At 72.5% G+C, this 111,520-nt stretch carries 106 protein-coding genes, 2 tRNA genes and 1 riboswitch (1 of these 109 cut by a window edge); of the genes, 39 read left to right on the plus strand and 69 right to left on the minus strand.

The annotated features are described in order from the left end of the window. The 5 genes from ACIBAD_RS05760 to ACIBAD_RS05780 all read right to left on the minus strand — a co-directional run. Nucleotides 1–285 (minus strand): helix-turn-helix domain-containing protein (locus ACIBAD_RS05760; RefSeq protein WP_398905402.1); only part of this gene is annotated, 285 nt, incomplete at its 3' end. A 69-nt stretch (nt 286–354) separates the two neighbouring features. Continuing rightward, nucleotides 355–1,866, minus strand: coding sequence for a glycoside hydrolase family 3 protein (locus ACIBAD_RS05765; RefSeq protein ID WP_398904806.1), 1,512 nt, complete (start codon nt 1,864–1,866; stop codon nt 355–357). 7 nt (nt 1,867–1,873) lie between these two features. Continuing rightward, nucleotides 1,874–2,692 (minus strand): carbohydrate ABC transporter permease, encoded by an 819-nt coding sequence (locus ACIBAD_RS05770; RefSeq protein WP_398905405.1) that lies wholly within the window; start codon nt 2,690–2,692, stop codon nt 1,874–1,876. Nucleotides 2,693–2,742: 50 nt separating this feature from the next. Continuing rightward, on the minus strand, nt 2,743–3,759 hold the full coding sequence (locus tag ACIBAD_RS05775; protein WP_398904808.1) for a carbohydrate ABC transporter permease: 1,017 nt from the start codon (nt 3,757–3,759) through the stop codon (nt 2,743–2,745). 104 nt (nt 3,760–3,863) lie between these two features. Beyond that, complete coding sequence (locus ACIBAD_RS05780) at nt 3,864–5,147, minus strand: extracellular solute-binding protein (RefSeq protein WP_398904810.1); 1,284 nt, start codon at nt 5,145–5,147, stop codon at nt 3,864–3,866. Nucleotides 5,148–5,438: 291 nt separating this feature from the next. On the opposite strand from ACIBAD_RS05780, the gene ACIBAD_RS05785 reads away from it, so the two are divergent. The 3 genes from ACIBAD_RS05785 to ACIBAD_RS05795 all read left to right on the plus strand — a co-directional run bounded on the left by ACIBAD_RS05785 (nt 5,439) and on the right by ACIBAD_RS05795 (nt 8,752). After that, a complete protein-coding gene (locus tag ACIBAD_RS05785; protein WP_398904812.1) occupies nt 5,439–6,203 on the plus strand; it encodes a GntR family transcriptional regulator in 765 nt (254 codons plus the stop codon). A 201-nt stretch (nt 6,204–6,404) separates the two neighbouring features. Further along, nucleotides 6,405–8,558, plus strand: coding sequence for a carbon starvation CstA family protein (locus ACIBAD_RS05790; protein WP_398904814.1), 2,154 nt, complete (start codon nt 6,405–6,407; stop codon nt 8,556–8,558). Then, nucleotides 8,555–8,752 (plus strand): YbdD/YjiX family protein, encoded by a 198-nt coding sequence (locus tag ACIBAD_RS05795; RefSeq protein ID WP_134071368.1) that lies wholly within the window; start codon nt 8,555–8,557, stop codon nt 8,750–8,752. Before ACIBAD_RS05790 ends, ACIBAD_RS05795 begins: the two co-directional genes overlap by 4 nt. Before the next feature lie 55 nt (nt 8,753–8,807). Here the strand turns inward: ACIBAD_RS05795 and ACIBAD_RS05800 are convergent, their stop codons facing one another. Then, a complete protein-coding gene (locus ACIBAD_RS05800) occupies nt 8,808–9,392 on the minus strand; it encodes a Uma2 family endonuclease (protein WP_134071370.1) in 585 nt (194 codons plus the stop codon). Nucleotides 9,393–9,469: 77 nt separating this feature from the next. Between ACIBAD_RS05800 and ACIBAD_RS05805 the strand changes: the two genes are divergently transcribed. The 3 genes from ACIBAD_RS05805 (at nt 9,470) to ACIBAD_RS05815 (ending at nt 13,698) form a co-directional block, all read left to right on the plus strand. After that, a complete protein-coding gene (locus tag ACIBAD_RS05805) occupies nt 9,470–9,970 on the plus strand; it encodes a GNAT family N-acetyltransferase (RefSeq protein ID WP_134071372.1) in 501 nt (166 codons plus the stop codon). A 34-nt stretch (nt 9,971–10,004) separates the two neighbouring features. Further along, a riboswitch (cobalamin riboswitch) is annotated at nt 10,005–10,146 on the plus strand. Between the two features lie 139 nt (nt 10,147–10,285). Beyond that, nucleotides 10,286–12,685: a ribonucleoside-diphosphate reductase subunit alpha gene (locus tag ACIBAD_RS05810; protein ID WP_398904818.1), complete on the plus strand. Its 2,400-nt coding sequence runs from the start codon at nt 10,286–10,288 to the stop codon at nt 12,683–12,685. Next, a complete protein-coding gene (locus ACIBAD_RS05815) occupies nt 12,685–13,698 on the plus strand; it encodes a ribonucleotide-diphosphate reductase subunit beta (RefSeq protein WP_134071377.1) in 1,014 nt (337 codons plus the stop codon). Before ACIBAD_RS05810 ends, ACIBAD_RS05815 begins: the two co-directional genes overlap by 1 nt. 73 nt (nt 13,699–13,771) lie before the next feature. Here the strand turns inward: ACIBAD_RS05815 and def are convergent, their stop codons facing one another. From def to ACIBAD_RS05855, 8 genes are all read right to left on the minus strand, one after another. Next, nucleotides 13,772–14,407 (minus strand): peptide deformylase, encoded by a 636-nt coding sequence (def, locus tag ACIBAD_RS05820; RefSeq protein ID WP_134071379.1) that lies wholly within the window; start codon nt 14,405–14,407, stop codon nt 13,772–13,774. Nucleotides 14,408–14,472: 65 nt separating this feature from the next. Further along, entirely contained in the window at nt 14,473–15,483 is a 1,011-nt protein-coding gene (locus ACIBAD_RS05825; protein WP_134071381.1) for a hypothetical protein, read from the minus strand. Nucleotides 15,484–15,588: 105 nt separating this feature from the next. Further along, nucleotides 15,589–16,950: an HD-GYP domain-containing protein gene (locus tag ACIBAD_RS05830; RefSeq protein WP_398904821.1), complete on the minus strand. Its 1,362-nt coding sequence runs from the start codon at nt 16,948–16,950 to the stop codon at nt 15,589–15,591. 11 nt (nt 16,951–16,961) lie between these two features. Beyond that, nucleotides 16,962–18,437 (minus strand): HD-GYP domain-containing protein, encoded by a 1,476-nt coding sequence (locus ACIBAD_RS05835; RefSeq protein WP_398904823.1) that lies wholly within the window; start codon nt 18,435–18,437, stop codon nt 16,962–16,964. Nucleotides 18,438–18,588: 151 nt separating this feature from the next. Further along, complete coding sequence (gene rsrA, locus ACIBAD_RS05840) at nt 18,589–18,891, minus strand: mycothiol system anti-sigma-R factor (protein ID WP_030153557.1); 303 nt, start codon at nt 18,889–18,891, stop codon at nt 18,589–18,591. Then, nucleotides 18,888–19,532, minus strand: a complete 645-nt coding sequence (locus tag ACIBAD_RS05845; RefSeq protein WP_030153556.1) for a sigma-70 family RNA polymerase sigma factor — start codon at nt 19,530–19,532, stop codon at nt 18,888–18,890. The genes rsrA and ACIBAD_RS05845 overlap by 4 nt, the downstream gene beginning before the upstream one ends. A gap of 309 nt (nt 19,533–19,841) precedes the next feature. After that, the gene (locus ACIBAD_RS05850; protein WP_134071386.1) at nt 19,842–20,507 is read right to left on the minus strand and encodes an alpha/beta family hydrolase; all 666 of its coding nucleotides are present in this window, start codon (nt 20,505–20,507) and stop codon (nt 19,842–19,844) included. Nucleotides 20,508–20,601: 94 nt separating this feature from the next. Next, nucleotides 20,602–21,417 (minus strand): SOS response-associated peptidase, encoded by an 816-nt coding sequence (locus tag ACIBAD_RS05855; RefSeq protein WP_398904826.1) that lies wholly within the window; start codon nt 21,415–21,417, stop codon nt 20,602–20,604. 53 nt (nt 21,418–21,470) lie between these two features. Between ACIBAD_RS05855 and ACIBAD_RS05860 the strand changes: the two genes are divergently transcribed. The 4 genes from ACIBAD_RS05860 (at nt 21,471) to ACIBAD_RS05875 (ending at nt 25,085) form a co-directional block, all read left to right on the plus strand. Further along, a complete protein-coding gene (locus tag ACIBAD_RS05860) occupies nt 21,471–22,196 on the plus strand; it encodes a M50 family metallopeptidase (RefSeq protein ID WP_208328984.1) in 726 nt (241 codons plus the stop codon). A gap of 117 nt (nt 22,197–22,313) precedes the next feature. After that, on the plus strand, nt 22,314–23,651 hold the full coding sequence (gene aroA / locus ACIBAD_RS05865) for a 3-phosphoshikimate 1-carboxyvinyltransferase (protein WP_134071390.1): 1,338 nt from the start codon (nt 22,314–22,316) through the stop codon (nt 23,649–23,651). Nucleotides 23,652–23,659: 8 nt separating this feature from the next. Continuing rightward, a complete protein-coding gene (rsgA, locus tag ACIBAD_RS05870; protein WP_134071392.1) occupies nt 23,660–24,670 on the plus strand; it encodes a ribosome small subunit-dependent GTPase A in 1,011 nt (336 codons plus the stop codon). Nucleotides 24,671–24,761: 91 nt separating this feature from the next. After that, the gene (locus ACIBAD_RS05875) at nt 24,762–25,085 is read left to right on the plus strand and encodes a multidrug efflux SMR transporter (RefSeq protein WP_030153546.1); all 324 of its coding nucleotides are present in this window, start codon (nt 24,762–24,764) and stop codon (nt 25,083–25,085) included. Here ACIBAD_RS05875 and ACIBAD_RS05880 read toward each other — a convergent pair. Beyond that, entirely contained in the window at nt 25,051–25,623 is a 573-nt protein-coding gene (locus ACIBAD_RS05880; protein WP_030153544.1) for a TetR/AcrR family transcriptional regulator, read from the minus strand. The two genes, ACIBAD_RS05875 and ACIBAD_RS05880, sit on opposite strands and share 35 nt — an antisense overlap. A gap of 149 nt (nt 25,624–25,772) precedes the next feature. Between ACIBAD_RS05880 and hisN the strand changes: the two genes are divergently transcribed. Further along, nucleotides 25,773–26,579, plus strand: a complete 807-nt coding sequence (hisN, locus tag ACIBAD_RS05885; protein ID WP_134071394.1) for a histidinol-phosphatase — start codon at nt 25,773–25,775, stop codon at nt 26,577–26,579. A 146-nt stretch (nt 26,580–26,725) separates the two neighbouring features. Then, entirely contained in the window at nt 26,726–27,121 is a 396-nt protein-coding gene (locus ACIBAD_RS05890) for a cyclic nucleotide-binding/CBS domain-containing protein (protein ID WP_048477493.1), read from the plus strand. A 57-nt stretch (nt 27,122–27,178) separates the two neighbouring features. Here the strand turns inward: ACIBAD_RS05890 and ACIBAD_RS05895 are convergent, their stop codons facing one another. Next, nucleotides 27,179–28,648, minus strand: a complete 1,470-nt coding sequence (locus tag ACIBAD_RS05895; protein ID WP_134074410.1) for a catalase — start codon at nt 28,646–28,648, stop codon at nt 27,179–27,181. Nucleotides 28,649–28,783: 135 nt separating this feature from the next. On the opposite strand from ACIBAD_RS05895, the gene ACIBAD_RS05900 reads away from it, so the two are divergent. Then, nucleotides 28,784–29,200, plus strand: coding sequence for a Fur family transcriptional regulator (locus tag ACIBAD_RS05900; protein ID WP_030153536.1), 417 nt, complete (start codon nt 28,784–28,786; stop codon nt 29,198–29,200). A gap of 144 nt (nt 29,201–29,344) precedes the next feature. Here the strand turns inward: ACIBAD_RS05900 and ACIBAD_RS05905 are convergent. From ACIBAD_RS05905 to ACIBAD_RS05920, 4 genes are all read right to left on the minus strand, one after another. Beyond that, nucleotides 29,345–29,418 (minus strand) — tRNA-Met (locus tag ACIBAD_RS05905). 77 nt (nt 29,419–29,495) lie between these two features. After that, complete coding sequence (locus ACIBAD_RS05910; protein ID WP_398904831.1) at nt 29,496–31,343, minus strand: tetratricopeptide repeat protein; 1,848 nt, start codon at nt 31,341–31,343, stop codon at nt 29,496–29,498. A gap of 238 nt (nt 31,344–31,581) precedes the next feature. Beyond that, a tRNA-Met gene (locus ACIBAD_RS05915) sits at nt 31,582–31,655 on the minus strand. Nucleotides 31,656–31,700: 45 nt separating this feature from the next. After that, on the minus strand, nt 31,701–34,577 hold the full coding sequence (locus ACIBAD_RS05920; RefSeq protein ID WP_398905408.1) for a UPF0182 family protein: 2,877 nt from the start codon (nt 34,575–34,577) through the stop codon (nt 31,701–31,703). 152 nt (nt 34,578–34,729) lie between these two features. Here ACIBAD_RS05920 and ACIBAD_RS05925 point away from each other — a divergent pair, with 152 nt between their 5' ends. Beyond that, nucleotides 34,730–35,296 carry a PPA1309 family protein gene (locus ACIBAD_RS05925; RefSeq protein WP_134071400.1) on the plus strand — a complete coding sequence of 189 codons (567 nt, stop codon included), beginning with the start codon at nt 34,730–34,732 and terminating at the stop codon, nt 35,294–35,296. Between the two features lie 40 nt (nt 35,297–35,336). Here the strand turns inward: ACIBAD_RS05925 and ACIBAD_RS05930 are convergent, their stop codons facing one another. From ACIBAD_RS05930 to ACIBAD_RS05945, 4 genes are all read right to left on the minus strand, one after another. Continuing rightward, the gene (locus tag ACIBAD_RS05930; RefSeq protein ID WP_134071402.1) at nt 35,337–36,428 is read right to left on the minus strand and encodes a PDZ domain-containing protein; all 1,092 of its coding nucleotides are present in this window, start codon (nt 36,426–36,428) and stop codon (nt 35,337–35,339) included. A 117-nt stretch (nt 36,429–36,545) separates the two neighbouring features. Next, nucleotides 36,546–36,743 (minus strand): hypothetical protein, encoded by a 198-nt coding sequence (locus ACIBAD_RS05935; RefSeq protein WP_134071404.1) that lies wholly within the window; start codon nt 36,741–36,743, stop codon nt 36,546–36,548. Nucleotides 36,744–36,900: 157 nt separating this feature from the next. Further along, a complete protein-coding gene (locus tag ACIBAD_RS05940; protein WP_134071406.1) occupies nt 36,901–37,362 on the minus strand; it encodes a molybdenum cofactor biosynthesis protein MoaE in 462 nt (153 codons plus the stop codon). Nucleotides 37,363–37,501: 139 nt separating this feature from the next. Continuing rightward, nucleotides 37,502–38,665, minus strand: a complete 1,164-nt coding sequence (locus ACIBAD_RS05945) for an SDR family oxidoreductase (RefSeq protein WP_053691836.1) — start codon at nt 38,663–38,665, stop codon at nt 37,502–37,504. Between the two features lie 191 nt (nt 38,666–38,856). Between ACIBAD_RS05945 and ACIBAD_RS05950 the strand changes: the two genes are divergently transcribed. After that, nucleotides 38,857–40,293 (plus strand): zinc-dependent metalloprotease, encoded by a 1,437-nt coding sequence (locus ACIBAD_RS05950; RefSeq protein WP_398904834.1) that lies wholly within the window; start codon nt 38,857–38,859, stop codon nt 40,291–40,293. Then, a complete protein-coding gene (locus tag ACIBAD_RS05955; protein WP_134071410.1) occupies nt 40,290–40,814 on the plus strand; it encodes an NUDIX hydrolase in 525 nt (174 codons plus the stop codon). Before ACIBAD_RS05950 ends, ACIBAD_RS05955 begins: the two co-directional genes overlap by 4 nt. A gap of 66 nt (nt 40,815–40,880) precedes the next feature. Here ACIBAD_RS05955 and ACIBAD_RS05960 read toward each other — a convergent pair whose 3' ends face one another. The 4 genes from ACIBAD_RS05960 to ACIBAD_RS05975 all read right to left on the minus strand — a co-directional run bounded on the left by ACIBAD_RS05960 (nt 40,881) and on the right by ACIBAD_RS05975 (nt 44,834). Next, nucleotides 40,881–41,636, minus strand: a complete 756-nt coding sequence (locus ACIBAD_RS05960; protein ID WP_053691838.1) for an AIM24 family protein — start codon at nt 41,634–41,636, stop codon at nt 40,881–40,883. Between the two features lie 17 nt (nt 41,637–41,653). Then, entirely contained in the window at nt 41,654–42,334 is a 681-nt protein-coding gene (locus tag ACIBAD_RS05965) for an AIM24 family protein (RefSeq protein WP_134074411.1), read from the minus strand. A 28-nt stretch (nt 42,335–42,362) separates the two neighbouring features. Beyond that, complete coding sequence (locus ACIBAD_RS05970; protein ID WP_398904837.1) at nt 42,363–44,057, minus strand: TerD family protein; 1,695 nt, start codon at nt 44,055–44,057, stop codon at nt 42,363–42,365. 132 nt (nt 44,058–44,189) lie between these two features. Then, a complete protein-coding gene (locus ACIBAD_RS05975; protein WP_398904840.1) occupies nt 44,190–44,834 on the minus strand; it encodes a M48 family metallopeptidase in 645 nt (214 codons plus the stop codon). A 105-nt stretch (nt 44,835–44,939) separates the two neighbouring features. On the opposite strand from ACIBAD_RS05975, the gene ACIBAD_RS05980 reads away from it, so the two are divergent. Together ACIBAD_RS05980 and ACIBAD_RS05985 are read left to right on the plus strand one after the other, a co-directional pair. Beyond that, the gene (locus tag ACIBAD_RS05980) at nt 44,940–46,046 is read left to right on the plus strand and encodes a ThiF family adenylyltransferase (protein ID WP_134071418.1); all 1,107 of its coding nucleotides are present in this window, start codon (nt 44,940–44,942) and stop codon (nt 46,044–46,046) included. 190 nt (nt 46,047–46,236) lie between these two features. Continuing rightward, nucleotides 46,237–47,565, plus strand: a complete 1,329-nt coding sequence (locus ACIBAD_RS05985; protein ID WP_134071420.1) for an AarF/ABC1/UbiB kinase family protein — start codon at nt 46,237–46,239, stop codon at nt 47,563–47,565. A gap of 32 nt (nt 47,566–47,597) precedes the next feature. On the opposite strand, the gene ACIBAD_RS05990 is transcribed toward ACIBAD_RS05985, so the two are convergent. The 5 genes from ACIBAD_RS05990 to ACIBAD_RS06010 form a co-directional block, all read right to left on the minus strand. Next, a complete protein-coding gene (locus ACIBAD_RS05990) occupies nt 47,598–47,804 on the minus strand; it encodes a hypothetical protein (protein ID WP_053694142.1) in 207 nt (68 codons plus the stop codon). Between the two features lie 121 nt (nt 47,805–47,925). Beyond that, entirely contained in the window at nt 47,926–48,255 is a 330-nt protein-coding gene (locus ACIBAD_RS05995; protein WP_030153507.1) for a hypothetical protein, read from the minus strand. After that, nucleotides 48,252–48,623, minus strand: a complete 372-nt coding sequence (locus ACIBAD_RS06000; protein WP_030153506.1) for a WhiB family transcriptional regulator — start codon at nt 48,621–48,623, stop codon at nt 48,252–48,254. Before ACIBAD_RS06000 ends, ACIBAD_RS05995 begins: the two co-directional genes overlap by 4 nt. A 199-nt stretch (nt 48,624–48,822) precedes the next feature. Then, the gene (locus ACIBAD_RS06005) at nt 48,823–49,158 is read right to left on the minus strand and encodes a hypothetical protein (protein WP_398904844.1); all 336 of its coding nucleotides are present in this window, start codon (nt 49,156–49,158) and stop codon (nt 48,823–48,825) included. 168 nt (nt 49,159–49,326) lie between these two features. After that, nucleotides 49,327–51,552 carry an ATP-dependent DNA helicase UvrD2 gene (locus tag ACIBAD_RS06010; protein WP_166682045.1) on the minus strand — a complete coding sequence of 742 codons (2,226 nt, stop codon included), beginning with the start codon at nt 51,550–51,552 and terminating at the stop codon, nt 49,327–49,329. 141 nt (nt 51,553–51,693) lie between these two features. On the opposite strand from ACIBAD_RS06010, the gene ACIBAD_RS06015 reads away from it, so the two are divergent. Next, nucleotides 51,694–51,954 (plus strand): mycoredoxin, encoded by a 261-nt coding sequence (locus ACIBAD_RS06015; RefSeq protein ID WP_030153502.1) that lies wholly within the window; start codon nt 51,694–51,696, stop codon nt 51,952–51,954. Between the two features lie 108 nt (nt 51,955–52,062). Here the strand turns inward: ACIBAD_RS06015 and nudC are convergent, their stop codons facing one another. The 5 genes from nudC to ACIBAD_RS06040 form a co-directional block, all read right to left on the minus strand. Then, the gene (gene nudC / locus ACIBAD_RS06020) at nt 52,063–53,004 is read right to left on the minus strand and encodes an NAD(+) diphosphatase (protein WP_398904847.1); all 942 of its coding nucleotides are present in this window, start codon (nt 53,002–53,004) and stop codon (nt 52,063–52,065) included. A 99-nt stretch (nt 53,005–53,103) separates the two neighbouring features. After that, nucleotides 53,104–54,510: a dipeptidase gene (locus ACIBAD_RS06025; RefSeq protein WP_398904849.1), complete on the minus strand. Its 1,407-nt coding sequence runs from the start codon at nt 54,508–54,510 to the stop codon at nt 53,104–53,106. A 10-nt stretch (nt 54,511–54,520) separates the two neighbouring features. After that, nucleotides 54,521–58,144, minus strand: a complete 3,624-nt coding sequence (locus tag ACIBAD_RS06030) for a UvrD-helicase domain-containing protein (protein ID WP_398904851.1) — start codon at nt 58,142–58,144, stop codon at nt 54,521–54,523. 93 nt (nt 58,145–58,237) lie between these two features. Next, nucleotides 58,238–61,639, minus strand: a complete 3,402-nt coding sequence (locus ACIBAD_RS06035; RefSeq protein ID WP_398904853.1) for an ATP-dependent helicase — start codon at nt 61,637–61,639, stop codon at nt 58,238–58,240. Nucleotides 61,640–61,861: 222 nt separating this feature from the next. Continuing rightward, nucleotides 61,862–62,218 carry an MGMT family protein gene (locus ACIBAD_RS06040; RefSeq protein ID WP_398905411.1) on the minus strand — a complete coding sequence of 119 codons (357 nt, stop codon included), beginning with the start codon at nt 62,216–62,218 and terminating at the stop codon, nt 61,862–61,864. 158 nt (nt 62,219–62,376) lie between these two features. Between ACIBAD_RS06040 and ACIBAD_RS06045 the strand changes: the two genes are divergently transcribed. Both ACIBAD_RS06045 and ACIBAD_RS06050 read left to right on the plus strand, forming a co-directional pair. Then, entirely contained in the window at nt 62,377–65,256 is a 2,880-nt protein-coding gene (locus ACIBAD_RS06045) for a lysylphosphatidylglycerol synthase domain-containing protein (protein WP_398904855.1), read from the plus strand. 184 nt (nt 65,257–65,440) lie between these two features. Then, complete coding sequence (locus ACIBAD_RS06050; RefSeq protein WP_398904857.1) at nt 65,441–67,021, plus strand: alpha/beta hydrolase; 1,581 nt, start codon at nt 65,441–65,443, stop codon at nt 67,019–67,021. A 61-nt stretch (nt 67,022–67,082) separates the two neighbouring features. Here ACIBAD_RS06050 and moeZ read toward each other — a convergent pair whose 3' ends face one another. The 12 genes from moeZ to ACIBAD_RS06110 form a co-directional block, all read right to left on the minus strand. Continuing rightward, nucleotides 67,083–68,261 (minus strand): adenylyltransferase/sulfurtransferase MoeZ, encoded by a 1,179-nt coding sequence (gene moeZ / locus ACIBAD_RS06055; RefSeq protein ID WP_048478256.1) that lies wholly within the window; start codon nt 68,259–68,261, stop codon nt 67,083–67,085. A gap of 63 nt (nt 68,262–68,324) precedes the next feature. Beyond that, nucleotides 68,325–69,074 (minus strand): spherulation-specific family 4 protein, encoded by a 750-nt coding sequence (locus ACIBAD_RS06060; protein ID WP_134071436.1) that lies wholly within the window; start codon nt 69,072–69,074, stop codon nt 68,325–68,327. Then, nucleotides 69,062–70,147: an NAD-dependent epimerase/dehydratase family protein gene (locus ACIBAD_RS06065; protein WP_398904860.1), complete on the minus strand. Its 1,086-nt coding sequence runs from the start codon at nt 70,145–70,147 to the stop codon at nt 69,062–69,064. Before ACIBAD_RS06065 ends, ACIBAD_RS06060 begins: the two co-directional genes overlap by 13 nt. A 134-nt stretch (nt 70,148–70,281) precedes the next feature. Then, complete coding sequence (locus ACIBAD_RS06070; RefSeq protein ID WP_398904862.1) at nt 70,282–71,178, minus strand: hypothetical protein; 897 nt, start codon at nt 71,176–71,178, stop codon at nt 70,282–70,284. Beyond that, the gene (pelF, locus tag ACIBAD_RS06075) at nt 71,175–72,968 is read right to left on the minus strand and encodes a GT4 family glycosyltransferase PelF (RefSeq protein WP_398904865.1); all 1,794 of its coding nucleotides are present in this window, start codon (nt 72,966–72,968) and stop codon (nt 71,175–71,177) included. Before pelF ends, ACIBAD_RS06070 begins: the two co-directional genes overlap by 4 nt. A 162-nt stretch (nt 72,969–73,130) precedes the next feature. Continuing rightward, nucleotides 73,131–74,783, minus strand: a complete 1,653-nt coding sequence (locus ACIBAD_RS06080; protein ID WP_398904868.1) for a dipeptide ABC transporter ATP-binding protein — start codon at nt 74,781–74,783, stop codon at nt 73,131–73,133. Further along, entirely contained in the window at nt 74,780–75,772 is a 993-nt protein-coding gene (locus ACIBAD_RS06085) for an ABC transporter permease (RefSeq protein ID WP_398904870.1), read from the minus strand. Before ACIBAD_RS06085 ends, ACIBAD_RS06080 begins: the two co-directional genes overlap by 4 nt. Further along, nucleotides 75,769–76,755, minus strand: coding sequence for an ABC transporter permease (locus ACIBAD_RS06090; protein WP_398904872.1), 987 nt, complete (start codon nt 76,753–76,755; stop codon nt 75,769–75,771). Before ACIBAD_RS06090 ends, ACIBAD_RS06085 begins: the two co-directional genes overlap by 4 nt. Further along, entirely contained in the window at nt 76,752–78,494 is a 1,743-nt protein-coding gene (locus ACIBAD_RS06095; protein ID WP_398904874.1) for an ABC transporter substrate-binding protein, read from the minus strand. The genes ACIBAD_RS06090 and ACIBAD_RS06095 overlap by 4 nt, the downstream gene beginning before the upstream one ends. 218 nt (nt 78,495–78,712) lie before the next feature. Next, on the minus strand, nt 78,713–78,808 hold the full coding sequence (locus tag ACIBAD_RS06100; protein WP_398904876.1) for an Ms4533A family Cys-rich leader peptide: 96 nt from the start codon (nt 78,806–78,808) through the stop codon (nt 78,713–78,715). A gap of 70 nt (nt 78,809–78,878) precedes the next feature. After that, entirely contained in the window at nt 78,879–80,360 is a 1,482-nt protein-coding gene (locus ACIBAD_RS06105; protein WP_398904878.1) for a DUF3152 domain-containing protein, read from the minus strand. Between the two features lie 5 nt (nt 80,361–80,365). Next, the gene (locus ACIBAD_RS06110; protein ID WP_134071454.1) at nt 80,366–81,373 is read right to left on the minus strand and encodes an alpha/beta fold hydrolase; all 1,008 of its coding nucleotides are present in this window, start codon (nt 81,371–81,373) and stop codon (nt 80,366–80,368) included. 161 nt (nt 81,374–81,534) lie between these two features. On the opposite strand from ACIBAD_RS06110, the gene ACIBAD_RS06115 reads away from it, so the two are divergent. From ACIBAD_RS06115 to ACIBAD_RS06130, 4 genes are all read left to right on the plus strand, one after another. Beyond that, entirely contained in the window at nt 81,535–81,750 is a 216-nt protein-coding gene (locus tag ACIBAD_RS06115) for a hypothetical protein (RefSeq protein ID WP_134071456.1), read from the plus strand. A 126-nt stretch (nt 81,751–81,876) separates the two neighbouring features. Beyond that, complete coding sequence (locus ACIBAD_RS06120) at nt 81,877–82,533, plus strand: TetR/AcrR family transcriptional regulator (protein WP_030153469.1); 657 nt, start codon at nt 81,877–81,879, stop codon at nt 82,531–82,533. A gap of 163 nt (nt 82,534–82,696) precedes the next feature. Beyond that, nucleotides 82,697–82,924: a DUF3107 domain-containing protein gene (locus ACIBAD_RS06125; RefSeq protein WP_030153467.1), complete on the plus strand. Its 228-nt coding sequence runs from the start codon at nt 82,697–82,699 to the stop codon at nt 82,922–82,924. 132 nt (nt 82,925–83,056) lie between these two features. Further along, a complete protein-coding gene (locus ACIBAD_RS06130; protein WP_398904880.1) occupies nt 83,057–83,359 on the plus strand; it encodes a hypothetical protein in 303 nt (100 codons plus the stop codon). Nucleotides 83,360–83,480: 121 nt separating this feature from the next. Here ACIBAD_RS06130 and ACIBAD_RS06135 read toward each other — a convergent pair whose 3' ends face one another. After that, nucleotides 83,481–84,239 carry a ferritin-like fold-containing protein gene (locus ACIBAD_RS06135; RefSeq protein ID WP_134071458.1) on the minus strand — a complete coding sequence of 253 codons (759 nt, stop codon included), beginning with the start codon at nt 84,237–84,239 and terminating at the stop codon, nt 83,481–83,483. 305 nt (nt 84,240–84,544) lie between these two features. On the opposite strand from ACIBAD_RS06135, the gene ACIBAD_RS06140 reads away from it, so the two are divergent. The 3 genes from ACIBAD_RS06140 to ACIBAD_RS06150 all read left to right on the plus strand — a co-directional run bounded on the left by ACIBAD_RS06140 (nt 84,545) and on the right by ACIBAD_RS06150 (nt 88,022). Further along, nucleotides 84,545–86,797: a DEAD/DEAH box helicase gene (locus ACIBAD_RS06140; protein ID WP_398904883.1), complete on the plus strand. Its 2,253-nt coding sequence runs from the start codon at nt 84,545–84,547 to the stop codon at nt 86,795–86,797. 118 nt (nt 86,798–86,915) lie between these two features. Continuing rightward, entirely contained in the window at nt 86,916–87,773 is an 858-nt protein-coding gene (locus tag ACIBAD_RS06145; protein WP_134071462.1) for an alpha/beta hydrolase, read from the plus strand. Between the two features lie 96 nt (nt 87,774–87,869). Further along, on the plus strand, nt 87,870–88,022 hold the full coding sequence (locus ACIBAD_RS06150; protein WP_166663124.1) for a hypothetical protein: 153 nt from the start codon (nt 87,870–87,872) through the stop codon (nt 88,020–88,022). Between the two features lie 89 nt (nt 88,023–88,111). On the opposite strand, the gene ACIBAD_RS06155 is transcribed toward ACIBAD_RS06150, so the two are convergent. From ACIBAD_RS06155 to ACIBAD_RS06170, 4 genes are all read right to left on the minus strand, one after another. Further along, complete coding sequence (locus ACIBAD_RS06155) at nt 88,112–88,717, minus strand: MarC family protein (RefSeq protein WP_398904886.1); 606 nt, start codon at nt 88,715–88,717, stop codon at nt 88,112–88,114. Between the two features lie 80 nt (nt 88,718–88,797). Continuing rightward, nucleotides 88,798–89,664 (minus strand): PHP domain-containing protein, encoded by an 867-nt coding sequence (locus tag ACIBAD_RS06160; protein WP_398904888.1) that lies wholly within the window; start codon nt 89,662–89,664, stop codon nt 88,798–88,800. A 118-nt stretch (nt 89,665–89,782) separates the two neighbouring features. After that, a complete protein-coding gene (locus ACIBAD_RS06165; protein WP_134071468.1) occupies nt 89,783–90,424 on the minus strand; it encodes a DUF6758 family protein in 642 nt (213 codons plus the stop codon). A gap of 75 nt (nt 90,425–90,499) precedes the next feature. Beyond that, on the minus strand, nt 90,500–91,084 hold the full coding sequence (locus ACIBAD_RS06170; RefSeq protein WP_134071470.1) for a suppressor of fused domain protein: 585 nt from the start codon (nt 91,082–91,084) through the stop codon (nt 90,500–90,502). Between the two features lie 394 nt (nt 91,085–91,478). On the opposite strand from ACIBAD_RS06170, the gene ACIBAD_RS06175 reads away from it, so the two are divergent. Together ACIBAD_RS06175 and ACIBAD_RS06180 are read left to right on the plus strand one after the other, a co-directional pair. Next, nucleotides 91,479–92,594: a magnesium and cobalt transport protein CorA gene (locus ACIBAD_RS06175; RefSeq protein WP_134071472.1), complete on the plus strand. Its 1,116-nt coding sequence runs from the start codon at nt 91,479–91,481 to the stop codon at nt 92,592–92,594. Between the two features lie 32 nt (nt 92,595–92,626). Continuing rightward, nucleotides 92,627–93,139 (plus strand): hypothetical protein, encoded by a 513-nt coding sequence (locus ACIBAD_RS06180; RefSeq protein ID WP_053691726.1) that lies wholly within the window; start codon nt 92,627–92,629, stop codon nt 93,137–93,139. 24 nt (nt 93,140–93,163) lie between these two features. Here the strand turns inward: ACIBAD_RS06180 and ACIBAD_RS06185 are convergent, their stop codons facing one another. After that, the gene (locus ACIBAD_RS06185; RefSeq protein WP_134071474.1) at nt 93,164–93,949 is read right to left on the minus strand and encodes a hypothetical protein; all 786 of its coding nucleotides are present in this window, start codon (nt 93,947–93,949) and stop codon (nt 93,164–93,166) included. A 180-nt stretch (nt 93,950–94,129) separates the two neighbouring features. On the opposite strand from ACIBAD_RS06185, the gene ACIBAD_RS06190 reads away from it, so the two are divergent. From ACIBAD_RS06190 to ACIBAD_RS06200, 3 genes are all read left to right on the plus strand, one after another. After that, nucleotides 94,130–95,401, plus strand: coding sequence for a magnesium transporter MgtE N-terminal domain-containing protein (locus tag ACIBAD_RS06190; RefSeq protein WP_053691727.1), 1,272 nt, complete (start codon nt 94,130–94,132; stop codon nt 95,399–95,401). 133 nt (nt 95,402–95,534) lie between these two features. Further along, nucleotides 95,535–96,086 carry a DUF1003 domain-containing protein gene (locus ACIBAD_RS06195; protein WP_134074414.1) on the plus strand — a complete coding sequence of 184 codons (552 nt, stop codon included), beginning with the start codon at nt 95,535–95,537 and terminating at the stop codon, nt 96,084–96,086. 87 nt (nt 96,087–96,173) lie between these two features. Further along, a complete protein-coding gene (locus ACIBAD_RS06200; RefSeq protein ID WP_134074413.1) occupies nt 96,174–97,289 on the plus strand; it encodes an Mrp/NBP35 family ATP-binding protein in 1,116 nt (371 codons plus the stop codon). 52 nt (nt 97,290–97,341) lie between these two features. On the opposite strand, the gene ACIBAD_RS06205 is transcribed toward ACIBAD_RS06200, so the two are convergent. From ACIBAD_RS06205 to sigE, 6 genes are all read right to left on the minus strand, one after another. Beyond that, a complete protein-coding gene (locus ACIBAD_RS06205; RefSeq protein WP_398904892.1) occupies nt 97,342–98,100 on the minus strand; it encodes a hypothetical protein in 759 nt (252 codons plus the stop codon). 151 nt (nt 98,101–98,251) lie between these two features. Beyond that, nucleotides 98,252–98,698 carry a sec-independent translocase gene (locus ACIBAD_RS06210; protein ID WP_398904894.1) on the minus strand — a complete coding sequence of 149 codons (447 nt, stop codon included), beginning with the start codon at nt 98,696–98,698 and terminating at the stop codon, nt 98,252–98,254. 106 nt (nt 98,699–98,804) lie between these two features. Further along, nucleotides 98,805–98,963 carry a PDZ domain-containing protein gene (locus ACIBAD_RS06215; RefSeq protein ID WP_398904896.1) on the minus strand — a complete coding sequence of 53 codons (159 nt, stop codon included), beginning with the start codon at nt 98,961–98,963 and terminating at the stop codon, nt 98,805–98,807. Then, a complete protein-coding gene (locus tag ACIBAD_RS06220; protein WP_398904898.1) occupies nt 98,960–100,099 on the minus strand; it encodes a S1C family serine protease in 1,140 nt (379 codons plus the stop codon). The genes ACIBAD_RS06215 and ACIBAD_RS06220 overlap by 4 nt, the downstream gene beginning before the upstream one ends. A 103-nt stretch (nt 100,100–100,202) precedes the next feature. Further along, the gene (locus tag ACIBAD_RS06225) at nt 100,203–100,826 is read right to left on the minus strand and encodes a zf-HC2 domain-containing protein (protein WP_398904900.1); all 624 of its coding nucleotides are present in this window, start codon (nt 100,824–100,826) and stop codon (nt 100,203–100,205) included. Then, a complete protein-coding gene (sigE, locus tag ACIBAD_RS06230) occupies nt 100,823–101,602 on the minus strand; it encodes an RNA polymerase sigma factor SigE (RefSeq protein ID WP_208328988.1) in 780 nt (259 codons plus the stop codon). The genes ACIBAD_RS06225 and sigE overlap by 4 nt, the downstream gene beginning before the upstream one ends. A 216-nt stretch (nt 101,603–101,818) precedes the next feature. Here sigE and ACIBAD_RS06235 point away from each other — a divergent pair, with 216 nt between their 5' ends. Further along, nucleotides 101,819–102,481 (plus strand): O-methyltransferase, encoded by a 663-nt coding sequence (locus tag ACIBAD_RS06235; RefSeq protein ID WP_030153432.1) that lies wholly within the window; start codon nt 101,819–101,821, stop codon nt 102,479–102,481. Nucleotides 102,482–102,639: 158 nt separating this feature from the next. Here ACIBAD_RS06235 and ACIBAD_RS06240 read toward each other — a convergent pair whose 3' ends face one another. After that, on the minus strand, nt 102,640–102,807 hold the full coding sequence (locus ACIBAD_RS06240) for a DUF3117 domain-containing protein (RefSeq protein WP_003966491.1): 168 nt from the start codon (nt 102,805–102,807) through the stop codon (nt 102,640–102,642). A 333-nt stretch (nt 102,808–103,140) separates the two neighbouring features. On the opposite strand from ACIBAD_RS06240, the gene ACIBAD_RS06245 reads away from it, so the two are divergent. Further along, nucleotides 103,141–103,944: an enoyl-CoA hydratase-related protein gene (locus tag ACIBAD_RS06245; protein ID WP_134071486.1), complete on the plus strand. Its 804-nt coding sequence runs from the start codon at nt 103,141–103,143 to the stop codon at nt 103,942–103,944. A gap of 91 nt (nt 103,945–104,035) precedes the next feature. Here the strand turns inward: ACIBAD_RS06245 and ACIBAD_RS06250 are convergent, their stop codons facing one another. Then, entirely contained in the window at nt 104,036–104,611 is a 576-nt protein-coding gene (locus tag ACIBAD_RS06250; protein WP_053691733.1) for a DNA-3-methyladenine glycosylase I, read from the minus strand. Beyond that, nucleotides 104,608–104,967: a DivIVA domain-containing protein gene (locus ACIBAD_RS06255; RefSeq protein WP_134071488.1), complete on the minus strand. Its 360-nt coding sequence runs from the start codon at nt 104,965–104,967 to the stop codon at nt 104,608–104,610. The genes ACIBAD_RS06250 and ACIBAD_RS06255 overlap by 4 nt, the downstream gene beginning before the upstream one ends. Nucleotides 104,968–105,055: 88 nt before the next feature. Here ACIBAD_RS06255 and folP point away from each other — a divergent pair, with 88 nt between their 5' ends. Beyond that, on the plus strand, nt 105,056–105,916 hold the full coding sequence (folP, locus tag ACIBAD_RS06260) for a dihydropteroate synthase (protein ID WP_134071490.1): 861 nt from the start codon (nt 105,056–105,058) through the stop codon (nt 105,914–105,916). Nucleotides 105,917–105,935: 19 nt separating this feature from the next. On the opposite strand, the gene ACIBAD_RS06265 is transcribed toward folP, so the two are convergent. Then, nucleotides 105,936–106,703 carry a TIGR00730 family Rossman fold protein gene (locus ACIBAD_RS06265; RefSeq protein WP_134071492.1) on the minus strand — a complete coding sequence of 256 codons (768 nt, stop codon included), beginning with the start codon at nt 106,701–106,703 and terminating at the stop codon, nt 105,936–105,938. Between the two features lie 64 nt (nt 106,704–106,767). Beyond that, entirely contained in the window at nt 106,768–107,847 is a 1,080-nt protein-coding gene (dapE, locus tag ACIBAD_RS06270) for a succinyl-diaminopimelate desuccinylase (protein ID WP_134071494.1), read from the minus strand. Between the two features lie 149 nt (nt 107,848–107,996). Here dapE and ACIBAD_RS06275 point away from each other — a divergent pair, with 149 nt between their 5' ends. Continuing rightward, complete coding sequence (locus tag ACIBAD_RS06275; RefSeq protein WP_398904905.1) at nt 107,997–108,899, plus strand: hypothetical protein; 903 nt, start codon at nt 107,997–107,999, stop codon at nt 108,897–108,899. A gap of 236 nt (nt 108,900–109,135) precedes the next feature. Beyond that, a complete protein-coding gene (locus tag ACIBAD_RS06280) occupies nt 109,136–109,588 on the plus strand; it encodes an ATP-binding protein (RefSeq protein ID WP_134071498.1) in 453 nt (150 codons plus the stop codon). 111 nt (nt 109,589–109,699) lie between these two features. On the opposite strand, the gene dapC is transcribed toward ACIBAD_RS06280, so the two are convergent. Further along, nucleotides 109,700–110,794, minus strand: a complete 1,095-nt coding sequence (dapC, locus tag ACIBAD_RS06285; RefSeq protein ID WP_134071500.1) for a succinyldiaminopimelate transaminase — start codon at nt 110,792–110,794, stop codon at nt 109,700–109,702. Nucleotides 110,795–110,911: 117 nt separating this feature from the next. Continuing rightward, nucleotides 110,912–111,241, minus strand: coding sequence for a ferredoxin (gene fdxA / locus ACIBAD_RS06290; RefSeq protein WP_030868357.1), 330 nt, complete (start codon nt 111,239–111,241; stop codon nt 110,912–110,914). Between the two features lie 117 nt (nt 111,242–111,358). On the opposite strand from fdxA, the gene ACIBAD_RS06295 reads away from it, so the two are divergent. Then, on the plus strand, nt 111,359–111,520 hold the start of the coding sequence (locus ACIBAD_RS06295) for a GNAT family N-acetyltransferase (RefSeq protein WP_134071502.1). Its footprint extends 834 nt past the window's final position; the window shows 162 of its 996 coding nt (coding positions 1–162); its start codon is at nt 111,359–111,361; the stop codon falls past the right edge of the window.

Raw genomic sequence — 111,520 nt, forward strand, 5'->3', positions numbered from 1 at the left:
TGTCTCCTCAAGCGTCTTGACGATCACCCGCTCGACATCCGCATCGGTGATCTTTCGTGGGACGCCTGGACGCGGGTCGTCGCACAAGCCGTCCATTCCCCGCTCGATGAAGCGGCGCCGCCAGGTGCGGACCGTGTCCGGAGTGATCCGCAGCCGACGGGAGACCTCCATGATCGAGTGGCCTTCGGCGCACTCCAGCACGATCCGCGACCGCTGGGCCAGAGCCTGGGCCGTCGTCCGGCGACGCACCCAGCCCTCCAGCACGGCCCGCTGGGCATCGGTCACCGACAACGGCGGAATCTTCGGACCCGGACGACTCATACCCAACCAACGATGAATCTTCGACTCAGGTCACTAGACCCCCGCGATGATCTCCGCGGCAGCGGCGCCGCAAACGCGGGAGGCTCCGTGCGTCGCGATGTGCAGGGCTCCGCGGGGGGTGGCCCGGGGGACGCCCATCTCCACCACCACCGTGTCCGGGCGGGCTGCGATCAGGGTGTCCAGGGCCTGCGCCATCCACGGGTGGCGGTGCTCGTCGCGGACCACGGCGACCACCGTACGGCTGCCCGCCGCCGCGAGGACGGCCGCCGCCTCGGCGCCCTCCGCGTAGACGCCCGAGTCGGTGCCCGGTACCAGCGCGGCCAGTTCCGCGGCCACGCCCCACGGGGTCTCGTCGCCCACCGCGATGTTCGCGACGGGTGCGAGCGTGGCGACGTACAGGGGGTTCACCACCGGCGCCGCGGTGCCCGTCACGGCCACCGCGCGGCGGGCCGCCGCCAGGCCGATGCCGGGCGCGCTCCCCTCCTGCGGCGCGCCCGGCGCGGCGGCGGCCCGGGCCTGCCGGGTCCATGAGGCCAGCGCCCGTACCCGGGCGGCGGCGTCGGCGAGCCGCTCCGCCGGGAGCGCGCCCTCCCGCACGGCCGCCACCAGGGCGTCGCGCAGCCGCAGCACGGTGGCCTCGTCCGCGAGCCCGCCGCCGACGCAGATCGCGTCGGCGCCGGCCGCGATGGCGAGGACCGAGCCGCGCTCGATGCCGTACGTGCCGGCGATGGCGTTCATCTCCATGCCGTCGGTGACGATCAGGCCCTCGTAGCCGAGCTCCTTGCGCAGCAGCCCGGTCAGGATCTGCGGGCTGAGGGTGGCGGGGCGGGTCGGGTCCAGGGCGGGCACCAGGATGTGGGCGCTCATCACGGCCTTGGTGCCGGCCTCGATGGCCGCCTTGAACGGGACCAGTTCGCGGGCCACCAGCGTGTCCAGGTCCACGTCGATGCGCGGCAGGGCGTGGTGGGAGTCGACGTTGGTGTCGCCGTGGCCCGGGAAGTGCTTGGTGCACGCGGCGACGCCGGCGGCCTGGAGGCCCTCGACGTACGCGGCGGTGTGCCGGGCGGCGAGGTGGGTGTCCGCGCCGAAGGAACGGACGCCGATCACCGGGTTGTCCGGGTTGGAATTGACGTCGGCGGACGGCGCCCAGTTGAGGTTGACCCCGCACTCGGCGAGGCGGCGGCCCAGCTCGCGGGCGACGTCCCGGGTGAGGCCGGTGTCGTCGACGGCGCCGAGGGCCAGGTTGCCGGGGAAGGAGGATCCGCCCCGGACCTCCAGGCGGGTCACGTCGCCGCCCTCCTCGTCGATGGCGACGAGGACGTCTTCGCGCTCGGCGCGCAGCTGCGCGGTGAGCGCGGCGAGCTGCTCGGGCGAGGCGATGTTGCGGCCGAACAAGCCGACGGCGGTGAGCCCTTCGCCGACCCGGCGGAGCAGCCAGGCGGGGGCGGTGGTGCCCTCGAAGCCGGGCTGGAGGACCGCGAGGGCGTCGCGGGTCAGCTCATCGTTCGCATCGGACGCGGTGATGCCGTGCGCAAGGACGGTCATGGTGGCGTTATCCCTTCACCGCGCCGGCGGTCATGCCGCCGACGGCCTTGCGCTGGAGGAAGACGAAGATCACCAGGACCGGGACCGCGAACAGCGAGGACGCGGCCATGGTGGCGCCCCAGTCGTTGCCGAAGGCGGTCTGGAACTGGGTCAGCCACAGGGGCAGGGTCTGGGCGGTCTTGTCCTTGTTGAGGATGAGGACCATCGCGAACTCGTTCCAGGCGGTGATGAAGCCGAAGAGCGAGGTGGACATCAGACCGGGGGCGAGCAGCGGGAAGATCACTTTTCGGAAGGCCTGGCCGCGGGTGCAGCCGTCGATCTGGGCGGCCTCCTCGAGCGTCACCGGGACGGCGGCGATGAAGCCGCGCACGGTCCAGATGGTGAAGGGCAGGACCATCACGAAGTAGATCGCGGTGAGCAGCGGGAGGCTGTTCAGCATCTCGGCGTCGCGGGCGATCATGTACATCGCGATGACCATGACCTCCCAGGGGGCCATCTGCGCCATCATCACGCCGAGTACGAGGCCCTTGCGGCCCTTGAACTTCATACGGGCGATGGCGAAGCTCGCGGCGAGGGCCACGACCAGGGCCAGGGCGACGGCGCCGACGGTGACGAGCAGGCTGTTCGTCACGTACGTCCAGAACAGCTCGACACCGGTGGCCTTGGTGAAGTTGTCCAGCGTCGGGGTGAAGACGAAGACGGGGTCCTTGGAGAGGATCTGCCCGGACGGTTTGAGGGCCGAGGAGAACATCCAGTAGACCGGGAAGACGAAGACCACGGCCACGACGAGCGCGCCCAGGTTCTTCGCCACCGTTGCGGGCCGCAGCGGGCGGCGCTTGCGCAGCTGCTGCGCGGGCTTCGGGGCGGTGGTGGTGCTCACTGCTCCTCCTCCTGCTTCAGGATCAGGCGGAAGTAGAAGGACATGACGATCACGAGCATCACGATCGTCAGGACGGAGATCGCTGCCGCGAGCGCGTAGTGGCCCTGGCTCTGGCCCTCGACGAAGGCGAAGACGGGCAGGGTCTCGGAGGCGCGGTCGGGGCCGCCGCGGTTCATCGCGTACACCTGGGTGAAGGCCTTGAAGACCCAGATCACCTCAAGGAACGTGGTGACGGTGAAGAACGGCTTGAGGTTCGGGAAGACGACCTGCCAGAACGTCTGCCAGCCGTTCGCGCCGTCCATCCGCGCGGCCTCGTAGAGCTCGCCGCTGACGGTGGTCAGGCCGGCGTACATGTTGAGGGCGACGAAGGGGACGGAGCCCCAGACCACCAGGACCGTGACGATCACCAGGGTGGAGAGGCCTGACTCGAACCAGTTGTGCTGCTCGTAGCCGGAGAAGCCGAGCGTGCGCATGACCCAGTTCATGACGCCGAACTGCTCGTCGAACAGCCACTGGAAGACGGTGACGGACGCGACGATCGGCATGGCCCAGGCCATCACCAGGGCCATCGACAGGACCAGTCGCATCCCCTTGCCGAGGCGGTTCAGCAGGATGCCGACGAGGCTGCCGATCAGCATGATCAGTGCGACGTTGGCCGCGGTGAAGGCGAAGGTGCGTACGACGACGGTCCAGAAGTGCGCGTCGCCCAGCAGCTGGGTGTAGTTCCCCACCCCGTTGAAGGGTGCCTTCCGCTGGATGAACTCGATCTTGTCGACCTTCTGGAACGACAGGATCACGTTCTTGACCAGCGGGTACAGCAGCAGCGTGGCCAGGCTGAGGACCGCGGGCCCGATCAGGAGGTACGGCAGCCAGCCCGCGGGAAGCGGCTTTCTGCCCCGGCGCGGAGCCGACGGAGCGGCCCCCTTCGTGGTGGGCGGCGTCTGCTGCCCACCGGCGGACTTCGGTGGTGCGTCCTGTGGAGCGGTCACCGCTCCCTGGGAGTGCACGGTCATGTCTTGGTTACCTCGGCTGCGGTCGGGCGTCGCACAGGTCGGTCAATGCGCGACCGGGGGTGCGGCGGGCGCGTGGGCGCCGGCCGCACCCCCGGTGCTACGTGCTACTTGTTGATGCGGCTCGCGATTTCCTTGTCCGCGTCCGCACCCGCCTTGGCGGCGTCCTCACCCTTCAGGACCTTGGTCATGAACTCCTTGAGCGGGTTGGGCTCGGTCTCTACGTTCGCCCAGCCCGGGGTGACCGGCGTGATGCGGCCGTTGACGCCGCCCTTGCCCATGGCCTCGGCGAAGGAGCCCGCGGCGGGGGTGAAGTTCGCGGCGGCCTGGTTCGGGAGCAGCGCGCCCTTGGTCTCGGCGGCGTACTTCGTCATCTGGTCCTTGCCGGCGGCCAGCGCCAGCCACTCCTTGGCGAGCTCCTTGTTCTTGGAGCGCTCGGCGACGGCGAGGTTCGAGCCGCCGAGGAAGACGGTGCCGGGCTTGTCGGCGGTCTTGCCCGGGATCGGGAAGTACCCGAAGTCGGCTTCCTTGCCCGCGTCCTTGAGTGCCTTCTCCGCACCGCCGGCCTCCCAGCCGAGACCGATCCAGGAGGCGACGCCGCCCTTGGGAACGACGTCGGTGGACTGCTGCGGGGTGGCCTCGTCCTTGTCCTTGGGGGCGGTGGAGTACGCCTGGAGCTTCTTGTAGAACTCCATCGCGGACGCGGCCTGGGGGGTGCCGAGGCCGCCCTTCCACTTGTCGCCGTCCTTGACGGCGAGGTCGCCGCCCTCGTCCCAGATGAACCCGGCGAGGACGTACCAGCTCTGGCCCGGGAGGTAGATGGGCTGCGAGGCGGGGTCGGCGGCCTTCAACTTGTCGAGGCCGGCGATCCACTCGTCGCGGGTGGTCGGCGGGGTGACCCCGGCCTTGGCGAAGGCCTTCTTGTCGTACACGACGACGCGGTTGGCCGCGTACCAGGGGGCGGAGTAGAGCTTGCCGTCGTACTCGGCCGAGGCGAGCATGCTCTTCTGCCAGGCGTCGGAGCCGAGCTTGGCCTTGTCCTTGGTCAGGTCGGCGAGGCCGCCGGTGACCGCGTAGCCGGCGGTCTGGGTGTTGCCGAGCTCAAGGACGTCCGGCGGGGTGTTCTCGGAGAGGGCGGTGGTGACCTTCTCCTGGATGCCCTTCCACTGCTGCTCTTCGACCTTGACCGTGACACCCGGGTGCTTGGCCGAGAACTCCGCGTTGACCGCGTCGATCCAGGCCTTGGGCGCGGAGCCGTCCATCACCCAGACAGTGATCTCCTTGGCGCCGCCCGCGTCGGTCTTCCCCTTGTCGTCGCCGCCGTTGCCGCACGCCGCGACACCGACCATCATGCCCGCGACACTGACCGCCGCGATGAGCTTGCGCTTCACGCCACCCTCCTCAGGGATGCTGCCTGCAACTTCCCTCGCCCGCCGCGGTGACATGCACCAAGTACTGCCCGTGGGGCCGGGATCTGATCCATATTGGTTTAGACCAGCAACCGGAGCTTGGCCTAGACCTTTAGGGGTGTCAAGGGTCTAATGAGCGGGTGATCGGTCCGTTACCGGACCGACACCTGGGGGAGGGAGGAGGCCTGTCCTCCCACCCGTGTCACGATGTGACCGCACATATCGGAGGAGCCGGTGACGGCAGTGAAACTGGAGTCGGGAAGGCGGGCGGCGATGTCCACCGAAGGGGCGACCACCGAGCCGGAAGGCGGGGCAGCCACTCGCACGGCGCGGGTGCCCAAGTACTACCGACTCAAGCGGCACTTGCTCGACATGACCGAGACGCTGCCCCCGGGCACGCCGGTACCGCCGGAGCGCACGCTCGCGACCGAATTCGACACCTCCCGGACCACCGTGCGCCAGGCACTCCAGGAGCTCGTCGTCGAGGGCCGACTGGAGCGCATTCAGGGCAAAGGCACCTTTGTCGCGAAACCGAAGGTCTCCCAGCCGCTCCAACTGTCCTCGTACACGGAGGACATGCGGGCCCAAGGGCTGGAGCCCACCTCCCAACTCCTCGACATCGGCTACGTGACGGCCGACGACACCCTGGCCGGACTGCTCAAGATCGCCACGGGCGGCCGGGTGCTGCGCATCGAGCGGCTGCGCCTCGCGAGCGGCGAGCCGATGGCCATCGAGACCACCCACCTCTCGGCCAAGCGCTTCCCGGCACTGCGCCGGTCGCTGGCCAAGTACACCTCCCTCTACACCGCCCTGGCCGAGGTGTACGACGTACGGCTCGCGGAGGCCGAGGAGACGATCGAGACCTCCCTGGCAACCCCGCGCGAGGCGGGGCTGCTGGGCACCGACGTCGGCCTGCCGATGCTGATGCTCTCCCGCCACTCGCTCGACGCCGACGGCGAACCCGTCGAGTGGGTGCGGTCGGTGTACCGCGGCGATCGTTACAAGTTCGTGGCGCGACTCCAGCGCCCCGCCGTCTGATTCGTAGTTGACTCTCGTTCCGCTATACGGACGGGGGCTTACGTTCACCGGGCGGGCCCCCGTAGATTCCCTGCGCTTACGCAGATGATCAACGAGGGGACGAGGATCATGCCGGAACCGGAAGCAACAGGTACGGAACGGAACGCGGCGAGTCCGGGCACGGAGGCGGACTCGCCTTCCGCATCAGGGAGCTCGGGAGGCATGAACCCGAAGTCCGTCGCCGCCTGGGTGCTCGTCGCCCTCGTCGGGGCCCTCGGCTGGGGCATCCTCGCCCTCTCCCGCGGCGAGGAGATCTCGGCCGCCTGGCTGCTCGCCGCAGCGCTGGGCTCGTACGCCATCGGCTACCGCTTCTACGCGCGCTTCATCGCCGACCGGGTCCTGAAGACCGACAAGACGCGGGCCACCCCCGCCGAACGCCTTGACAACGGTGTCGACTTCCACCCGACCGACCGCCGCGTGCTGTTCGGCCACCACTTCGCCGCCGTCGCCGGCGCCGGCCCGCTGGTCGGCCCCGTGCTCGCCGCGCAGATGGGCTACCTGCCGGGCACCATCTGGATCGTCGCAGGCGTCATCTTCGCGGGCGCCGTCCAGGACATGGTCACCCTCTTCTTCTCCACCCGCCGCGACGGGCGCTCGCTCGGACAGATGGCCCGGGACGAGATCGGCCCGGTCGGCGGAGCCGCCGCACTGGTCGCCGTGTTCGCCATCATGATCATCCTGCTGGCCGTGCTCGCCCTGGTCATCGTCAACGCGCTGGCGCACTCCCCCTGGGGCGTCTTCTCCATCGGCATGACCATCCCGATCGCCCTCTTCATGGGCTTCTACCTGCGCGTGCTGCGCCCCGGCCGGGTCACCGAGATCTCCGTCATCGGCGTCGCGCTGCTGCTGCTCGCCATCGTCGCGGGCGGCTGGGTCGCCGACTCCTCGCTGGCGAGCACCTTCACGCTGGAAAAGGAGACGCTGGTCCTGTGGATGGTGGCCTACGGGTTCATCGCCTCGGTGCTGCCGGTGTGGATGCTCCTCGCCCCCCGCGACTACCTCTCCACCTTCATGAAGGTCGGCACCATCGCACTGCTCGCCGTGGGCGTGGTCGTGGCGATGCCGACGCTGAAGATGCCCGCGGTCACCGACTTCGCCGCCCGCGGGGACGGTCCGGTGTTCGCCGGGTCGATGTTCCCGTTCGTCTTCATCACCATCGCCTGCGGGGCCCTGTCCGGCTTCCACGCACTGGTCTCCTCGGGCACCACCCCGAAGATGATCCAGAAGGAGACCCAGGTCCGGGTCATCGGCTACGGCGCGATGCTCACCGAGTCCTTCGTCGCCGTCATGGCGATCATCGCGGCCTGCATCATCGAGCCCGGCCTGTTCTTCGCGGTCAACTCCCCCGCCGGTGTCATCGGGACCACGGTCGAGACCGCCTCGCAGGCCGTGACGAACTTCGGCTTCGCCATCTCGCCCGAGTTCCTCGCGCAGGCCGCGAAGGACGTCGAGGAGGCCAGCCTGCTGTCCCGTACGGGCGGGGCGCCGACGTTCGCACTCGGAATGTCGGAGATCTTCTCCTCCGTGGTCGGCGGCGCCGGGATGAAGGCGTTCTGGTACCACTTCGCGATCATGTTCGAGGCCCTGTTCATCCTGACCACCCTCGACGCGGGCACCCGGGTCGGCCGGTTCATGCTCCAGGACACCCTCGGCAACGTGCACAAGTCCTTCAAGGACGTGAGCTGGAAGCCGGGCGTGTGGCTGGCCAGCGCCGTGGTCGTGGGCGGCTGGGGCTACTTCCTGTGGGTCGGCATCAAGGACCCGCTCGGCGGCATCAACCAGCTGTTCCCGCTGTTCGGGATCGCGAACCAGCTGCTGGCGGCGGTGGCCCTGGCCGTGTGCACCACGCTGCTGGTCAAGTCCGGGCGGCTGAAGTGGGCCTGGGTGACCGGCGTCCCACTGGCCTGGGACGTGGCCGTCACCCTGACCGCGAGCTGGCAGAAGGTGTTCTCGGACGACGTGAAGGTCGGCTTCTTCGCGCAGCGCGACAAGTACCAGACCGGGATCGACGCCGGGAAGGTCCTGCCGCCCGCGAAGAACATGGGTGAGATGCACACGATCGTCACGAACGCCACGGTCGACGGCGTGCTGTCGGCGCTGTTCGCGATCCTGATCGTCATCGTGCTGCTGGACGCGGCGCGGACCTGCCTCAAGGCCGTCGCCGACCCCGAGGCAGTCCGGCTGTCCGAGGTCCCGTGGTCGGAGTCGAAGATCATCGCCCCGGCCGGGCTCATCGCCACCCCCGAGGAGCGGGCGGAGCTCGCCGCCGCCGGCCTGGACTCGGGCGGCGGCCGCGTGAAGGAGCCGGTGGCGTGAGCGGGGTCCGCGCGGCGCTGGCGAAGGCGCGGTTCTTCGTACGGGAGTTCTCGGGCGAGGCCGCGTACGACCGTTACGTCGCGCACGCCCGCGCGCACGACCCAGCGGCCGAGGTCCTGACCCGCCGCGCCTTCGAACGCGCCCGCACGGACTCGCGCGAGGCGGACCCCCGCGAGGGCTTCCGCTGCTGCTGACCGCATGCGAAGGGCCCCGCCGATCGTCGGCAGGGCCCTTCGCGTTGCGCGGGGGTCAGCGCACCCAGTCCTTGAGGGGCTCGGTGTGGAGAGTGATGCCGACGGGGTCGGGAAGCGCGATGTCCGTGCCGTACGGCACGATGTGGACGCTCTCGTACCGTCGGCCGTTGGGCTGACTGTAGACGGAGATCTCACACTTGGCCCGGTCGATCAACAGGTAGACCGGGATACTCGTCTCCGCGTAGGCGCGGGGCTTCTCGACATGGTCCCGCCGGTGGGTGTCCGAATCCCACGAGGTCACCTCGACAGCCATGAGGATCGGGGCGGGGTCGACCCAGTCGCCCTGGCCGACGAAGGCATCCGGATCCGCCAGCACCGCGTCGGGAATGGCCCGCCCCTCCCGGTACTCCTGTGCCTTGATCCCCTGCCCCGGATGCAGGAACAACTCGGGCCGCGACTGCATGCAGATCTTGAGCAGCCACTGAATGATCCGCCCGTGATCGCCGTCCGGCGTGGCCTTGCTCCTGATTGCCCCGTCGATGAACTCCAGCCGTGTCCCCTCCCGCTCGCGGGCGGCCATGCGCGCCACGGCTTCGAAGTCCTCGGTCAGCATGTGGGGCCGGTCTGTCATCACGGTCATGCCTCGCTCGCCTTCCTCGACGGTGCCGCCTCCGACGATAGCGCCGGGCACCGACAGCAGTCCCGCACACTCGATCCATGGACATCGTGATCAGAGAAGCGCTGGCGGCGGAGTACGGGACGCTCGGGGAGATCACCGCGCAGGCGTACCTCGGGGACGGGCTGCTCACCTTCGGCGAGGACGACCCGTACCTCACGCGGCTGCGGGACGTGGCCGGGCGGGCGCGCGACGGGGTGATACTCGTCGCCGCCGCGAGCGACGGACGGCTCCTCGGCGGCGTGGCGTTCGCCGCGCCCGGGAGCCCGCTGTGCGACATCGCCGTGGCCGGCGAGGCCGAGTTCCGGATGCTGGCCGTCGCCCGGGAGGGCCGCGGGCGGGGCGCCGGGGAGGCGCTCGTACGGGCCTGCATGGAGCGGGCGAGGGCCATCGAGGGCGTACGGCGCCTCGTTCTGTCCACCACGGACGACATGGTCGGAGCCCACCGGATCTACGAACGGCTCGGCTTCGTGCGCACGCCCGAACGGGACTGGGAGCCCGTTCCCGACCTCCCTCTGCTCACGTACGGTCTCGAACTGTAGCCACGCCGACACAACATCTAGGGGGTCGCGCAGGAAGCGGCCCCCACATGTATGCTCGTGCTCGCTGTCGTCGCAGGGGAATCCGGTGCGAATCCGGAACTGTCCCGCAACGGTATGAAGTACACCCATTGGTGTCACCGCAAGTCCGACGACCTGCCGACAGTGCGCCCGGCTCGACCGAACCGGGTGCCGATACGTCCGGGCCTCGCGGTTGGGCCGGTGGACGCCGCGCGGTGCTGCCCTGCCATGCCCGCACGCGCCCGCTCGCTCCGACGCCGCAGGTGTCCCGGAGCCGAGCGAGGGAGAGCTCCCCCCGTGACCATCGCGCCTTCCGCACCGCGCGCCGAGTCCGACCCGTCCGACACCGGAATCGAGACCGGGGGACCTGGGGCCGCACTGCTGCGTACCCTCACCGAGCTGACGGCCGACCTCCCCGACACCGACCCGGGCCGGGTCGCCGCCGCCGCGCTCCGCGGGCGCAGCGCCGCCGCCGACGAGGCCGAGCTGCGCGCCCTGGCCACGGAGGCCGCCGCCGGCCTGATCTCCGAGGACCCGGCGTACTCCCGGCTCGCCGCCCGGCTGTTGACGCTGGCGGTCGCCGAGGAAGCCGCGGGCCAAGGGGCCACCTCCTTCTCCTCCTCGGTCGCCGTCGGCCACCGCGAGGGCCTGATCGCCGACCGCACCGCCGAGTTCGTGGCGCTGCACGCGAGCCGTCTGGACGCGCTGGTCGAGCACACGCTCGCCGAGGGCGCCGACGACCGCTTCGGCTTCTTCGGCCTGCGCACCCTGCACAGCCGCTACCTGCTGCGCCACCCGATCACCCGCCAGGTCATCGAGACCCCGCAGCACTTCATGCTGCGCGTGGCGTGCGGCCTCGCCGAGAACGACACGGTCCAGGCCGTCGAGGAAGTGGCCTCGCTCTACCGGCTGATGAGCCGCCTCGACTACCTGCCGTCCTCCCCCACGCTCTTCAACTCCGGCACCCGGCACCCGCAGATGTCCTCCTGCTACCTGCTGGACTCCCCGCTGGACGAGCTCGACTCGATCTACGACCGCTACCACCAGGTCGCGCGCCTGTCGAAGCACGCCGGCGGCATCGGCCTCTCGTACTCGCGCATCCGCGCCCGCGGTTCGCTGATCCGCGGTACGAACGGCCACTCCAACGGCATCGTGCCGTTCCTGAAGACCCTCGACGCCTCCGTCGCCGCCGTGAACCAGGGCGGCCGCCGCAAGGGCGCCGCCGCCGTGTACCTGGAGACCTGGCACGCGGACATCGAGGAGTTCCTGGAGCTCCGCGACAACACCGGTGAGGACCAGCGCCGTACGCACAACCTGAACCTGGCGCACTGGGTGCCGGACGAGTTCATGCGCCGCGTCAACGCGGACGCCGACTGGTCGCTGTTCTCCCCGGCCGACGTGCCCGAGCTGGTCGACCTGTGGGGCGACGCGTTCGACGCCGCCTACCGCAAGGCCGAGGCGGCGGGCCTCGCCCGCAAGACCATGCCCGCCCGCGACCTGTACGGCCGGATGATGCGCACCCTCGCGCAGACCGGCCAGGGCTGGATGACCTTCAAGGACGCCTCCAACCGCACGGCGAACCAGACCGCCGAGCCGGGTACGGTCGTCCACTCCTCCAACCTCTGCACCGAGATCATCGAGGTCACCAACGACGGCGAGACGGCCGTCTGCAACCTCGGCTCGGTCAACATGGGCGCGTTCGTCATCGACACGGCGGACGGTCGCGACATCGACTGGGAGCGCCTGGACGAGACCGTCCGCACCGCGGTCACCTTCCTCGACCGCGTCGTGGACATCAACTTCTACCCGACCGAGCAGGCGGGCCGCTCCAACTCCCGCTGGCGGCCGGTAGGCCTGGGCGCGATGGGCCTCCAGGACGTCTTCTTCAAGATGAAGATGCCCTTCGACTCCCCCGAGGCGAAGGCCCTGTCCACCAAGCTCTCCGAGCGCATCATGCTGGCCGCGTACGAGGCCTCCTGCGACCTCGCCGAGCGCAGCGGACCGCTCCCGGCCTGGGAGCAGACCCGCACCGCCCGCGGCGTCCTGCACCCCGACCACTTCGACGTGGAGCTGAACTGGCCCGAGCGCTGGGACGCCCTGCGCGCCCGGATCGCGAAGTCCGGCATGCGCAACTCCCTGCTCCTCGCCATCGCCCCGACCGCGACGATCGCCTCCATCGCCGGCGTGTACGAGTGCATCGAGCCGCAGGTCTCCAACCTCTTCAAGCGCGAGACGCTGAGCGGTGAGTTCCTCCAGGTCAACGCCTACCTCGTGGAGGAGCTGAAGAAGCTCGGCGTGTGGGACGCGCAGACCCGTGAGGCGCTGCGCGAGGCCAGCGGCTCCGTCCAGGGCTTCGGCTGGATCCCGGCCGAGGTGCGCGAGCTGTACCGCACGGCGTGGGAGATCCCGCAGCGCGGTCTGATCGACATGGCGGCGGCCCGTACGCCGTTCCTCGACCAGGCGCAGTCGCTGAACCTGTTCCTGGAGACGCCCACCATCGGCAAGCTGTCGTCGATGTACGCGTACGCCTGGAAGCAGGGCCTGAAGACGACGTACTACCTGCGTTCCCGCCCGGCGACGAAGATCGCCCGCGCCGCGCAGGCGGCCACCCCCGTCGCACTGCCCCAGGCGGTCGCCGACGCCGAGGCGCTGGCCTGCTCCCTTGAGAACCCCGAGTCCTGCGAGGCCTGCCAGTAATGAGCTCCACCGACAAGAACCTCCTGGACCCGGGCTTCGAGCTCACGCTCCGCCCCATGCGCTACCCGGACTTCTACGAGCGCTACCGGGACGCGATCAAGAACACCTGGACCGTCGAGGAGGTCGACCTCCACTCGGACGTCGCCGACCTCGCGAAGCTGACGCCCGCCGAGCAGCACATGATCGGCCGCCTGGTCGCGTTCTTCGCGACGGGCGACTCGATCGTCTCGAACAACCTGGTGCTGACGCTCTACAAGCACATCAACTCCCCGGAGGCGCGCCTCTACCTGTCGCGCCAGCTGTTCGAGGAGGCCGTGCACGTCCAGTTCTACCTGACGCTGCTCGACACCTACCTGCCCGACCCGGACGACCGCGCGGCCGCCTTCGACGCCGTCGAGGAGATCCCGTCGATCCGCGAGAAGGCGCAGTTCTGCTTCAAGTGGATGGACTCGGTCGAGAAGATCGACCGGCTGGAGACGCAGGCCGACCGCCGCCGCTTCCTGCTGAACCTGATCTGCTTCGCCGCGTGCATCGAGGGCCTGTTCTTCTACGGCGCCTTCGCGTACGTGTACTGGTTCCGCTCGCGCGGCCTGCTGCACGGTCTGGCCACCGGCACCAACTGGGTGTTCCGCGACGAGACCATGCACATGAACTTCGCGTTCGAGGTCGTGGACACGGTCCGCAAGGAGGAGCCGGAGCTCTTCGACGACGCCCTCCAGCAGCAGGTCACCGACATGCTGAAGGAGGCCGTGGAGGCGGAGCTGCAGTTCGGCCGCGACCTGTGCGGTGACGGCCTGCCGGGCATGAACACCGAGTCGATGCGCGAGTACCTGGAGTGCGTCGCGGACGAGCGCCTGGTCCGCCTCGGCTTCCCGCCGGTGTACGGCTCGCAGAACCCGTTCTCCTTCATGGAGCTGCAGGGCGTCCAGGAGCTGACGAACTTCTTCGAGCGCCGCCCGTCGGCCTACCAGGTCGCGGTCGAGGGCACCGTCGACCTGGACGAGGACTTCTGAGCCGGAGGGCCAAAGGCAACGGGAGGGGCCCCGCACCGGATCTCCGGTGCGGGGCCCCTCCCGTTGCCTGCGACTACGCGTTCGGGACGGTCTCGTAGCGCGGGGTGCCCTCTTCCATCTGGCGGAGGGCGTCCTTGCGGTCCCGCTTCGAGAGGCGGTCGATGTACAGGTACCCGTACAGGTGGTCCGTCTCGTGCTGGAGGCAGCGCGCGAAGTAGCCCGTGCCGCGCACCTTGATCGGGTTGCCCTGCGCGTCCTGGCCGGTCACCTCGGCGTAGTCCGGGCGGGCCAGCGAGGCGTACGCGGTCGGCACCGACAGGCAGCCCTCGTTGGAGTCGTCCAGCACGCGGGAGCCGGCCGGCAGCTCCACCAGCTTCGGGTTGACCACGACCCCGGTGTGGCGCACGCCGTCGTCGTCCGGGCAGTCGTAGACGAAGACCTTGGCGTCCACGCCGATCTGGTTCGCGGCCAGGCCCACGCCCTCGGCGGCCTTCTGGCTGGCGAACATGTCGTCGATCAGCTGCGCCAGTTCGTCGCCGAACTCGGTGACGTCCTTGCACTCACGGTGCAGGACGGGGTTGCCGACCACCGTGATCGGGCGGGCGGTGCCGCGCTCGCGGTGGGCGAGCTCGCGCGCCTCACAGTCCTCGGTGTCCACGACGTACCCGTCGTTGACGTTCTCGACGACCTCGTTCTCCTGCTGCGCCATCTCCGCCGTACGCCTTCCGTAAGTCCACCCGTTCACAATGTGCCGGTACAGCCTACGGTGCCGGGTCAGCAGACCTCTTCGAGATCCCGCCATTCACGGGTGTCCGGGCTGTCCGCGACCCAGCCGTCGAGCAGTCCGCGCACCAGGCCGGCCGGCGCCGCGATCCCGCATTCGCGCTCCGGCACCCACAGCGGGCCGGAACCGTTCGTACGGTGGCCCAGCGGGCCGGGGTGCCCCGGTTCGCTGTGGTCGTGCGGGTCCAGCTGCTCCCCGTCGCCCTCGCCGCTCGGCATCACGCTCTCCGAGCAGGTCCGGCACAGCAGCCGCACCGAGGACGACCAGTCCTCGGCGGCGAAGCCCGCGTCCGAGGCCAGCTGCTCCAACGCGTCACGGTCCTCCTCGGTGGCCGCCTCCAGCAGCACCACCCAGGTCGGCACCGGCGAGGGCGCCCACAGCTCGATCTCGTCGAAGACCGGGTACGCGGGGCCGGCCGCGGTGACCCGCTCGCCGTGCGGGACCCCGTCGTGCAGGACGACCTCGCCCCAGCGCCGCCCCGAGGAGGGCAGCGGGATCGACAGGACCTCCATGCGGGCCGGGTCCAGCCGGCGGCCCCAGACCACCTCGGCCTCCCCCTCGGGGGACAGCCGCACGGCGGCGCTGCCGAGCTCCATGCCGACCGGTTCGCCGCTGCCCTTCGCGGGGTGGATGCCCGAGCCGTGCGGGTCCCCGGGCACCTTCAGCCCGTACGCCTGCCAGGCCCGGCGGGCCAGCGGCCAGTCCTGCAGCGCGGTCGCGGCGATCCCGACGTTCCACCAGTCCGGGGCGCCGGTCTCGCGGTCCAGCAGGGCCACGGCGCGCAGCCCGGCGGCCCGTGCCTGCTCCCAGTCGTGCCGGAACTTGTGCAGCAGGGCGAGGTTGAACCAGGACTCGGACAGCCAGGGCTCCAGGTCCGCGGCTCTGGTCAGCAGCGCACCCGCGTCCTCGTACCGCCCGTCGCCGATCAGCGTGAACGCGCGGTCGGTGGCCTGCCGCCACGAGGCGGAGGGCCGATGCCGTACCTTCCCGAAGATCCTCACGATTCCCGCCTGCCGGTCCAACGGTGCAGCCTTGCGGACACCCTCACGGACACTCCTACTGGCATCCAACCATGCCCACTCGGACGGCCGCTCATTACCCATGGGTTACCCAGGTGGGGCGGGAACAACTCTGTCACGTCCGTCCCTGGCCAGAACCCTTGCGAGACACTCCACGACCTCCGGCTGGTAGTCGCGCCCCGTACCCAGCCGCAGCTGCTCCAGGGCCACGAGGGGGCCGCCCGGGTGACGGGTCCCGCCGAGCAGGTCGTCGTACGCGTTGACCGCCCGTACGATGCGCGCCGCGACCGGCTGCTCCCGGTACGGGTCGGCCTGCCGCTCCACGATGACGGCCACCTCGGCGGGCACCCCGGTCTGCCTGGCCACGTCCCCGCCGAGCGCGGCGATCCGGCGGGCCTCGGCGGCGGGCAGCCCGGCGGTGGCCCCGGCCCGTACCGGGTCGACGAGGGAGAGCTGGCCGATGTCGTGCATGAGGGCGGCGTACTCCAGCACCGTGAGCTCCCGCTCCGAAAGGCCCAGCTCCCGGCCGACGGCGCAGCTCAGGGCGGCGACCCGGCGGGAGTGCCCCGGTCGGGTGTACCCGGCGATCTCGGTGGCCCGGGCCAGGGAGGTGATGGTCTGGCGGTAGGTGGTGCGGATCGCGCTGATCCGGTGGAAGGACAGCTGGGTCAGCAGCAGGGGTACGCAGAAGACGGGCAGGGCCCACAGGCCGGCGACGGCCACGCCGAGGGCCATGACGACCCCGGTGGCGCAGATCGCCGAGCCGATGCCGAGCTGGGCGCGCAGCTCGTCGCGCAGCAGGGGCCCGTACGGCCAGCCCGTGCGGGCGCAGACCTGGACGGCGGCGAGGACGGCGTCGCACAGGGCGGTGAGGCCGAGCAGGAGGAGCAGGAAGAGGACGAGGTACGGGCCCTGCGCGATCCCGTGCTCCAGCCGGCCGGAATTGTAGAGCGGCTGGAAGCAGACGGCGGCGAAGGCGACGGTGAGGACCCGTCGGGCCAGGTGGTCGGCGCCGGGAGCGCGGCCGCGGGCGATGTGGGGGACGAGCCCGGCCAGCGCCGCGGCGGCGACGACCGTGACGATCTGGAGCACCCCGTGGTGGGTGGGCTCGGCGGCGTCCGGGCCGAGCAGGGCGTACGCGAGGGCGCCGGCGAAGGCCAGCGGCGCGGGCCGGCGGTCTTCGGCCGCGTCCGGGGCGGCTGCCGGCGGGGCCCAGGCATCCCGGGTACCCCAGGTGTCACCGGGGTCCCGGGGGCCTCGCGTCTCCCGCCCGTCCCGGCTGTCGCGGCAGGCGAGCTCGCCGCAGGCGATCAGGGCGCCGAAGGCCAGGGCCGTGCCGGGCTCGACGACGCCGTTCCACAGGGTGTGCCCGAGCCCGGCCAGGGTGAGCACCACGGCGGCCCCGCGCACCCCGCTGACGACCGCGCCCCCGAGCGCCGCGCCCCCCACGCCCCGCCCCCTCACGCCCCGCCTCCGCCGTCCGGTTCCCGCCCGTTCCCCGGGTCCGCGGTCCGTACGCGCGGCCGGGCGCCCTGCGCCGGGAGCCCGGACAGCGCGGGACCGCCCGGGTCCGGGGCCGCGGCGTCGGGCGCCGCCGGCCGGCCGGGGGCGGTACCAGGGATCACCTGGAGGTCGTCCTCGTCCGCCGTGACCACCGGGTGCCAGCCGTCCCGGCCGATCGCCTCGACCAGCGCGTGCACCATCACCGGGTCGAAGTGGGCCCCGGCGCACCGCTCCAGCTCGGCCAGGGCCACCGGCACCGGCCGGGCCCGGCTGTACGAGCGGGTCGAGGTCATCGCGTCGAAGGCGTCGGCCACCGCCACCACCCGGGCCGGCACCGGGATCTGCTCCCCGGTCAGCCCGTACGGGTATCCGGAGCCGTCGACCCGCTCGTGGTGGTGCAGGATCGCGGACCGGGCCTCGCCCAGGAAGCCGATGCCGCGGACCATCTCGTGCCCGTACTCGGGATGCAGCTCGATGACCCGCCGCTCCTCCGGGGTCAGGGGGCCGTCCTTGCGCAGCAGCCGGGTCGGGACGCCGAGCTTGCCGACGTCGTGCAGGATCCCGGCGATGCGGACGACTTCGAGCCGGTCCCCGTCCATGCCCAGCTCGCGGGCGATCATCGCGGAGGCCTGGCCGACGCGCTCGCCGTGGCCGCGCGTGTAGCGGTCCTTGAGCTCGACGGCCTGGACGAGCGCCCGGATCGTGGCCTGGTGGGCGGCCCGTTCGCGGTGGTACTGGGCGAAGACCCAGCAGGAGATGTACATCGGCAGCAGGACGAGCAGCGCGGCCGGGAGCCCGTACGGGCTGCGCCACAGGACGGCCATCATCAGCCCGGCGAGGCCGTGCACGCAGTGCGGGACGAGGGAGCGGGTGAGCAGCCCGCGCCAGGCCGTGCGCACGGGCCGGCGCTCGGCGGCGGCCAGCACGCCCCCGTCGAGGGCGGCCAGTACGAGGCAGAAGGCGGCGGCCGCGGCCGCCGCGGGCAGCAGCGCGTACGGGAAGTCGGCGAGCCGGCCGGCCGAGGGAGCGCCGCCCAGCAGCCCGAACGTCCGCCCCGCCGCCCAGGCGGCGACGGCCTGCTGCGCCGCGTGCCACACGCGCCGGACCGGGGCGGGCCGCCGGACCACCCGCTGGGCGAAGGCGCCGGGCAGCGCGACGAGCGCGGCGGCGCCCGGGGGCAGCAGGAAGACGGCGGCGAGCAGCACGGGGAAGAGCGAACCGCTGCCCTCGGGGACGGGGACCCGGTTGCCCGGCAGCGGGCAGATCCTGACCAGTTCGCAGCCGAGATAGAGGAGGGCGAGCAGCGCCACGGCGGGCCACGGGGTGCCCGAGCGGGTGAAGGCCGCAGCGGTGCAGGCGAAGGCCGCGAGGACGGCGCCGAGGATGACGGCCCACAGGAGGCGGGGACGCGCCGCCGGCGGAAGTACCCGCATGGCGCTCTCCTCCCCTGTGCCGTGCACACCGTTTGGGGAGAATAAGTGGGCCCCCTCGCACAGGGGGCCACATTTTCGTATTGCGCCGTACGGGCACCCCCGGATTAGCACCTTCGAGTGAACGAATCGGCTTCCAGGGGCGATTGTTCGATCAGCCGGTGGCGGGGTCCGCGGTCACATCATGATCGGGAACGGCCTGGCCGGAACGGATCAGCTCGATCCGTCCCATGACCTTCGAGCGCAGGTCGGTCGGGACGTCGTCCGAACCGCAGCAGCGCTTCACCAGCTTCTTGACGGCTTGTTCGAGGCCGTACTTCTCCAGGCAGGGATTGCATTCGCCGAAGTGCGTCTCGAACTTCGTGCAATCGCTGTCCGGCATCTCGTGGTCCAGGAACTCGTACAGGTGGTCCAGGACCTCAGAGCAATCCGTCTCGTGCGGCTCTCCGCAGCTCATGAGCCCGAGCCTTTCAGGTCGTTCGACTCTCCCGCGCCGGCGGGGACCAGCCCGCGCTCACGGGCGTAGTCCTCCAGCATTCCGCGGAGTTGACGGCGGCCACGGTGCAGTCGCGACATGACCGTACCGATGGGTGTACCCATGATGTCCGCGATCTCCTTGTACGCAAAGCCCTCTACGTCGGCAAGATAGACCGCGATGCGGAACTCCTCCGGAATGGCCTGGAGCGCTTCCTTCACATCCGAATCGGGCAGGTGGTCGAGCGCCTGCGATTCGGCGGAACGAAGCCCCGTCGACATGTGCGACTCGGCGCGCGCCAGCTGCCAGTCCTCGATCTCCTCCGCCGCGCTGCGCTGCGGTTCACGCTGCTTCTTGCGGTAGGAGTTGATGAACGTGTTGGTCAGAATGCGGTAGAGCCATGCCTTGAGGTTGGTGCCCTCGCGGAACTGGTGGAAGGACGCGTATGCCTTCGCATACGTCTCCTGGACCAGGTCCTCGGCGTCGGCCGGATTGCGCGTCATGCGCAGCGCGGCCGAGTACATCTGGTCGAGGTAGCCGAGGGCGTCCCTCTCGAAGCGCGCGTTGCGCTCCGCGGTCGTCTCCTCCGCGTGGCCTTCGTCGGTCCCAGCGACAGGACCCACCTCCTCCGACTGCGTGACGGCTCCGAAAGCGGACCCGCTCGAATCGGAGAATAGTCGACCATCCCGGCCCTCCGCCGCCTGAAGCGGGCGGCGCTTGGGCGCGGGCAGGACCGTCCAGTCCAGGCCTGCCGCCTGCGGACGGTGCTGGCTGATGACCTGGGTCATGCGGTCCCTCTCCTCCGACTGATCCCGTGCTTTCTGACATTCCGCACAACAGAAGGGTCGGGCCGCGCATTCCCCGGCGGAGGCCGGTTCCACGGCCTCTGTCAGGTGTGCGCCCGCGGTGTGATATGGATCACCGCGGGGCCGTCAGAGGGGGAGCCGGGCGAGCCATGCCGCGACGCCCCCGGTGATCACCGCGAGGGCCTCGTCCTGGGTGAGGTCCGCCTTCTTCGGCACGGCGAAGCCGTGGTCGGCGTGCGGGACCTCCACCAGTTCGTACGGCGTCGGCGCGGTCGGCGGCGGGAACTCCTCGGGCCGCCCGAAGGGGTCCCGTCCGCCCTGGACCACCAGGGCGGGCCGCCCTGCGCCGGTCAGCTCCCCGGCCCGGGACTTCTCGGGCCGGCCCGGGGGGTGCAGCGGGAAGGCCAGGGCCAGCACCGCGGCCGCCCCCAGCTCGGCGGCGGTCCGGCAGGCCACCCGGGCCCCGGCGCTGCGGCCGCCCGCCACCACCGGCAGTCCGGGCTCCGCCAGCGCGGGCCACAGCCCCCGCCAGCCCTCGTCCAGCACCTTGGGCGCGGCGGCCACCTTCTTCCCGGCGACCCGCCACGGCTGCTCGACCAGCGCCACGGTGACCCCGTGGGCGGGCAGGGCGGCGGCCAGGGCCACGAGGTCGCGGGCCTCGATGCCGCCGCCGGCGCCGTGGCTGACGGCCAGCACGAGGCGGGCGGCCGTACGGGCGGGGACGGGATGCCAGGTGATGCGGGCCTCGCCCGCAGGGGTGTCGACGCTCTCGGTGCGCGTGCGCGTGGTCATGGCACCCATCCTGCCCGGGACCGGCCCGGAAGCCTGCCCGGGACCGGCCCGGAAGCCTGCCCGGGACCGGCCTAGAAGCCTGCCCGGGACCGGCCTAGAAGAGCGTGGCCTCCTCCGGCGCGGCCAGCTCGTGGAGCAGCTCCGGCCCGTTGTTGCGCACGTTGCTGACGGCCGTGGACACCGGGTAGGCGCGCATCAGGCCGCCCGGCGGCGGCGCGAGCAGCGCCTGGAGTTCGCCGGTGTCGGTCCGGGCCGGGTCCAGCCAGGCGTCCCAGCGGTCCGGGGTCAGCATCAGCGGCATCCGGGGGTGGATCTCGGCGAGCGAGGCCGGCCCCTCGGCGGGCGCCACGCCCAGCGGCCCGGTCTCGGCCTCCGCGGTGATCACCGAGCAGGTGGCCCACCAGGCCTGCGGGTGGTCGCCGGGGAGCGTCGGATCGCGCCAGAACTCGTACACCCCCGCCATGGCGAAGACGGAGCCGTCGGCGGGGAGCACGAAGTAGGGCTGCTTGCGGGCCCGCTTCTTCTTGCCCTCGACCTCCAGCTGCCGCTCGTCGTGGGCGGTGACCCACTCGTAGTAGCCGTCGGCGGGGACGATGCAGCGGCGCTGCGCGAAGGGGCGGCGGAAGGAGGGCTTCTCGGCCACGGTCTCGGAGCGGGCGTTGATCATCCGGGCGGCGCCGTCGGGGTTCTTGGCCCAGGAGGGGACGAGCCCCCACCTCACCGTGCGCAGCTGACGAACCGGACGCGGGTCCGCAGCGTCTTTCACGGGACGGTCGAGGACGACGTGGACCTCCTTCGTCGGCGCGACGTTCCAGTCGGGGGCCAGGGTCTCCTCGGGCTCCCACTTCTCGATGCCGAAGGCCTCCACCAGGTCCTCCGGCCGACGACTCGCTGCATACCGTCCGCACATGGCTGCCAGACTGCCATCCCGCCCGCCCACCACCGCAAGGAGTCCGCCACTCCATGAACAGCTCCACGGACAGCACCGAGACCGCCGGCCTGTGGGACCGGCTCACGGGTATACAGACCCCGCCGGCACTGTGGCTGGTGATCGTGACGGGCGTGGTGGCCCTGGCCGCCGTGGGACCGCGTCCGCTGTGGCGGCTGTCCCGCAACGCCGTGACCATCGCCCACGAGGGCGGCCACGGGCTGCTGGCGCTGCTGACCGGACGTCGCCTCGACGGGATCCGGCTGCACTCGGACACCAGCGGGGTCACCGTCAGCCGCGGCAAGCCGACCGGGCTCGGGATGATCCTGACCGCCGCGGCCGGGTACACGGCGCCCTCGCTGCTCGGGCTCGGCGGGGCAGCGCTGCTGTCGGCCCACCGGATCACCCTGCTGCTGTGGGCGGCGACCGCCCTGCTGCTCGCGATGCTGGTGATGATCCGGAACGCGTACGGCGCCCTGACGGTGGTGCTGTCGGGCGCCGCGTTCGTCCTGGTCTCCTGGCTCGCCCCGGCCGAGGTCCAGGCGGTCTTCGCGTACCTGGTGGTGTGGTTCCTCCTGCTGGGCGGGGTGCGGCCGGTCTTCGAGCTGGGGGCCAAGCGCCGGCACGGCGGGGCGCCCGATTCCGACGCGGACCAGCTGGGGCGGCTCACGCACGTCCACCCGGTGGCCTGGCTGCTCCTCTTCCACGCCGTCGCGCTGTGCTCGCTGATCGGCGGCGGGCGCTGGCTCCTCGGCCTCTGAGCCGGCCTGCGCGGCCGACCGCCGGATCCGAGCTCCGCTTCCGACCGCCGCGTCCAACCTCCGAGACCAGCGTGCGATCAAGATCTGGGGCCGGGGCGAGCCACTAAAGTGGGGGCCATGACCGAGACCCCCGCGCTCCACGACCTCTGGCCCGCTCCGCTCGCCGACGGCACCGTCCACGCCACCGTCACCGTGCCCGGGTCGAAGTCGGTCACCAACCGCGCCCTCGTGCTCGCTGCGCTCGCCGCCGAGCCGGGCTGGGTGCGCCGCCCGCTGCGCTCGCGCGACTCCCAGCTGATGTCGGACGCCCTGCGCGCGCTCGGCGTCGGCATCGAGGAGACCGCCTCCTCCAGCTCCGGCGACGGCTCCGGCGGCGAGGCCTGGCGGGTCATCCCGGCCGCGCTGCACGGCCCGGCCACCGTCGACGTCGGCAACGCGGGCACGGTCATGCGCTTCCTGCCGCCCGTCGCGACCCTGGCCGCCGGCGACATCCGCTTCGACGGCGACCCGCGCTCCTACGAGCGCCCGCTCGGCCAGGTCATCAACGCCCTGCGCACCCTCGGCGCCCGGATCGACGACGACGGCCGGGGCGCCCTGCCGCTGACCGTCCAGGGCGGCGGCGCCCTGGAGGGCGGCGTCGTCGAGATCGACGCCTCCAACTCCTCGCAGTTCGTCTCGGCGCTGCTGCTGTCGGGCCCGCGCTTCAACCAGGGCGTCGAGGTCCGGCACACCGGCACCACCCTGCCGTCGATGCCGCACATCCGGATGACGGTGGAGATGCTGCGCGCGGCGGGCGCCCAGGTCGACACCCCCGAGGCGGGCGGCGAGCCGAACGTGTGGCGGGTCGCGCCGAGCGCGCTGCTGGGCCGCGACGTGGTCGTGGAGCCGGACCTGTCGAACGCGCAGCCGTTCCTGGCTGCGGCCCTGATCACCGGCGGTACGGTCACCATCCCGGACTGGCCGCGCCGCACCACGCAGCCCGGCGACGAGCTGCGCCGGATCTTCACGGAGATGGGCGGCTCCTGCGAGCTGACCGACGCGGGCCTGGTCTTCACGGGCAGCGGCAAGATCCACGGCATCGACGTGGACCTGGGCGAGGTCGGCGAGCTCACCCCCGGCATCGCGGCCGTCGCCGCGCTGGCCGACTCCCCCTCCACCCTGCGCGGGGTGGCGCACCTGCGGCTGCACGAGACGGACCGGCTGGCGGCGCTGACCGCGGAGATCAACGGGCTCGGCGGCGAGGTCACGGAGACCGCCGACGGCCTGCACATCCGCCCGCGCCCGCTGCACGGCGGCGTGTTCCACACCTACGACGACCACCGGATGGCCACCGCGGGCGCGGTGATCGGCCTGGCGGTGGAGGGCGTGCAGATCGAGAACGTGGCGACGACCGCGAAGACCCTGCCGGACTTCCCGAAGATGTGGGCTCGAATGCTCTCGGGAGCGGGAGCGTAGGGGCCGTCATGCGCAGGTACGGCAAGCACACCGACGAGGACGACATCCGCCAGCGGCCCAACCCCAAGGGCAACCGGCCCCGGACCACCATCCGGCCCAAGCACGAGGACGCGGCCGGGGGCTTCGTCCTGACCGTGGACCGCGGCCGGCTGACCTGCCTGGTCGACGGCCGCACCATCCACGCGATGAAGGCCCGCGAGCTGGGCCGCAAGGCAGCGGTGGTCGGCGACCGGGTCTGGATCGTCGGCGATCTGACCGGCAAGAAGGACACCCTCGCGCGGATCGTGCGGATCGAGGAGCGCAAGTCCGTCCTGCGGCGCACCGCCGACGACGACGACCCGTACGAGCGGGTGGTCGTCGCCAACGCGGACCAGCTGGCGATCGTCACGGCGCTGGCCGACCCGGAGCCGCGGCCCCGGATGATCGACCGCTGCCTGGTGGCCGCGTACGACGCCGGGCTGGAGCCGCTGCTGGTCCTCACGAAGTCGGACCTGACCTCCGCGGACAAGATCCTGGAGATCTACTCCACGTTCGGTCTGAACTACGTGGTGACCAACCGCGAGGAGCTGGCGACCGGCGACGCCGCCGACCGGGTGCGCGAGCGCCTGAACGGCCGGATCACCGCCTTCGTCGGCCACTCGGGCGTCGGCAAGACCACCCTGGTCAACTCGCTGGTCGCCGAGGGCCGCCAGCGCGCCACCGGGCACGTCAACGCGGTGACGGGCCGCGGCCGGCACACCACCACCTCGGCGCTCGCGCTGCCGCTGCCCGACGGCGACGGCTGGGTCATCGACACCCCGGGCGTGCGCTCCTTCGGCCTGCACCACGTGGACCCGTCCCGGGTGATCCTGGCCTTCCCCGACCTCGTTCCCGGCACGGAGGAGTGCCCGCGGGCCTGCAGCCACGACGAGCAGGACTGCGCGCTCGACAAGTGGGTGGAGGACGGCCACGCGGATCCGGCCCGCCTGTACTCGCTGCGGCGGCTCCTGGAGACCCGCGAGCGCCGCGAAGGAGACTGATCGTCCGGCGGGGTTTGCCGCGCACCAGGGCTGGTAAATGCATAATCGCACCACGTGATACGACGTCACCTGACGCGGGGAGGCATTCGCCATGGCCTGGCTGCTGGTGGTCGTCGCCGGAATCCTGGAGACCGGTTTCGCGGTGTGCCTCAAGCTGTCGCACGGGTTCACCCGGCTGTGGCCGACCATCGCCTTCGCCGCCTTCGCCCTCGGCAGCTTCGGGCTGCTGACCCTGGCGCTGAAGAAGCTCGACGTGGGCCCGGCCTACGCGGTGTGGACGGGCATCGGGGCCGCCGGAACGGCCATCTACGGCATGGTCTTCCTCGGCGACCTCGTGTCGACCCTCAAACTCGTCTCGATCTCGCTGGTCATCCTGGGCGTCATCGGCCTCCAGCTGTCCGGTTCGGCTCACTGAGCAGGCGCAGCAGCCGCATCAGCTCCCCCAGCCCCGGCTCCTCGCCCGGCGCTATCACGTACGAGAGCGCGAGGCGCACGGCGAGTTCGCAGCGCTGCGCCCCCTCCCCCGGGCTGAGCGTGGCGGAGGCCCGGTCGCGGACGGCCCGGGCGAGCTCCCCCGGCCCGGGGGCGGGCACTCCGGGCCGCACCCCCTGCCCGGGCGGCGTGGGTAAGTTCCCGTCCCAGCACCCCGTCAGCAGCGCCCGTACGAGGGGACGCGCGCGGGCCGCCCGTACGGTCCACTCCGCGACCGAGGCGAGGCGCTCGGCGGTGGCGGCCGGGGAGCGGAGGACCCGGTCCACCCCTTCGAGGTACCAGTCGGCCTCGCGCCGCACCAGGGCCCTGCCCAGGCCCGCCTTGCCGCCGAACTCGTTGTAGAGGGTCTGCCGGGACACCCCGGCGGTGGCGGCCACGTCGACCATCCGCACGGACGGCCACGGGCGCGCCAAGAGCGCCGCTCCCGCCGCTTCCAGCAAGGACTCCCGGGCTGCCGGCATGCGCGCCTCCCCGCTCGACTTCCCCCGCTCCGATTCCCCGCTCGGCTTCCCGCCAGAGTTGACGGACCGACAGATCCTGTCAAGGGCGCCCGGAGGTCGCACCGTGGACGCCGTTCGCCGGGTCGGGGCGGTCCCGATACTGTTCGAGCATGCCCGAGTATGACGATGACCTCCGCCTCGCCCTTGAGCTCGCCGACGCGGCGGACGCCGCCACGATGCAGCGGTTCCGCGCCCTCGACCTGAAGGTCGAGACGAAGCCGGACATGACCCCGGTGAGCGAGGCGGACAAGGCCGCCGAGGAGATCGTCCGGGCCGGGATCGAGGCCGCGCGACCCGCCGACGCCATCCTGGGCGAGGAGTACGGGCTCAAGGGCAGCGGCCCGCGCCGCTGGGTCGTGGACCCGATCGACGGCACGAAGAACTACGTGCGCGGCGTCCCCGTCTGGGCGACGCTGATCTCGCTGATGGAGGAGGGCCCCGACGGGGTCTTCCGGCCGGTGGTCGGCGTGGTCTCGGCGCCGGCGCTGGGCCGCCGCTGGTGGGCGGCGCAGGGCGGGGGCGCGTACGCCGGCGGTGCGCTGGGCGCTGCGCCCGTTCCGCTCGGGGTCTCGAAGGTGGGCGCCCTCGGCGACGCCTCGTTCGCGTACTCCTCGCTGAGCGGCTGGGAGGAGCAGGGCCGGCTCCCCGGGTTCCTGGACCTGACCAGGCAGTGCTGGCGCACCCGCGGCTACGGCGACTTCTGGCCGTACATGATGGTCGCGGAGGGCTCGCTGGACCTGTGCGCCGAGCCGGAGCTGAACCTGTGGGACATGGCGGCCATCGCGGTCGTCGTCCAGGAGGCGGGCGGCCGGTTCACGAGCCTGGACGGCGTGGAGGGCGTACACGGCGGGAACGCGGCCGCCTCGAACGGGCTGTTGCACGAGGAGATGCTGGGGTATCTGCGCCCGCGCGACTGAGCCGTCCGGGGACTGCACCCGGACGACCGGGTGCGCCCTCTTGATGACCCTGCGTACGCATGGGAATCTGAGACTCCTCCGCTTGTGCGCTTGTGAAGACCTTCTCTAAGTGCGCGGAGGACACTCCTCAGGAGGTGGCTCCCTTCATGCTCGTCCGCGACGCCATGAGCACCGTGATCCTCACCCTCGGACCCGCCCACACCCTCCGGCAGGCGGCCTGCCTGATGTCCGGCCGCCGGGTCGGCGCAGCCGTCGTCCTCGATCCCGACCACAGCGGCATCGGCATCCTGACCGAACGCGACATCCTCAACTCCATCGGCGCGGGCCACGATCCCGACCGGGAGTCCGTGGGCGCGCACACCACCAACAACGTGGTGTTCTGCACCCCGCAGGCCACCGTCCAGGAGGCCGCCGAGGCGATGGTCCGCGGCGGCTTCCGCCATCTGATCGTGCTGGAGCACGGCGGCCCCGTCGGCATCGTGTCCGTACGCGACGTGATCCGCTGCTGGGTTCCGGCGCGGCGCAGCACCGTACCGGCGTAAAGCCGGAGGGCCGGACCCCGGGGGGTCCGGCCCTTCAACTCTCGGCGAGCGGATCCGTCAGCCGCGAAGGGCCTGGACCGCGGCCTCCAGCCGCTTGCCGAAGTCACCGTCCGCCTGGCGGAAGTTGTTGATCGCGCGCTCGACGATGTCGTCACGGGAGACCTTGGCGATGAAGCCGGACAGGTTCTCGATCAGACGGGCCTGCTCGTCCTCGGACATCAGCCGGTAGAGGTCGCCCGCCTGGACGAAGTCGCTGTCCTCGGAGTGGACCGGGGCGGCGTGGTTGCCCGTGCCGCCGGTGACCGCGGTGGACTGCCACAGCGGGCGGTCCGTCTGGAACGGGCCGCCGAAGCTGTTCGGCTCGTAGTTCTTCGCGCCCTTGTGGCGGCCGTCGTACAGAAAGCCGTCACGGGAGTTGGTGCGCGCCTCGGTGGCGTGCGGGCGGTTCACCGGCAGGTGGTCGGCGTTGATGCCGACGCGGTAGCGGTGGGCGTCGCCGTACGCGAAGAGGCGGCCCTGGAGCATCTTATCCGGGGACGGGCCGATGCCGGGCACGAAGTGCGCCGGGGAGAAGATCGACTGCTCGACCTCGGCGAAGACGTTCTCCGGGTTGCGGTTGAGCTCCAGCTTGCCGATCTCGATCGGCGGGTAGTCCGCGTGCGGCCACACCTTGGTGAGGTCGAAGGGGTTGAAGCGGTACTCGGCGGCCTCGGCCGCGGGCATGATCTGGACCTGCACGGTCCAGGTCGGGAAGTCGCCGCGCTCGATGGACTCGCGCAGGTCGCGCTGGTGGGAGTCGGGGTCCTCGCCGGCCAGCCGGTTGGCCTCGGCCTGGGTGAGGTTCTTGATGCCCTGGTCGGTCTTGAAGTGGTACTTGACCCAGAAGACCTCGCCGGCCTCGTTGTTCCACTGGAAGGTGTGCGAGCCGAAGCCGTCCATGTGGCGGTACGAGGCCGGGATGCCGCGGTCGCCGAACAGCCAGGTCACCTGGTGGGTGGACTCGGGCGACAGGCTCCAGAAGTCCCAGACGTTGTCCGCCTCCTGCGAGCCCGTGTAGGGGTCGCGCTTCTGGGTGTGGATGAAGTCGGGGAACTTGATGGCGTCCTTGATGAAGAACACCGGGGTGTTGTTGCCGACGAGGTCGTAGTTGCCCTCTTCGGTGTAGAACTTCAGCGCCCAGCCGCGGGGGTCGCGCACCGCGTCGGCCGCACCGAGGTTGCCCGCGACGGTGGAGAAGCGCAGGAACGTTTCGGTCTGCTTGCCGACCTCGGACAGGAACTTCGCCCGGGTCCACTGCGAGACGTCACGGGTGAGGGTGAAGGTGCCGTACGCACCCGCACCGCGGGCGTGCACCACGCGCTCCGGTATGCGCTCGCGGTTGAAGTGGGCCAGCTTCTCCAGCAGCAGCTGGTCCTGGACCAGCACGGGGCCTCCGACGCCGGCCGTCTCGCTGTTCTGGTTGTCGGCGACCGGAGCCCCGGCCTCCGTGGTGAGCGGTCCCTGCGTCACGTGCGCCTCCTGCGTCATTCCTGCCATGCCTGTGCCTGTCCTTGGCCCTTGTCGTATTCGATCCTACGATGGACTTTGTCTAAGTCAAGCAAGGTTCCAAGTCCACACAGGTTCGGGAGTTACACCGAATCGCTCGCTGTTAGGCTGGTGTACATGAGTGACCTGCTGGAACGACTTCGCGGACGCGGATGGCGCATGACCGCACAGCGGCGCGTCGTGGCCGAGGTGCTCGACGGTGACCACGTTCACCTGACGGCCGACGAGGTGCACGCGCGCGCGGTGGACAAGCTGCCGGAGATCTCGCGCGCCACCGTCTACAACACCCTGGGCGAGCTGGTGTCCCTCGGCGAGGTCCTGGAGGTCGCCACGGACCGCCGGGCCAAGCGGTACGACCCGAACGCCCACAAGCCCCACCAGCACCTGGTGTGCGCCCAGTGCGGCGCGATCCGGGACGTGCACCCGGCGGGCAACCCGCTGGCCGACCTGCCCGACGCGGAGCGGTTCGGCTTCGTGGTGTCGGCGGTCGAGGTGACGTACCGCGGGCTGTGCCCGGCCTGCGCGGGGGCGTGACGAACGGGGCAGGACAAGCAAGAGGGGCCCGGGGGCGACGCTCCCGGGCCCCTTCTGTGCGTCCGGTTCGGGCCGTTCACGGCTTGAAAGGACGCAAAACGACCGAAGGCCCGGATCCAAGGGATCCGGGCCTTCGGCCTTCAGTAGCGGGGACAGGATTTGAACCTGCGACCTCTGGGTTATGAGCCCAGCGAGCTACCGAGCTGCTCCACCCCGCGTCGGTAAACACGACTTTACGCGAGGCCCCCCGACAGATGCAAATCGCTTAACGTTCCGGCTCGGGGGAGCCGCACCCTCAGGCCGAGAGCTCCTCCGCCAGGGCCTCTCGGAGCCGGGCCGCCCGCTCGGAGACCTCCGCCGGGCCCAGCTCCATGGCCCGGACGCACCACTTCTGCCCCTCCGCCAGGTCCCCGTGCCGCGCGGCCAGCAGCCCCAGCCGCAGCGCCGCACGGCCGTGGCCGGCCACGGCGGCCCGGGTCCACCACAGCGCGGCCTCCGGCTCGTTCCCCTCGCGCGCCAGCAGCAGCCCGAGGTTGAACGCCCCGTTCCGGGAGCCGGCCTCGGCCGCCTCCCGGTACCACCGCGCGGCGACGGCAAGATCGCCCCGCGCCGCGGCCAGCATCCCGACCCGCACCTGCGCGCGCCGGTGCCCCAGCTCCGCGGCGCGCTCGTACCACTCCTCGCTCTCGGTCTTCGGGGCACCGCCCACCGGCTCGCCCAGCGCCACCGGCTCCGGCGGCGGAGCCAGCGATTCCAGCAGCGCGGCCAGCCGGAACGCCGCCTCCGCGCTCCCGCCGCCCGCCGCGCAGCGCAGGTGCTTCTCGGCCGCCCGGTCCTCGCCGTCGCGGACCAGCGCGATGCCGACCTGGAGCGCCGCATCGGTGTGGCCCGCCGACGCGGCCCGCTCGTACCACTTCAGCGCCGTCCGGTCCTCGTCCCGGCTCGCGAACAGGATCCCGAGGTTGAACGCGGCGTCGACGCTGCCCGCCTCGGCCGCCTTCGAAAACCACGGCTCGGCACCGGCCGCGTCACCGACCTGGAGCAGCATGATCGCGAGGGCGTTGGCGGCCTCCCGGTGGCCGGCGTAGGCCGCCCGCCGGTACCACTGCTCGGCCTGCGCGGTCCGCTCCTGTGCGGCGCACAGCAAAGCAAGGTTGTACGCCCCGTTCTGGTCACCCGCGTCCATGGCGGTCCGGTACCACTTCTCCGCGGTCTGGGTCTCGCCCCGCGCGGCGTGCAGGGCGCCCAGCGCGTTGGCGGCGTTGCCGTCGCCGTCCTGCGCGGCCCGGTTCCACCACGCGACGGCGCTCTCCTCGTCGCCGGCGTCGCGCAGCAGGAAGCCGAGCGCGCACGCCGCCCGTGCCTCGCCCTGCTTGGCGGAGGTCAGGTACCAGCGCCCGGCCTCCTTGAGCTCCCCGCGCGCCTCCAGGAGGGCGCCCAGGTGCAGGGCGGCGCGCCGGTGCCCGCGCGCGGCGGCCTGCCGGTACCACTGCTCGGCCTCGGCGGGGTCGCCCTTGCGCAGGTGCCGGGCCAGGCGGTACGCGGCCTCGCGGTGCCCCTGCTCGGCGGCCTGGCGCAGCCAGCGCTCGACGCCCTTGTCGCCACGGTGCTCCAGCAGGTCGGCGAGCCCGTACGCGCCCAGGGCATGGCCGGATTCCGCCGCCTGGCGCAGCCAGTACTCGGCGGCCGGCTCGTCCCCGCGCTCGCGGAAGTGGCGGCCCAGGGCGTGCGCGGCCGGGGCGGATCCGGCCACGGCGGCGACCCGCCACCAGCCGGCGGCCTCCTCCGGGTAGCCGCGCTGGAGCAGCAGGACCCCGAGGTTGTTCGCGGCGGCGCGGTCCCCCTCCGCGGTGGCGCCGCGCAGGTAGGGCTCGGCGCCGGCCAGGTCGCCGCGGCGCAGCAGCAGCGCCCCGAGCACGCTCATCGCGCCCGGGTCCCCCCGGTCGGCCGCGACCCGGTGCCGTGCTTCCAGCTCCGTGTCGCTCGCCGGGTCGGTCTCGGCGAACATTTCTTCCGCGAAATCCGCATCGGTCAGTGCGGTCTGCGCGTTAACGACCGGAGCCTCCTCGTTGGCCTCTGCGCCCGATTCGACTTCCGCCCTCACAAACCGCCCTGTCTCCAGCAGAGTTGACCTGTCCCCCATAAATCCCATCGTCGCATCACCTGCTACCCGCGTACACCTGGTATGTCGCAGCCTGTGAGGTCACTACAGCGTTTTGTCGACATGCCCACAGAGAGATAAGTCAAACACGCTCCCACCCCAACTCACCCGTCTCAGCTACCTCATGACCCTCGCGTGTCCTCCTGGACATGACGAAGGACCTGATGAACCCGGACATGACGAAGGCCCGGATCCCATGGATCCGGGCCTTCATCTTCAGTAGCGGGGACAGGATTTGAACCTGCGACCTCTGGGTTATGAGCCCAGCGAGCTACCGAGCTGCTCCACCCCGCGTCGGTGAAACCACAGTATCACGACGCGGGACTGAGCCATTACCGGTTACCCGCCGGGCGGCGGGGTCGCCGGCTTCGCCTCCGCGTCGATCGCCCGCTGCAGCGCCGCCTTGATGTCGTCCTGCGCCTTGCCGAAGGCCGCCCAGTCGCCGGCCTGGCGGGCCTTCTCGGCCGCCTCGACCGCCTTCCTGGCGTCGTCCAGCGCGGCCTTGACCGTGGGGTTCTGGGAGGCCGGGGGCGTGGTGGTGCCCTCGCCCGGCGGGGTCACCGGAGTCGTCGGCACCGTCGGCGCCTCCGCCCCGAAGACCACGTTCAGCGCCTTCTCCAGGCTGTCCTCGAACGCCGTCTGGTTCCCGTACGTCACCAGCACCTTGCGCAGCAGCGGGTACTTCAGCCCCGAACTGCGCACGTACACCGGCTCCACGTACAGCATCCCGCCGTCGAGCGGCACCGCGAGCAGGTTGCCGTACTCGACCTCGGAGTCCCCGCCGCGCAGCAGCCTGATCGACTCGGCGATCTTCGGCTCCGACTGGAACTTGCTCTGCACCTGCTTGGGTCCGTCGACCGGCTTGCTGGTCGGCAGCTTCAGGATTCTGATCTTGCCGTAGTCCGAGGTGCCCGGATCGGCGTTGACCGCCATGAAGGCGCTCAGGTTGTCCCGCTCGTTCGGCGTGAACGTCGTCGTGAGCGAGAAGACCTGGTCCTTCTCCTTCTGCCCCGGCATCTTCATCGACAGGTAGTACGGCGGGACCGCCGTACCGGCCTTGGTCGTCGGGTCGTCCGGGACGGCCCAGGCCTCGCTGCCGCTGAGGAAGGTCTGCGGATCGGTCACGTGGTACCGGGTGAGCAGCTCGCGCTGGACCTTGAAGAGGTCCTGCGGGTAGCGCAGGTGGTCCATGAGCGGCTTGGAGATGTCGCTCTTGGGCTTGACCGTTCCCGGGAACGCCTTCATCCAGGTCTTGAGGACCGGGTCCTCGGTGTCCCACTGGTACAGGTTGACCGTGCCGTCGTAGGCGTCGACCGTGGCCTTGACCGAGTTGCGGATGTAGTTGACCTGGTTCTCCTGCGCCACCACGGCGCGCTGGCTGTTGGTGAGGGAGTCCGCGGTGCTCTGGCCCAGCGTGGTGCGCGAGGCGTACGGGTAGCCGTTCGTCGTCGTGTACGCGTCCACGATCCACTTGATCCGGCCGTCCACGACCGCCGGGTAGGGGGCGCCGTCGATGGTCAGCCACGGGGCGACGGCCTCGACGCGCTCCTTGGGCGTGCGGTGGTAGAGGATCCGCGAGCCGTCGCCGATGGCGCCGGAGTAGAGGATCTGCGGCTCGCTGAACGCCAGCGCGTACGCGGCCCGGTTGACCGGGCTGTCGAGGTTGACGCCGGAGTCGCCCTTGTAGCTCGTCTCCTTCTCGCCCTTGTCGTCCGAGTAGTCGAGCTCCTTCTGCGGACCGCCGACGATCGAGTACTGCTTCGTCTGCTCGCCGTAGTAGATGCGCTGCTCGAAGTCCGTGCCGAACATCCCCTTGGAGGGCAGGTCGGACTGCGTGAAGTCGGGGGCGCCGTCCTTGACGGTGGTGCCCTTGGCCGCGACCACGCCGTAGCCGTGCGTGTACTTGAAGTGGTCGTTGATCCAGTTGTTCTTCGGGATGCCGCCGATGTTCAGCTCGCGCAGCCCGATGACCGTGTCCTGGCCGCTGTACCGGTCCACGGCGAGCGTGGACGGGAAGGCGTAGTAGCCCTTGACCTGCTGGAGCTGCTGGAAGGCCGGGGAGACGATGTTCGGGTCGAGGAGCCGGACGCTGGCGGTGGTGTTCGCCGCCTCGCGCAGCTTGGTCTTGTCCTCGGTCTGCGGGACTCCCGGATAGTCCTTGACGTCCGCCTGGTCGATCCCGTAGGCGTCGCGCGTGGCCTTGATGTTCTTCTCGACGTACGGCGATTCCTTGGCCTGCTCGTTCGGCTGGACCTGGAACTTCTGCACGATCGCCGGGTACAGCCCGCCGATCAGGATCGCCGAGAGCACCATCAGGCCGAAGCCGATGACCGGCAGCTGCCAGGTGCGGCGCCACAGCGTCGCGAAGAACAGCACGGCACAGATGGCGGCGATCGCGACGAGGATCGTCTTCGCCGGCAGGTAGGCGTTCGCGTCGACGTAGCGCAGGCCGGTCCAGTTGTCCGCGGCCTTGAAGTCGCTGGACTTCACGGCGAGGCCGTACCGGTCGAGCCAGTACGCGACCGCCTTGAGCGTCACGAAGAGGCCGAGCAGCACCGACAGGTGCCCGGTCGCGGCGGCGGTGGCCCGCGCGCCCGGGCTCGTCACGCGCAGTCCGCCGTACAGGTAGTGGACGACGACCGCGGCGATCACCGACAGCACGACCGCGGCGAAGCCGAAGCCGAGCAGGAAGCGGTACCAGGGCAGGTCGAAGGTGTAGAACGACACGTCAAGGTGGAACTGGGGGTCCTTCTGCCCGAAGGGCACCCCGTTCACGTACATCAGCCAGGTCTTCCACTGGCCCGCCGCCGAGGCACCCGCGATCATGCCGACGAGCGCCGCGATGCCGAGGAGCAGCCACCTCTTGTAGGGGGCGACGCTCATCCGGTAGCGGTCGAGGCTCTGCTGCTCCATCGACATCGCGGACAGCGGCGGCCGCAGCCGGTACGCCAGCCAGATGTTCAGCCCGACGGCACCCGCCATCAGCAGGCCGAAGACGGCGAAGAGGCCGATCTTGGTCCACAGGGTGGTGGTGAAGACCGTGGAGTACTTCACGGAGCGGAACCAGAGCCAGTCCGTCCAGAAGCCCGCGAACATGATGAACGCCATGGCCAGGACGGCCAGTACGCCCAAGGTCATCAGAAGAGTGCGGGCGCGCCGGGAGGGGCGGCCGACTCTCATCCGTGGCCCGGAGGGGCCTCCGCCGCGGTCCGGCATCTGGAAAGCCAAGGTGCGCACCTCGAAAGTCGCTGAGTCTCGTTGCGGGACATTTCAAAAGCTGGGCCCCCGATGGTAGGGCCCACTCTTGCAACTTACTGAGGCTTTAGTCAGTTCCCGGTATCGGGTGGAAAGGAGGCAGGATGTTGTCCATGTCCAACCTTTCCCCTTCCCCGGGCGGCACGCCGATGGCCGCCACCCCCCTGACGCGTGCCGTCCTGGAGATCGACGAGTACGCCTCCTCCCTAGGCTGGGACAAGCCCGCCCGGCTCTTCGCGCTCGTCGACACCGCCAAGCTGCGCAAGTCGGAGCCGCGGCTGGCGAGCCAGCTCGGCCTCGACCAGGACGACGCGGGCAAGAGCCAGCTGACCCCGATCGAGCAGGACGAGGTGCCGAAGGGCACGCCGCTGGACAAGTTCCTGGGAACCATCGCCTGGCCCCCGTCGATCGTGGGCTGCGCGCTGACGGTGGAGCGGCTGATGCTGCCGCCGTCCGCGGAGGCCTCCGTACCGGAGGGGCTCAACGACAAGCAGCTCGCCAAGTGGGTCGCGGCGCACCCGGACCGTCAGGAGGTGCGCCTCACCGTGGGCGTGCTGCGCGACGGGTCGCGGGAGTCCGCGGTGCGGCTGCGCGAGAAGGACTCGTCGACCGAGGTGCTGACCGGCGCGAGCCTGGTGCCGGGGCTGGCCGAGGCGCTGGCCGCGACCTTCCTGGACTGAGCGGGACGGGGAGCCGGCAGGGGTCGGCACGGGTCACGGGTCAGGGCTTGCCGCACTGCGGCAGTCCGGCCGTGTCCCCCTTGCTGATCTTCTCCAGCGCCTTCGTGGCGTCGTCGATGGTGGAGACCTTCACCAGGGTCAGGCCGTCGGGGACGTGCTCGGAGGCCGAGCCGCAGTTCTCGGCGGGCGTCAGGAAGTATTCGGCGCCGGCCTGGCGGGCGCCGATCGTCTTCATCTGGATGCCGCCGATGGGGCCGACCTTGCCCGCGTCGTCTATGGTGCCGGTGCCCGCGACGAACTTGCCGCCGGTCAGATCGCCGGGGGTGAGCTTGTCCACGATGCCGAGGGCGAACATCAGGCCCGCGCTCGGGCCGCCGACGTCGGCCAGCTTGATGTCGATCGTGAACGGGAAGGTGTGGTCGGTGCCCGCCCGGATGCCGACGATGGCGTGCCCGTCGCCCTCCGCCTTGGCGGTGGTGATCACGACCTTGGACGAGCCGGTGGGCTCGCGGTGCTCCTTCTCCGCCTGGGCCGCATCGGCGGCGGGCACGATGGTGAACTCGACCGGCTCGCCGGCCTTGCGCTTGGTGACGAGCTTGGCCACGTCCTCGGGGGCGCCCACCGGGCTGCCGTCCACCGCCCTGATCACGTCTCCCGCGTGCAGCTTGCCCTCGGCGGGGCTGCCCTTGACGACGGTGGCGACCACGACGCGGGTGGTGACGCCCGGGGTGCCCAGCTGCTTGAGGGCGGCCACCTTGGCGCTCTCCTGCGACTGGCTGAACTCCTCCGCGTTCTCCTGCGTGGACTGCTCCTCCGTCTTCCCGTCCGGGTAGAGGTTCTCGTGCGGGAGGACGATGTTGTCGTCGGACAGCCAGCCGTAGACCGCTTCCAGCAGGTTCATGTCGTAGTCCGCGCCGGTGACGCGGACCGTCGTCATGTTGAGGTGCCCGCTGGTCGGGTACGTCTTGTGGTCCGCGATGCTGATGACGGGCTCGCCGCGCGAATCGCCGAGCGTGTTCACCGTGGGGCCCGGGCTCATTTCCGAGTACGGGACCTTGATGAACACCCCTGCGCAGAGCAGCGCGAACAGCATGAGGGTGGAGGCGAGCATCGTCGCAGTGCGGCGTGGCATGGATCGACAGTACGTGACGGCCCTGACGGGCGGCCGCCGGGGCCGGTCCGTACGGGAACCGTACGCCGAACTCTCAGCGGATTCTCAGAGCGCTCAGGGGGCCTCGCCCGGGACGCGTCACACCGCGTCGGAACCGGAATGGGCCGCTGCCTTCGCCCTGGTCTGATCGGCCTTGTCCATGGCTTCACGGAACCTCGCGTATCCCGCGAGTTCGGATATGTCTCCTTGCGTGCGGTCGCGAGCCGCCCAGCTGCCCCATATCGCCGCTCCGATGGCGGCGAACAGCGGAATCAGCAACCACGCCAATGACGCCATGGACGTGCCTCCCTGCCCCGAAAGTACGTGTCGTTGGTGGCTTCAACGCTCGTGCCCGGGAGGGGGTTACGCAAATCGAGGGCGTGTTGCGCGGCCGAACGGGTGGGACAGTACCCGCTCGCCGCAACCGCCCCGCGCGCGGGGGTCCCGACGCGCCTCAGCAGGCGCCGACCCACTCCTCCGTACCGTCGGAGAACGTCTGGTGCTTCCAGATCGGGACCTCGTGCTTCAGGTCGTCGATCAGCATCCGGCAGGCCTCGAAGGCCTCGCCGCGGTGCGGGCAGGACACCGCCACGATCACCGCGAGGTCTCCGACGGACAGGTCGCCGATGCGGTGGACCGCGGCCAGGGCGCGGACCGGGTACTTGGCGACCACCTGCTCGGCGATGCGCCGCATCTCGGCCTCGGCCGTCGGGTGGCAGGAGTATCCCAGCCCGTCGACGTCGGCCCCGCCGTCGTGGTTGCGCACCGTGCCGACGAAGAGCGCGGTGCCGCCCGTCGCGTCGTCGCCGACGGCCTGGAAGACCTCGTCTATCGAGAGCGGGGTCTCGCGGATCCCGAGCAGCCGGATCGGGTCCGGAGCGGCCTGCTCGCCGGGGTGGTCGAAGTGCGGTGCCATGCAGCCATCGTGCACCACTGCTCTCCCATCGCGGTATAGCCGATTCGACCGGCTGTACGACCCAAGCGTATGGAGCCTCCTACAGGACCGACGGCCCGGGGCGCCCGCCCGGGCCCGGGGCCCGGGCGGAGCTTCGAGGTCAGAGGCCTCGGCGGCGCCGTGCGGCGCGGACCACCGCGGCGGCGCCGAGCAGGGCGACCGTCGCCCCCGCGGCGCCCGCGGCGGTGGCGTCCTTGCGGCCCAGCCGGCGCCCCGCGACGGTGTGCCGGCCCGCGACCTCCTGGAGGAGCTCGGCCAGCACCTCCTCGTTGGTCCAGCGCGGCCGCCAGCCCGCCGCGTGCAGCCCGCTGACGCTGACCACCCACGGATGCATCGTGTACGCGAGGTCCCCGGCCGGGGAGGGCGTCAGGCCGATCCGGTGCAGCCGCGCCGCCGCGCCCAGCGCGACCGCCGACGGGAGCTCCATGCGGCGGATGCCGCTCAGCTCCTCGACCTCCTCCTGCTCCAGCCAGCCCTCGCAGCCGACCGCCAGCTCGCCCTCGACCTTCTCCAGCGCGGCGTACTCCAGCGCGCTGACCAGGTCCTCCACGTGGCAGAACTGCCAGGTCGGCCGGGATCCGGCCACCACCAGCAGGCGCGGGGACTCGAAGTACCGGGTCAGCGCCGTGTCCGTGCCGCCGACCAGGACCGCCGGGCGGACCACGGTCACGTTCAGACCGGGGTGCGCCCGCGGCGCCCTGCGGCCCAGCCGCTCGATCTCCAGCAGGTCGCCGACGCCCGTCGCCTCGGCCGTGGCCCGCAGCTCGGAGTCCTCCGACAGCGGGATGTCGTTGTCCGGCAGCGCCCCGTAGACCATCGCGGAGGTGCACAGCACGACCCGGTGCACCCCGGCCGCCGCGGCCGCCGTGAGCACGGTCTGGGTCCCGCGCACGTTGTACGCCGTACGGGCCGCCGGGTCCGTCTCCAGGTCGAGGTCCAGCGCCAGGTGGACGACCACGTCGGCGCCGCGCAGCCTCTCGGCGATCGCGGGATCGCGCACGTCCAGGACGTGCCACTGCGCGGCGGCGCACTCGCCGCGCCGCTCGTCGATCGCCACGACCTGCTTGACCTCGTCGGAGTCGGCCAGGCGGGCCACCAGGGCCGCCCCGACCCCGGAGGCGGCGCCGGTCACGGCGATCACGGGGCTGTTCTTGCGGGGTCCAGCCTGGTTTCGCGGCTGGCGAACGCCATGGGCGCTCTCACCGTGCTCAGGGCGGTTTTCGGCGTCGTGGGGCGCGCGAACCTGTGGATCTGGGGAACTCACCAGGCGTCTCCAGCGGTTGTCTTCAGTAGGGACGCGCCGTGACGCGTACCTACCAGGTGATGTCCATCCTGCCGCAGCCCAGGAGTCGGCGGAGCACCGAGCCCGCAAGCGGGTCCGGTGTCTACGCTGGGTGGTGTTGTCGGACCCATTCCCGTCGGCCCCGCCGGCGGCCCTACGAGCCGAGGAAACCCGTGAGCGACACCCCATTCGGATTCGGCCTTCCGCCGGAGGAGCCGGAGAGCGGCGACGAAGGCAAGAAGAAGGGCAATCAGGGCGGTCAGGGCGGCCCGAATCCGTTCGGGTTCCCCGGCATGGGCCTGCCGGGCGGCGCCGGCGGCCCCGGCGGCGCGGACAATCCGTTCGCGGCCATGTTCGGCTCGATGAACCCGAACGACCTGGGCGCGGCCTTCCAGCAGCTCGGCCAGATGCTCAGCTACGAGGGCGGTCCCGTGAACTGGGACATGGCCAAGGACATCGCCCGCCAGACCGTGGCCCAGGGCACGGCGGACGGGGTGAAGGACGCCAGCGTCGGCAGCTCCGAGAAGTCCGCCGTCGAGGAGGCCGTGCGCCTCGCCGACCACTGGCTGGACGGGGTGACCTCGCTGCCCTCGGGCGCCCCCACGGCCGTCGCGTGGAGCCGCGCCGAGTGGGTCGAGGCGACCCTCCCGGTGTGGAAGGAGCTCGTGGACCCGGTCGCCGAGCGCGTCGGCGTGGCCATGGGCAGCGTGCTGCCCGAGGAGATGCAGGCGATGGCCGGCCCGCTGCTCGGCATGATGCGCTCCATGGGCGGGGCCATGTTCGGCCAGCAGATCGGCCAGGCCGTGGGCACCCTCGCGGGCGAGGTCGTCGGCTCGACCGACATCGGGCTGCCGCTGGGCCCGGCCGGAAAGGCCGCCCTGCTGCCGCTGAACATCGCGGCCTTCGGCAAGGACCTGGGCGTCTCCGCCGAGGAGGTGCGGCTGTACCTGGCCCTGCGCGAGGCGGCCCACGCCCGGCTCTTCGCGCACGTGCCGTGGCTGCGCTCGCACCTGTTCGGCGCGGTCGAGGGGTACGCGCGCGGCATCAAGGTCGACACCTCGAAGCTGGAGGACGTGGTCGGCCAGCTCGACCCGTCCAACCCGGAGCAGCTGCAGGAGGCGCTCCAGGGCGGCATGTTCCAGCCGCAGGACACCCCTGAGCAGAAGGCCGCCCTGGCCCGCCTGGAGACGGCGCTCGCGCTGGTCGAGGGCTGGGTGGACGCGGTCGTGCACGAGGCGGCCAAGCCCCGGCTGACCTCGGCGGACGCCATGCGCGAGACCATGCGCCGGCGGCGCGCCTCGGGCGGCCCGGCGGAGCAGACCTTCGCGACCCTGGTCGGGCTGGAGCTGCGCCCGCGCCGGCTGCGGGACGCCTCGCGGCTGTGGGCGTCGCTGACCGACGCGCGCGGTGTGGACGGCCGGGACGGACTGTGGGAGCACCCGGACATGCTGCCGACCGCCTCCGACCTGGACGACCCGGACGGGTTCGTGCACCGCGAGCACCTGGACTTCTCCGAGATCGACAAGATGCTCGGCGAGGCCGCGGAGAAGCGCGACAAGGGCCCGCAGGGCGAAGCCGACTCCGACGGTGAGGGTGAAACGAAGAAGTGAGCCTGTACGACGACGCGGTGCTGGTCCTCAAGGGTTACGAGGCCCAGCCCGAGCTGCGCGATCTGTATCTGGAGCACCTGGCCGCCCACCCGGACGGGGTCTACAAGCCCTGCCGGGCCGGGCACATCACGGGCAGCGCGCTGGTCATCGACCCGGCGGGCGGGCGCGTCCTGCTGACCCTGCACAAGAAGCTCGGCCTCTGGCTCCAGATGGGCGGGCACTGCGAGCCCGAGGACACCACCCTCGCCGGGGCCGCGCTGCGCGAGGCCGTCGAGGAGTCGGGCATCGCCTCCGGGCTGACCCTGCTCCCGGGCGGGCCCGTACGGCTGGACCGGCATCCGATCCCGGCGCCGTGCAACTGGCACCTGGACGTGCAGTACGCGGCGCTGGCTCCGGCCGACGCGGTCGTGGAGATCAGCGAGGAGTCGCTGGACGTGCGCTGGTTCCCGTACGAGGAGGTGGCGGCGGTGGCCGACACCTCGGTCGTCCAGCTGATGGAGGCGACCCGGGCGCGGCTCTGACCCCTCCGGACAGCCCGGAAGGGGCGGCTCCGCATCCGCGGGGCCGCCCCTTCCCTGCGCTTCGGGCTAGTTCCAGGCGTTGTTCTGGTTCTGGGCGTGGACGCCGTGCTGGCCCATCCCGTACTGCGCGGCCATGCCCTGTCCGAGCTGGGCGTTCTGCGGCGGCAGCACCTCGCTCGGCTGCACCAGCGCGAAGCCGGTGCCGAGGAAGCTGAGCTCCCAGCCCTCGCCGGTGTTGCCGCGCCGCCGCCAGACGCCGGTGGAGTGCGTCTGGGCCTGCATCTGCACGCGCAGCGAGGTGGACCAGGCGACGATCGCGTCCGCGTCGGCGTTGACGTACTTGTCGGGCGTGACCTGCATCATCAGCGGCTGCCCGGAGGTCATCAGCGCGACCTTGCCGCGGCCGGTGATGTTGAGCTGGTACTTGCCGGAGCCGGAGATCCCGTACTGGCTGTCCACCGCGATCGCCTCGGTGTGCAGGGTGGAGTCCAGGGCCAGCACGTAGCTGCTGTCGACGGTGAGGCCGTCCTGGTCCACGTCCACGACGTGGACGTACTGGGCGAGGTTGGCCAGGTAGACCGTGCCCTGCCCCGAGCAGCGCATCAGGTCGAGGCCCTCGCCCGTGCGGGCGCGGGCGGTGCGCTGCGTGGTGCTCTGGTACTCGCCGTCGAAGTCGATGATGCCCTGGTAGGCGACCATGGCGCCCTTGCGGGCGAGCACGTCGTCGGAGCCGGCCAGCGTGACCCGCAGCAGCTGCGGGTTCTGGACGGCGTACCGCTCCTGGGACTGCGCCTCGGCGTGGGCGAAAAGTGCGCTCTGCATGATGTGTCCGCTCCCCCTCAGCCCCGGGTCCGGAGCCGGTCGGTGCTGTCCTCGCTGGGCTGTACGACGACGATGCCCTGGCCGGAGAAGGCCATCTGGTAGGCCTCCCCGCTGCCCCGGCCGATCATCGACGAGGCCTTGAAGCTGCGCTTGCCCTTCACCTTGAGGTTCGGGGACCAGGCGACGAGCGCGTCCGGGTCGACGTACGTCTCGTCCTCGCCGCGGCCGCAGTCGACCACGATCGGGGTGCCGCGGGAGGTGATCGCGACCCAGCCGGTGCCGGAGACCTGCACGTTGAACAGGCCCTGCCCGGCGAACTTGGCCATGCCCTTGACCCGTTCGACGCCCCACTGCAGGTGGGCGTCGAAGGCGAGCAGGTTGGTGCCGTTGACCGAGAGGGCGTCGTTGTTGAGGTTGATCACGACGACGTCGGCGCCGTAGTCGGCGAGGTAGAGCAGGCCGTCTCCGGTGCACTTCATCAGCGGGGCGCCTTCGCCCGTCAGCCACTGCGAGGCCATCTGGCGCAGGGCCGGCGGGTTGGGCTCGTACTGGACGAAGCCCTCGTACGCGACCATCGATCCGGTGCGCGCGAAGAGGTCCTGGCCGCTCTGCATGGCGACCTTGAGCATGGCCCTGCCGTGGTTCTCCATGCGGGCCGTGACGGGGGTGGGGGCGTAGCCCGCGAGCTGCTGGTTCATTGCGTTCATGGCATTCATGTGGGCTCCCTCAGACCTCGTACGGCTGGACGACGATGAAGTTGCCGGGAGCGCCGCGGAACTGGAGGTTCACGGTTTCCCCGCTGTGGCCGGGATAGGCGTTGCGCCGCAGCCGGACCTGGCTGGAGACGATCACCTGGGAGGCCGCCGACCACGCGACGATGGCGTTGCTGTCGGCGAAGGTGGTCGGGGTGACGGGCAGCACGACGGGCGTGCCGTGCGTCTTGACGATCACCGTGCCGGAGCCCTGGAACAGCATCGTGAACAGGGCCCCGCCGGGGATGCCGTGGCCCTCGATGCGGCGGACCTCGTGCTGGAGGCTCTCGTCGAAGGCGAGGACGCTCTCGGCGGAGACGCAGATCCCGTCGCCCTGGAGCTCGATGGCGTGCAGGTGGGCGCCGTTCTCGGCGAGGAAGACCTGGCCGCGGCCGCTGCAGCGCATCAGCTGCATCTCCTGGCCGGTGGCGTTGCCGACGATGCGGCCGGCGAAGCCCGCGCCCTTGTAGCTGAAGTCCACCTTGCCCTGGTAGAGGACCATGCTGCCCTGGCGGGCGAGGACGGGCTGGCCGCCCATCGCCAGGTCGACGCGCATGAGCTGCTGGTTCTGCGAGGTCCAGCGGGCGCCGGTGGGGACTTCCTTGTACGGCTGGAGGGCGGCGGCGAGGCCGGCGCCGGCCGCCTGCGGGGCGCCCTGGCCGTAGCCGGGCTGCTGGCCGGGCACCTGCTGGCCGTACGGGGGCGGCTGCTGGCCGGGGACCTGCCCGTAGGGCGCGGGGGCCGGTGCCGGAGGCGGGACCTGGCCGCCGTAGCCGGGCATCTGGCCGTACGAGGGCTGCGGCTGCTGGCCGTACGAGGGCGGGCCGGGCGGCTGCGGGGCGTGCGGCGGCTGGCCGTACGGCGCGGGGGCCGGCGGGGTGGTGAGCGGGCCGACCATGGTGGGGGCCGAGTGCACCGGGGCCGGCGGGGCGGGCTGCTGGTACTGCGGGGCGGGGGCAGGGGCCGGGGCGGGCGCGGGCTGCGGGACGTACGGGGCCTGGGGGGCCTGCGGGGCCTGGACCGGGGCGCCGAAGGACGGCGCCGGGGCGGCGGCCTGCGGCGGCGGGGCGAACCCCGGCGCGGCGCCGGCCTGGGCCGGGGCGGGGGCCTGCGGCTGCTGCGGGGCCTGCTGCTCGTCCTCCTCGGCGACCTCGCCGCCGAAGTTCTTCAGCAGCGCGGCGAGCCCGCCGTCGAAGCCCTGGCCCACGGCGGCGAAGCGCCACACGTCCTTGAGGTAGAAGTCGCCGAGCATGACCGCGCGCTCGGTGCTGAACTCCGCGCCCGTGAAGGAGTACCGGACGACTTCCTCGCCGCCGGCCACGATCCGGATGTAGCCCGGACCGATCTGCGACATCTGTCCGGCGCCGTCGATCGTGGCCGTGAAGGACAGCTTGTGGATGCTCGCCGGAACGCGGTCCAGCGTCACCCGGAAGGACTCGGTGTCGCCGGCCTGCGCGCCGAGCTGCTGGATCGACTCCTCCGGCGACTTCGGCTGGTTGTAGAAGACGAAGTACCGGTCGTCCGACAGCTGCTCGTTGGCGTCAAGGCCGAAGCAGCTGATGTCGAAGGCGAGTCCCGGCCCGTCGATCCGCACACCCACGTACAGATCCGTGCCTGCCGTCAGATCGCTGATCCTGGCCTTGTGACCGCGTTGGAATTCCCTGGCCATACGTAACGACCGTCCCCCATCCCGACAGTGAATTGCGTGCCGCTCAGGCTAGCCGCATCCGCCGACATCCGGCCAAGTCGGTACCGACCCGGTACATATCGAGACGTGCGCCGCCCGGGTGCGCGGGGCGGGTCACTCCTCGCGGGCCGCGGGGACCTTGGGGAGGCGCTCGGCGGCGACCACTCCCTCCAGGTAGCCGCGGGCCCGCTCGGTGCGCGGGTAGGCCTCCAGCAGTTCCCAGAAGCGGGGTCCGTGGCCGGGCACGAGGAGGTGGGCCAGCTCGTGGAGCAGCACGTAGTCGACGACGTACTCCGGCATCCCCTGGAGGCGGTGGGAGAGCCGGATGCTGCCTTCGGCCGGGGTGCAGGAGCCCCAGCGGGTGTTCTGGTTGGTGACCCAGCGCACCGAGCGGGGGCGGGCCCGGGCGCCGAAGTACTGGTCGGACAAACGCTCGGCGCGTTCGGTGAGTTCCGCGTCCCCGAGGGTGCGCCTGCTCTCCTGCGCGGCGAGCTTGTCGAGCATGACGCCCACCCAGCGCTGCTCCTCGGCCTCGGACATCCGGGCAGGGATGAGGACGACCGTACGGTCACCCTCGCGGTAGGCGGATACGGTCCTGCGGCGGCGCGCGCTCCGGCGGACTTCGACGGCGCGCTGCTGTGGGTCGGCGGACACGCCCAAGACCGTACCCGCTCGCCTGGCCGAAGTCCCCCCGCTCCGCGGTTCGAACGTGATCGGTTCGAAGGCCGCAGAGGAAGCGCCCCCTTTTCTCCATCTCATATGCCTAATAACCCTTGCCTGTGGACAAATCCGCGCACGGGATGCGGCGGGCGGGCACTCTGCGAGGGACGGGAAAGAGGCGGGGTCCGCAGGAGGGGGAGAGCTGTGTATCCGAAGGTGAAGCCGGCGCTGGCGAGGGCTTGGCGGGATCTGCAGACGGTGCAGTTCGGGGTGACGCCCGCACATGCGGTGGTGCTCGGCCCGGTGGACACGGCGACGGGATCGCTCATCGACCGGATCGACGGGACGCGCGGGATGGAGCTGCTGCGCGCCGAGGCGGTCGCGGTGGGACTGCCGGAGGGGCAGGTGGACGCGCTGGTCCGGCGGCTGGCGGCGGCCGGGCTGCTGGACGACGCCACGGCGGGCGGCCCGCGGGCCCAGGCCGTGCGCAAACGGCCGGAGACCCTGGAGCGCCTCGGGCCCGATCTGGGCTCCCTGTCGCTGGTGCACCGCGAGCCGGGGGGCGACCTGCGGGGGATCGCGGCGCGGCGGGCCATACGGGTCCAGGTGCGCGGGAGCGGCCGGGTGGGCGGGGTGATCGCCGGGGTGCTGGCGGCGGCGGGCGTGGGCCGGGTCGAGGTCCTCGACGGCGGCCGGGTGGAGCCGGCGGATGTGGCTCCGGGCGGGCTCGGACCCGACAGCGTGGGCCGGCTGCGGGCGGAGGCCGCGGCCGCGCTGGTCCGCGCCTCGGCTCCGGGGCGCCCGCCGCGGACCTCCGAGCACGAAGGCCCCGAGCCGGGGGTGTCCCTGGTGGTGGTCGCGCCCCGGGACGGCCTGCAGGCGTGGGCCCCGGATCCGGGCACGGCGGCCGACTGGATCGCCGCCGGCATCCCTCATCTGTACGCCGGGGTGCTGGAGGGCACCGGGCTGGTGGGGCCGCTGGTGCTGCCGGGGGCCACCGCCTGCGCGGGGTGCATGGAACGCGACCGGGTCGAGGCGGATCCGGCCTGGCCCCGGATGCTGGTCCAATGGCGCTCGGCGCACCGCCGCCGGGCCACCGCGGCCTGCGGCCTCGGCCTGGCCGCGGCGGTGGCCGGCCTGGCCGCGGCCCACGCCCTGTCCTTCCTGGACGGGGAGCTCCCCGCCTCCACGGCCTCCCGCTGGGAAGCCGCCCTCCCGGGCCTCCACTGGGAGCGGACCCCCTTACGCCCCCACCCCGGCTGCCCCTGCGCGGCGGCCCGGATCCCGGCGGAGCAGGCGGTGCCGTCGTGAAGGCTCGATCAGCTCTCCGGCGGTGCGGGCCCGCGAGGGTGGACACTGTCCGGCGGCGGGCGATTACGCCGTACTCGGGGTGGGCGCCTCGGCCGGGGCGGGGCCGGAGCGCCATGACAGGATGCGGTGGGCCGAGGGGTCATCTCGAACCGCCGCTTGCGGCACAGCTGTCTGGGAATTGGAGGGGCGCATGTCTGATCTTCCCCGGAAGGCGGTCACCCGTACCGTCAAGCTGGCCTCGCTGCCGCTCGGCTTCGCGGGCCGGGTCACCTGGGGGCTGGGGAAGCGGATCGGGGGCAAGTCGGCGGAGATCGTGGCGCGCGAGCTCCAGCAGCGCACCGCCGAGCAGCTGTTCCGTACGCTCGGGGAGCTGAAGGGCGGTGCCATGAAGTTCGGGCAGGCGCTCTCGGTCTTCGAGTCGGCCCTCCCCGAGGAGGTCGCCGGACCGTACCGGGCGGCGCTGACCAAGCTCCAGGAGGCGGCCCCGCCGCTGCCCGCCCAGACCGTTCACCAGGTGCTGGCGGACCGGCTCGGCGCCGACTGGCGTGATCTGTTCGAGGAGTTCGAGGACAAGCCGGCCGCGGCCGCCTCGATCGGGCAGGTGCACCGGGCGGTGTGGCACGACGGCCGGCAGGTCGCGGTCAAGGTCCAGTACCCGGGCGCCGGCGAGGCGCTGCTGTCGGATCTCCGGCAACTGGGCCGGTTCGCGGGGCTGCTGGGGCCGCTGATCCCCGGCATGGACGTCAAGCCGCTGATCAAGGAGTTGCGCGACCGGGTCTCCGAGGAGCTGGACTACGAGCTGGAGGCGGAGGCCCAGCGGATCCACGCGGACGCGTTCGAGGGCGACGAGGACGTGGTCGTACCGGACGTGGTGCACCAGGGCGACCAGGTGCTGGTGACCGAGTGGATGGAGGGGACTCCGCTGTCGGAGGTGATAGCCGACGGCACCCAGGAGGAGCGCGACCGCGCCGGGCAGCTCCTGGCCCGGTTCCTCTTCTCGGGTCCCGCGCGCACCGGGCTGCTGCACGCCGATCCGCACCCGGGCAACTTCCGCCTGCTGGCGGGGGCCGACGGCCGGATACGGCTGGGCGTGCTGGACTTCGGCACCGTCGACCGGCTGCCCGGCGGCTGGCCCAAGCCCATCGGCACCTCGCTGCGGATGACGCTGGAGGGCGATGCCGAGGGGATCTACGGGCACCTGCGCGCCGAGGGGTTCGTGAGGGAGTCCATCGAACTGGACCCGGAGGCGGTGCTGGACTATCTGCTGCCCATCATCGAGCCCGCCCAGGCAGAGGAGTTCACCTTCACCCGGCCGTGGCTGCGCGGCCAGGCGGCCCGGATCGCAGATCCCCGGTCCCCCGCACATCAGTTGGGCCGGCAGATCAATCTGCCGCCCTCGTACCTGCTGATCCACCGGGTGACGCTGAGCACCATCGGGGTGCTCTGCCAGCTGGGCGCGACGGTACGTCTGCGGGACGAACTGGAGTCCTGGCTCCCGGGGTTCCTGCCCGAGGACTGAGCCCGCAGGCCTGCGGGCCTACGGGCCGGGGGTCACCACCAGGAGGAGTCGAGGCGGCCCTCGATCGCCCTGAGGTTGGCTCGAGCGCAGTCGACGCAGAAGTACTGTCTGGTCCCGTTCTCCACCGAGCAGGTCCAGGTGGGCGGGGCGCCGTCGGGTGCCTTCTTGCCGCAGCGCGCGCAGACGACGGGCTGGGCCTCGGGTCCCGACGGGGCGGGGCGGGGATTCGGCTGGTCCACCTCCAGACGATATCCCCGCGAGGGGTGCAGAGCCGTCCGCAACGCACCGGGGGGACCGGTCCGTTCGGACCGGTCCCCCGTACGCTGCTGCGCCGCTGGTCAGCGGCGGTTCAGTCGCTGATCAGTGCATGACGGCCATGGCGAGAGCCCGCCGGGCGCGCAGCGAGACGCGCTCGGCTCGCCGCTGCATGCGGCGGGCGGCGACCAGGCGCAGGGCGCGACGCTCGGCGTCGACCTCGCGCATGCGGTCGTCCATATGGGCACGGGCCAGGGCTTCTGGGATGAGTTGCATTTCTCGGGTCCTGTTCTGACGCGAGGTGATCGCGCCGGCGGTGATGAAGTCTGCGTGGGCGGAGCCGTGCGGCTGCTCGCTCGTCGTGTGGGCGGTCATGAGGGCCTGCTTCAAGGGGTCGTGCGTCACGGGGCGGTCGATGGTTCCGATGGCGGTCATGCCGCGACAACCGGGTTCTTGCGCGGACGGCCACGGGGCCGCTTCCGGGCTACGACGACGCCCTGGACGAACAGCTCGCCACCCCAGACACCCCAGGGCTCGCGGCGCTCAAGCGCACCGGCGAGGCAGGCCTCGACCAGCGGGCAGGTGGCGCACAGGGACTTGGCGTACTCGACGTCCGCCGGGGACTCGGCGAAGAAGACCTCGGGGTCGTAGGTACGGCAGGCGACGGGTACGCCGAGGTTCTCGATGGCGTCGTCGAGCGCGGTCAGCGCGGTGAGGGGAGTCAAGGTGGAGTCCTCCGGGACTGCGGGCGGGGAGATCGTCTGGGTCTGCGGTACGGACGGGGCGTGCGCTTCGAGTTGCACGGTGTTTTCTTCCTCGTCTTGGTTGGCTAGTCGTTCCGGCCGGGTTCGGCCGGGGGCGGCTGGGCTACGTCTCACACCGACTGGTCTTGCCAGTCCCGAGGCTCCTTCGTGCCGTCGTCCCCCGGTCGGGGACAAACAGAAGGGCCGCGGATCCCGGGTGGGGTTCCGCGGCCCTGAAGGCGCCGGCCTGATCTTGGAATCAGGCTGGATCACTCCAGGGTTCGAGCCCACGGAAGGCCCACATCAGGTGGTGCTGCTGCTTCGTCTGCATCGTCTTGGATCCGGCACCGGCTGCGGCCGCAAACCCATAGGCGCCATGCGCCTGGGCTTCCAGTACTGCCACCGGTGCCTGGGTCGGTCGCTCATTCCGCTCGCTCGCCAGGAGCGCGCAGGGCGCGGCCAGCAGGGCGCGGCTGTCAGCGGAAATCGCGGACAGACCGGTACCCAGGAGCGGGAGGAGCGAGGAGGAGCCGAGCGTGCAGGAAGCGGCGACCGAGCGATCGGTCATTTTGGTGGTGGTGATGAAGCTGGTCACTGGTCTCGCCTCCTCTCGGCGTCTCGGGGACGGGGGCCCGGGGGCCTGTCCCATACGTATTCGGATAAGTACAGCACGGATCCGGAGCTTCGGAGAAGCCACCGTTTCCGTTGCTAAGAACCTATGGGGATTCGCTGGGCATGTGCAAACTATTTTTCCGACGAGTTTCTACGCGTCGTCAGCATCCGCACCCCCAGGCTCCTGACCTGCACAGATGGCCAGGACGTCGGCTCCGTACCGGTCGAGCTTGCGGCCGCCGACTCCAGAGATCATCGAGAGCTCGCCCTCCTCGGACGGCTGGGCCTCGGCGATCGCGACGAGCGTCTTGTCCGTGAACACGCAGTACGCGGGCAGTCCCTGCTCCTTCGCCTGGCCCGCGCGCCACTCCCGCAGCCGCTCGTAGAGGCCTTCGTCCATGTCGGACGGGCAGTCCTCACAGCGCATCAGTTTCAGCTCGCCGGCCTCGGTGAGGGTCTTGCCGCAGACCCGGCACAGTGCCGGACCGCGGCGGCCGCGCGCCCGGACCGCCCTCTCGGCCGGCGCCCCCGCCCGGCTTCCGGGGGCCGCAGAGCCCGGCCGCAGCCCGTTCAGGAAGCGGCTGGGACGTCGGGAGGCCCGGCCTCCCGGAGCCCGGGAGAGCGCCCAGGAGAGCGTCAGGTGCAGCCGGGCCCGTGTGACGCCGACGTAGAGCAGCCGGCGCTCCTCCTCCACCTGCTCGTCGGTCTTGGCGTACGTGATCGGCAGCATGCCGTCGGTGAGGCCGGCCAGGAACACGGCGTCCCACTCCAGGCCCTTGGCGGCGTGCAGCGAGGCGAGGGTGACGCCCTGGACGGTCGGGGCGTGCTGGGCGGCCTTGCGCTCGTCCAGCTCGACGGTCAGGTCCGCCAGGGTGGCCCCGGGCCGGCTGCGGGCGAAGTCCTCGGCGAGCCGGACCAGGGCGGCCACCGACTCCCACTGGTCGCGGACTGCGCCGGAGCCGGCGGGCGGCTCGGCGGTCCAGCCGGTGGAGCTGAGCACGGCCCGGACCTGGGAGCCGAGCTCGACGACGTCGTCGAGCAGCGGGTCGTTGCCCCCGGAGCGGGCTGCGCCCCGCAGGGCGAGGATCGCCTTCTGCACCTCGCCGCGCTCGAAGAAGCGCTCGGCGCCGCGCAGCTGGTAGGGGACCCCGGCGTCGGCGAGGGCCTGCTCGTAGACCTCGGACTGGGCGTTGATGCGGTAGAGCACGGCGATCTCGCCGGCCGGGACGCCCGCCGCGATCAGGTCCCGGATGCGCAGGGCGACGCCCTCGGCCTCGGCGGGCTCGTCCGGGTACTCGGCGTAGACCGGGTCGGGGCCGGGCTCCCGCTGGGAGACCAGCTCCAGGCGGTGCTCGGCGGCGCGGCCCTTGGCCTGGGCGAGGAGCCCGTTGGCGAGGTGGACCACCTGGGGGGTGGAGCGGTAGTCGCGGACCAGCTTGACCACGGTGGCCTGCGGGTAGCGGGTGCGGAAGTTCAGCAGGTGGTCCGGGGTGGCACCGGTGAAGGAGTAGATCGTCTGGCTGGCGTCGCCGACGACGCAGAGGCTGTCGCGCTCGCCGAGCCACAGGTCCAGCAGCCGCTGCTGGAGCGGGCTGACGTCCTGGTACTCGTCCACCACGAAGTGCTGGTACTGGGTGCGGATCTGCTCGGCGATGTCGTGGCGGTCCTGGAGGATGCCGACCGTGAGCAGCAGCACGTCCTCGAAGTCGATCATGCCGCGGTCGCGCTTGAGCTGCTCGTACGTCCCGTAGATGTGGGCGATCTCCGCCATGTCCCGGGGGGCTTCGCGGCCCGACTTCAGGGCGGCCGCCGGATAGTCGGAGGGCACGGTCTGGGTGACCTTCGCCCACTCGATCTCACCGGTGACGTCGCGCAGCTCGCCCCGGTCGAGCCGGATGCGGCAGCGGGCGCCCGCCTCGGCGACGAGCTGGACCTTGCGCTCGACGAGCCGGGGCACCTCGCCGCCGATCGCCTTGGGCCAGAAGTACTGGAGCTGGCGCAGGGCGGCGGAGTGGAACGTCCGCGCCTGCACCCCGCCCGCGCCGAGGGAGCGCAGACGGCCGCGCATCTCTCCGGCGGCGCGGTTGGTGAACGTGACGGCCAGCACACTGGCCGGCATCAGCTGGCCGGAGCGGACCCCGTAGGCGATCCGGTGGGTGATCGCCCGGGTCTTGCCCGTGCCCGCGCCCGCCAGCACGCACACCGGCCCGCGCAGGGTCGTCGCGACCTCGCGCTGCTCCGGGTCCAGGCCCAGGAGCACCGCGTCGGCCGAGTCCGCGCCGGCGGGGAAGGATGAGAGGTGCGTTGCTGATGTCACCCCAACATGCTGCCAGGTCCGCAGGTGCGGGTGGGAAAGTCGTCCACAGGGTGCGCGCATTCGTCGCATGGTCTTACTTGACGCACGTGACGTACTTGACGCACTTGGACGCCACGGCCGTACCGCGGGTGCGGGAATGGCCCCGCGGTCCCGTACGTTCGAGTACTCGGACCACCCAGACCCCACAGAGGAGAGCGCAGCATGCAGGACACGGGTTCCGTCACGATGTACAGCACGACCTGGTGCGGCTACTGCCGCCGGCTGAAGACCCAGCTGGACCGGGAAGGCATCGCGTACAACGAGATCAACATCGAGCTGGACCCGGAGTCCGCGGCGTTCGTCGAGAAGGCGAACGGCGGCAACCAGACGGTCCCGACCGTGCTCGTGAAGTCCGCCGCCGGCGCCGAGTCGGTCATGACGAACCCGAGCCTGGCCCAGGTCAAGCAGGCCCTCGCCGTCTGACCCGCAGCCCCGTGCACCGCGCGCACAGAAAGGCCCCCGCCCGCGGCGGGGGCCTTCTGCTGTCCGCGGCCGTCCGCCGCGCCGTGCGCGCCGCGGGTGTGACGAGCGTTACCCGACCGAGCGCGGCAGCGGCTCCCCGTACCAGCGCTCGACGAGGCGGGCCGCGATCGAGATCCCCGACGGGGGCAGCATCTCGCCCGACTCGAACGCGGCGCGCAGCTCCTCGCGGGAGAACCAGCGGGCCTCCTCGATCTCCTCGCCGTCGACCGTGATCTCGGTGGTCGTGGCGCGCGCCGTGAAGCCGAGCATCAGGCTGTACGGGAACGGCCAGGGCTGGCTCGCGACGTACTCGACCTCGCCGACCCTGATCCCCGCCTCCTCCCACACCTCGCGCACGACCGACTGCTCGATCGACTCGCCCGGCTCCACGAAACCGGCCAGCGTCGAGAACCTCCCCTCCGGCCAGTGCACCTGGCGGCCCAGCAGCGCGCGGTCGTGCTCGTCGGTGACCAGCATGATCACCGCCGGGTCGGTGCGCGGGTAGTGCTCGGCGCCGCAGCCCGGGCACCGGCGGATGTGTCCGGCCGCCGCGACCACCGTGCGTTCGCCGCAGCGGGAGCAGAAGCGGTGCCTCCGCTGCCAGTTCTCCAGGGCCACGGCGTGCACCATCAGCCCGGCGTCGCGCGGGGAGAGCAGCAGCCCGGCCTCGCGCAGGCCGGCCGGGCGGGCCGACTGGTCCATCCGGCCGGGCAGGGAGTCCTTCTGGAGCGCGAAGTACCGTACGCCGTCGTCGTCGGTGCCCAGGAAATAGCGGTGCGTCTCGGTGACCGGCGCCTCGAAGGCCGGGGTCATCACGATCCCGGTGCCGCCGTCGGGGGTGTCGTCGATCAGGACCTGGCCGCCGGAGACCACGAAGACGCGGGTCGTCGGGTGGCTCCAGGCGGCCGCGAGCCAGGCCTCGTCGAGGCGGTGGTGCGCGGCGCGGTCGATTCCGCCGGGCGCGGCGAGCGAGATCGGGTGCTCGGTATGGGTGCTCACAGGTACTTCCAACTCCCCCGGTGGTGGGACACAGGCAGGCTCAGTGACTCGTGACTCGTGACTCGTGACGCGGTAACTCGGTGACGCGGTGACTCGGTACGGCTGGGTGCGTCAGGCGGGCTTCCCGTGGGAGGCGGCCAGGTCGCCCCACAGGTAGGCGGCCGTCTCGACCCCCTTGAGAAGCAGGTCCAGCTCGACCTTCTCGTTCGGCGAGTGCCAGCCGTCGGACGGCACCGAGATGCCGAGGAACAGGACGGGCGCGTCCAGTACGTCCTGGAGGTCCGCCGCCGGTCCGGAGCCCCCTTCGCGGGTGAAGCGGACCTTCTCGCCGAACGCCCGGCCCATGGCCCGTACGACGGACTGCAGCGCCGGGTGGTCCAGCGGGGTCAGGCAGGGCCGGGTGGGGGCGCCGAAGACGATGGCGTGCCGGATCCCGTCCGGGACCCGCGCCGCGACCCAGTCCCGCACGGCCGCCTCGACCTCGTACGGGTCCTGCCCGGACACCAGGCGGAACGAGAGCTTCAGGTGGGCGGAGGCGGGCACGATGGTCTTGCCGCCGGGGCCCTGGTAGCCGCCGCCGATGCCGTTGACCTCGGCGGTCGGGCGGGCCCAGACCCGCTCCAGGGTGGAGTAGCCCTTCTCGCCCGCGGCGGCGTGCGACTTGGCCGTGCGCAGCCACTCCGCCTCGTCGAACGGCAGCTCGGCGATCAGCGCCCGCTCCTCGTCCGTGAGCTCGGCGATGTTGTCGTAGAAGCCGGGGATCGTGACCCGCTCGTCGGCGTCGTGCAGGGCGGCGACCAGGCGGGCGGCGACGGTGGCCGGGTTGGGCACGGCCCCGCCGAAGGCGCCGGAGTGGATGTCCTGGTCGGGCCCGTACAGGTCGATCTCGCAGTCGGCGACGCCGCGCATGCCGGTGCAGACGGTGGGGGTGTTCTCGGACCACATGCCGGTGTCGGAGACGATCACGATGTCGGCGGCGAGGCGCTGCGCCTCGCGCTCGACCAGGGCGCGGAAGTTCGGCGAGCCCGACTCCTCCTCGCCCTCGATGAGCAGCTTGAGGTGCACGGCCGGGGCCTCGGCGCCGGTGGCGGCCAGGTGGGCCCGTACGCCGAGGGTGTGGAAGAAGACCTGGCCCTTGTCGTCGGCGGCGCCGCGCGCGTACATGCGGCCGCCCTGGATCACGGGCTCGAACGGGTCTGTGTGCCAGCCGTCGGCGACCGCGGCGGGCTGCACGTCGTGGTGCCCGTAGACGAGGACGGTCGGGGCGGCCGGGTCCGCGCTCGGCCACTCGGCGAAGACGGCGGGCGCGCCGGGGGTGGGCCAGACCTCCGTGACTGGGAAGCCGGTCTCCTTGAGCTTCGCGGCGAGCCACTCGGCGCTGCGACGTACGTCGTCCGCGTGCTCGGGCTGGGCCGAGACGGAGGGGATGCGCAGCCACTCGGCCAGGTCGTCGAGGAACGCGGCGCGGTGGGTGTCGATGTACGTGCGGACGACGCTGTCCGCCGGGGTTTCGCTCATGCCTACGAGCCTAACTGTCGGGGTACGCGTCACTGTCCGTGTCCGTTTTGCCTTGGAGGATCCGCTCAAGACGGTCCCGGCCGGGGAGGTCGCGGGGGCGGATCACGCGGCCGCTGCGGACGTGGAGGAAGGCGGCGGTGACGCGGTCGAGGGGGGTGCCGGTGGCTTCCGCCCAGCCCAGGCGGTAGACGGCGAGCTGGAGGGGGTCGGCTTCGGTGGTGCGGCCGGTCTTCCAGTCGACGATCTCGTAGCCGCCGTCCTCGGTCCGGTACACGGCGTCGATCCGGCCGCGGACGACCCGGCCGGCGAGGGTGAGCTGGACCGGGACCTCCATGCGGTACGGGGTGCGCTCGGCGTACTCGCTCCGCTCGAAGGCGGCCTTGAGGGAGTCGAGGTCGGCCTCGTCGACGATGTCCTGGTCGGAGCCGGGCAGCTCGGTGGCCGGGTCGAGGACGTCGAGGAGCGGCAGCGGGAGCTCGTCGAAGCGGGACTCGACCCAGGCGTGGAAGCGCGTGCCCTGGCGCGCCGCGGGCTGCGGGGGCTTCGGCATGGGGCGGGCGAGGTCGCGGGCGAAGCCCTGTTCGTCCGCGGCGAGGCGCAGGAGCTGGCTGGCGGACAGGGCCGCCGGGAGCTCGACGTCGCGCACGGCGGCCCGGGCGCGCCGCAGCTCGCCTTCGAGGGCGTCGAGGTCCCGGTCCCAAGAGGCGACGGCCCGAGCCTCTTCGGGGCTGAGCCGTGCGGTGCCCGCCGGGCCGGACGCGGGCCTGCGGGCGCCCGCACCCTGCGGGCCCGGCCGAGGTCCCCCGCCGGGCCGGGCACGGGGGACGGCCGCGCCGTCACCCGGGGCGGACGCGTCGAAAGCCGCGTCCGCCGCCCAGAGGTCCTCGTCGTCCGGCGCGGGCGGGCGTTCGTCCGCCGCCCAGAGGTCCCCGTCCTCCGGCGCGGGCGGGCGTTCGTCCGCCGCCCAGAGGTCCTCGTCCTCCGGCGCGGGCGCAAGGTCGTCTTCGGTCCGGAGGTCCTGCGGGGCCGCCTCGGCGCGGGCGTGCGGGACGGGCGCCCCGGTGTCCGGCCACCCGTCGGGTTCGTCCGCGGAGGAGGGGTCCTCGCAGTCGGGGGGCCACAGGTACGAGTTCGCCGACAGGTGGGACTCGACCAGGGCCGCCGCCGCGCGGCGGAGGGTCAGGGACGCCGGGTCCAGGGGCAGGGGCCAGGACTGGTCCGGGGTGGACTCCGTGGCGAGGGACGGGTTCTCCGCGTCCGGGGCCGGTTCCTCCGCCCAGGCTTCGATCTCGCCGTGCCCCGCCGCGCAGGCCGCGTGGAGGGAGGACAGGAACGGGGACGGGCCCCGGCGCTTCTTCTGCGTCGGGCCCCACCAGTGCCCCGAGCCCAGGAGGAGCTTGCGGGGGCGGGTGAACGTCACGTAACCCAGGCGGAGTTCCTCCACCGCCTTGTGCTCCTTCAAGGAGGACTTGAAGGACTTCAGGCCCGCCGCGGTCCACGCCGGGTCGGCCGGAAGGGTGTCCGCGTCACCGCGCAGTCCGTACGGAAGGACCTTGGCGTACGAGGTCCACGGCTCCGGGGCCTTCTCCTTCGGGAACGAGCCCGCGCACAGGTCAGGAACCACCACCACGTCCCACTCCAGCCCCTTGGACTTGTGGGCGGTGAGCACCTTCACCGTGTTCTCCCCGCCGGGGAGGGCGTGGTCCAGGCCCTTCTCGTACTGGACCGCCGTGCGCAGGAAGCCCAGGAAGGCCAGCAGGCTCGCCTCGCCGTCGAGGGAGGCGAAGCCGGCCGCCACGTCCAGGAAGCCGGAGAGCGACTCGCGCCGCCGGGCCGCCAGCGCGTGCGGCGACGCCGACAGCTCCACGTCCAGGCCGGTCGCGCCCAGCACCCGGTGCAGTACGTCCATCAGCGGGTCCGCGAGCGAGCGCCGCAGGTCGCGCAGCTCCTGCGCGAGGTGGGCGAAGCGGACCCTGGCCGCGGGAGAGAACGGCAGGTCGTCCGGGGCGGCCCCGGAGCCGTCCAGGAACGTCTCCAGCGCGTCCGCCAGGGAGACGACCTCCACCGGGTCCACTCCCTCCACCGCCGCCGCGAGGCGCTCCTGCGGGTCCACCTCGCCCGGCGCGCGGCCGATCAGCTGCCGCGCCCGGCGCCCCAGCAGCGCCAGGTCGCGCGCGCCGATCCGCCAGCGCGGGCCGATGAGCAGCCGGACGAGGGAGGCGTTCGCGCCCGGGTCCTGGAGCACCTCGCACACGGCGACGAGGTCCGCGACCTCCGGCAGGTGCAGCAGTCCGGACAGCCCGACGACCTCCACCGGCACGTCCCGGGCCACCAGTACGGCCTGGATCTGCGCGAAGTCCCGCGCCGACCGGCACAGCACCGCGATCTCGCGCGGCTCCGTCCCCGTACGGACCAGGTGCGCGACCGAGTCCGCGAGCCACTCCAGCTCCTCGGCGTGCGTCTCCAGCAGCGCGCAGCGGACCGAGCCGGCCCGCTCCTCCCCCGGCGCCGCGCGCAGCGCCTCCACCCCCTCGTGCATCGAGCGCAGCGGCGCGGCCAGCTCGTTGGCCAGGTCGAGGAGGCGGCCGCCGCTGCGCCGGTTCTCGCTCAGCGAGAACCGGGTCGCGGGGCGGCCGTCGGCATGCCGGAAGTGCTCCGGGAAGTCGTCCAGGTTGGCCACGGACGCGCCGCGCCAGCCGTAGATCGCCTGGCAGGGGTCGCCGACGGCGGTCACCGCGTGCCCGCTGCCCCCGCCGAACAGGCCGGACAGCAGCAGCCGCTGGGCCACTGAGGTGTCCTGGTACTCGTCGAGCAGGACCACCCGGAACTCCTCGCGCAGCAGCGCCCCCACCTCGGGCCGGGTGGTGGCGAGCTCAGCGGACAGGGCTATCTGGTCGCTGAAGTCGAGCAGATCGCGGGAGCGTTTGGCGGTGCGGTAGCGCTCCGTCAGCTCCAGCAGTTCGAGGCGGCCGCGCACGGCCTCCGGGACCTTGCGCAGGTCGTCGTTGGTGAGCTTGGCGCCCGCGAGGGCATCGAGGAGCTCCGTGTCGTACGCGCGCAGCTCGGCCGGGGTGACCAGGTGCTCGGAGAGTTCGCCGTCGAGCGCGAGCAGGTCGCTGACCAGGTCGGGGACGGACTTGGTCAGCGCCGGGTACGGGCCGGGGGCCTCGCGCAGCACGCGCGCGGCGAGCTGGAAGCGGGTGGCGTCGGCGAGGAGGCGGGCGCTGGGCTCCAGGCCGATGCGCAGGCCGTGGTCCACCAGGAGCTGGCCGGCGAAGGCGTGGTACGTGGAGATGCGCGGCTCGCCCGCGGCCGTGGCGGCCTCGGCCGGAGAAGGGTCCGGGTCGGTGATGCCGGCCCGCGCGAGGGCCTTGCGCACGCGCTCGGCGAGCTCGGCGGCGGCCTTGTTGGTGAAGGTCAGGCCGAGGACCTGTTCGGGGGCGACCGCTCCGGTGCCGACCAGCCAGACGACGCGGGCGGCCATGACGGTGGTCTTGCCCGAGCCGGCGCCGGCCACGATGACCTGTGGGGCGGCGGGGGCGGTGATGCAGCCCAGCTGTTCGGGCGTGAAAGGGATGCCGAGGAGCTCCTTGAGCTGCTCGGGGTCGGTGAGGACGGACGGACGCGCGGACACGTAAAGAGGCTAGCCGGACCCACCGACACTCCCGTCCGCCGTCTCACCGGCCGGTCGATCACCGCCGGGCGGCCGGTCGTCGAACGGCCGGCCTCACTCCACCGTCTGGCGGCCCTCCGGGCGCGCGCTGCACGAGCTGCGGAAGGAGCAGTGGTCGCAGTGCTTGCCGGTGGCGGGCGCGAAGCGCTCGTCCAGGACCCGGCCGGCGGCGGTGGCGAGGAGGTCTCCGACCCATTCGCCGGACAGGGGCTGCTGCGCCTGGATCTTGGGCACCGTCTCGCCGCCGTCCCGCTGGGCGGCGCCCTGGCGCAGCTGGACGAGCTCGGCGCCGCCCGCCTCGGGGCGCACCCCGTCGAAGACCTCGTCGACGGCGCCCTCGCGCACGGCGAGCTGGTACACGGCGAGCTGGGGGTGGCGTGCGACCTCGTCCTTGGTGGGCGCGGCCTTGCCGGTCTTGAAGTCGACCACGTACGCGCGCCCCTGGGGGTCCGATTCGACCCTGTCCATGGAACCCCGGATCCGGACGGTGTGCTCACCCGCTTCGAGCGTGACGTCGAACGCGTGCTCCGTGGCCACGGCCGCCCTGCCCCCGCGGTCGGTGGTGTGCCAGCGCAGGAAGCGCTCCAGGGCGGCCCGGGCGTTGTCCTTCTCCTGGCGGGACTTCCAGGGGGCGTCGAACGCGAGGGCGTCCCAGACGGAGTCGAGGCGTTCCATCAGGACGGCCAGGTCGGCCGGGGTCCGGCCGGAGGCGACTTCGTCGGCGAGGACGTGGACGACGTTGCCGAAGCCCTGGGCGGCGGTGGAGGGGGCGTCGGCCTTGACCTCGCGGCCGAGGAACCACTGGAGGGAGCAGGTGTTGGCGAGCTGGTCCAGGGCGGAGCCGGAGAGGGCGACGGGCCGGTCCCGGTCGCGCAGCGGGACGGCCGAGGCAGTGGGCTCGTACAGCCCCCACCAGCGCTGCGGGTGCGCGGCGGGGACCAGCGGGCGGTCGTCCTGGTCGGTGAGCGCGGCGAGGCGGGCGAGGCGTCGGGCGGCCTCCTCGCGGAGCGCGGGCGAGGCGTCGGGGTCGACGGTGGTGGCGCGCAGTTCGGCGACGAGCGCGGGGACGGCGAGGGGGCGGCGGGGCCGGCCGGTGACGTCCTTCGGGGTGACCCCGAGCTCGGTGAGGAAGCGGGAGGGCTGGTCGCCGTCCTCGGCGGGGGCCTTGACGGCGGTGACGACGAGGCGGTCGCGGGCGCGGGTGGCGGCTACGTAGAAGAGGCGGCGCTCCTCGGCGAGGAGCGCGCCGGGGGTGAGGGGCTCGGCGAGGCCGTCTCGGCCGATGCGGTCGGCTTCGAGGAGGGAGCCGCGGCGGCGCAGGTCGGGCCAGAGCCCTTCCTGTACCCCGGCCACGACGACGAGGGACCACTCCAGGCCCTTGGAGCGGTGGGCCGTCATGAGGCGGACGGCCGCGGAGCGGGTGGCGCGGGTGGTGAGGGTGTCGGCGGCGATGTCCTCGGCTTCGAGCTGTTCGAGGAAGTTGAGGGCGCCGCGGCCGCCGGTGCGGTCCTCGGCGCGGGCGGCGGTGTCGAAGAGCGCGCAGACGGCGTCGAGGTCGCGGTCGGCGTTGCGGCCGGCCGCGCCGCCCCGGCGGGCGCTGCGCTCCAGGCGCTGGGGCCAGGGGGTGCCGTCCCAGAGGGTCCAGAGGGCCTCTTCGGCGGTGCCGCCGCCCTGGAGGAGCTCGCGGGCCTTGCGCAGGAGCAGGCCGAGGCGCTGGGCTCCGCGGGCGTACGCGGGGTCGTGGGCGGTGAGCCGTTCGGGCTCGGCGAGGGCGCGGGCGAGCAGGACGTCGGAGGGGGCCGGCACCTTGACGCCGGCCGCCCGCTCCTCGTCGCGCAGGGCGCGCCCGAGCCGCCGCAGGTCGGCGGCGTCCATCCCGCCGAGCGGCGAGGTGAGCAGCGCCAGCGCCGCCTCGACCCCGACCCACCCGGCGTCGACGCCGCCGCCCGCGCCGGGCCCTGAGTCGGCTGCCGCGTCTGCTGCGGGCCCGGAGTCGGCGGCGTCTGGGGCCGGCCCGGAGTCGGCGGCGTCTGGGGCCGGCCCGGAGTCGGCGGCGCCCTCCCCTGCAGCGGGGGCGGACTCGGCGGCGGGGGCGGCGGGCTGCCCGGCCGGGAGGGGGGTGGCGGCCGCCCGCAGGGCCGTCAGGAGGGGGGTTATCGCCGGTTCGTGGCGGAGGGGTGTGTCCGTGCCGTCCGTCTCCGCCGGGACCCCCGCCGAGATCAGGGCGCGGCGCATCGCCGGGAGGGTGCGGCCTCCGGAGCGGACCAGGACGGCCATGTCCTGCCACGGCACGCCGTCCTCCAGGTGCGCCCGGCGCAGGATGTCGGCGATGTTGTCCACCTCGGCGCCGGCCGTGGGGTACGTGAACACCTCCACCTCCCCGCCCTCGCGGACCGGGGTCAGGGCGCGGTGGGCGCGGACCGCCGCGGAGGGGAGGCGCGGGACCGGCATACGGGTGGTCAGGAGGCGGGTCGCCGCCAGGAGGTTCGCGGCCGAGCGGCGGCCCGCCGTCAGGGCGTGGACGGCCGCGCCGGGGAAGGAGCCCTCGAAGTCCAGGATGTTGTTGATGTCGGCGCCGCGGAAGGCGTAGATCGACTGGTCCGGGTCGCCGAACGCGACCAGCGTGCCCGCCGGTCCGGCCAGGGACCGCAGCAGCCGCAGCTGGGAGGCGTCCGTGTCCTGGTACTCGTCCACGTAGATCACGTCGTAGGACCCCGTGAGCGAGGGAGTGCGCTCCGCGAGGAGGACGGCCCGGTGTACGAGCTCCGCGTAGTCCAGCGTGCCCTGCATGTCCAGGACGTCCAGGTACTCCGAGAGGAACGCGGCCGCCGCCTTCCAGTCGGGGCGGCCCAGCCGCGTCGCGAACGCGTCCAGCGCCGCCGGGCCGAGGCCCAGCTCGCGGGCCCGGGCGAGCACCGCGCGGACCTCGTCCGCGAAACCGCGGGTGGTCAGCGCGGCCCGCAGGTCGTCGGGCCAGCGGATGGAGCGGATCTGGCGCTGGCCGTCCAGCAGGGTGCGGACCATCACGTCCTGCTCCGGGCCCGACAGCAGCCGCAGCGGATCCGCGAACAGGTCGGTGTCCTGGTGGGCGCGGACCAGTCCGTAGCAGAAGGAGTGGAAGGTGGTGGCCTGCGGGGCCCGCGCCCCGCCGAGCCGCAGGGCGGCACGGTCGCGCAACTCCACCGCCGCTTTGCGGCTGAAGGTGAGGATCAGGATCCGGGCCGGGTCCGTCCCGGCCTCGACCCGGGCGGCGGCCGCCTCGACCAGCGTGGTCGTCTTCCCCGTGCCCGGTCCGGCCAGGACGAGAAGCGGGCCGTCGGTGTGGTCAACCACCGCCTGCTGCGCTGCGTCCAGAACAGGGGGATCCACCCGTTCCTGCCCGGTGCGCACGAGGCGGTACGCGTCAGGGGTCCGCGTACGCCGCCGCTCGGTGCGGTCGGATGGAGAGGTGATCACGTGGGGTGCCGGTCCTGGTGGGTCTGCGGATGCTGCGGTTCCTGGGGTTCCTGCCGCGGCCTCGGGTGCGGCGGTCGCCGCCGCGCCTGCCGAAGCCGAAGAGGCAACGCTACGGCAACCGCCGGGTCCCGCGCAGTTCCCCGAGGCGGGAACGGAGGGGCCGCGTTCCGTCGCCCGTACGGGCGCTCGACCGCCCGCCCCGGCCCCGCATGGCCGAAGCTGTCACATGTGACCCTCGTCCCGTGCGGCGCTCCGCTCCCGGCCGTCCCAGCGCGCCCGCGGCATGTTCAGCCGGGCCTCGCCGCCGGCGGTCAGCCGCAGCGGGGTGGCCTCCGTGCGGTAGTGCTCCAGGGCCCGGATCTCGCTGCCGGGCAGCGGCCGGCCGTCCGCCCGCACCACGCGCCACCAGGGCACCGCTCCCCCGTACAGGGCCATCACGCGCCCGACTTGGCGCGGGCCGCCCTCGCCGAGCCATTCGGCGACGTCCCCGTACGTCATCACCCGGCCGGGCGGAATCCGCTCGGCCAGCTCCAGCACCCGCTCCGCGTACGCGGGCAGCTCTTCGCTCATTCCGCCCATGGTGCCGTACATCACGGACCGGTTCCCGGAAGGTTTCCTTCCGTACCGGCGCGCACCCTGATGCCCCGCCCGTACGTCGGTCCGTGCCACCATCTTCCGGGCGGTGACTGGTGATACGTGATCAAGAAGAGACGGAAGTGACGACGAAGGAGCAGGGTGTGAGCCCTCCGGACGGCGCGGCTGAGGACGACAGCACGCGCCCAGACCCGCACCCCGGGTCCGGGAAGCTCCCCGACGAGCCCCCCGGCCGGGGCACGCCCGCGCCCGGAACCGGGTCCGGGTCCGGGACCGGCCCCGGAGGCACACCCGAGGCCGGGTCCGAGCCGGAGGCCGGGTCCGAGCCGGAGGCCGGTGCCACGCCCGAGGCCGGTGCCACGCCCGAGCCGCGGGCCCGGGCCACGGCCGGTAGGGCTCCGGCGGCCGACGCCGACGGGCCGCACGGGCACGCCTCCGCGCCCGCCGACCGGGTCGAGGGCGACGAGCCGCTGCTGGCCGCCCGCGTCCACCGCCCCTCCGACCTCGTACGCCTCCTCGTCGGCGTCCTCGGCATCGCCGTCGTCCTCGCCATCGCCGCCTTCGCGCACCGCACCACCGCCGGCCTCGAAGCCGACATCAGCCAGGGCACCGGCGCCGCCCCCGATCTGCTGATCAAGGTCGCCGGGCTGATGTCCAGCATCGCCGTGCTGCTCGTCCCCGTGGCCTTCGCCATCGAGCGGCTGATCAAACGGGACGGGCTGCGCATCGCCGACGGCGTGCTCGCCGCCGTCCTCGCGCACGGCGTGACCCTGGCCACCGACCTGTGGGTCTCCCAGGCCGCGTCCGACACCATCCAGGACGCCCTCACCCGCCCCACCAGTATCGGCGGCCCCCTCACCGACCCGGTGCACGGCTACCTCGCGCCCGTCATCGCGTACATGACCGCCGTCGGCATGACCCGCAGGCCGCGCTGGCGGGTCGCGCTGTGGGTGGTCCTGCTGCTCGACGCCTTCGCGATGCTGGTCAGCGGATACACCACCCCGTTCTCCATCATCCTGACCGTCCTGATCGGCTGGAGCGTCGCGTACGGGACCCTGTACGCCGTCGGCTCGCCGAACGTCCGCCCCACCGGGCAGACCCTGCTGGCCGGCCTGCGCCGGGTCGGCTTCAAGCCGGTCAGCGCCATGCGTGCGGAACTCCCGGACGGCGCCGACCCCTCGGAGGTCAGCGACCGGGGCCGGCGCTACCACGTCACGCTGGAGGACGGCCCGCCGCTCGACGTCACCGTCGTCGACCGCGAGCAGCAGGCGCACGGGTTCTTCTACCGGGTCTGGCGCCGGCTCACCCTGCGGGGCATCACGACCCGGCGCAGCCTCCAGTCGCTCCGCCAGGCGCTGGAGCAGGAGGCGCTCCTCGCGTACGCGGCCATCGCGGCCGGGGCCAACGCGCCGAAGCTGATCGCCACCTCCGAGCTCGGCCCGGACGCCGTGATGCTCGTGTACGAGCACCTGGACGGCCGGCCCCTCGACGCGCTCGCCGACGAGGAGATCACGGACGGCCTGACGCTCAACGCGTGGAAGCAGGTACGGGCCCTGCAGTCGCGGCGGATCGCCCACCGGCGGCTGACCGGCGACGCGCTCGTGGTGGATCGTTCCGGCAATGTCGTCCTCACCGACCTGCGCGGCGGCGAGATCGCGGCTGGTGACCTGGTGCTCCGGATGGACATCGCACAGCTGCTGACCACGCTCGGGCTGCGGGTCGGCGCGGAGCGCGCGGTGGCCTCGGCGGTGACGGTGCTCGGCCCGGACGCGGTGGCGGACTGCCTGCCGCTGCTCCAGCCGATCGCCTTGAGCCGCTCCACGCGGGCGACGCTGCGCAGACTGGCGCGGGAGCGGGCCGACCGGCAGCGGGAGGCCGTACTGGAGTCCTCGCGGGTGGCGAAGGCGGCGCGCGAGGCGGGTGCCAAGTCGGCCGGTGCCAAGTCTGCGACGACCACGGCCGCGGAGAAGAAGGCCGAGAAGAGGGCGCTGGACGACGCCCTCGACGGGGCCCGCGAGGAGGATCTGCTGAGCCAGATCCGCCGGCAGGTGCTGCTGATCCGCCCGCAGGCGCCGGTGGAGCCGGCCCGGCTGGAGCGGATCCGGCCGCGCACCCTGGTGTCGTTCATCGCGGGCGCGTTCGGTGCGTACTTCCTGCTCACGCAGCTGGCGCACGTGGACTTCGCGACGATCGTCGGCGAGGCGCAGTGGGGCTGGGTGGGGGCCGCGCTGGCCTTCTCGGCGCTCACCTACTTCGCGGCGGCGATGAGCCTGCTGGGGTTCGTGCCGGAGCGGGTGCCGTTCCTGCGGACGGTGGTCGCGCAGGTGGCGGGGTCGTTCGTGAAGCTGGTGGCGCCGGCGGCGGTCGGCGGTGTCGCGCTGAACACGCGGTTCCTGCAGCGGGCCGGGATCCGGCCGGGGCTGGCGGTGGCGAGCGTGGGGGCCTCGCAGCTGTTCGGCCTGGCGAGCCACGTCCTGCTGCTGCTGGCCTTCGGCTACCTGACGGGCACCGAGAAGACCCCGGAGATGACGCCGTCCCGGACGGTCATCGCGGGTCTGCTGACGGTGGCGGTGCTGGTGCTGGTGGTGACGGCGGTGCCGTTCCTGCGGAAGTTCGTGGCGACGCGGGTGCGGGCGCTGTTCGCGGGTGTGGTGCCGCGCATGCTGGACGTGCTCCAGCGGCCGCAGAAGCTGATGACGGGAATCGGCGGCATGCTGCTGCTGACCGGCTGCTTCGTGATGTGCCTGGACGCGTCGATCCGGGCGTTCGGCGGCGGCCAGGCGATCAGCTACGCGAGCATCGCGGTGGTGTTCCTCGCGGGCAACGCGCTGGGGTCGGCGGCGCCGACGCCGGGCGGTATCGGCGCGGTGGAGACGACGCTGACGCTGGGGCTGATCGCGGCGGGCCTGGAGAAGGAGGTCGCCATCTCGGCGGTGCTGCTGTTCCGCCTGATGACGTTCTGGCTGCCGGTCCTGCCGGGCTGGCTGTCCTTCAACTACCTCACCCGGAAAGAGGCCATCTAGGCGGCGTCCGGCGCAGTCCGGCCGCGTCCGGCGCCCGTCAGCCGCCGAAGACCGGCGGCGGCGCCGCCAGGAGGGCCGCCGAGCAGGCGATCTCGACCGCGCCCACCACCGGGGCTTCAGGCGCGAGCGCCCCGAATGGGTCAGCGCGGGGGCGGCGGGTCGGGGGGGCACGCAGGATGGGGGCATGGGTCGAAACTTGGTGCGGGGTGCCGTGGCCGTCGTCGTTGCTCTCGGGCTGGCCGGGGTCAGTGGGTGTTCCGACAGCGGCGAGGGCAAGCCCGAGGCCGGGGGGACCCCGGGGGCCGCGCCGCTGAAGTGGGGGGAGTGTGAGGCTCCCGATGTCGCCGAGGGCGGGGGGCAGGCGCCGCCCAAGGACTGGGAGTGCGCCACGCTCCACGTGCCCCTCGACTACGCCAAGCCCGAGGGCGAGACGATTCCGCTCGCGCTGATCCGGGCCAAGGCCCGGGACAAGAACAAGCGGCTCGGGTCGCTCGTGTTCAACTTCGGCGGGCCCGGCGGGTCCGGGATCAGTACGCTCCCCGGCGCAGCCAAGGAGTACGAGGCCCTGCGGGCGCGGTACGACCTCGTGAGCTTCGACCCGCGCGGCGTGGGGCGCAGCGCCCCCGTCCTGTGCGAGGACGACAAGCAGCTCGACGCCTACTACGCGCAGGACTCCTCGCCCGAGACCCCCCAGGAGGAAAAGGCCTTCGTGGGGAATCTGGAGAAGTACCGGAAGGCCTGCAAGGACAAGTCCGGGCACCTGCTGCCCCACGTCGGCACCGAGAACGCCGCCCGCGACCTCGACCGGCTCCGCCAGGCCCTCGGCGACGAGAAGCTGAACTACTTCGGGATCTCCTACGGCACCGAGCTCGGCGGGGTCTACGCCCACCTCTTCCCCAAGAACGTCGGCCGGGCCGTCTTCGACGCCGTCGTCGATCCGACCCAGAACGCCGAGGAGGGCGCGCTCGGCCAGGCCAAGGGGTTCCAGCTCGCCCTCGGCAACTTCGCGCAGGACTGCGTGAACCGCGGCGACGAGTGCCGGCTCCAGGGCAGCACCGCCAAGGAGATCGAGGACAACATCATCAAGCTCCAGAAGAGCCTGGCCGACAAGCCCGTCCCCGGCATCGGCGGCCGGATGCTCACCGACTCCGCCGCCACGAACGGCATCGCCCAGGCCCTGTACTCCCAGGAGCTGTGGCCGCTGCTGGAGCAGGGGCTCGACGAGGCCGAGGGCGGGCAGGGGCAGCTGCTGATGGCGTTGTCCGACGCGCTCAACGGCCGTGACCAGCAAGGGCATTACAGCAACATCGGCGCCGCCAACACGGCGATCAACTGCGCCGACTCCAAGAGCCGGTACACGCTGGCGCAGACGAAGGAGAAGCTGCCCGCCTTCCGCGCGGCCTCCCCCGTCTTCGGGGACTTCCTCGGCTGGGCCATGATGAGCTGCACCGACTGGCCCGTCACGGGCGCCTGGGACACCCCGGACGTCTCCGCTCCCGGATCGGCGCCCATCCTGGTGATCGGCAACACCGGCGACCCCGCCACCCCGTACGAGGGCGCCCGCAAGATGGTGGAGCGGCTCGGTCCCGGCGTCGGTGTGGAGCTCACGTACAAGGGCGAGGGGCACGGCGCCTACAACAGCGGCGACCAGTGCGTGCAGGCGGCGGTGAACGGCTACCTGCTGGACGGGAAGGTGCCCCCCGCCGACACCGTCTGCACCAAGGCGTCACCACGTGAGGAGACCCCCACCCCGGTCGCGGGGTGAGGGCCTCCGGGACTGCTCCGCCCCGGTGGACCGGCCCAGTAGACCGGCCCAGTAGACCGGCCTAGTAGACCGGCTTCTCGGGCTCGATCTGGTGGACCCAGCCGATCACGCCGCCGCCCACGTGCACCGCGTCCGCGAAGCCCGCGGACTTCAGGACCGCGAGGACTTCCGCACTGCGGACACCCGTCTTGCAGTGCAAGACGATGCGCTTGTCCTGCGGGAGGTCCTGGAGGGCGGTGCCCATCAGGAACTCGCCCTTGGGGATCAGCTTCGCGCCGGGGATCGAGACGATCTCGTACTCGTTCTTCTCACGGACGTCGATGATCTCGATCGGCTCGTCGCCGTCGATCCACTCCTTGAGCTGCTTCGGAGTGATCGTGGAGCCGAGCGCCGCCTCCTGCGCCTCCTCCGACACGACGCCGCAGAAGGCCTCGTAGTCGATGAGCTCGGTGACCGTCGCGTTCGGGCCGCAGACCGCGCAGTCGGGGTCCTTGCGGACCTTGACCTGCCGGTACTGCATCTCCAGGGCGTCGTAGATCATCAGGCGGCCGACGAGCGGCTCGCCGACGCCCGTGAGGACCTTGATGGCCTCCGTCACCTGGATGGACCCGATGGACGCGCAGAGCACGCCCAGCACGCCGCCCTCGGCGCAGCTCGGGACCATGCCCGGCGGCGGGGGCTCCGGGTACAGGCAGCGGTAGCACGGCCCGTGCTCGGACCAGAAGACCGAGGCCTGGCCGTCGAAGCGGTAGATCGAGCCCCACACGTACGGCTTGTTCAGCAGCACGCAGGCGTCGTTGACGAGGTAGCGCGTGGCGAAGTTGTCCGTGCCGTCGACGATGAGGTCGTACTGGCTGAAGATCTCCATCACGTTCTCGGCTTCGAGCCGCTCTTCGTGAAGGACCACGTTCACGTACGGGTTGATGCCCAGCACGCTGTCGCGCGCGGACTCGGCCTTGGAGCGGCCGATGTCCGACTGGCTGTGGATGATCTGGCGCTGGAGGTTCGACTCGTCGACCTCGTCGAACTCCACGATGCCCAGCGTGCCGACGCCGGCCGCGGCCAGGTACATGAGGGCGGGGGAGCCGAGGCCGCCCGCGCCCACGGCCAGCACCTTGGCGTTCTTCAGGCGCTTCTGGCCGTCCATCCCGACGTCCGGGATGATCAGGTGGCGGGAGTACCGACGGACCTCGTCAACGGTGAGCTCAGCGGCTGGCTCGACCAGGGGTGGCAGCGACACGGGGACTCCGTAGATGGTTAAGTCTCAACGGTGGTTCTTCCCGTAACACTGCCACGCCCTTCTTCATTCCGAGACACCCGGTCCGATCCGCGAGACGATTTCGTCCCAGTACGCGGGCATGGAGGCCCACGGGTCGCGGCCCGCGGCGCCGCCCCGGTCGGTGAACCAGATCGTGCCGGCGCCCTGCCAGCGGGCGATCCGGACGGCCTCCTCCAGATGTGTCCGCGGCACCCCGTGGACCAGGTGGCAGAAGCGCTCGGGCGGATGCTCGGCGGTCCACTCCGCCACCTGCGACCACCGGTAGTCGGCCCACGCCCCGGAGAAGGTGACCAACTGGTCGGCGGCCTCCGCATAGCCCTCGTACGGGTGCGTGCCGTGCCCCAGCACGATGCGGAGGTCCTCACCGAGGCCGCGCAGGGTGTCGGCGACCCGGCGTACGACGGCCAGTTCGGCCCGGTCCGCCGGGGCCTCGGCCAGGTAGAAGCCGCCGACCCGGTACCAGTCGAGGAAGCGGTGTGCGTCGGAGACCAGCTCGCCGAACGAGCGGGAACCGTCTCGCATCGCGAGATGGCCGAGGACGGTCCCGCCGGCCTCCCGGAGCTTGCCCGCGGCCTCCGTGCAGTGCGGGTCGGGCCGGCCGCCGGGTCCCTCCGTGACGTTGAGCACCGTCCAGTGCAGCGGGGTCCCGGGCCGGGTGAGCTCGGCCCATTCGACCGGGGCGAGCAGCGGGTGGGCGTATCCGGGGACGCCGAGGCCGAGCCGGCCCGCCTCGGTCGCGGCGGCCGCCGTGGCCGCGGTCGTCAGATGCGGCACGCCGCCTCCATCCAGATGTCCGCGAGGGATTCCTCCAGGCCGATCCGGGGGCGCCAGCCCAGCCGGTCCCGCGCCGTGCGCACATCGGCCTGCTGCCAGGCGCCGCAGCCGTCGGGGTACGGGTACGGGGGCGCCACCGCACCGGCGGCGAGCTGCTCGGCCGTCGCTTCGGAGCGCGGGGAGCCGATGGCGGCGAGCCCCGGCGGCCGGCCGCCGACCTGGTGGCCGTGTCCGAGTCCCCCCTGCCCGTGACCCGGTCCGTGGCCGTGCCCCTGCCCGTGCCCCTGCCCGTGTCCCGGCCCGTGCTGGCCCTGCTGCGGTACGTCCAGCTCGTGCAGGGCGCCTCCGTACCCGGCGACGCGGGCCAGCACCGCCGCCGCGTCGCGCAGCCGGACCGCGCGCCCGGTGCCGATGTTGACGACGCCCTGGGCGGCGGAGAGGGAGGCGGCGTGCACGGCCCGCGCCACGTCCCGTACGTCCACGAAGTCGCGCTGCACGCCGAGCCCGCTGAGCTTGAGCTCGCCGTCCCCGTTCTGCATCGCGCGGCGCATGGCCTCGGCCAGCCGGCCGAGCGGGGAGCCGGCCGGGGTGCCGGGCCCGACGGGCGAGAAGATCCGCAGGACGACCGCGTCCAGTCCCGACCCGAGCACCAGCTCGGTGGCGGCCAGCTTGCTGACGCCGTACGGCCCGCCAGGTCTCGGCACGGCGTCCTCGGCCGTGGACGATCCGGGCTGGCTGGGCCCGTACTCGGCGGCGCAGCCCAGCTGGACGAGACGGGCCCCGCAGCCGCTGCGCCGCAGGGACTCGCAGATGGTGGCCACGGCGACGGTGTTGTGCCGGGTCAGCTCCCGGGCCCCGCCGCGGGTGGCCCCGGCGCAGTTGATGACGACGCCGGGGTGGACGGCGTCGAGGAACCGGGTGAGGGCGCCGGGGCTGCCGGTGGCGAGGTCGAAGCGGACGTCCGCGTCGTCGCCGCGGCCGAGCGCGGTGAGCTGGACGGCGGGGTCGGCGAGCAGCCGGTCGGCGACGTAGCGGCCGAGGTATCCGTTGGCTCCGATCAGCAACACCCTCATCGCGCGTCCCCTTGGTTGGTTGGCTGGCCGGTCATCCTGTGTCTCCTTGGTCGATGGGCGGGACGGGGGGGCGGGGGTAGGGGTGGGTACGGCTCCGAAGAGCGGCGGCGGGGAGGGGGGCGGGGCGGCCGGGCTCAGGGCCGGGCGTGCGCGGACGCCCGGGACAGCGCGAGGACGGCGTGTACGAGGAGCCCCGCGGCGGCGGCGGGCACCGCCAGCGGGCTCGGGACCAGGGCGAGTGCCAGGGCTGCGGCGACGGGCCCGCGCGGAGCCCCGTGCCCGAGCAGCAGGCGGGTGAGGAACAGCAGCACGGCGAGCGGTACGGCGCCGGCGAGCGGGGTCCCGGCGAGCGCGGCCGCCCCCGCGGCGGCCGCGCCGAAGACCAGGACGGCCGCGACGAGCAGCGGTCGGGCCCGGTCGGCGAAGTCCTCCAGGGCCCGGCTCCCGGCGAGCCGGCTCCGGGCGCGGGCGGCGAACACGGCGCCGACCAGATGCGCGGGGGCCGCGGCCAGTGCGAGGCCGACCCCGAGCGGGACGCCGTCGCGGTACACCGCCCAGCCGGCGGCGGCCGCGGCGAGCAGCAGCACGGCGTACGGGAACCGCCCTGCGGCGGCCCGCCCGGGCCTGGCGGGCCGCACCAGGGCGGCGACGGTGACGAGCACGGCGGCGGGCCCCGCGAACGGCATCCCCGCGGCGCTCGCCCCGAGCGCGAGCGCCCCGGGGAGCAGGGCGTACCCGAAGCCCCGTAAGGCCCGGGCGTCGCAGGGCCGGGCGGCGGAGGGCGCGACCGGCTCGTCCCCGCGCGGGGTACGGGCGTACAGCTCCTCGGCGAGCGAGAACACGTCCCGGTGCCGGAAGCGCGCGGCGGTGCGGTCGGTGATGCCCTGCGCCTCCAGCCCGGCGGCGATCTCCAGCGGGTCCACGGCGCGCTCGCAGAGCGCCCGGTGGCGGTGGAGCAGCGTCTTGACGGGGTCCCCGGCGGACCTGCGGCGGGGGGCCGAGGCGACGGGGGCGGCTTCGTCCAGGGTCATACGGTCGCCTCCGTGGCCGTGGTCGTGGTCGTGCTCGGCGTCTTCGCCGAAGCCGAAGCCGAAGCGGATGCCGAAGCGGATGCCGAAGCGGATGCCGAAGCGGCAGCAGCAGAAGCCGCGGCGGAAGCCGCGACGGCCGCCGAAGCCGAGCCCGCGGCCCGGTCCGCGCCCGCCCCCGGCCCCGCCCACGTCGGGCTCGTCCAGTGCCCCGGAACCCGGGCCTCCAGGGGCTGTTCGAACGGGATCCCGCCTTCCGCCCGCCCCGGTCCGTGGGCCAGCAGCTGGAGGTAGATGTCCCGGAAGGCGGCCACGTTCTGCTCGACGGTGAAGAGCTCCAGGGCCCGCGCCCGAGCTGCCGCGCCGAGCCGCTGGGACCGCTCGGGGTCCCGCAGCAGCGACAGGCAGGCGTCGGCCAGCGCCCGCGGGTTGCGCGGCGGGACGACCAGGCCCGTACCGCCGATGACCTCGCAGACGGCGCCGACGTCGGTGGAGACGGTGGCCCGGCCGCAGAGCATCGCCTCGGCCAGCGTGATCGGGAAGCCCTCGATCACCGAGGACAGCACGACGATCCGCCCGGAGCCGTACGCGTGGGCCGGCGAAGGGGCCTCGGGTCCGCCGATCTCCTCGAAGGTGACGGGGTTCTCCCCGACCGTGACGGCGTCTGCGGCCTCGTCGGGGAAGAGCTGCGCGGCGAGCGAGCGGCAGTCGGCGAGGTAGCCGGGGACCACGGCGGTCGCGAAGATCCGCAGCCGGGTGTCCGGTGCGGCACGGCGCACCTCGGCGAAGGCGTGCAACAGGGCCACGAGGTCCTTGGCGGGCTCTATCCGGCCGACCCAGACCAGGGTGTCGGGGTCCCCGCAGTCCGGGTCCTCGCCGACGGTGGCGAATCGGTCCGCCTCCATCCCCGGGTACACCGTCCGCAGCCGGTCGCGGGTGGCGCCGCAGCGCTCCTGCCAGCGGCGGGCGTGCGCGTTGCCGGGGGTGAGGAGGTCGGCCTCGGCGTAGATCTCGGCGGCGAGCCGCATGTGGAAGGCCGCGAGCAGGGCCCGTACGGCGGGCCGCTGCGCGGTTCCCCGCCCGCCGGTCCCGGCCGCGCTCCCGCCGGGGGCCGACAGGTCCGCCGCGTGCTCCAGGTAGTGGGCCCGGAGCTGGACGCCGTACTCCGTGACCAGCAGCGGAACCCCGAAGAAGCGTTTGGCCAGCAGGCCGGGGAGCGCGGCGATCCCTCCCGCCGCCGCGTGGCAGACGTCGACCTCGCGCAGGTCCTCGTACCAGTCGAGGGACAACGGGCGCAGCAGCCGCTCCAGTTCGTCGACGAAGTCCAGCAGGTCGGCCACCTGGGCGCGCTGCACGGAGCGGCGCGCGCCGGGGGCCCGGCAGCCGGACTCCACCGCCCGCACCGCGGTCTCGGAGCGCAGGGCCGCGTACAGTCCGCCCTGATCGCGGGCGAGTTCGGCCAGCCCGTACAGTCCCGCGGCGAAGGCGTCGGGCTCCGGCTCGCCCGCGCAGATCCCGCGGACCAGCTCCTTGAAGCCGTCGGCGAAGCGGCGGCGCTCACGCCGGGAGTACGTGCGCCCGTCGTCCGCCGGGGCCCAGAGCGGGGCGGTCCAGACGCGGGTGACGTGCTCGGGCAGGACGACCCGGCCGCGCTCCTCCTGCTCGGCGCTGCGGCTCAGCGCGTAGAGCTCGAACTCGTGCTCCGGCAGCCCTCGGACCAGCCGGTCGCACCACAGCCGCGCCTCTCCCGTCGCATACGGATAACCACCTTCCGTGAGCAGTCCGATCCGCACGAGTGGCACCCCCGATCTCCCGTTCAGGCGGTCACCGTGGTCCGGCGACCCGCCGCGGGAAACTCAAGCGGATATGCCGAAGGCGCGACGGACGGTTGTCCGTCGCGCCACCGGAAGGGGTGAAGAGTCGTAACTTTCGCCCACGGCCCGCGTTCGAGCGCGCTAGAAAGGGCCTGCGGCCCTCGTGCCCCGGGCGCCTCCCGCGCCGGCCGGGACGGGCGCGGCGGCCGCCACGGCGGGTACCGCGGCCAGCAGTTGGCGCGTGTACGGGTGCCGGGGGCGGTCGTACACCTCGTCCACCGGGCCCTCCTCGACGACCAGTCCGCCCCGCATGACGGCGACCCGGTCGCTGACCTGCCGGACCACGGCGAGGTCGTGCGCGATGAAGACCAGCGCGATCCCGAGCTCCCGCTGGAGCTCCGCCAGCAGGGCCGTGACCTGTGCCTGCGTGGTCACATCGAGCGCGGAGACGGGCTCGTCACAGACGATCAGCCGCGGCCGGGGCGCCAGGGCCCGGGCGATGCCGACCCGCTGGCGCTGGCCGCCGCTGAACTCGTGCGGGTAGCGGTCGCCGTGCCCGGCCTCCAGCCCGACGCGGACCAGGAGTTCCCCGACCCGGGCCCGGATCGCGGCCTCGTCGCGCTCCCCCGCCGCGCGCAGCGGGTCGGCGATGGACTCGCCCACGGTGCGGCGCGGGTTGAGGGAGGACGCCGGGTCCTGGAACACCATCTGGACCCCGGGGACCGGGCCCCCGGTCGCCCGGCCGTCGTGGCGGACCTGCCCGGAGCCGGGTTCCAGCAGGCCGACGAGCATCCGCCCGAGGGTGCTCTTGCCGCTGCCGGACTCGCCGACGATGCCCAGCGTCTCCCCCGCCCGTACGGAGAGCGAGACCCCGCCGACGGCGGCGACGCGCCGCTTGCCCCGTCCGAACTCCCGCCGCAGCGAGACGGCTTCGACGACGGGTACGCCCACGTCGGCGGCGCCGGCTGCCGGGCCGGTCGGCCGCGGCTGCCGCGGACCGTCCAGCCTCGGTACGGCTGCCAGCAGGTCCTTCGTGTACGCGTGGGCCGGAGCGGCCAGGACCCGCCGCACCGGGCCGCGTTCCACGGCGGCGCCGTCCCGCATGACCAGCAGTTCGTCCACGCTGTGCGTCGCCACGCCGACGTCGTGGGTGACCAGCACCAGGCCGAGCCCGCGCTCCTCGCGCAGTCCGTGCAGCAGCTCCAGGATCTGCGCCTGCACGGTGACGTCGAGCGCCGTGGTCGGCTCGTCGGCGATCAGCAGCCGCGGCTCGCAGGCCAGCGCCATGGCGATCAGCACCCGCTGCCGCATACCTCCGCTGAACTCGTGCGGGCGCGCCCGCGCGCGCCGCACCGCGTCGGGGATGCCCACCCGGTCCAGCACCTCGACCGCCCGCGCCCGCGCGGCGCGCCGCGAGACGTCCGCGTGGATCCGGTGGACCTCGGCGATCTGGTCGCCGACGGCGTAGTACGGGTCCAGGGAGCTGAGGGGGTCCTGGAAGACCATGGCGGCGGTGCCGCCGCGCAGCGCCCGCAGGTGTGCGGCCGAGGCCGCGCCGACGTCCGTGCCGCCGACCCGGACCGAGCCGCCGAGCCGGGCGCCGGTCCCGCGGTGCAGTCCCAGCAGGGCGGCGGCGACGGTGGACTTGCCGCTGCCGGACTCGCCGACGATGCCGAGGGCGCCGCCCGCCTCCAGAGTGAAGGAGACCCCGTCGACGGCGCGTACGTACCCCGCCGGGCCGTCGACCGGGAAGTCGACCGCAAGGTCGCGGACCTCCACCAGCAACCCGCTCATGTCAGCGCCACCCTTCGGTCCGCGAGCGCGTACAGCAGGTCGGCCACGGCGCCGGCGACGACCACGGCCGCGCCGATGGCCAGGACGACGCCGACCACCACCGGCAGGTCCACGACCCGCACCCCGTCGATCAGCGTCTTGCCGAGCCCGGGGATCCCGAACAGCGACTCAGTGAGCACGGCGCCGCCGACCATCGTCCCGAAGTCCACGGCACTGAGCGCGATCACCGGGGCCACCGCTCCGCGCGCCGCGTGCCGGGTGACGATGGCCCGCTCCCCCACGCCGTAGGCGCGGAAGGTGCGGATGTGGTCCTCGGCGAGCGTCTCCAGGGTGGCGCTGCGGGTGAGCCGGGCGTACTTGGCGCTCTCGAAGACACCGAGCGTGATCCAGGGCAGCAGCATGTTCCAGGCCCACTGCTCGGGGTCCTCGCCCAGCGGTACGTACGTCGGGAACGGCAGCCACTGCAGGTACGCGCAGACCGCCATGAGCAGCAGCAGTCCGAGGATGAACACGGGCGTCCCGGTCCCGGCCAGGGTCAGCACGGTCAGGGCGCGTTCCGTCGGTCCCCCGCGGCGCAGCGCGGAGAGCAGTCCGGTGCCGACGCCGACGACGAGCCAGATCACCAGGGCTCCGAGCGCCAGCGACAGGGTGGCCGGCAGCCGGTCCAGCAGCAGCTCGGTGACCTGCTGGTCGTTCTGGTACGAGAACCCCAGGCAGGGCGCGTCGCAGTGCAGCACCAGTCCGGCGCCGCCGGAGTAGTCCCGGCCGGTGAACAGCCCCTGGAGGAAGTGCAGGTACTGGACGACCACCGAGTCGTTGAGGCCGAGCTGCTCGCGCACCTGGGCGACCTGCGCCGGATTGCAGCGCTCGCCGCAGGCGAGCCGGGCGGGGTCGCCGGGGGCGGCGTAGAAGAGGAGGTAGACGGTGACGGACAGGGCGAGCAGCACGACGAGCGCTCCCCCGATCCGGCTGAGCAGGAAGCGGGTCACGCCGCGGCCTCCTTTCCGGTGCCGATCCGCAGGCGGGAGCCTTCGCGCGGGTCGAGGGCCGTGCGGACGGCGTCGCCGAGGACGGTGGACGCGAGCACGGTGACGAAGAGCAGCCCGGCCGGGAGCAGGACGTAGAGGGGGTCGGCGCGGAACCAGGTCTGGGCGCTGGACAGCATCTGCCCCCAGGAGGGGGTCGGCGGTTTCACGCCGACGCCCAGGAAGGACAGCGAGGCCTCGGCGACGATGTTGGCGGGGACCTGGATCGCCGCGTACGTGATGACGGGTGCTGCCAGCGACGGCAGCAGTTCACGGCGCGCGATGCGCAGGGTGCCGTTGCCGGACAGCCGGGCGGCGGCGACGAAGTCCAGCTCGCGCAGGGCCAGGGTCTGGGCCCGGACCACCCGGGCGGTCGAGCCCCAGCCCAGCAGGCCGATGACCAGGATCAGCAGCAGCGGGCGCGGGAAGTCGCCGGGGACGACGGCGGTGAGCGCGATGGCGAACACCAGCGCCGGCAGGGCGATCATCACGTCGGTGAGCCGGCCGATGAGGTGGCCGGCCAAGCGGTTGCCGAGGGCGGCGGCCAGTCCGGCGGCGACTCCGACGACGATCTGGACGGAGGTGGCGCCGAGCGCGACGAGCAGGGAGATCCGCGCCCCGTACAGCAGCCGGACGAACAGGTCGCGGCCGGTGCCGGGTTCGAGGCCGAGCCAGTGGTCGGCGGAGACCCCGCCGAGGGAGCCGAGGGGGACACCGCCGCGCGCCGAGTCCACGAGCCCGTCGTGGTAGGCGTTCGGGTCCTGGCCGGTGAACCGGGCGAGCAGGGGCGCCGCGAGGGCGAGGAGGACGAGGAGGGCCAGGACGGCGGCGGCCGCGGCGGCCGGGGGCCGCCTGCGCAGCCGCCGCCAGACCTGGCGCGCGGCGCCCGCGCCCGGGGCGGGGGCCCCGGGCTCCGGCGGCGCCGACTGCCGGAGGATCGCGGTCACTTGACGGAGACCTGCGAGATGTCGAGGACGCCCGTCCAGTCGCTGATCACGACGTTCTTGACGTCCTTGCCGACGAGCCGCTTGTAGACCGGGTGGAAGAGCGGCACGTCGAGGGCCTGCTCACCGATCTTCTTGTCGAGTGCGCCCCAGCGCCTGCCCGCCTCCGCGAGGTCGGTCAGCTTGGCTATCTCGTCGATCTCGGCGTTGACGGCCGGGTCGTTCAGCTGCGCGTGGTTGTAGTTGGTGCCGTTGGCGACGATCTGCCGGCCGTCGAAGATCGGCGCGAGGAAGGGGCCGCCGGAGGGCCAGTCGGCACCCCAGCGGGAGAGGAAGAAGCCGGGGGTGTTCTTGGCGTCCCAGCGCTTCTCGTTGAACGCGTTGTTCTCCAGGCCTTCCAGCTTGACGGTGATCCCGGCGGCGGCGAGCGCCTGCTGGACCGCGGTCGCGACCTCGGGGCTGGTCTGCCGGTTCTGCGCGGTCGAGTGGGTCAGGGTGATGCTCAGCCCGTCCGGGAAGCCGGCCTCCTTCAGCACCTCCTTGGCCTTGGCCGGGTCGCCCGCCTTGCCCGCCGGGAAGTGGTCGTACGGGGTGTGGCCGAAGGCCTTCTGCTCGGGCAGGAAGGTGGTGGCCGGCTCGGCGAGCGCGGAACCGCCGGCCGCGTTGACCACGCTGGTGCGGTTGATCGCGTACGAGATGGCCTGGCGCACCTTCGGGTTGTCGAAGGGGGCGACCTTCGGGTTGAAGGCGAGGTAGTTGGTGTAGCCGAAGTGGCCCGTGCCGACCCGGGCGGCCAGCTCGCTCTTCTCGCCGGAGCCGCCGATCTGGGCGAGCTCCGCGGGGCCCAGGTTGGTGTCGGTGGTGATGGCGGCCGCGTCGGCGCCCGAGCTGGTGGACAGCCGCTGGTTGATGACCGCGGCGTCGAGCCCGGAGCGGACGTCGATGCGGTCCGGGTAGGCCTTGCGCTCCTCGTCGGTCTTCGGGTCCCAGTGCGCGTTGCGCTCCAGGGTGAGGTGCTCGCCGTCGTTCTCGTTCTTGACGACCTTGTACGGGCCGGAGGAGACGGGGTGCTCCTCGTACTTCACCCCGGTGTCCTTGGCCTTGGGGACGGGCGCGAACTGCGTCTGCGTGGCCACGAAGGGGAACTCGCCCTCGGGCTTGCGCAGTTTGAAGGTGATCGTCTTCGCGTCGGGCACGAGGATCGAGTCGAGGCCCTTGCCGCCGTCCTTGTACGGGCCCTCGTAGCTCTCGCCGCCGACGAGCCAGTCCCGCAGGTACGGGGCTCCGCCCGACAGCTCGGCGGCGAAGGACCGCTCGATGCCGTACTTGACGTCGGCGGCGGTGATGGGGGTGCCGTCCTCGTACGTCAGCCCGTCCTTGAGGGTGTACGTCCACTCGGTGGCGTCGGCGTTGGGCCTGCCGGTGTCGGTGGCCAGGTCGGGCACGACCTTGGTGCCGGCGGCGCCGTCCTCGCGGTTGCGGGTGGTGAGCGTACGGAAGACCAGCGAGGGGATGTTGCCGCCGCCGGAGGTGTAGAGGCGGGCCGGGTCGAAGTCGTTCTGCGGCTCGGAGTTGAGGACGGTCAGGGTGCCGCCCTTCTGCGGGGCGCCGCCCGCGGCGCCGGACGTGCCGGAGGACTGGTCCGCAGCGTCCTTGGGCCCGCACGCCGCGGCGCCTCCGGCCAGGACGAGGCTGACGGCGACGGCGGCCACGCGGCGCGGTGTCTGGGACTGACGGGGCATGGGAAAGGGACCTCTCGGCGTGGTGTGCCCGGCTTCGGGCACCGAACGGAATGGCGGGGAAGGCCACGCGAGGGGCAGCGGTCAGCAGTCGGAGACCGGCAGCAGGCCTGTGCGGCTGCATGCCGGTGGAACGAGGAAGCCGCGCCCGCGGGCATGGATGCACCCGGGCGCGGCGAGGCAAGCGGAAAGGCGGGGGTCGCGGCGCGATCGGGTGGGCGTCAGCGACAGAGGACGTCGGCCACGCTGTGCGCGGTCACACCGAGCAGCGCCAGCTCAATGGCGGCGCTCGCGGCGGTGGTGTGGCGGTGCGACATGCGGAGAACAATTGCCGACCATCGGACGGGTTGTCAACGCGACATCCCGCCGTTCACCCCCTCCGGACCGTCAACTCCCGGGGAACACCCAGGGGTTGGGTTTGCATTGGATCCCGCCGATGTCGAGGGACTTCGTCTGCTGCTGCATGATCGGCGCGAGCGCGCCCGGGGTCTGGCAGTTCACGTGCCCGTGGCCGAGCCGGTGGCCGACCTCGTGGTTGATGAGCATCTGCCGGTAGGCGAACATCTGGTCCGCGCCGTAGGTCGCGGAGCCCTGACCCCAGCGGAACGCGTTGATCATGACCCGGTCCGTGGACGCGGAGTCGCAGCTGACGTTGTCGACGGTGGTGTCCAGATCGGACTTCGCGCACCACACGCCGGTGGTGCCGGGGCTGGCCAGCGTGATGACGAAGTCGGCCTCGCCGCCCGGGACCCGCTCGAAGGTCTTCGTGCCGCCGTGGCCCCAGCTGCGGTCGTCGTTGAGGGTGCGGTGGACGGCCTCGGCGAACAGCTGCGCGTCCAGGCCGAGCCCCTGCTCGACGTCGACCCGGTAGCGGATCTTCTTGCCCTTCCCGGGCGCCGGCGCCACCCCGGGGACGGTGTCGAAGGTGCCCGGCCCCTTCAGCTTCTCGTCGACGGGGAACTGCTGGGCCATCTTCTGCTCGTACGACAGTTCCTGGGCGGGCGCGGCCGCCGCCGGGGTCGCCCGGCCGTCGGAGCGGGAGGCGGCGGACTTGCCGGGATCGGCGCGCTTCTGGGTGTCGCCCGCGGAGCGCGCGGTGGGCGTGGAGCCGCTGCCGCCGTCGGTGGCCATCTGTACGGCGACGACGACGGCGAGCGCGGTGGTGACGGCCGCCGCGGCCATCCCGGTGTACGCACGGCCCTTCCGCCCGCGACCGGAGGCGGGCGGCTCCTCGGCGGGAGCGGACGGCACGGACGGCGCGGACGGCGCGAGCGGTTCGGCGGGCTCGGCCGGGGCCGCGACCGGAGCGGCCACCGGAGCACGCGGCCCCGGCACCAGGCGCTGCGGGCCGGTGGAGGTCGGGGGGGCGGCCGCGGGCTGCGGGAGGGTCACCCGCGGGAAGCCGACCGCGGGGGTGCCGAAGGCGGGGGTGTCGGTGTCCGGCACGGCGGGGTCCGGCGCACTGTACGCGGACCGGCCCGCCCGCGGTACGCCGCGCCAATCCCCGTACACCGCGTCGGACCCCGCGCCCCAGGCGCCGCCGGGCTCGCGCTGCTCGGGGTGGCCGCCGCGCGGCTCCCCGTACGCGGGGTACCCGCCGGAGGGCCACCGCTCCTCGTACGTCCGGAGTCCGTCGTCGTGGGCGCGCTGCTCCCCGTACGGGCGGCGGCGCTCCTCGAAGACGGACGGCTCCGCGTACGGGGCCCGCTCCTGGTACGGCAGTTGCTCCTCGTACGGGGCCTGCTCCGCGTACGGGCGGCGTTCCTCGTACGGGAACTCCGCCGACGGCTCCGCCCCCGGTGCCGGCGAAGGCGCCGGGCGGACAGGGGCGGGGGCCGGAGCGGGCCCCTTGCGACTATGTCGTCCCACGGTCCTCAGCCTCTGCCGTCTTCGGCGTCTCGGATGTCCGGCGTGTCACGCGTGTCCGGGTCGGTGTCGTGCAGCAGCTCGCGGAAGGCCTGCGCCACCACCCCGGGGTACTCCATCATCGCCACGTGCCCGGCCTCGGGCAGGGTCAGCAGCCGCGAACCCCGGAAGGCCGCCGCGGCCTTCTGCGCCATACGGTACGAGACCAGTTGGTCCCGGCCGCCGTAGACCAGCAGGGTCGGGGCGAGCACCCGCTGCGCCTGGCGCCACAGTCCGTGCTGGCCGCCGAGGGTGTACGCGTCGACGATGCCGCGCGAGGAGCGGGTCATCGCCTCCCAGAAGTACGGCAGGGCCATCCGCCGCTCCATCTCCGCGACGGCGTGCGCGAAGCCCTCCTGTGTCACCCGGGAGGGGTCCCCGTAACAGAGGGCCGTCACCCCGCGGGTGCGCTCCTCGGCGCTCAGCCCTCGGGTCAGCCGGCCGACCAGCGAGGCCATCCCGGGTACGGCGAGCAGGGCGGTCGGGACGGCCGACCTCTGCACGCGCAGCTCGGGCAGCGCGGGCGAGACCAGCGTGAGCGTGCGCACCAGGTCGGGGCGGACGGCGGCGACGCGGGTGGAGACGGCACCGCCGAGGGAGTTCCCGAAGAGGTGGACGGGGCCGCGGCCGGCGGCGTCGAGGTGCCGGATGACCGCGCGGGCCAGCGCCGTGATCGAGTAGTCCCGGTCGGCGGGCGGCGGGGACCAGCCGAAGCCGGGCAGGTCGAGGGCCTCGCCGTCGACGCTGTCCTCCAGCTGTGCCATGAGGTCCGTCCAGTTCGTCGACGAACCGCCGAGTCCGTGCACGAACAGTGCGGGCGGCAGGCCCGTGCGCATCGGGGGCCGGGACCGGACGGCGAGCTCCAGTCCGGGCAGCACCGCGATGCGCAGCTGCTCCCCCTCGGCGACGTGGACGGCCCCCACCTGGGGGGACGCGTCGGATGTGGATCGCACACCCGGCAGCTCGGTCGAAGACATGCGGCCAATGTTACGAGACGATCACGTCCGGACTCTTGTGTTCGGCATCACAGATGCTTGGGATCCGCGTAGCGGGGTATCCGCGATCCTCCTACGCTCATAGATGAGGCAGGCCACCGACGAGGCCGGCCCACGAGGGGCGAGGGAAGAAGGGGAGCCACATGACCGTCGACCCCGCAGAGCCGGAAACCTTCCGGGAGCGATTCCCGGAGACCCTCGACCCCGAGGCGCCCGAGGCCGATGCGGCGGAACAGCTGGCCGAGTTGCAGCCGGACGACGACGACCGGGTCACCGGAGTGGACCGCGACGAGGCCGCGGACGGGGACGCCGCCGAGCAGGCGCGGGTGGTGCCCTTGGACGAGGACGACTACCGCTGACCAGCGTCTCCGGGCGGTCCGTCAAGCGAGAAAACTCGGCTTGGACCCTACAGATTCGGTTACCGAAAAGTACGATGGCCGCGCGGCGCAGAGCGCACTGTGTTCTTAGAGAAAGTGGGAGGCGGCGTGACAGCCATCGAGCAGACGGAGGCAGCGCGTCCCCGGGGCACGCGACTGCCGCGCCGAGCCCGACGCAACCAGCTCCTGGGCGCGGCCCAGGAGGTCTTCGTCGCGCAGGGTTACCACGCGGCCGCGATGGACGATATCGCGGAGCGGGCCGGCGTCAGCAAGCCCGTGCTGTACCAGCACTTCCCGGGCAAGCTCGACCTCTACCTGGCGCTGCTGGACCAGCACTGCGAGGCCCTGCTGCTCGCCGTGCGCACGGCGCTGGCGTCGACGACGGACAACAAGCTGCGCGTGGCCGCGACCATGGACGCCTACTTCGCGTACGTGGAGGACGAGGGGGGCGCGTTCCGACTGGTCTTCGAGTCCGACCTGACGAACGAGCCGGCGGTGCGCGAGCGCGTCGACCGCGTCTCGCTCCAGTGCGCCGAGGCCATCTCCGACGTCATCGCCGAGGACACCGGCCTGTCCAAGGACGAGTCGATGCTGCTCGCCGTGGGCCTGGGCGGCGTCTCCCAGGTCGTGGCCCGGTACTGGCTCTCCAGCGAGAGCCCGGTCGCCCGGGACACGGCGGTGGGCCTGCTGACCTCGCTGGCCTGGCGGGGCATCGCCGGCTTCCCGCTGCACGGTACGGAGGGCGGCCAGGCGCCGCAGGCCTGACCGGGCGGTGCGGGCCCGACCCCGGTACGGCCGGGGGCCCTGGCCCGCCGGTGTTCGCTGCGAGCGTGTCCGGAGCGCCGCATCCGGGTCCCCTCTCCGGGCTAATGTGGTCCGGGTACGGCGCGGCTGATCGCGCACAACCGACCATCGGAGGGACAAAGCCGTGGAGGTCAAGATCGGCGTGCAGCACGCACCCCGGGAGATCGTGCTGGAGAGCGACTTGAGCGCCGAGGAGCTGGAGCGCATCGTCACCGCCGCGCTGACCGGTTCGGAGCCGCTGCTGAGCCTCACCGACAACAAGGGCCGCAAGGTCCTCGTGCCGGCCGACCGCCTGTCGTACGTCGACCTGGGCGAGCCGAGCGTGCGCAAGGTCGGTTTCGGCGCGCTCTGACGCATCGCGACCGGCATTCGGAAGAACTGGGTGAAACGGCCCGGTGGTTGATTCCACCGGGCCGTTTCCCTTTCCTCCGCTTCGGGTAGGACCGCAGTGACCCGGTTTGCCCCTGACCTGCGGGAGACCCCCATGCTGCTGTTGGAAGCGCTCGGCTCCGCCCTCCTGGGCCTCGCCCTTGCCGGAGCGGCCCTGCGAGTGCTGGCCCGGCGGCTGCCGTCCCCGCGGATGGTGCTGGTCAGCGGGGTTCTGGGCGCCCTCTTCGGGGCGTACCTGACACAGTTCGCGCTCGGCCCGGGACACAACACGCTCTTCGCCACCCTGGTCGGCTCGGTGCTGGTGTCCGCGGTGGTGCTGTCGCTGCTGCTGCGCCCCGGCGCGGGGCCCCGGCGCTCATCCCGCCGGGCTCCGTTTTCGCTCCCCTCCCAGGGGTGACCGGTCCTCCGGTCGAGCCCGCACGCCCGACTGAACCCGTAAAACGTCAGGTCGTACGTCGGCCCCGGCGCGGGATTCCGCGCCGGGGCCGACGTACGAGCAGGACAGGCAGGGAAAACGATCAGGCGGCGAGGCCCAGTGCGGCCATGCGCTTGGTGTGCGCCTTGGTGATCCGGGCGAACATCTCGCCGACGGCCGCCAGGTCGAAGCCGGCCGCCATCCCGTCCACACCGCCCACCAGCATCGTGGAGAGCGCGTCGCGCTCGGCGACCACGCGCTGCGCCTGCGAGAGCGCCTCGCCCATCAGCCGGCGGGCCCACAGCGCGAGCCGGCCGCCGCAGCGCGGGTCGGCCTCGATGGCGGCGCGCACCTTCTCGACGGCGAAGCCGCCGTGGCCGGTGTCGTCGAGCACGCTCACGACGAGGGCGCGGGTGTCGGTGTCCAGGTGGGTGGCGACCTCGCGGTAGAAGTCGCTCGCGATGGAGTCGCCGACGTAGGCCTTGACCAGGCCCTCCAGCCAGTCCGACGGCGCGGTCTGGCGGTGGAAGTCGTCGACGCCCTTGGCGAAGGGCTCCATGGCGGCGGTGGGCTCGACGTCGATCGCCGCGAGGCGGTCGCGCAGCCGCTCGAAGTGATGGAATTCCGCGGAGGCCATTTTCGCGAGCTCGGCCTTGTCGTCGAGGGTGGGCGCGAGCTTCGCGTCCTCCGCCAGGCGCTCGAAGGCCGCGAGCTCTCCGTACGCGAGCGCTCCCAGCAGGTCCACGACGGCTGCCCGGTACTGCGGCGAGGCGGAGGCGGTCGCCCAGTCCTGGGCAGCGATCCCGGCCGTCTCGGCGGCGGCGCTGTCGTCGGAGGGCGATGCGTTATCAACGGTCGACATGCTCCGCACAATAGCCCGCCGGAACCCCGCTCAAGGCACCGCATCGGGTCACTACTGGTCTGCCTAAACGCGACTACCAGGTGAATTCACCCGACACACCTGCGCGATTCCGGGGTACAGTGGTAATGCGCCTGCCGGATACTCGGCGGGCCATCCGAATGAGGATGCCCGGTCGGTGGCCCGATCGGCTCCACCCGACCGCCCTCGGCGTGATGCGTACGTCCATGCGTACGACCTCTCCACGAGGGGCCCCCTCAGCGGCACAAGCGCTTGAGCGAAGGCCAGTGGTCCCGCGCAGCTTCGTAATGGCTCTCCCGATTCCCGGGAGGGCGCAGTACTGCAAGCCCGGCACGGTACGACCCCCCTCGCCGCCTCGCGCCGCGTCTCACAGAAGAGGCAGCACCCTGACTACGTTCCGAGACCTCGGGATCTTTCCCGAGACGGCCGAAGCCCTTGAGGCCGTCGGCATTGTGTCCCCCTTCCCGATCCAGGAGATGACCCTCCCCGTCGCCCTTTCCGGCACGGACGTCATCGGCCAGGCCAAGACCGGAACCGGCAAGACGCTCGGTTTCGGCCTTCCGCTGCTGGAGCGGGTCGTCGTCCCCGCGGACGTCGAGGCCGGCCGGGCGACGCCCGAGCAGCTGACCGACGCCCCGCAGGCCCTCGTCGTCGTCCCGACGCGCGAGCTGTGCACCCAGGTCACCAACGACCTGCTGACCGCGGGCAAGGTCCGCAACGTCCGCGTCCTCGCCATATACGGCGGCCGCGCGTACGAGCCGCAGGTCGAGGCGCTCAAGAAGGGCGTCGACGTGATCGTCGGCACCCCGGGCCGCCTGCTCGACCTGGCCGGCCAGCGCAAGCTCGACCTGTCGCACGTCAAGGCCCTCGTCCTGGACGAGGCCGACGAGATGCTCGACCTGGGCTTCCTGCCCGACGTCGAGAAGATCATCAACTACCTGCCGGCCAAGCGCCAGACGATGCTGTTCTCGGCGACCATGCCGGGCGCGGTCATCGGCCTGGCCCGCCGGTACATGACGCAGCCGACGCACATCCGCGCCACCTCGCCCGAGGGCGAGGGCGTGACCGTCGCCAACATCAAGCAGCACGTCTTCCGTGCGCACAACATGGACAAGCCGGAGCTCGTCTCCCGCATCCTGCAGGCCGAGGGCCGCGGGCTCGCCATGATCTTCTGCCGCACCAAGCGCACGGCGGCCGACATCGCCGAGCAGCTGGAGAAGCGCGGCTTCGCGTCCGGCGCCGTCCACGGCGACCTGGGCCAGGGCGCGCGCGAGCAGGCCCTGCGCGCGTTCCGCAACGGCAAGGTCGACGTGCTGGTGTGCACCGACGTCGCCGCGCGCGGCATCGACGTCGAGGGCGTCACCCACGTCATCAACTACCAGACGCCCGAGGACGAGAAGACCTTCCTGCACCGCGTGGGCCGCACCGGCCGCGCGGGCAACAAGGGCATCGCCGTCACGCTGGTCGACTGGGACGACATCCCGCGCTGGCAGCTGATCAACAAGGCGCTGGAGCTGGACTTCCACGACCCGGTCGAGACGTACTCCACGTCCCCGCACCTGTTCGAGGAAATGAACATCCCGGCGGGCACGAAGGGCATCCTGCCGCGCGCCGAGCGCACGCGGGCCGGCCTGAAGGCCGAGGACCTGGAAGACCTGGGCGAGACCGGCGGCCGCGGTGGCCGTGGCGGTCGCGGTGACCGCGGTGACCGCGGTCCTGCCGCCGCCGCACCGGTCGAGGAGCGCGAGGCCCGTACGCGCACCCCGCGCCAGCGCCGCCGTACGCGGGGCGGTGCCGATCTCGGCGCCGAGACCGCTGCCGTGACGCCGGTGGCGGAGGCCCCCGAGGCTCCGGCCGGCGACGAGGCGCGCAAGCCGCGCCGCCGCCGGACCCGGTCGGTGACCACGGCCGCTGCGGCTGCCGCCGCCGTGGCCGAGGCGGCCCCGGTCGCTCCGGTCGTCGAGGCCGCCCCCGCCGCCGCGGTCGCGGTCGCGGAGGCTCCGGCCCAGGAGGCCCCGGTCAAGGCCCGCCGGACCCGGACCCGCAAGGTCGCGGAGGCTCCGGTCTTCGCGGAGCCCGAGTTCCTGCAGGCCCCGCCGGCCGAGCCGGTCAAGGCCGAGCCGGTCCGGGCCCGCCGGGTCCCCACCCAGAAGCCCGTCCTCGCCCAGGTGACCCCGATCGCCGAGGCTCCGGCCGCGGAGACGGTGGTCGAGGCCCGCCGGACCCGGACCCGCAAGGTCGTCGACGCGGCCCCGGAGCCGGACTTCCAGGTGGCCCCTCCCGTGGAGCCCCCGGTCAAGGCCCGCCGCAGCGCCCCGACCACCCGGACCCGCAAGGCCGCGCAGGCCGCTCCGGTCGCCGAGGCCGTCGCGGTGGCCGAGGAGGCCGCGGCCAAGCCGAAGCGCACCCGGACCCGCAAGGCCGCCGCTGCCGTCGTCGAGGCCCCGGCCGCGCCGGTGGCCGAGGAGGCCCCCGCGAAGCCGAAGCGCACGCGGACCCGCAAGGCCGTCGCTCCCGTCGCGGAGACCGCGGAGGCCTGATCCCCGCTGCGCCGTCCGGTGGCCCGGTCCCCTTCCGAGGGGGCCGGGCCACCGGCGTGTCCGGGCCGTACACACCGCCCCTACGCGCCGGTAACCTCAGCCCGGTAGCCTCTGGCGCATGAGCAAGCCGCCCCGCCTCACTCTGCCCGCCGGTGCCCGTGCGCACCTCCTGTCCACCGCCCGCGGAGACTTCGCCGTGCACGAGGCCGGCGAGCCGGTCCGCGGCACCGCCCTGCTGCTTCCCGGGTTCACGGGCAGCAAGGAGGACTTCATCGGCCTCCTGGAGCCGCTGGCCGCCGCCGGGTACCGGGTGGTCGCGGTCGACGGGCGGGGACAGCACGAGAGCCCCGGCCCGCGCGAGGAGTCGGCGTACGCGCTGGAGGAGCTGGCACAGGACGTCCTCGCCCAGGCCGCCGCCGTGGACGGGGGTCCGGTCCACCTGGTCGGCCACTCGCTGGGCGGGCTGATCGCGCGGGCCGCGGTACTGCGCGACGCCGCGCCCTTCGCCTCCCTCACGCTGATGAGCAGCGGGCCGGCCGCGATCGCCGAGGACCAGCAGGAGCGTACGAAGCTGCTGGTCGCCGCGTTGGAGGCGATGCGCGAGGACATGCCGGGCGTCTGGACGGCGATGCGGTCCTTCGACCCGGAGGACGCGGTGCCCGACTCCCCCGAGCTGGCGGAGTTCCTGCGCGGGCGGTGGCTGGCCACCGTGCCCGAGCAGCTGATCGCCACAGGCCGGATCCTGGTCTCCGAACCGGACCGGGTGGACGGGCTGAGCGCCGTGGAGCTGCCGAAGCTGGTGCTGTCCGGCGAGGTGGACTACGCGTGGCCGGTCCCGCTGATGGACGAGATGACACGGCGACTGGGTGCGGCCCGGGTGGTCGTGGCGGGTGCCGAACACTCCCCGAATGCAGAGAATCCGCAGGTCACGGCCGGTGCACTGGCCTCGTTCTGGGACGCCCACCCGCACGGTTAGTTAGCGAGTGAAAAAATTTCTTTAGCGTAGGGAATGTTTGCCTCTTACACTTCGTTGGAACAGTGCAAGGAGAACACTGACGAAGGGAGAAGCCCCATGCGCTTCGAGATTCTGCGCCTGGACGATGTCGACGGATCCGCCGTGGACAGCACCGTCGTGGACGCGGCCTCCGTCAACCGGATCGTGCAGCAGGCGGCCGCCGTAGGCCAGCGCATTCTGATCCGACCGGCCGAGAGTGCGTCCTCCTGACACTCGCGCACCATCCGCACAAAGACGTCGACGCCCCCGCACCGATCCGGTGCGGGGGCGTTCGCGTGCGCGGGGGCGGGCGGCAGTGCTCAGGCCGTGTGGATGACCTGGAGCACGCCGTTGATGATCTGCTGGACGGCGATCGCGGAGAGCATCATGCCGGCGAGCCGCGTCACGAGGACGACGCCACCGTCCTTGATGACCCGGATGATCACGAGCGAGTAGCGCATCGTGATCCACAGGACGATGTGCATGGCGATGATCGCGGACCAGACCGAGATCTGGCCGGTGACCCCGTCCGCCTTCTGCACGGCGAGGATGACGGACACGATCGCACCGGGGCCGGCGAGCAGTGGCATGCCGAGCGGGACGAGCGCGACGTTTACGTCCTTGGTCTGCTTGGGCTCGTCGGTCTTGCCGGTGAGCAGGTCGAGCGCGATGAGCAGGAGGAGCAGACCGCCCGCGATCATCAGCGCGGGGACGGAGACGTGCAGGTAGTCCAGGATCTGCTGGCCGCAGATGCCGAAGACGGCGATGACGCCGAAGGCCACGCAGACGGCCTGCCAGGCCATGCGCCGCTGCACCTTGGCAGGGCGGCCCGAGGTCAGGGCGAGGAAGATCGGCGTGATCCCCGGGGGGTCCATAATCACAAAAAGCGTGAGAAATAGGGATCCGAAGACGGCGAAGTCAAACACAGTGATGCCTTGCAGGAGAGAGGGGTGTTTCGAAGGAAGGAAAGGGGACGCAGCGGCGCGCCGGCGCGCCGCTCGGCGCGTTACGCGCCGGTCGCTCCGCCGGCGCCCGGAACGGGGAAGGCCCCCGTCGCGCGGCGCGTGATCTCGCCGTAGATCTCGGGGTCGGTCGTGTACTCCCCGAGGCGGCACGTCTTGCGGCTGCCGTGGTAGTCGCTGGACCCGGTCGCGAGGAGTCCGAGCTCGCCGGCCAGGGCGCGCAGCCTCCCGCGCGTGTCGGTGTCGTGGTCCATGTGGTCCACTTCGATCCCGTCCAGGCCCGCGGAGGCGAGCTCGGCTATCGCGGACTCGGGGACGCACCGGCCGCGCTTGACCGCGGCGGGGTGGGCGAAGACGGTGACCCCGCCGGCCGCCTTGACCAGGCGGATGGCGTCGAAGGGGTCGAGCTCGTGCTTCTCGGCGTGCGCGCGGCCGCCGTCGGCGATCCAGTCCTTCGTGAACGCGTCGGACACGGTGGGGACGACGCCGAGTTCGACGAGCGCGGTGGCGATGTGCGGCCGCCCGACGGAGCCTTCCCCGGCGATCCGGGCCACCTGCTCCCAGGTGACGTCGACGCCGAGCTCGCGGAGCTTGCCGATCATCGCGTGGGCGCGCGGGGTGCGGTCGTCGCGGACGAGCTCCCGCTCGCGGGCGAGCTCGGGTTCCTGGGGATCGAAGAGGTACGCGAGGAGGTGCATGCCGATGCCGTCGAGGCGGCAGGAGAGCTCCATGCCGGTGACGAGGGTGAGCCCGCTCGGCAGTGCGGCGATGGCTTCGGCGTATCCCCCGACCGTGTCGTGGTCGGTCAGCGCGACCACGTCGAGCCCGGCGGCGGCCGCGTTGCGGACCAGCTCTGCGGGGGTGTCGGTCCCGTCCGAGGCCGTGGAGTGGGCGTGCAGATCGATGCGCACGGCCGGTGCTCCAGGGGTCTCGCGGGTACGGGGGGACACCCCAGGATAACGCCCGCCCGCCGCCCGGGCGCCAGGCCACTCGCCGCCCGGCCCCGGAGCCGCCCCCGGGAGGTGTCCGCTACGGACCCAGGACGCGCGGGCTCAGCGCACCGCACGGCAGGAGTTCGACCTCGGAGCCCGCGTCCCGCAGGTCCGTCAGCACCAGTTCGTCGTACATCAGCAGACCCGACTGCTCCGGCCAGACGACGGCCCACAGCCACAGCCCGCGCGCCTCGCCGGCGAACACGGCCCGGTCGTCCGGGGCTCCCTTCACGTGCCACAGCGGAGTCGGGCGGCCCGCCGCCACGACCTTGGCGTGCGGCGGGGTCGAGACGTCCATGTACGTGCCGGGGTCGGGTCCGTCGATCCCCGCGTACCGCGCGCCGAGGCCGACCCCCAACTCCTCCGCGACCAGCAGCAGCTCGCCGATCCCGCCGAGCGGTCCGGGACCCGAGCAGGCAACCGCCGTCGCCCGGCCCCCGCTGCGGTCGTCACCGGCCGCCGCCACACCGGTGAACAGCCACCCCACCGGCAGCGGCCACGGCATCCACACCGGCACCTTCGCCCGGTTCACCACCACGCCCAGGCCTTCGACGCTGGGCGGGATGACGGGCTGCAGTGGGTGCACCGCGCCATGCACCGCACACTGCCACGAATCGGAGAAGAGGCCGGGCGCCTTGACCCGGCCTCCGCACTTCGGGCAACTTGGTTCGCCCCTCATAAGAAGCCACGCTCCTCCCCGCCCGGCGCCCCGTCAAGACGGGATCACCCGTCCGGATGTCCCGTTCCGGACGTCTCAGTCCAGCGGCACCGCGGTACGGAGAGGATCCCGCAGATCCGTGCCGTGCGACAGCCAGCGCTCCTGCAGGGCCGCCGCGCCGTGCACCCGCTTCCACGCCGCCTCGTTCGCCGTCATCGGCAGGAGCGGGAGGAAGTGCACCGGATCCATGGGCTCGTCGAGTTCCAGGTCCTCGACCAGCCCGCCGGCCTCCGCGACGAGGACGGAGGTGAACGGCGCCCCGTCCCACAGCGGCGCGCCCACGTCGAGCGAGGCGCCGGGGGCCACGACCAGCCCCTCCACCTGCGGCGCGGCCCCCAGCACCGCGAGCGGCCGCAGCAGCTCGTCGGTGGGCGCGAGTCCCGCCCGTACGGTCAGTACGAGCTCGGCGCGCGGCCCGCGCAGCGGGTCGGCGACCACGGCGGTCGGGTCGGTCATCGGATGCGCGGACATGCCGAGGGTCGCGTACCGCACGAGGTCCCCCTCGGCGAAGCGCAGCACTTCGATGCGGTCGGTGCCGAGGAAGGTGACGGCGGCGCGGGCGTCGGGTTCGCCGAGCGCGCTGCGCAGCCGGGCTTCGACGAGAGCCAGAATTTGTGCCATGAAGCGAGCATAGAACTCGTATGAGGCGGGTAAAGGGCGGGTCTTGACCATCCGTCGGCTGATAATGTTGACCGCTGGTCGGGGCCACACTCTTGAAGAGCTGTTTCGGGGCAGCCGACGACAGGACGTCCTCCACGGAGGACCGGCCGGAGGAGGTGGGGCTGCAATGGATCGAAGTCGATCGTGCAGTACCAACCGCTCTTCCACTTCCTGTACGGGCACCACGGGCGCGTTCCCGCCCGTTTGATCATCTGATCAGTAGAAGAGCGACGGCGGAACTCTGTCCTCCCGTCCTGTTCCTTCCGCCCCGGGCCTGCCGCCTGCCGCGGCCGTGCCATCCGGAAGGGACCTCCCACCCGTACGGTCCGCAGCCGTGCGTGCGAAGGAGCCTGCCATGTCGATGCTGCCCTACCTGCGTGCCGCCGTTCGTCCGGCCCTGCGCCGGTCAACCCCGTCCCAGCCCGGCTACGACACCACCCGCGACCCGTCCGCGAGCAGCGCGGTCGTCGACTGCGCCGTGTACCGCGACGGCCGACGCGCCCTGGGATCGGTCTGCCTGACCCCGCGTGAGGCGATGGCCCGCGTCCGCGAGAGCGGCGGCTTCGCCTGGATCGGCCTGCACGAGCCGACCGAGGCCGAGTTCGCTGGGATCGCCGCCACCTTCGGCCTGCACCCGCTCGCCGTGGAGGACGCGGTGCACGCGCACCAGCGGCCGAAGCTGGAGCGCTACGACGACACGCTCTTCACCGTCTTCAAGACGATCCACTACGTGGAGCACGCCGAACTGACCGCCACCAGCGAGGTGGTGGAGACCGGCGAGGTGATGTGCTTCACCGGCCCCGACTTCGTCATCACGGTCCGGCACGGCGGCCAGGGCTCCCTGCGGTCCCTGCGCCACCGCCTCCAGGAGGACCCCGAGCTGCTCGCCAAGGGCCCCTCGGCCGTCCTGCACTCCATCGCCGACCACGTCGTCGACGGGTACATCGCGGTCGCGGCGGCCGTCCAGGACGACATCGACGAGGTGGAGAGCGCGGTGTTCGCCGCGCCCGCCAAGGGCAGTGCGCGCGGCGGCGACGCGGGCCGCATCTACCAGCTCAAGCGCGAGGTGCTGGAGTTCAAGCGGGCCGTCTCCCCGCTGCTGCGGCCGATGGAGCTGCTGAGCGAGCGTCCGATGCGGCTGGTGGACCCGGACATCCAGAAGTACTTCCGCGACGTCGCCGACCACCTGGCGCGCGTGCACGAGCAGGTCATCGGCTTCGACGAGCTGCTGAACTCGATCCTCCAGGCCAACCTCGCGCAGGCGACCGTCGCGCAGAACGAGGACATGCGCAAGATCACCTCGTGGGCGGCGATCATCGCCGTTCCGACGATGATCTGCGGGGTCTACGGGATGAACTTCGAGCACATGCCCGAGCTCCAGTGGAAGTACGGCTACCCGATGGTGATGGCCACCATCGTCGGCATCTGCTTCACCATCCACCGCGCGCTGCGCCGCCACGGCTGGCTCTAGCGACCCGCCGGCCACCGCCTACTCTGTTGCGCATGACTCTCAGCGCGCTCGACCTGGCCCTCGTCGAGGAGGCCACCAAGAAGTCCGGCCTGATCTGGGTCCGCGGCTCCGGGGCCGACCGGGCCCTGTGGCACGCCTGGGTGGACGGCGCTGCCCACGTGCTGGGCGACGGGCCCGGGGAGCAGCCGTTCCCGGGGCTCGCGGACGGCGGGGCCGCCGAGGTGACCGTGCGCAGCAAGGACAAGGGCGGCCGGCTGGTCGCCTGGACGGCGGCCGTACGGGAGCTCCCGCCCCGCAGCGAGCAGTGGCAGGCCGCCGTCGCCGAGCTGAAGGGGAAGCGGCTGAACGCGCCCGACTCCGAGCAGATGACCGAGCGGTGGGCGCGCGAGTGCCGGCTGCTGCGGCTGGAGCCGGTGGCGGCGAGCACGGACCTGCCCGGCGGATCGCTGGCGGCGACCCCGCTGGGCTCGCCGGCGGTCACCCGCCGGCCCGTCCCGGCCGGGCTGCCGAAGCTGCTGCTCAAGCGGAAGAAGGCGGCCCGCTAGCGGGCCGCCGGTCCTTCCGCACCGCTACTTGGTCGGGTTGGAGCCCTTGCCCGGGCTCGGCGACGGGGCGGCGCCCCCGCCCTGCTCCTTGGTCGTCGGCATCTGGGTGCCGTAGTCGACGGTCTGGTCCTGCGCGGGCGCCTCCAGCGGGAAGGTCTTGCCCCACTCCGCGAGGTCGACCTGCCCGGCCCCGCCGGCCCGCTCCAGGCGCAGCGGGTAGGGGGTCCCCTCCAGGGAGACCGACAGCTTGCCGCCCTTGCCCTTGTCCGCGGTGACCAGGACCGCGCGGGTGGGCCCCACCTTGGTGTAGTCCTCCCCCTTGGCGAGCTTTCCGTCGAGTCCGAGCAGTCCGTCGAGCAGCACGTGCATGTCGGTGAACCCGCGGAACTGCTTGTACGCGGGGTCTCCCTCGGGCACCTTCACGTACTTGTCGCCGAGCTTGCCGGCCGAGTCGGACTTCCCCCAGAAGGCGGCGCTGGCCTTCAGGTAGAGCTGCTCGCCCACGCGCAGCACCTGGAAGGTGTCCTCCTGCGACTTGACCTCGCCGGACCCGCCGTCCTTGCCCAGCCGCATGTCGAGCGTGAAGGACTTGCCGCCGCTGACGAGCGTGCCGGACAGGTGGACCGAGGCGGCGGCGCCGGCCGCGGCCTTCGCCTTGTCCTCGATCTGGTCGGCGGAGAGCTTGCCGACCCCGTTGGTGCCCTCGTCCGGGTCCGCGCCGCAGCCCGTGCCGACGACGGCCAGGCCCGCGAACAGGACACCGACGAAGGCCGCCCGGCGCAGCCGAACGGCGGGGAGGTAGGCGGTCACGGGCAGGTGCCTCTCGTCGTGCGTCGTGGAGCAGCAGGCAGCGTACCCGCCCGTGGCCACCGCACCGGGCGGGTGGTCCGCCTACCCACGGGCGGACCGCCCCACCAGGACGCTCTCCCGCGGCACGGGCTAGCCTGAGGGGCGGCAGGACTGAGGATCGACGCTCTAGGAGGCGCTCGCATGGCTGGTGGCGCCCCGCGGATCTTCGTCTCGCATCTGTCGGGTGTGCCCGTCTTCGACCCCAACGGCGACCAGGTCGGCCGCGTCCGCGACCTCGTCGCGATGCTGCGCGTCGGCGGACGTCCGCCGCGCCTGCTGGGCCTGGTGGTCGAGGTCGTCAGCCGGCGCCGGATCTTCCTCCCGATGACCCGGGTGACGGGAGTGGAGTCCGGACAGGTCATCACCACCGGTGTCGTCAACATGCGCCGCTTCGAGCAGCGGCCCACCGAGCGCCTGGTCCTCGGCGAACTGCTGGACCGCCGGGTGACGCTGGGGGCCACCGGCGAGGAGGTCACCGTCCTCGACGTGGCCATCCAGCAGCTGCCGGCCCGCCGGGACTGGGAGATCGACAAGATCTTCGTGCGCAAGGGCAAGAGCGGCGCGCTGCGCCGGCGCGGCGAGACCCTGACCGTGGAGTGGTCGGCGGTGACCGGCTTCTCGCTGGAGGAGGAGGGCCAGGGCGCCGAGAACCTGGTGGCCACCTTCGAGCAGATGCGCCCGGCCGACGTGGCGAACGTCCTGCACCACCTGACGCCCAAGCGCCGCGCCGAGGTGGCCAGCGCCCTCGACGACGACCGGCTCGCGGACGTCATGGAGGAGCTGCCCGAGGACGAGCAGGTGGAGATCCTCGGCAAGCTGAAGGAGGAGCGCGCCGCCGACGTCCTGGAGGCGATGGACCCGGACGACGCGGCCGACCTGCTCTCGGAGCTCCCGGAGGACGACAAGGAGCGGCTGCTGACGCTGATGCAGCCGGACGACGCGGCCGACGTGCGACGCCTGCTGTCGTACGAGGAGAACACCGCGGGCGGTCTGATGACGACGGAGCCGATCGTGCTGCGGCCCGACGCGACGGTCGCGGACGCGCTGGCCCGGGTGAGGCAGGCGGACCTGTCGCCCGCGCTGGCCGCGCAGGTGTACGTGTGCCGGCCGCCGGACGAGACGCCCACGGGCAAGTACCTGGGCACGGTGCACTTCCAGCGGCTGCTGCGGGACCCGCCGTTCACGCTGGTGAGCTCGATCGTGGACACGGACCTGCCGCCGCTGCGTCCGGACGCCTCGCTGCCCCAGGTGACGACCCATCTCGCCGCGTACAACATGGTGGCGGTGCCGGTGGTGGACGAGAGCGGCTCGCTGCTGGGCGCGGTGACCGTGGACGACGTGCTGGACCACCTGCTGCCGGACGACTGGCGGGAGACGGACTTCCACTCCGAGGAGGTCTCCAGTGGGCAGTGAACGACGCGGTGAGCCGTCGCGCGAACGGCGCCGTGAGCAGATCCGCGTGCGGCGCGAACTGGCGCGCGAGCACGCCCGGGAGTACGCGCGCGAGCAGGGGCTCACGGGCCGGGAGGAGGAGTCCGCCGAGCGGATGCGCTCCAAGGCGGCCGCTTCCGCGACCGGGTCGACCGCGCTGACCCGCTCGCCGCGGGTGCGCCTGGACCAGCCCCGGTCGGACCGGCGGCGGGTGCTTCCGGTGTACGACCCGGAGGCGTTCGGGCGGCTGTCGGAGCGGGTGGCGCGCTTCCTCGGCACGGGCCGGTTCATCGTCTACATGACGCTGGTCATCATCGTCTGGGTGCTGTGGAACATCTTCGCGCCCACGCACCTGCGGTTCGACGAGTACCCGTTCATCTTCCTGACGCTGATGCTGTCGCTGCAGGCCTCGTACGCGGCTCCGCTGATCCTGCTCGCGCAGAACCGGCAGGACGACCGCGACCGGGTCAACCTGGAGCAGGACCGCAAGCAGAACGAACGCTCCATCGCCGACACCGAGTACCTGACCCGGGAGATCGCGGCGCTGCGCATGGGCCTGGGCGAGGTCGCGACCCGCGACTGGATCCGGTCGGAGTTCCAGGACCTGATCAAGGAGATGGACGAGCGGCGCCTATTCCCGGCGGAGAGTGACGAAGGCGACCGCTAGCGGCCTTTCCCGAGGCAGGCTACCGAGCCGTACCATCGGGTCATGGCTACCGACACAAGCTCCGCCGCCGTGCCTGAGCAGGACGCGATCCTCGATGCGCTGGCGACGGTGAACGACCCCGAGATCCACCGGCCGATCACCGAGCTCGGCATGGTCAAATCGGTGGAGATCGGCGACGGCGGCGAGGTCGCGGTCACGGTCTACCTCACGGTGTCGGGCTGCCCCATGCGCGAGACGATCACCAAGAACGTCACCGAGGCCGTCGAGCGGGTCGCGGGCGTCACCTCGGTCGCGGTCACGCTGGACGTGATGAGCGACGAGCAGCGCAAGGACCTGGCGGCGACGCTGCGCGGCGGCACCGCCGAGCGCGAGGTCCCGTTCGCCAAGCCGGGCTCGCTGACCCGCGTCTACGCGGTGGCGTCCGGCAAGGGCGGCGTCGGCAAGTCGTCGGTGACGGTGAACCTGGCGGCGGCGATGGCCGCGGACGGGCTGAAGGTCGGCGTCGTCGACGCGGACATCTACGGCCACAGCGTGCCGCGCATGCTGGGCGTGGAGGGCCGCCCGACCCAGGTCGAGAACATGATCATGCCGCCGTCGGCGAACGGCGTGAAGGTCATCTCCATCGGCATGTTCACGCCGGGCAACGCGCCGGTGGTGTGGCGCGGCCCGATGCTCCACCGGGCGCTCCAGCAGTTCCTGGCGGACGTGTTCTGGGGCGACCTGGACGTGCTGCTGCTGGACCTTCCGCCGGGTACGGGCGACATCGCGATCTCGGTGGCGCAGCTGGTGCCGAACGCGGAGATCCTGGTCGTGACCACCCCGCAGCAGGCTGCGGCCGAGGTCGCGGAGCGGGCCGGCTCGATCGCGGTGCAGACGCACCAGAAGATCGTCGGCGTCGTCGAGAACATGTCCGGGCTGCCGTGCCCGCACTGCGACGAGATGGTCGACGTGTTCGGCTCGGGCGGTGGCCAGAAGGTCGCCGACGGCCTGACGAAGACGGTCGGCGCGACGGTGCCGGTGCTCGGCTCCATCCCGATCGACGTACGGCTGCGCGAGGGCGGCGACGAGGGCAAGCCGGTCGTCCTGTCGGACCCGGACTCCCCGGCCGGCGCGGCGCTGCGCGCCATCGCGGGCAAGCTCGGCGGCCGCTCCCGCGGCCTGGCCGGCATGTCCCTGGGCATCACCCCGCGCAACAAGTTCTGAGCGTGGGCGAGGAGGGCACCGCCGGCCGGCGGTGCCCTTTCCCGTACCCGGGCTACTCGTACGACGCGATGTCGCCGATCACCGAGAAGCCGAGTCCGTACGCGCTCATCCCGCGCCCGTACGCACCCACGTGCACGCCGGCCGCCGTCGACCCGGCCAGGACCCAGCCGAACTCCGACTCGCGGTAGTGGAACGGCGTCGGCTCCCCGTCGACCGGGAGGGACAGCGTCGACCAGTCCGGCCCCGCGAGGTCGTCGGCGAGCTCCCAGGCGGCCTCGGTCTGCTGGTCGAGCCAGTCGTCGCGCAGGGTGTGGTCCATCTGGCCCGGCCAGCTGTACGCCAGCAGCCCCGAGCCGGCCAGCCAGGCCGCCGAGGAGACCGAGGTGGCCTCCAGGACGCCCGTGCCGTCGCTGCTGCGGCGCAGCGGGTTGCTCGCGACGGTGACGACCACCGCGAAGCGCTCCTTCTCCCCGGTCGCGAGCTCTCCGCGCGCGGAGGGCTCGTCGCCATGGCCGGTGGAACCGTGCTCGACGGTGCCGTCGGCCCCGGTGCCCACCTGCATGAGCCAGCGGGGGCCCGTGAAGGCCCCGTCCAGCCCGTACCAGGGGAAATCGGCCCGTAGGTACCCCTCCAGCGTCCGGCGGGCCGCCGGGACGGGCGCGGCGGCCTCCTGGGGCTCCGCCGGCGCGGGCTGCGACTGCGCGGCCGGTGCGGCTGGTGCAGTGGGTGCGGCTGGTGCAGTGGGTGCGGCAGCGGGAGCGGGCGCCTCGGCGGGCTGCACCCCTACCCGGCTACTGCTCGTCGTCTCCATCGATGCGGCCTCTCGTTCCGTGGGGTCCGGAACGCGCCCTCCCCCACGTGTCGTCGGGGGGACCCCCACCCTGGGGCGTCCTGGGTCCGGACTCATGGAGGATAGCCACCGGACCCCGAATCGCCCGGAAGGCTCGAAACCAGGGGGTGTCTCAGGTGGCGTCGGCGTCGTACGGGGTGCGCAGCTCGGCGGCCGGGGCGGCGGGCTTCTTCAGCAGGTCCGGGCCGGTGGCCGCGGCCGCGGCGGAGGTGCCCGCGGCGGCCCGGGCGGGGTCCGCCTCGCGACTGTTCACGGCGTCGGTGACGTCGTTGAGCTCCTTGCGGAGATCGAAGGTGCTGCGGATCTCCTTCAGGTCCTCGTTCTCGCTCAACTGCTTGCGCAGGAACGTCTTCGGGTTCAGGTCCTCGAACTCGAAGTCCTTGAACTCGGGACCGAGTTCGGACCGGATGTCCTGCTTCGCGCTGTCGGAGAACGCGCGGATCTTCCGGATGACCCCGCTGACGTCCTGGATCACCTTGGGGAGCTTGTCCGGACCGAAGATGAGGATGGCGAGCACCACGATCGTGACCAGTTCGAGTGCGCCTATGTCGTTGAACACCTTGCCGCTCCTCGGCTCTTTTCACTTCGGGCCACGACACACGGTACCCGGCCTCGTCGGCGGGCCCGTACATCGGTGCGGCATCGGCCCGGGATTCACCGGCTGGTCATGATCCGTTCGCCGAACCGAGGACCAGTTCCAGGGTGCGCTCCCGGCCGTCGCGCAGGACCGTCAGGGCGAGGGGGTCGCCGGGGCGGTGGGCGCGGATCTTGATGACGAGCTCGTCGCCGCCGTGCACCCGTACGCCGTCCACCTTGGTGATCACATCGCCGCCCTGGATCCCGGCCCGGGCCCCGGGGCCGTCGGGGGTGACGGCGGGCTTGCCGCCCTCGCCCTTGGTGCCGACGCGGGCCCCGTCGCCCGTGTACTCCATGTCGAGGTGACGCCGATGACGGGGTGGGTGGCGCGGCCGGTGCGGATCAGCTCCTCTGCGACGCGCTTGCCCTGGTTCACCGGGATGGCGAAGCCGAGCCCGATGCTGCCGCTCTGCTTGTCGGAGTCGCCCTTGTCGGCTCCCCGGATGGCGCTGTTGATGCCGATCACGCGGGCCTTGGCGTCGAGGAGCGGGCCGCCGGAGTTGCCGGGGTTGATCGGGGCGTCGGTCTGGAGGGCGTCCACGTAGCTGATGTCGCTGCCGTCCCCCTTGTCGCCGCCGGCGGTGATGGGCCGGCCGGTGGCGCTGATGATGCCGGCGGTGACGGTGTTGGAGAGGTCGAAGGGCGCGCCGATGGCCACGACCGGGTCCCCGACCTTCACGTTCTCGGAGTTCCCGAGGGAGAGCGGCTGCAGGCCCCGTACGCCGTCGACCTTGACCACGGCCAGGTCGTAGCCGCTGTCGCGGCCGACCAGCGCGGCGGTGACGCTCTCGCCGGTGCTGAAGGTGACCGTTATGTCCTTGGCGTCGGAGACGACGTGGTTGTTGGTCAGGATGTGCCCCTGCCCGTCGAGGACGAACCCGGTTCCGGTACCGCTGCCGGTGCTGCCGCGTACGTGGAGGGTGACGACGCCGGGCAGCGCGGTGGCGGCGATCCCGGCCACGCTCTCGGGGGCGCGGCCCTTGTTCTCGACGGCGGCCTGGGGCAGTTCGAGGCGCGTGCTGCTCTGCCGCTCGGCGAGCACGCCGAGCCACCCGCCGACGCCCCCGGCGAGCAGGGCGATGCCGAGCCCGAGCGCGAGGACGTGCCGCATCCGTACCAGGTGGCCGCCGCCGGTCGCCCTGCCCTGGTCCACCACCTGCAGCGGCTGCTCGGCCCAGGGGTCGTACCGCGGCCCCGGCGCGGCCCCGGAGGCCTGTGGCGCGTGTTCGGCCGCGGGGTCAGAAGCCGCCTCCGCCTCCGCTTGCGGGGCGGCGGGGCGGCTCCACCACGTCGGGGCCGTGTCGGACTGCTGCTGGTCGGCCATGGGCGCTCCCCGGAGTACCTGTAGCACCGCCGGGCGGCGCATCTGCCGCAGATTCAACCAGGTCCTGCGCCCACCGGGGGCTCCGCCCCCGGCCCCCGGCACCTCAGCGGGTCAGCGAGACCGGTCGGGGAGAGAGGGAGGGGTGTACCGGGGGGAGGGGAGCCGTGGAGCGCGGGCCCGCCACGAAGCCGGGGCCGGGAGCGCGGTCGCGGACCACCGCGTCCGTCACCGACACCGCCGGGCCCGGACGGGAAGCCGGGGCCTCGCCCCGTACGGTCGGATCCAGCGAGTCGGCCGGCAGCGAGCCGCCCAGCGCGATCGCGGCCAGCGAGACCGCCCCGGCCGCCACGAACGCGAAGCGGCGGCGTGGCCGCCCGACCTCGTGGATGCGGAAGCCCTGCTGCGGCGCGGGCGGAGCCACGTACCCGAAGAGATCCGCGCCGGGCGGACCCAGCGGACCGGAAGGGGGACCGGACGGCCCGTCGGGACCGCCGCCGGGCAGCCCCTGCAACCGGGCCAACAGCCCGGCCGACAGCGGCGGTGGCGCGCTCTCGACGAACAGGCTCTTCAGGCGGCGCTGCGCATCGGCCTCGGCCTTGCACTTGGCACACGTGGCGAGGTGGGCCAGGACCCGCTCGCGCGCGTCATGGCTCAGTTCCCCGTCGACCAGAGCGGCCAGCCGGTCACCCAGGTGCTGTTCGGCGGGAGAGGGACTGACTCCGCTCACTCGGTTCCGCCCTCTCCCCCGGCGCCCGGCGCGCCCACCGCCGCGCCCGCCAGCGCCCGCTGCTCGGCCCGGGCCTCGGGGGACCGGTGCTTGAGCGCCTTGCGCAAGTGCGACCGGCCCCGGTGGATACGGCTGCGCACGGTGCCGAGCTTCACGCCCAGCGTCGCGGCGATCTCCTCGTACGACAGGCCCTCGATGTCGCACAGCACGACGGCCGCGCGGAACTCGGGCGCAAGGGTGTCCAGCGCCTGCTGCACGTCCGCGTCGAAGTGGGTGTCGTGCAGGACCTGCTGCGGGGACGGCTCGCGGCTCGGCAGCCGCTCGGCGGCGTCGTCGGCGAGCGCGTCGAAGCGGATCCGCTGCTTGCGGCGGACCATGTCGAGGAAGAGGTTGGTGGTGATGCGGTGCAGCCAGCCCTCGAAGGTGCCCGGCGTGTACGTGGACAGCGAGCGGAAGACGCGGACGAAGACCTCCTGCGTCAGGTCCTCGGCGTCGTGCTGGTTGCCCGTCAGGCGGTAGGCAAGGCGGTAGACCCGCGCACTGTGCGTGCTGACGATCTCCTCCCATGAAGGAGGGGTCCACGCCTGGGTGCCCGCATCGGCGGCAAAGGTCGCGGTGGTTGCGGTGGCAGCGGTGTGGAAGCGGTCAGCAATGTTGGTCACGGATTTCGGCTCACCCGCCGACCAGAAGAGGCGTCTCAATACGCCCCCACGATCCACAGGCGCAGCCGCACCTCCCCTATCGGCTCTGGTGGTGTCCAGCGGAGTCCCTACCATAGCCACCCCTCCCGTCAGCTCCGGATAAGTGTTTTTGCAGTAACTTTGCACGCGCCTGCGACCGGCCGGGCCGTCGATCTGCCCGCTGCCGCCCCATCTATCCCGGCCGGACCCGGCCCATACGCCCCTTTTCCCCTCGCTGGTTCAATCCGCCGCTGTTTTCTCCAACGCCCGGTCCCATCTGCGGGTTCCCGACGTCAGCGGATACAGTCACCGTTGCGCCAACTATGGGGACAGGAGAGGGTCATTACCGGCAACCGGCAGACGAGCTGGGCGTTCGCCGACGCGTTTGTCGCCGAGGACGACGCTCTGCGGTGGGCCCGCGACCGGGCCAGGGAAGCGGGCCTGCGCTCCGTCTCCCCGGGCACCGGGGCCGCGCTGCGCCTGCTCGCCGCCACCGCGGACGCCAAGGCGGTGGCCGAGATCGGCACCGGCACCGGCGTCTCCGGCATCCACCTCCTCCACGGGATGCGCCCCGACGGGGTGCTGACCACCGTGGATCCCGAGGCGGACCGGCAGGCCTTCGCCCGCCAGGCCTTCCGCGCCGCCGGCTTCGCGGGCAACCGCGCCCGCTTCATCCCCGGCCGCGCACTCGACGTACTCCCCCGGCTCGCCGACGGCGGCTACGACCTCGTCTTCTGCGACGGGGACCCCTCCGAGTCCCTCGACTACCTCGCCGAATCGTTGCGTCTGCTGCGCCCCGGCGGGCTGGTGTGCTTCGAGGGGGTCTTCTCGGACGGCCGCACCGTCGACGGGGCCGCCCAGCAGACCGAGGTGCTGCGCGTACGGGAGCTGCTGCGCAGCGTCCGCGAGAGCCCGGCGCTGGAGGCGGCCCTGCTCCCGGTGGGCGACGGCCTGCTGTGCGCGGTCCGGCGCTGAGCGACCGTACGCCCCGGCGGGACCCGGCTCGGCCCGGGGCAGGAGCAGCGGCGAGCGGCCCCGGGGCGATCTCCCCGGACATGACACAACGCCGCCCCGACCGCGGGAAGCGGCCGGGGCGGCGCAGAGAATACTGGTGCTGCGGTGCTGCCGACGGGTTAGCCGACGACCTTCTTCAGGGCGTCACCCAGGGCGTCCGCTTCGTCCGGAGTCAGCTCGACGACGAGCCGACCGCCGCCCTCGAGCGGTACGCGCATGACGATGCCCCGCCCCTCCTTGGTGACCTCGAGCGGGCCGTCGCCCGTCCGCGGCTTCATGGCCGCCATGCTCGTTCCCCTTCCTGAAACCAGCTCATCGTCAGCCGACGGCCCCATTCAGGCGCCTGGAACCCGGCATCGAACACATTGCTTCTTGGCCATTATCCCGCATGTCAGGACCCGATGACCAACATCGGCAGGGAACGCTTGCGCAACGCGCTCGGCCAAAACCACTCATTTCGGGGACGTGCCTGCGATACTTCGCCGTCGCACCCGGCGTCCGTCCTCCGCTTTCTTTGACGCACATCACATGCCCCGGAGCGGTCCGGTCCGCCATGCTGGCCCTTGCACCGGCCGGTACCGGCCGGTAGCCAAGCCCGCGACGAAGGGGGACCCCCTGCCATGGCCGACAGCGTGCTCTACGAAGTGACCGACGGACTCGCGAAGATCACGATCAACCGTCCCGACGCCATGAACGCGATGAACACCGAGGCCAAGGTCGCGCTGCGCGACGCGGCCTTGGCGGCGGCCGCCGATCCGGCCGTCCGTGCGGTGCTGCTGACGGCGGCCGGCAACCGGGCCTTCTGCGTCGGCCAGGACCTCAAGGAGCACATCGGGAACCTGGCGGCGGACCGCGAGACCGGTTCCTCGCTGACCATGAACACGGTCGCGGAGCACTACAACCCGATCGTGCGCGCCCTGACCGAGATGCCCAAGCCGGTGGTCGCGGGCGTCAACGGCGTGGCGGCCGGAGCGGGCTTCGGCTTCGCACTGGCGGCGGATTTCCGGGTCGTCGCCGACACGGCCTCCTTCAACACCTCCTTCGCGGGGGTGGCGCTGACCGCCGACTCGGGCGTCTCCTGGACCCTCCCCCGCCTGATCGGCGCCTCCCGCGCCAGCGACCTGCTGCTCTTCCCCCGCTCGGTGAAGGCGCAGGAGGCGTACGAGCTCGGCATCGTGAACCGCCTGGTCCCCTCGGACTCCCTGCACGCGGAGGCCGAGGCAGTGGCCCGCACCCTGGCGGCCGGCCCGACGGTGGCCTACGCGGCCCTCAAGGAGTCCCTCGCCTACGGGGCCTCCCGCTCGCTGGCGGAGGCGCTGGCCCACGAGGACACCCTGCAGACCCGTGCGGGCGCCTCCGAGGACCACTCGATCGCCGTCCAGGCCTTCCTCGCGAAGCAGCCGCCGAAGTACCTGGGCCGCTGAACCCGGGCCACCGGACCCGGGCCGCCGGGTCCGCCGCCGGGTCCGCCGGGTCCGCCGCCCCGATGCCGCCTGCCCCCGGCCTTCCCCCGCCTCAGGCGGGGGTGCGGGCGGCGCAGGCGGCCAGGTGGTCGTTGACCAGCCCGCAGGCCTGCATCAGCGCATAGGCGGTCGTGGGCCCGACGAACCGGATCCCCGCCTTCTTCAGCGCCTTGGACAGGGCCGTGGACTCGGGCGTCACCGCCGGCACCTCGGAGATCGTCGCCGGGGCCGGGCGGCCCGGCTCCGGCGCGTGCGACCAGATCAGCGCGTCCAGTTCGCCCGGCTCCCACTCGGCCAGCACCTTCGCGTTGGCGAGCGTGGCCTCGATCTTGGCCCGGTTGCGGATGATCCCCTCGTCGGCGAGCAGCCGCTCCGCGTCCGCCGGCCCGAAGGCGGCGACGTCGGCGATCACGAACCCCGAGAAGGCCGTACGGAAGCCCTCCCTGCGCCGCAGGATCGTCAGCCAGGACAGCCCCGACTGGAACGCCTCCAGGCACAGCCGCTCGTACAGGGCGTCGTCCCCGTGCACCGCGCGCCCCCACTCCGTGTCGTGGTACGCGATGTAGTCCTCGGTGGCCAGTGCCCAGGGGCAGCGCAGGCCGCCGTCCGGACCCGCGACCGCCGTCACTTCCCCTCCTGGCGGGCGTCCTTGTGCAGGTCCACCGCGCTGCCCGGCGCCTGCGCGCCGCCGCGGCCCTGCACGGCCGCGGCCGTCAGCTCCGCGATCCGCGCGTCCCGCTCGGCGAGCTCCGCCGCGAGCCGCTCCAGTACGTCGTCCACCTCGGCCATCCGGTACCCGCGCGGCGCGACCGGCAGGCGCAGGGCGTCGATGTCGGCCCGTACGACCGGGCGGCTCTCCGGCAGCGCGTCGGCCACCCGGTCCGGCTCCGCCTCCGGCAGCACGGCCTCGGAACCACCGCCCACCACGGCCAGGGTGACCGCCGCGACGACCACGACCAGCGCGATCAGCAAGAACCAGAACACGAGCAACTCCCTGAGAGACATCGGGCCACCGGCCACCAGGTTAAGGTCGCAGCGAGGCGCGAGGGCCGCCGGAGGAGGAAAGAACGGGATGCTGCGACTGGGCAGGCGCGAGTTCGACACCCACGAGCCGGTGATCATGGCCATCGTGAACCGGACTCCGGACTCCTTCTACGACCAGGGTGCGACGTTCCGCGACGAGCCCGCGCTGGACCGAGTCGAGCAGGCGGTCGCCGAGGGCGCCGCGATCATCGACATCGGCGGGGTCAAGGCGGGTCCCGGCGAGCACGTGGACGCGGCCGAGGAGGCCCGGCGCACGGTCGGTTTCGTGGCCGAGGTGCGGCGCCGCCACCCGGACGTGGTGATCAGCGTCGACACCTGGCGGCACGAGGTCGGCGAGGCCGTCTGCGAGGCCGGGGCCGACGTCCTGAACGACGCCTGGGGCGGGGTGGACCCGAGGCTGGCCGAGGTCGCGGCCCGCCACGGCGTCGGCCTGGTCTGCACCCACGCGGGCGGGGTGGAGCCGCGCACCCGGCCGCACCGGATCGCGTACGAGGACGTGGTGGAGGACATCCTGCGGGTCACGGTCGGGCTCGCGGAGCGCGCGGCGGCGCTCGGCGTCCGGCGCGATGCGATCATGATCGACCCGGGCCACGACTTCGGGAAGAACACCCGCCACTCGCTGGAGGCCACGCGCCGGCTGGGCGAGATGGCGGACACCGGCTGGCCGGTGCTGGTCTCCCTGTCCAACAAGGACTTCGTCGGCGAGACCCTCGACAAGCCGGTCAAGGAGCGCCTGCTGGGCACCCTGGCCACGACGGCCGTCTCGGCCTGGCTCGGCGCGCAGGTCTACCGGGTCCACGAGGTCGCGGAGACCAAGCAGATCCTGGACATGGTGGCCTCGATCCAGGGCCACCGGCCCCCGGCGGTCGCCCGCCGGGGACTCGCGTAGCGGCGGCGCGGCGCCGCGGCTACTTGCCGACTTCCTTGGTCACCAGCGCGATCGCCTCGTCCACGTCGTCCGTGACGTGGAAGAGGTAGAGGTCGCGCTCCGAGGCCTTGCCCTGCGCGATCACCGTGTTCTTCAGCCAGTCGACCAGGCCCGACCAGTACTCCGACCCGAACAGCACGATCGGGAACCGGGTGATCTTCTGGGTCTGGACCAGGGTCAGGGCCTCGAACAGCTCGTCCAGCGTGCCGAGTCCGCCCGGCAGGACCACGAAGCCCTGGCTGTACTTCACGAACATCGTCTTGCGGACGAAGAAGTACCGGAAGTTCAGCCCGAGGTCCACGTGCTGGTTGAGCCCCTGCTCGAAGGGCAGCTCGATGCCCAGGCCCACGGAGATCCCGTTGGCCTCCCGGGCGCCCTTGTTGGCCGCCTCCATCGCGCCCGGGCCGCCGCCCGTGATCACCGCGAAGCCCGCCTCGACGAGCGCGCTGCCGATCCGCACGCCCGCCTCGTACTCCGGCGAGCCGGCGGGCGTACGGGCGGAGCCGAACACGCTGATCGCCGGCGGCAGCTCCGCCAGCGTGCCGAAGCCCTCGATGAACTCCGACTGGATGCGCAGGACCCGCCAGGGATCGGTGTGCACCCACTCGGAAGGCCCGGCGGAATCCAGCAGCCGCTGGTCCGTCGTACTGCCCGCCTGCACCTGGCTCCGCCTGCGCAGCACCGGCCCGAGCTGCTGCTCCTCGGGCCGACGACGAGCGTCCCCGTCGGAAGTGCGGTGGTTGCCCATGATGTGCTCCCTCCTGCTGATCGTTGGATCAGATTAGGCGCACAAAGGTGACGAGAAGCGGAATTCAGGAGGTCAGCCAGGCGCGGAGTCGTTCCTCGCAGTGCAGGATCGCCTTCGTCTCCACGCGCTCGTCGACCTTGTGGGCCAGCAGGGCGTCGCCCGGGCCGTAGTTGACCGCCGGAACGCCGAGGGCGCTGAAGCGGGAGACGTCCGTCCAGCCGAACTTCGGCATGGCGCGGCCGCCGACCGCCTCCATGAACGCCGCCGCGGCGGGGTGGGAGAGGCCGGGGAGGGCGCCGCCCGAGAAGTCGTCGATCACGAACTCGTCGACGCCGCAGTCCGCGAAGACCTCGCGGACGTGGGCGATCGCCTCGTCCATGCTGCGGTCCGGGGCGAAGCGGAAGTTGACCGTCACCGTGCAGGCGTCGGGGATGACGTTGTTGGCGACGCCGCCCTCGACGCGGACCGCGTTCAGGCCCTCGTGGTACTCCAGGCCGTCGATCACCGGCTTGCGGGGCTCGTACGCCGCGAGTTTGGCGAGAATCGGGGCCGCCGCGTGGATGGCGTTGGAGCCCATCCAGCTGCGCGCGGAGTGGGCGCGCTCGCCGGAGGTGCGGAGCAGGACGCGCAGGGTGCCCTGGCAGCCTCCCTCCACCTCGGCGTTCGACGGCTCCAGCAGGACCGCGAAGTCCCCGGTCAGCCAGTCGGGGTGGGCCTCGGCGACCTTGCCCAGGCCGTTGAGGTCGGCGGCGACCTCCTCCTGGTCGTAGAAGACGAAGGTGAGGTCGCGGTTGGGCTCGGGCACGGTCGCGGCGATGCGCAGCTGTACGGCGACGCCGGATTTCATGTCGGTCGTTCCGCAGCCCCACAGGACGTCGTTCTCGTCCAGGCGGGACGGGACGTTGTCGGCGATCGGCACGGTGTCGAGGTGGCCGGCGAGGACGACGCGCTCGGCCCTGCCGAGGTTCGTACGGGCCACGACGTTGTTGCCGTACCGGTCGACCGTGAGGTGCGGCAGGGCGCGCAACGCGCGCTCCACCAGGTCGGCGAGGACCTTTTCGTCGCCGCTCACGGACGGGATGTCGACGAGCCGGGCGGTCAGCTCGGCGGCGTCCAGGGTGAGGTCCAGCTCGGATTCGGACATGGCTCTGACCCTAATGCCCCGGACTGCGGCGAAGCTCTCACGTCCGGCCGGTGGACGCGTCGCATGGCTCAAGTACGGTGGGCGCCGTGACCCGGAACGATCCCCCCCGTCCTCGTCGCCGACGCCGGCCGCTGCTCACGTGTGCCGGTGTGTTGGTGCTGCTCGCGCTGATCGGCTACTTCGCCGTGCAGTACGACACCACGAACGGCGGTGGCGGCGCGCCGCACTGCACGGCGAGCGTGCGGACGAGTCCGACCGGCGTCGACATGACTCCGGAACAGGCGGGCAACGCCGCGACCATAGCCGCGGTCGGCGTGGCCAAGGGCCTGCCGGACCGGGCCCTGACCATCGCGCTGGCGACCGCGATGCAGGAGTCGGGGCTGCGCAACCTCCCCCACGGCGACCGGGATTCGCTGGGCCTGTTCCAGCAGCGGAGCTCGATGGGCTGGGGCACCGAGCAGCAGATCATGGACCCGGTGTACTCGGCCGGGAAGTTCTACGACCACCTCGTCGAGATCAAGGGGTACGCGCAGCTCCCGCTGACGGAGGCCGCGCAGGAGGTGCAGCGCAGCGGCTACCCCGAGGCGTACGCGAAGCACGAGGCGGACGCGGTCGTGGTGGCGGCGGCCTTCGCCGGGGACGGCGAGCTGACCTGCGGCGGGCCGGCGCCGACCGCGCCGGGCGACCCGGAGAAGGTGCGCACGGAGCTCACCCGCATCTTCGCCAAGGCCAAGATGCACACCGCTCCGGCGGAGCCGCGCCGTACGCAGGACGCGGCCGGGAAGGTCAAGGAGGCCGAGGTGACCTTCGTCGAGAAGAAGGACGGCGGGGCCTCGGCGGCGCGCGGCAGCAAGGTGATGGCGGGCTGGGCGGTGGCCAACTCGCGCGGGATGGGAGTCGTCCGGGTCTCGTACGGCCCGGCGAGCTGGGTGGCGGGCCAGGCGAAGGGGGCGTGGCAGCAGCTGGGGCCCGCCGGCCCGCAGGGCAAGTCCGGGGCCGTCGACCCCCACCGCGCGCAGGAGGGCTCGGTACGGATCTTCGTGGCCCAGTGACACGCGTCGCCGCCGTGGGCTCGCCCGTACGAGGCGTCCCCCGTGCGGGGGTGACCCGGCGGCGGCCCGAGCCGCCTCCGAAAGGACGGAACCGCTGGTCGGCGTGCATCCGATGGGCTTTTCGCGCAGGCCGATTAAACGATGCGTTACTGATCCTTTACCCGGCGCCTCGCAACTCCACCCGCCCCCCGAGCGGTTGTACACGGCGTACTCAGCCGCTACCGCTTAGGAGCATCATGTCCCTCCCCCTGACCCGCCGGATCGCCCGTACCGCGCTGCTGCTCGCAGCCGGGGCAGCTCCCGTGGTCGGTGCGGCCGGCGCGGCCAGCGCCGCGGGCCTGGAGTCCGTGCCGCAGCTGGGCGCGCTCACCAGCCCGGACGCCTCGGACGCCACCGGCGCTGCGGGCGCCGTGGTCGGCACCGGTGAGGCCGCTGCCACCAGCGCGACGGACACCGCCGCCAAGGCCGTACCGGGCGCCCCCGCCGGGGTCACCGACGCCGCGACCGGCCTGCTCGGCGGGCTGCCGGCCAAGGGCCTGCCGACCGAGGCGCTGCCCACCGGCGCCCTGCCCACCGACGCGCTCTCCACCGGCGCGCTGCCGACCGGCGCCGTCCCGACCAGCGGCCTGACCGGCGCGCTCCCCACCCAGGGGCTGCCGCTGGGCGGCGGCCTGCCGCTGGGCGGCTGATCCGCCGCACGCAGGAACACCGAGGGGCCGGGAGCGCGAACTCCCGGCCCCTCGGGCCGTCTGCGGACCGCAGCCGCGCCGACGCCGGGTCGGGCGAGGCGCGACGCCGGGTCAGGCGAGGCGCTTGACGGCCGCTTCGACGCGCTCGTCCGTCGCCGTGAGGGCGACGCGGACGAACTCCGCGCCCGCCGCACCGTAGAAGTCGCCCGGGGCGACCAGGATGCCCAGCTCGGCGAGGTGGGCGACCGTCTCCCAGCAGGGCTCGTCGCGGGTCACCCACAGATACAGGCTGGCCTCGCTGTGCTCGACCCGGAAGCCGTGCGCCTCCAGGGCGGCCCGCAGGGCCCCGCGCCGGGCCGCGTAGCGCCCGCGCTGCTCCGCGACGTGCGCGTCGTCGCCGAGCGCGGCGACCGTGGCCGCCTGCACCGGCGCCGGGGTCATCATGCCGCCGTGCTTGCGGATCTCCAGCAGCTCGCCGAGCACCTCTGCGTCACCGGCGATGAACGCGGCCCGGTAGCCGGCCAGGTTGGAGCGCTTCGAGAGCGAGTGGACCGCGACGATGCCCTCGTACGAGCCGCCGCAGACGTCGTCGTGCAGGACGGAGACGGGCTCGGCCTCCCATCCCAGCTCCAGGTAGCACTCGTCGCTGAAGAGCAGGATCCCGTGCTCGCGCGCCCAGGCCACGATCCGGACCAGGTCTTCCTTCGGGATGACCTTTCCGGTGGGGTTGGACGGGGAGTTGAGCCACAGCAGCTTCACGCCGGCCGGGTCGAGGTCCATCGGGTCGTCGTAGACGACCGCCTCCGCGCCGCACAGCCGGGCGCCGACCTCGTACGTGGGGTACGCGAGCCGGGGGTACGCCACCTTGTCCCCGGCGCCCAGCCCCAGCTGGGTCGGCAGCCAGGCCACCAGTTCCTTGGAGCCGACGACCGGCAGGACGTTGCGGTGTCCGGCGGCGCTCGCGCCGAGGCGGCCCCTGAGCCAGCCGGTGATCGCGTCGCGCAGCGCTGCGGTGCCCCACACCGTGGGGTAGCCCGGGGAGTCGGCGGCCGCGACGAGGGCGTCCTGGACCAGCTGCGGGACCGGGTCCACGGGCGTGCCGACGGACAGGTCGACGAGGCCGTCCGGGTGGGCCGCCGCGGCCTTCTTGTACGGCTCCAGCTTGTCCCAGGGGAAGGCGGGAAGACGTGCGGATACTGCGGCCACGGTGTTCTCTGCTCTCTACTGGTGCTGGACGTAGCGGCTGTGCGGGCAAACGGCTCGGTCCCGCGCGGCACGGGGCCGTACGGGACCGAGGGGCGGTTCTGGTGGTACCGACCGTCGTCAGTGACTCGGGTTGATGTCCGCCGGAAGCGCCGCGATGAAGGGGTGATCACGCTCGATCAGGCCCAGCTTGGAGGCACCACCGGGGGAACCGAGCTCGTCGAAGAACTCGACGTTCGCCTTGTAGTAGTCCTTCCACTCTTCCGGAGTGTCGTCCTCGTAGAAGATGGCCTCGACCGGGCAGACCGGCTCACACGCACCACAGTCGACGCACTCGTCGGGGTGGATGTACAAGGACCGCTGGCCCTCGTAGATGCAGTCGACGGGGCACTCTTCGATGCATGCCTTGTCCTTGACGTCGACACAAGGCTCCGCGATGACGTAGGTCACGCTCTCGTTCCTCCTCGGTAGGGCTTTCCATATCGCGCGGGAGCGCGGCGTCGTCGATGCCCACGCCTAGTATCTCCGTTCCCGGGCACGATCCGAACAGGAGGGGCGGACAGAGCTGTGGAAATCACTGCCGGTGGGCTGCTGGAGATCCGTATTACCCCGGCTGACGTGGGTAAACGGGTCTCTGTACGACGGGTGGAGGACGGGTCGGGCGAGGCGCCCTCGTTCACTGACACGGTAGGGGTTCTCACATCCTGGGACCAGGGTGTGCTGACGATC

The sequence above is a fragment of the Streptomyces sp. NPDC051109 genome (assembly GCF_044455885.1).
Taxonomy (GTDB): domain Bacteria; phylum Actinomycetota; class Actinomycetes; order Streptomycetales; family Streptomycetaceae; genus Streptomyces.

What these genes read in the sequence shown, in the direction of transcription:
- ACIBAD_RS05765 (WP_398904806.1), bottom strand. Translation starts at nt 1,866, where the DNA reads ATGACCGTCCTTGCGCACGGCATCACCGCGTCCGATGCGAACGATGAG.
- ACIBAD_RS05775 (WP_398904808.1), bottom strand. Translation starts at nt 3,759, where the DNA reads ATGACCGTGCACTCCCAGGGAGCGGTGACCGCTCCACAGGACGCACCA.
- ACIBAD_RS05785 (WP_398904812.1), top strand. Translation starts at nt 5,439, where the DNA reads ATGTCCACCGAAGGGGCGACCACCGAGCCGGAAGGCGGGGCAGCCACT.
- ACIBAD_RS05790 (WP_398904814.1), top strand. Translation starts at nt 6,405, where the DNA reads ATGAACCCGAAGTCCGTCGCCGCCTGGGTGCTCGTCGCCCTCGTCGGG.
- ACIBAD_RS05800 (WP_134071370.1), bottom strand. Translation starts at nt 9,392, where the DNA reads ATGACCGTGATGACAGACCGGCCCCACATGCTGACCGAGGACTTCGAA.
- ACIBAD_RS05805 (WP_134071372.1), top strand. Translation starts at nt 9,470, where the DNA reads ATGGACATCGTGATCAGAGAAGCGCTGGCGGCGGAGTACGGGACGCTC.
- ACIBAD_RS05815 (WP_134071377.1), top strand. Translation starts at nt 12,685, where the DNA reads ATGAGCTCCACCGACAAGAACCTCCTGGACCCGGGCTTCGAGCTCACG.
- def (WP_134071379.1), bottom strand. Translation starts at nt 14,407, where the DNA reads ATGGCGCAGCAGGAGAACGAGGTCGTCGAGAACGTCAACGACGGGTAC.
- ACIBAD_RS05835 (WP_398904823.1), bottom strand. Translation starts at nt 18,437, where the DNA reads ATGCGGGTACTTCCGCCGGCGGCGCGTCCCCGCCTCCTGTGGGCCGTC.
- rsrA (WP_030153557.1), bottom strand. Translation starts at nt 18,891, where the DNA reads ATGAGCTGCGGAGAGCCGCACGAGACGGATTGCTCTGAGGTCCTGGAC.
- ACIBAD_RS05850 (WP_134071386.1), bottom strand. Translation starts at nt 20,507, where the DNA reads ATGACCACGCGCACGCGCACCGAGAGCGTCGACACCCCTGCGGGCGAG.
- ACIBAD_RS05855 (WP_398904826.1), bottom strand. Translation starts at nt 21,417, where the DNA reads ATGTGCGGACGGTATGCAGCGAGTCGTCGGCCGGAGGACCTGGTGGAG.
- ACIBAD_RS05860 (WP_208328984.1), top strand. Translation starts at nt 21,471, where the DNA reads ATGAACAGCTCCACGGACAGCACCGAGACCGCCGGCCTGTGGGACCGG.
- aroA (WP_134071390.1), top strand. Translation starts at nt 22,314, where the DNA reads ATGACCGAGACCCCCGCGCTCCACGACCTCTGGCCCGCTCCGCTCGCC.
- rsgA (WP_134071392.1), top strand. Translation starts at nt 23,660, where the DNA reads ATGCGCAGGTACGGCAAGCACACCGACGAGGACGACATCCGCCAGCGG.
- ACIBAD_RS05875 (WP_030153546.1), top strand. Translation starts at nt 24,762, where the DNA reads ATGGCCTGGCTGCTGGTGGTCGTCGCCGGAATCCTGGAGACCGGTTTC.
- ACIBAD_RS05880 (WP_030153544.1), bottom strand. Translation starts at nt 25,623, where the DNA reads ATGCCGGCAGCCCGGGAGTCCTTGCTGGAAGCGGCGGGAGCGGCGCTC.
- hisN (WP_134071394.1), top strand. Translation starts at nt 25,773, where the DNA reads ATGCCCGAGTATGACGATGACCTCCGCCTCGCCCTTGAGCTCGCCGAC.
- ACIBAD_RS05890 (WP_048477493.1), top strand. Translation starts at nt 26,726, where the DNA reads ATGCTCGTCCGCGACGCCATGAGCACCGTGATCCTCACCCTCGGACCC.
- ACIBAD_RS05895 (WP_134074410.1), bottom strand. Translation starts at nt 28,648, where the DNA reads ATGACGCAGGAGGCGCACGTGACGCAGGGACCGCTCACCACGGAGGCC.
- ACIBAD_RS05900 (WP_030153536.1), top strand. Translation starts at nt 28,784, where the DNA reads ATGAGTGACCTGCTGGAACGACTTCGCGGACGCGGATGGCGCATGACC.
- ACIBAD_RS05910 (WP_398904831.1), bottom strand. Translation starts at nt 31,343, where the DNA reads ATGGGGGACAGGTCAACTCTGCTGGAGACAGGGCGGTTTGTGAGGGCG.
- ACIBAD_RS05920 (WP_398905408.1), bottom strand. Translation starts at nt 34,577, where the DNA reads ATGCCGGACCGCGGCGGAGGCCCCTCCGGGCCACGGATGAGAGTCGGC.
- ACIBAD_RS05925 (WP_134071400.1), top strand. Translation starts at nt 34,730, where the DNA reads ATGTCCAACCTTTCCCCTTCCCCGGGCGGCACGCCGATGGCCGCCACC.
- ACIBAD_RS05930 (WP_134071402.1), bottom strand. Translation starts at nt 36,428, where the DNA reads ATGCCACGCCGCACTGCGACGATGCTCGCCTCCACCCTCATGCTGTTC.
- ACIBAD_RS05935 (WP_134071404.1), bottom strand. Translation starts at nt 36,743, where the DNA reads ATGGCGTCATTGGCGTGGTTGCTGATTCCGCTGTTCGCCGCCATCGGA.
- ACIBAD_RS05940 (WP_134071406.1), bottom strand. Translation starts at nt 37,362, where the DNA reads ATGGCACCGCACTTCGACCACCCCGGCGAGCAGGCCGCTCCGGACCCG.
- ACIBAD_RS05960 (WP_053691838.1), bottom strand. Translation starts at nt 41,636, where the DNA reads ATGCAGAGCGCACTTTTCGCCCACGCCGAGGCGCAGTCCCAGGAGCGG.
- ACIBAD_RS05965 (WP_134074411.1), bottom strand. Translation starts at nt 42,334, where the DNA reads ATGAACCAGCAGCTCGCGGGCTACGCCCCCACCCCCGTCACGGCCCGC.
- ACIBAD_RS05970 (WP_398904837.1), bottom strand. Translation starts at nt 44,057, where the DNA reads ATGGCCAGGGAATTCCAACGCGGTCACAAGGCCAGGATCAGCGATCTG.
- ACIBAD_RS05975 (WP_398904840.1), bottom strand. Translation starts at nt 44,834, where the DNA reads ATGAGATGGAGAAAAGGGGGCGCTTCCTCTGCGGCCTTCGAACCGATC.
- ACIBAD_RS05985 (WP_134071420.1), top strand. Translation starts at nt 46,237, where the DNA reads ATGTCTGATCTTCCCCGGAAGGCGGTCACCCGTACCGTCAAGCTGGCC.
- ACIBAD_RS05995 (WP_030153507.1), bottom strand. Translation starts at nt 48,255, where the DNA reads ATGACCGCCATCGGAACCATCGACCGCCCCGTGACGCACGACCCCTTG.
- ACIBAD_RS06010 (WP_166682045.1), bottom strand. Translation starts at nt 51,552, where the DNA reads ATGCGCGCACCCTGTGGACGACTTTCCCACCCGCACCTGCGGACCTGG.
- ACIBAD_RS06015 (WP_030153502.1), top strand. Translation starts at nt 51,694, where the DNA reads ATGCAGGACACGGGTTCCGTCACGATGTACAGCACGACCTGGTGCGGC.
- ACIBAD_RS06025 (WP_398904849.1), bottom strand. Translation starts at nt 54,510, where the DNA reads ATGAGCGAAACCCCGGCGGACAGCGTCGTCCGCACGTACATCGACACC.
- ACIBAD_RS06040 (WP_398905411.1), bottom strand. Translation starts at nt 62,218, where the DNA reads ATGGGCGGAATGAGCGAAGAGCTGCCCGCGTACGCGGAGCGGGTGCTG.
- ACIBAD_RS06050 (WP_398904857.1), top strand. Translation starts at nt 65,441, where the DNA reads ATGGGTCGAAACTTGGTGCGGGGTGCCGTGGCCGTCGTCGTTGCTCTC.
- ACIBAD_RS06065 (WP_398904860.1), bottom strand. Translation starts at nt 70,147, where the DNA reads ATGAGGGTGTTGCTGATCGGAGCCAACGGATACCTCGGCCGCTACGTC.
- ACIBAD_RS06070 (WP_398904862.1), bottom strand. Translation starts at nt 71,178, where the DNA reads ATGACCCTGGACGAAGCCGCCCCCGTCGCCTCGGCCCCCCGCCGCAGG.
- ACIBAD_RS06080 (WP_398904868.1), bottom strand. Translation starts at nt 74,783, where the DNA reads ATGAGCGGGTTGCTGGTGGAGGTCCGCGACCTTGCGGTCGACTTCCCG.
- ACIBAD_RS06095 (WP_398904874.1), bottom strand. Translation starts at nt 78,494, where the DNA reads ATGCCCCGTCAGTCCCAGACACCGCGCCGCGTGGCCGCCGTCGCCGTC.
- ACIBAD_RS06100 (WP_398904876.1), bottom strand. Translation starts at nt 78,808, where the DNA reads ATGTCGCACCGCCACACCACCGCCGCGAGCGCCGCCATTGAGCTGGCG.
- ACIBAD_RS06110 (WP_134071454.1), bottom strand. Translation starts at nt 81,373, where the DNA reads ATGTCTTCGACCGAGCTGCCGGGTGTGCGATCCACATCCGACGCGTCC.
- ACIBAD_RS06115 (WP_134071456.1), top strand. Translation starts at nt 81,535, where the DNA reads ATGACCGTCGACCCCGCAGAGCCGGAAACCTTCCGGGAGCGATTCCCG.
- ACIBAD_RS06130 (WP_398904880.1), top strand. Translation starts at nt 83,057, where the DNA reads ATGCTGCTGTTGGAAGCGCTCGGCTCCGCCCTCCTGGGCCTCGCCCTT.
- ACIBAD_RS06135 (WP_134071458.1), bottom strand. Translation starts at nt 84,239, where the DNA reads ATGTCGACCGTTGATAACGCATCGCCCTCCGACGACAGCGCCGCCGCC.
- ACIBAD_RS06140 (WP_398904883.1), top strand. Translation starts at nt 84,545, where the DNA reads ATGGCTCTCCCGATTCCCGGGAGGGCGCAGTACTGCAAGCCCGGCACG.
- ACIBAD_RS06145 (WP_134071462.1), top strand. Translation starts at nt 86,916, where the DNA reads ATGAGCAAGCCGCCCCGCCTCACTCTGCCCGCCGGTGCCCGTGCGCAC.
- ACIBAD_RS06150 (WP_166663124.1), top strand. Translation starts at nt 87,870, where the DNA reads ATGCGCTTCGAGATTCTGCGCCTGGACGATGTCGACGGATCCGCCGTG.
- ACIBAD_RS06165 (WP_134071468.1), bottom strand. Translation starts at nt 90,424, where the DNA reads ATGAGGGGCGAACCAAGTTGCCCGAAGTGCGGAGGCCGGGTCAAGGCG.
- ACIBAD_RS06170 (WP_134071470.1), bottom strand. Translation starts at nt 91,084, where the DNA reads ATGGCACAAATTCTGGCTCTCGTCGAAGCCCGGCTGCGCAGCGCGCTC.
- ACIBAD_RS06175 (WP_134071472.1), top strand. Translation starts at nt 91,479, where the DNA reads ATGTCGATGCTGCCCTACCTGCGTGCCGCCGTTCGTCCGGCCCTGCGC.
- ACIBAD_RS06180 (WP_053691726.1), top strand. Translation starts at nt 92,627, where the DNA reads ATGACTCTCAGCGCGCTCGACCTGGCCCTCGTCGAGGAGGCCACCAAG.
- ACIBAD_RS06190 (WP_053691727.1), top strand. Translation starts at nt 94,130, where the DNA reads ATGGCTGGTGGCGCCCCGCGGATCTTCGTCTCGCATCTGTCGGGTGTG.
- ACIBAD_RS06195 (WP_134074414.1), top strand. Translation starts at nt 95,535, where the DNA reads ATGCGCTCCAAGGCGGCCGCTTCCGCGACCGGGTCGACCGCGCTGACC.
- ACIBAD_RS06205 (WP_398904892.1), bottom strand. Translation starts at nt 98,100, where the DNA reads ATGGAGACGACGAGCAGTAGCCGGGTAGGGGTGCAGCCCGCCGAGGCG.
- ACIBAD_RS06220 (WP_398904898.1), bottom strand. Translation starts at nt 100,099, where the DNA reads ATGGCCGACCAGCAGCAGTCCGACACGGCCCCGACGTGGTGGAGCCGC.
- sigE (WP_208328988.1), bottom strand. Translation starts at nt 101,602, where the DNA reads ATGGTAGGGACTCCGCTGGACACCACCAGAGCCGATAGGGGAGGTGCG.
- ACIBAD_RS06240 (WP_003966491.1), bottom strand. Translation starts at nt 102,807, where the DNA reads ATGGCGGCCATGAAGCCGCGGACGGGCGACGGCCCGCTCGAGGTCACC.
- ACIBAD_RS06245 (WP_134071486.1), top strand. Translation starts at nt 103,141, where the DNA reads ATGGCCGACAGCGTGCTCTACGAAGTGACCGACGGACTCGCGAAGATC.
- folP (WP_134071490.1), top strand. Translation starts at nt 105,056, where the DNA reads ATGCTGCGACTGGGCAGGCGCGAGTTCGACACCCACGAGCCGGTGATC.
- ACIBAD_RS06265 (WP_134071492.1), bottom strand. Translation starts at nt 106,703, where the DNA reads ATGGGCAACCACCGCACTTCCGACGGGGACGCTCGTCGTCGGCCCGAG.
- dapE (WP_134071494.1), bottom strand. Translation starts at nt 107,847, where the DNA reads ATGTCCGAATCCGAGCTGGACCTCACCCTGGACGCCGCCGAGCTGACC.
- ACIBAD_RS06280 (WP_134071498.1), top strand. Translation starts at nt 109,136, where the DNA reads ATGTCCCTCCCCCTGACCCGCCGGATCGCCCGTACCGCGCTGCTGCTC.